The following is a 106,911-nucleotide window of genomic DNA, read 5'->3' as shown; positions in this document are numbered from 1 at the left end:
TGTGTTCCGTGGCTTTAATCCTCAGTCCAGTATTTATCAATGGTCAACAGAACTCATGGCGGATGGTGAGGACCCCATCCGTTATCTCGGACCCACCTTGCGTCTGAACGTCTATGAGCAGGATCCGTACCGTTAGTTTTTGATGTTTAGAGCAAGTTTGGGTAGGCATTGAGGAGTCCCCAGATCACCAGCGCTGTGATCGAGGCAAAGATCACGGCCGTCCATGCCGCCAGATCGGCGTTGTTGCTGGACCCTTGCAAAAGCTGAAGAAGGCGTGCCATCAGAAGGAATGCAAGCCCTTCGGTTCTGGCTCAGCTGGAGGGCAAATTCCAGTCTTGTATGCGAGTCCTCATACGTTTCGGGGGCTCGACAGGTCTGAACGCAGTGCTCCAGTCCCTTTAGTGATATTCCCCGGGGTGCTGAATCTTGGTGACGCTGACGCCGGAGGAACTCTTGCCGGAGAACCGCAGCAGTTCATCTCCGGAGACCTCATAACCCAGTTCTTGGGCAATCAGGGCCGCAGCATCGGCGCTCACGGCTTGCAGCACTTGCTCCCTGAGCGAAGGATCTCTGGAGATGTGAGCAAAAAATTGCCGGAGTTGGTCCGTGCTCATGCGGTTGGGGGTGTCGTGTCGATTCTGCCCGGTCTGGTGTTTCCTTTTGCCTGTTGACTGGTGCGCAGATCAGGTCTGATGGGATGACGCAACTCGCGGTGTCTGGCGCCTCCGGCAAAACCGGATGGCGCGTGGTGGAGGAGGCGCTCAAGCGTGGTCGATCGGTCCGAGCCATTGTTCGGCCGGCTTCCGTGCTGCCCTCTGCCCTGGCCCAGGCCGAGCAGGAGGGGCGCCTGGAGGTGCGTCGTCTGGAGCTGGACTCGGCGGAAGCGTTGCTCCATGCGCTGCAGGGCTGCACGGCATTGGTGATCGCCACGGGTGCTCGCCCTTCGATCAATCTGGCTGGTCCCTTGCAGGTGGACGCCTGGGGCGTGCAGGCTCAGGTGCAGGCCTGCCGCTCTCTGGGGCTGAAGCGCGTGGTGCTGGTGAGCTCCCTCTGTGCTGGCCGTTGGCTGCATCCCCTCAATCTGTTCGGCCTGATCCTGGTTTGGAAGCGGGTTGGGGAGCGCTGCCTGGAGCGCAGCGGTCTTGATTGGACCGTGATCCGGCCTGGAGGCCTGAGTGAGGACGACACCCGCAGCACCACGGAGGGAGTGCTGGTGACCGACGCCGATCAACAGCAGAGCAACAGCATTCCTCGCCGCCTTGTGGCACAGGTCTGCCTGGATGCTTTGGAGCAGCCTCAGGCCTGTGGTCGCATCCTCGAAATCACCAGCTCCCCGGCCCAGCCCCAGCAGACGCTGGGCCAGTGCCTGGATCAGATTCCCAGCCGCTCCCAGATCACGCCCAGATTCTCCTGATGCAATGCGGTGCTAAAGCAGTCGGCCAGCTCCGCCGCGCTGAGTCTGCTGGTCACATCACCATCCGCTTCAAGGTTGGCGCGGAAGTCGCCGCCGGCGGTGTTCCAGGCCGTGTGGGCGTTGCGTTGAACGACCCGGTAAGCCTCCTCTCGGCTCATGCCGGTTCCCACCAGAGCGAGTAGCACCCGTTGGCTGAACACCACACCGCCGTACACATTCATGTTGCGGCGCATGTTCTCGGGGTAGATCCCAAGACCCTTCACCACGCTGGTCATCTCCCGCAGCATGAAGTGCAGGGTCACCGAGCAGTCGGGAAGCATCATGCGCTCCGTGGAGCTGTGGCTGATGTCGCGCTCGTGCCAGAGGGCCACGTTCTCAAGGGCAGCAATGGTGTAGCTGCGCAGCACCCGGGCCAGACCGCTGATCCGCTCACTGCGGATCGGGTTGCGCTTGTGGGGCATGGCGGAGCTGCCCTTCTGCCCCTTGGCGAAGTTCTCCTCCACTTCCAGCACGTCGGTGCGTTGGAGGTTGCGAATCTCGGTGGAGAAGCGCTCCAGGGAGGCGCCCACCAGGGCGAGGGTCTGCACGTAGTCGGCATGGCGATCGCGGGAGATCACCTGGGTGCTGGCGGTGTCGGGAGTCAGCCCGAGGATCTCGCAGGCGATGGATTCCACCTGGGGATCGGTGTTGGCATAGGTGCCCATGGCGCCGCTCACCTGGCCCACGGCCACATCCTGCTCAAGCCGTTCCAGCCGGATGCGGTTCCGCTCGGTTTCCGCCAGCCAGCCGGCCACCTTGAACCCGAAGGTGATCGGTTCGCCGTGGATGGCATGGGAGCGGCCGATCATTTCGGTGCCCTTGTGGGCTCGGGCCAGTTCGCGCAGGGCATCGGCCAGGGCATCGAGTTCGGTGCGCAGCAGGGCCACGGAACGTTTCAGCTGCAGGGCCACGCCCGTGTCCAGCACGTCGCTGCTGGTCATGCCCACATGGATGTGACGTCCGGCATCACCAACGTGCTCATTCACGTTGGTGAGGAAGGCGATCACGTCGTGGCGCACCTCGGCTTCGATTTCGAGGATGCGCTCCACCTCGAATCTGGCCTTCGCCTTGATGGTGTCGAGAGCCTCTTGGGGCACGCGACCGAGCCTGCAGTTGGCTTCGGTGGCAGCGATCTCCACATCAAGCCAGCTCTGGAATTTCGCCTGCTCACTCCAGACGGCTCCCATCTCAGGAAGGGTGTAACGCTCAATCACCGGCGCGCTCGGTTGAACAACCCAACAAATCTATGGGGCCGCCTCCGCGCGACTTGCTCTCAGCGCTGGGCCTCAATGAGTCGAGTTCCTCTTGGGATCTGCCTTGTCTTGGAACCCGCCCCTGGATGTTCAGTGTTGAGCTCTCAAAATTGCTCCTAAGAATTCACTGGCCCGGAACCGATGGGGACCGGGCAAATCCTGAACAGTGATCTGGCGTTCTGAGCTCAGAGAGCCGTGCTGTCGCGGTCGCCGGTGCGGATGCGAACCACTGATTCCACAGGGCTGATGAAGATCTTGCCGTCACCGATTTCACCGGTGCGGGCGGCATCGGCGATCGACTTAACCACCTCTTCGACGCGGTCGTCCTCGACCACCACTTCAATCTTCAGTTTCTGCAGAAATTCAACGGTGAATTCCGAGCCGCGGTAGCGCTCCACCTGACCTTTCTGGCGGCCGAAGCCCCGCACCTCGCTCACCGTCATGCCGATGATGCCTGCCTCAACCAGCGCCACCTTGACGTCTTCCAGCTTGAAAGGACGAATGATTGCTTCGACCTTTTTCATGGGGGGAGTACGGATCTCGTTTCAAGGATGCCGCGGTTCTCAGAGCCGTGCGTGGCCGCTGTTACAGAACGCTGCCGAAGCTTGACTTCCTAGGGTCGCTGATCAGAACTGGCCCCTACAGCCCTTTGACCCAGACCCCCCTCTACGGCGAACGCGCCATCGCCGAAGCCGAGCTGATCTGCTTCGACAACCCCCGGCCTGGGCGCCCCTACGAGGTGTCGATCGAGCTGCCGGAATTCACCTGCAAATGCCCCTTCTCCGGCTATCCCGATTTCGCGGTGCTGCGCCTGATCTATCAACCCGGGCCGCGGGTGGTGGAGCTGAAGGCGATCAAGCTGTATGTGAACAGCTACCGCGACCAGTCGATCTCCCATGAGGAGGTCACCAACCGCATCCTTGATGATCTGGTGGCGGCCACTGATCCGGTGTGGATGCAGCTGGAAGCCGATTTCAACCCCCGTGGCAACGTGCACACCGTGGTGCGGGTGAGTCACGGCACCCGTCAGCCCTGCTGATCGACCACCCCTTGCTGCACCAACTGAGGCAATTCAGTGGCGAAGGCGGCGAGGTTGCGGTTGCAGAGGCCACCCACGCTGAGGGTTCCATCGGCTGCGATGGCCCACAGCTGCCGGGTGGCCACGAGGCTCAACCCACCGCCCACCAGCAGCACTGCGAAGCCCAGGTACACCAGCGGTACTCCTGGATCCCGCTTGAGCAAAAGTCCGCTGGCCGGCAGCACCGCGTCCACCCGCATCGGCAAGCCCTTCACCTCAGCGGCGGGACCACCCGGTCGCAGTCGGGCGAGCTGTTGACCGTCCGCATCGAACACCGTGGCGGGCCCCTGTTCGCTCTCCAGGCTCAGAAACACCGGTTCGGCTCCATCGGGGCGTGTCGGTAGCACCAGGCCCCAGATCTGATCACCCAGCTCCGGATAGGTCTGTAGCGGCAGCTCCAGCACGGGGCTACGCCCGATCTGCAAGCTGATCGTCGCCAGTGACCAATCGGCCTGGTAAATGGTGATGCCCCGGTGCCGCAGCGGGTGATTCACGCTGATCTCGGCATCCATGCTTTGGCGGGGGCCCTGCAGCTGCAGAGCGGAGCGGAACTGTTCCGTTCGGCCCGCCGGATCCCGATCAATGGCGAAGCGGTCCAGGGTGATCGTCAGTTGGGTTGTGCCATCGCGATCCAGGAGATCGAGGCTGCGGCCGGGGGCCAGGAAGCGCTCCAAGCGGTTCCCCGCCAGCGCCCCCCAGGCCGCGCCAAGCATCAGCAGCACCAGGCCGGTGTGCACGAGCAAGGGCCCCACCCGGCCAATGGCGCCGCGTCGGGCCGCCAGCCGTTGTGGCTTGCGTTGCACCTCCCATCCGCCGGCCCGCAGCACCGTCTCCAGCTGCGTCAGAGCCCGGCTGGGGTCAGCGCAGGGCTGGCTTTCGGCGATGGCCAATTTGCTCAGCTGGCGTGTGGTGCGGTAGTCGATCCAGCGCCGGGCCGCCATCAGCGCTGGCCACTGACGGCGCCAACTGCAGAGGATCAGGGCGAGACCCAGCCAGGCCAACAGGGCCAGAAACCAGCCGCTGGAATACACATGATCGAGCTGCAACTGCAGCACCTGTTCGCCGTGGAGCAGCCCCAGCCAGGGGGTATCGGCGTAGGCATCGATGTAGCTGGAGGGCGGATCCCCCTGGGGGATGCTGGTGCCCACGGCACTGGCCAGGGCAATCAGCAGCAGCAGCACGATCGCCAGCCGCAGATCGCTGAGCCAGGCGGCCAGGCGTTTCAGTGGGGCCATCCCGCTCGTCATTCCCATCAGCTCCAGCGGGCCAGCAGGGTGAGTAGGCCGCTGGTGAGCAGCACCACTCCACTGACTGGCGGCACCCAGCGGCTGATGCCCCGCAGGGCGAGCAGTTTGGGGATGGCTGCTGCAAAGGTGCCCGCCAGCAGCAGGGGCAGCACCTGGCCGAAGCCGAAGCTGCTGAGCAGGGCCACCCCTGCCAGGGGACGTCCGCTCTGGGCAATCCAGCCCAGCAGCACCGCCAACACGGGGGTGGTGCAGGGTGAGGCCGCCAGCCCGAAGGCCAGTCCTGCTGCAACCGGCGCCAGCGGGGCCGGCACCTTCTGACGCCATTGCTCCGGGTCTGGACCGCTGGGCAGTGGAATCCGAAGCACCCCCAGCAGGTTGAGCCCCATCGCTACCGCCAGGATCGCCACCAATGTGGGGATCAGTGCCGGCACCTGGCCGTAGATCCGGCCCAGCAGTCCGCTGATGCTTCCCAGCACCACCAGGGCACCGACGATGCCGCCGCAAAAGGCGAGGCTGCGCTGCCAGGCCGGTTGGCCATCGTCAAAGCCCGCCAGGTAGGCCAGCGTCACCGGCAGCAAGGACAGGGAACACGGCCCAAGACTGGTGAGGGCGCCGCCACCGAACACCAGTGCCAGCGTCAGTGGGCCTGGATCCGCCAGGGCGCGCTGCAGCAGCTGCTCGCTGCTCTGGGCCAAATCGGAGAGCAGCAGCAGATCCACAGGTGCCCTTTAGTGTGCAAAGCCTATCCAGGCACGCCGGTCGTCAGGCCAGGTTCAGCGTTGACGCAACGACCGTTGGCGCCCGTTGGATCGTCCCCCGATCAAGCCGGTGGATTCCAGTGAACAGCGGATCAGCAGACCCAGGATCACCAGGCTCGACATCAGCGAGTTGCCGCCGTAGCTGATCAAAGGCAGTGGCAGACCGGTGGTGGGCATTGCCCCAGAGGCCACTGCGATGTTCAGGATCGACTGGCCCACCAGGATTGTGGTGCAGCCGATGGCCACGAGCCGGGCCTGGTTGCTTCGGCAGCGCAGGGCCACCCGCAGCCCCACCCAGGCCACCAGCATCAGGAACAGCAGCAGCAGCACTGAACCCACGAATCCAAATTCTTCGGCGAAAACCGCGTAGATGAAGTCGGTGCTCTGGATCGGCAGGTATTGGAGCTTCTGGGTGGAAAGGCCATAGCCCTGACCCATCCAACCGCCGGATCCGATCGCCAGCAGGCTCTGCACCAGCTGGTAGCCATCCCCCATCGGGTCGTTCCAGGGATCCAGAAACGACACCACCCGGATCCGTTGGTATTCATTGATCAAGATGCTGGCGGTGCCCAGCAGCGATCCCGCCAGGGCGGTGCCCAGGAGGCTGCGCCAGCGCAGTCCGGCCGCCAGGGCCACCATCCAGAGGGTGAGTCCCATCAGGGCCGCTGTGGAGAGGTTGGGTTGCTTGAGGATCAGCAGCAGCAGCCCGCCGAAGCTCCCCAGCCAAAGCAGCTTCTGGTCGAGGCTCAGCCGGCTCCAGGGGGCGAACAGGTTGGCGGCCTGCAGCACCACAAAGGGCTTCACCAGCTCCGAGGGCTGCATCTGCAGCGGACCCAGCACCAGCCAGCGGCTGGCGCCGTTCACCGTGGTGCCCATCACCAGGGTGGCGGCGATCAGCAGGCAGCCCATCCACAGCCCTGGGCCTGACCAGCGCAGCCAGCGCCGCAGGTTGGTGGAGATCGTGATGCTGAGCAAACTCCAGCTGAACATCAGCCAGATCGCCTGCCGTTTCAGATAGAAACCGCCATCGCCCATTTCCCGCAGGGCCACCCACCAACTGGCGGACGCCAACACCACCAGCCCTGCCACACTCCAAAAGCCCGCCAGCCCCATCAGCAGACGAGCCTCTGCTGGCCAGAGCTGCCACGGCAAGGGCAGCAGCCGCTCGATCAGGGTCGACTTCCGAGCCTCTTGTTGTCCCCGTCGTCTCGAAGATCTTTGGAGGGCTGTCGCTTGACCCAAACGTTTGCTCAAACAGCGTCAATGCTCCATTGAGCCGTGAAATGGTTGCCTTGCCAAGGCACTGATTGAACAGAAGTGTTGGCTGGGAGTCTTTGCAGGACTTGGTGAGCAGCCGTTTCGCTTATGCAACGTTCAAGCGCTCATGCTCAACTTCCCATTGCACGTGGGATCCCCAGGATTGCTGGCGCACCCAGCAGCGTCCGCCGCGGCAGTGAAGAACCTGGAAGGGCGGCAGGTCGCAGGGCTGGTTGTCGAGCCGCACAAAGCTGCCCGGCTGCAACAGCGGCACCACCTTGGCGGGTTGGGGGCGGTGGTTGGACACGTCCCTCGGGGCGAATTGAGGAAATCCTCCAGGCAGAACTGGCTCCAGCCACTGGATCGCCGGTTTTCTTCGGGATCGGTCTGCTTTTATGTCGCAATGGCGTCCAAACAGCGTCTTGATCTGGAACTCCTGACCCGTGGATTGGTCAGTTCACGCCAACAGGCGCAGCAATTGATTCGTGCTGGAAAGGTGCGCGATGGCGCCGGCACCCTGTTGGACAAGCCCGGAACGGAGGTGACGCCGGAGCGAGAACTGCGGGTGGAGCAGCCCCCCCGCTTCGTCTCTCGAGGGGGTGAAAAACTGTTGGCGGGCTTGAAGGCTTTCCCTGTAGTGGTTGAGGGGCGCGTCTGCCTGGATGGCGGCATCTCCACCGGCGGCTTCACCGATTGCCTGCTGCAGCATGGCGCTACCCGTGTTTATGGCGTTGATGTGGGCTATGGCCAAACGGCTTGGAGCCTGCGAACCGACGAACGGGTTGTGCTGCGGGAACGCACCAACCTGCGCCATCTCCAGCCCGACGATCTCTATGGGGCCGACGACCCCTGGCCCAGTTTGGCGGTCACTGACGTGTCGTTTATTTCCTTGCGGCTGATTCTTCCGGCGTTGCGCCGATTGTTGCGGGGTCCCGACACCGATGCGCTGGTGCTGGTGAAGCCGCAGTTTGAGGTGGGCAAGAGCCGCGTCGGCAAGGGGGGCGTGGTGCGTGATCCCGCGGCCCACCGGGATGCCATTGAATCCGTGATTGCAGCGGCAGCAGAATCGGGTTGGCAGCCCCAGGGCTTGGTGGCTTCGCCGATCACTGGGCCTGCCGGCAACCACGAGTATGTGCTCTGGTTGGGGGAGGGAGATGCCGCTGTTCTTCAGGATCTCGATGCCTTGGTGGCGCAGATCCTCCAGAGTTGATGGCCAATGAAAAAGCCCGGTGTTGAACCGGGCTCGGAATTTGCTTTGGAGCGGAGTTCAGTTTCCGACGTTGACCTGCTGACCCCCGGTGCAGAGCTCCACCTTGATGATGCGGCCACCCTGCTTTTGGATGCGCTGCTGTTCAGCGAACCAGCTGTCGTAGGGCACCCACTTGGTGAAGAAGGTGTTCTGCAATTCGCGCTGCGTCCGAACCTTTTCAGGGCTGGGAATGCAGGCGGTGACTTTGAACAACCGCATGGGGCTCAGTTGCCGAGGCCGGAGCAGATGTAGTCGAAGTAGACACCCATTTCCTTGCCAGCATCAGGGCCGACCAGTCCTGCGGTGACTTCCTTCATGGCCTGGATGGCCTGAACGGTGGCGCCGATGGGCACACCCAGGGAGTTGTAGGTCTCCTTGAGGCCGTTCAGAACACGCTCGTCGAGGATCGAGGTGTCGCCAGCCAGCATGGCGTAGGTGGAATAACGCAGGTAGTAATCCAGGTCGCGGATGCAGGCTGCATAGCGGCGGGTGGTGTACATGTTGCCGCCGGGACGGGTGATGTCCGAGTACAGCAGGGCCTTGGCCACGGCATCGCGGATGATGGCCGAAGCATTAGCGCTGATGGTGGCGGCAGCGCGCACGCGCAGTTCACCACTGGCGAAATACGACTCGAGGCTGCTCATCGAAGCCGTGTCCAGGTAGAGGCCCTGGACGTCCGAATTGTTGATGACGTTGGTGATGGCGTCTTGCATGGATCCGTGAGGAGACGAGAGGGAAATTCAGCGAGCGGTTCAGGCGAGGGCGCCAACCACGTAATCGAAGTAGGTGCCGGCTTCCTCTGCGTCGGCTCCGGTGAGAAGGCCCATAGCGACGATCTTCATCTCGCGCACGGCTTCTGCCATGGCTTCCAGGGGAGTGCCCAGGGAGCGGTAGAGCTCTTTCGCGCCGATCACACCTATCTCTTCGATCGGAGTGACGTCACCGGCGACGATGCCATAGGTGACGAGGCGGAGGTAGTAGTCCATGTCACGCAGACATGTGGCGGTCATCTCTTCGCCGTAGGCGTTGCCGCCGGGGGAGATGACGTCGGGACGCTTCTGGAACAGCTGACCACCAGCCTGCTTGACGATGCGCTCGCGGCTCTCGCACAGGACCTGGGCCACGCGCAGACGGCGTTGACCGCCGGTGACGAAGGCTTTGATCTGGTCGAGTTCGCCAGGGCTGAGGTAGCGGGCTTCGGCGTCCGCGTTGATGATCGAGTTGGAGACGATGCTCATGCAGTTCTGCCTCGAAACAAGCGGCCGCCCGTAGGAGACCGGTATCCGGTGAATAAGGGGTGATCCCGAGGGATCGCGTCTCAGACTAAAGGCTGAGACAGGGGGTCGAAGCGTCGGGAGTGGGACTTGTTCACAACGGTCAACACTGATCGTTGTGGCCCCGCTCCGTTGGGATCGGCTGAGGCATTCTGCGCTGGCGACGGCCTGGGATTTTTGCCCGGGTAACAGTTCTTCACGGCATCGACCGTGGCTCGAAAGCCATTGCCATGACTGCGATTTGCGTCATGGTTCGAGAGGCTCCCAAGACGCAGAAAATGATCCCGATGAAGCGGCACTTCACCGGGATCCAATGAGAACAACCGCTGGCAATTGGGGCGGTTGTTTGTCAGGGAAATGGCCGTTTGGCTCAGATCGCTTCGCCCGTGGGGGGATTCAGGCCGGCATTGCCGCGGTAGAGCGAGGCCGTGCGCTGGATGGTGGCCTGGCTGACCCCTGAGGCTGTCGACATGCCGTCGATGCGGGGCACGGTTGTGCTGATCCGTTCCGCCAACAGTTCGGTGACAGCTGCACCCTGACCGGCTTGCGCGCGGGTGATCAAGAAGCGACTGGTCTCTGCTGGGGTGGTGGCCCGTCCCAGCAGGGCTAGGCCTGCGGCGGATGCGGCCCGAAGCGGAGCCATGGAGGCGATGCGGTTCTGGAACGCTTCGCTCATGGCCACTTCAGCGATGAAATCAGGCAGGTCGATGTCCTGATTGCGCAGTCGTGATTCGGCGGAAACCAGGCGCTCGCTTTCCGTTGGGACACGGTTCAGCAGTTGCCGATACGTCGCATCGAGCACGGTGCGAAGTTCAGACTCGCTGCAGGGCTGTTTCAGCTCCAGCATGGCCGGGAGCCCTTCCCGCAGCTGGAATCCAGAGGCATCGGCGTTGGCCAGTGCCTGCCCCATGGTCGAGAGGGCCTGGGTCTTGCCGGTCGCCACGGAGCGGCTCTTGACGGTCCATGAGGGGCCATCAAGCTTGCTGGGCTCGGATCCGCTGGCCCGACGCATCGGGAAGCCGGTTTGTTTCGAGGCCAGGCTTTGCTGGCGCACCACAGAAAGCCAACGGGAGTCGGCACCGCTGGCTCCACTTGTGGGCGTCCAGGTTGCTTGGGACGCCGACTTGGTATCGACCAGGTTCCTCGGTGTGATCGTGCCACTGCTGCGGAAGCCTTCCGATGTCCGCGCTTCCGGGCGGCTGCTCTGGGTGAGATCAGCCACGGCAGCGAGGTTGAGCGGGCGGGCCCAGCCGGGCGCACGACGGGCGTTCACATCGCCTGGGGTGATGAATCGCTCGAAGGGGACCGTGTCGGATCCAAAAGCTTCGCTGTATTCACGGCTGTCAATCAGGGCGTCCACCACCCCGTAGAAGCCGTGGCGGGCAGCGGTGTCAAACAGGGCATCAATTTCCCAGCGTCCAAAGGTGGGACGTCCCAACAGACGGCGGTGCATCACTTCGATCGCCTTCACGATGTAAAGGCCACTCCAGTAGCGGCGACGGAAGGCATCAGAGCGGGCGACTGCGCGCACGAAATCTTTCAAGGAGATGTCACCGTTCTCGAGACGAGCTTCGGCTGAACCCATGCGCTCTCCTGCATAGCCACCGTTGCCCAGCACCTGTACGTACACCGCTTTGATCACGGCTTGGGTGCTGGCTTCAGTCGTACGAACGCTGGGGTTTCCGCCGCGACGGGGATTGACGGTTCCCCCGGTTGCGATCTGCTGAAGCCGAACCACCCGTGGTCCCACCTTGCGGGGGCGGCTGCCGCGGAAGCTGGCGCTGTCCAGCTGTCCGGGGCTGTTGAGACCGTTGCTCACCAGCAGTCGGCGGCTGTCGTAGCCGTATGGCGCCGGCCGTGTGGCCACCGAAGCGGTTCCGCTGGGGAAGATGGCGCCGTACTGGTTGGCCACTGGATCATTGCCGCCGCCGTAGACGTGCTGATCGGCAAAGGGTTGGCGGTAGGAGGCGTAGAGGGTGACGTATTGCGGCGCGCCATCGAAGGGGGCGCTGAATTTGAACAGCTTGCGATTGGAGCCCCAACCGGCGCTCTCCTGAGCTTCAGTGCCGAGATCCCGCAGGTAGGGAACGGTTTCCTCACCAAAGGCCTGGGCGTATTCCGAGGAATTCACCAGCACATCCACCAGACCGTTGAGGCCCTGGTCGCTGAGGATCGCGAACGACTTGCGGAATTCCTCGAGGGAGCTGATGCCCCGGCCGAGGAAGTGGCGGTAAGCCAGTTCCACCACACGGCTGTTGACGAAACCGTCGTGGAACTGCTGGCGATATTCCTTGCTTCGGCCGAGGGCGCGAACGAATTCACGCATTGAGATCTGTCCCTGGGCGACGGCACTGGCTTTGTCCGCGCAGGGGGTCTGGGAGTAGCCCTTGGCGATGTCGCGCTCAAACACCTGGCGGTAGGCGGCGCGGATGATTTCTGCTTTTTCTGCTCCGGACAGACCGGGACGCATCTCAAACAGCTGGCGTCCCTCTGAAGCAAGGGCATAGATCGCCGGCAGCTGCAGGCCCTGTTGCACTGCACTCCCCTGGCGCTGCTTCGTGCTGGGGGTGGGGATGGCCAGCTCCTGCAACAGCACGTTGAAGCAGTCGATGGTCATCTGACGGGCTTCAGGACGATCCCGCAGCAGTTCCGCTGAAGCAGCCCGCATCTCCTGAAGAGCCACGTTGGTGGCCGCCAGAGAGCAGTTCTCCAGAAGGATGTCCCGCAGGCCGCGGGTGTTCACCGCAAGGATGCTGGGGTCTCCGGCGACCAGGGCATAGCCCACGTAGCGCAGGAACCAACCCATGTCGCGCACCGACTTGCGCATGAAGGCCGGGCCGTACTTGGCCACGCTGATGGCGTTGAAACCAGTGGGGAGCACAACCCGCACGTCGGCATCGCCACCAGCTCCTTCCAGCAGGCGGGTGAGGAAGTTGCCCCGCTTGGTGCTGTTGCTGTCGCCGGTGAAGGTGCGCACCGACTGCTCAAACGCGGCTTGGTCAGCAGCCAGCGGAGTGCCTTCCTGAGTTGTTGAACGCCCGGTTTCGCCCGTTGTCAGGGGTGCTTCAAGGAAGGAGAGGGGCGTTCCTCCCACAAAAATTCTGTTGGCGGCGCGGGCCACGATGGCCTCGGCGTTGGCCGCAATGATCCGAGACGCTTCGATCCGGTCCTGACCGGTTCGGAAAAAGGTCACAAGACTGTCCAGTTCCCCGTTGTCTGGGAAACGGTCCTGCTGCTCTGCCTGACGGACGCTGGAGAGCGGCAGCGTGTCGAACAGTTGGGGAGACACGCGCGGGCTGCCGCTGCTGGCGGTCACTGTCATCGACGAAAGCAAGCCGGATCGCGCCACGTTACGGCTGCTGGGATGGCCCTCCGTGGCCCCATGAACAAATGTTTGCAGGCCTTGCGGTGCTGCAGCGGATCCACGGGTCTGACGTGAAAAGCTCGCAGGCGCGAAATCAGCGCTGCATGACCCACCCCAAGCCCAGTGATGCTGCGACTCCCGTGGTGAGTGCGTTTTATGACCGCTTCCCCTTCCCGGGGGATCCACTGCAAGACGGGCCGCCACCTGGATACAACTGGCGTTGGTGTTATCGCAGCGTTTTGGCCGCTGTGCACGGCTCGATCCCTGCAGGGATGGAGGCGCCGCGGATCCTCGATGCCGGTTGCGGAACCGGGGTGAGCACCGATTACCTCTGCCATCTCAATCCGGGTGCTGACGTGCTCGGGGTGGACATCAGTGACGGGGCTCTGGCGGTGGCGCGGGAACGCTGCCAGCGCTCCGGGGCGCCTGAGCAAGTGACCTCCCTGCGTCAGGAGCGGCGCAGTCTTCTTGATCTGGCCGACGAAGGGTCGTTTGAATACATCAATTCGGTGGGGGTGTTGCATCACCTGGATCAGCCGGAAGCGGGGCTGCGCTCCCTGGCGGATCGCCTGGCCCCGTCGGGTCTGCTGCATCTCTTTCTTTACGCCGATGCCGGTCGCTGGGAGATCCACCGCACCCAGAAAGCGCTAATTCTTCTGAATGCCGGCACAGGCTCGGAGGGCCTGCGTCTGGGGCGGGAGCTGTTCGAGACCCTGCCTGAGGGCAACCGCCTTGCCCGTCATCACCGGGAACGCTGGGCCGTGGACTGCGCACCTGACGCGAATTTCGCGGACATGTACCTGCACCCGCAGGAAACCAGCTACAACCTCGAGCGCCTTTTCGCGTTCATCGAAACGGCGGGTCTGCATTTCGCCGGCTTCTCCAATCCGGAGGTTTGGGATCCATCCCGCCTTCTGCGGGGAGAACTGCTGGAGCGAGCCCAGGCCTTGCCACCGCGTCAGCAGTGGGAGCTTGTGGAGCAGCTGGATCCCGACATCAGCCACTTCGAGTTCTTTCTCTCTGCGGCACCAGTGGAGCGAGCTTGCTGGAGTGATGAGGCCCTCGGCCTGGTCAGGGGTTTGGTTCAGCCCTGCCTCTGGGGAGAACCCGATCCGATTCTTGGTCGCAACATGGAGCCCATTCAGCTCACGGATGCCGACCGCTCCCTGCTGCGGACTGTCGCTGAGCAGCCGCAACAGAGGCTGGGGGCCCTTGCGTCTCCGGATCAGATCCGCGATCTTGTGGATCGCCAGCTGCTGCTGTTGCAGGAATAACAGCAGCGAACGCGTGATAGATTCCGCGCGCCATTTCAGGCAGCGCTTGGAAGATTTTTACCGTCTTCAACGTCGCCTGCTGTTGGCCACCGTTCTGGTGTCACTCGTCACGGTTCCGATCGTGGCTCTCACCATGAATCTCTCGGTGGCCGGCAGTGTTCTTGTGGGCTCCTGCGCCGGACTTCTGTACGTGCGCTTGTTGGCTCGCAGTGTGGCCCGGCTCAGTGACCAGTCCCGTGGACTGGGGCGTTTTCAGCTCATCGTTCCAACACTGCTTGTGGTTGGTTCGGCCAAGCTGCCTCAGCTCGATCTGCTGCCGGCCTTCCTGGGATTCCTTCTCTACAAGCCCGCCCTGATTCTTCAGCACGTCTTCGACGACCGCTGAGTCTGAGCACTTTTCTCTGCACCCATGGCTTTGTTGCCCTTACCACTCCCGTTCGCTGAACTGGAAGTGGGTCACCACCTTTACTGGCAGATCGGCGATCTGTATCTGCATGGTCAGGTGTTCCTGAGCTCCTGGATCCTGATCGGCATCCTCCTGGCTGTGGTGCTTGTCGGCACCCGCGGGATGAAGCGTGACCCGATCGGTCTGCAGAACCTGCTCGAATTCCTCTGGAATTTCATTCGCGATATCGCCCGCGACAACATCGGCGAGAAGTACTACCGCGACTGGCTGCCGTTCATCGGCACCCTGTTCTTGTTCATCTTCGTGAGCAACTGGGGCGGAGCCCTGATCCCCTGGAAGATCTTCGAACTCCCTGAGGGTGAGCTCGGCGCTCCTACCGCAGACATCAACACCACCGTGGCGATGGCTCTGCTGGTGTCCCTGGCGTACTTCTATGCCGGCCTGAGCCGAAAAGGGCTGCGCTTCTTCGAGCTGTACGTGGAGCCGACCCCGATCATGCTCCCGTTCAAGATCATCGAGGAATTCACCAAGCCTCTCTCCCTCTCCTTCCGTCTGTTCGGAAACATCCTTGCCGACGAATTGGCTGTGGGAGTTCTGGTGTACCTGGTTCCGTTGATCGTGCCCCTGCCTGTGATGCTTCTGGGTCTGTTTACCAGTGCCATTCAGGCTTTGATCTTCGCGACCCTGGCGTCCTTCTACATCGGTGAAGGCCTCCACGAGGCTCACTAAAAACCGGTCTCCTCTATCGCCCGAGAACGGCGATCTGCTAAACACATCCGCGCGCAGGTCCGGCATTGCACCCGGGCCCGTTCCTTCGGGAATGTCCCTGCGCGGGGGGAACCGATCCCCAAGTCCATTCCGTACAGCGCTTCCCAGCGCTTCCCCTTACACCACCCAACATGGATTCCATCACCTCCGCCGCTTCCGTTGTGGCTGCTGGCCTGGCAGTCGGCCTCGCCGCCATCGGCCCTGGTATCGGTCAGGGCACCGCGTCCGGCGGCGCTGTTGAGGGCATCGCCCGTCAGCCCGAAGCCGAAGGCAAGATCCGCGGCACCCTGCTGCTGTCCCTGGCGTTCATGGAATCGCTGACCATCTACGGCCTGGTGGTGGCTCTGGTGCTTCTGTTCGCCAACCCCTTCGCCGGCTGATCAGTGCAGGGGGATCGCTGATCCCCCTCCTGAACTTCTTGTTTCGATACCTTCCCAGCGCACCTTTCCATGACCTGGCTTCTGCTCGCTGAAGCAGGTGTTCCGGAGGGAGGTCTTTTTGACCTCGATGCCACCCTTCCGCTGATGGCGGTTCAGGTGGTTCTCCTCACCTTCCTGCTCAATGTCCTCTTCTTCCGTCCGGTCGGCAAGGTCGTGGAAGATCGTGAGGGCTACATCTCCACCAGTCGCGCCGATGCCAAGCAGAAGCTTGCTCAGGTTGAACGCCTGGAAGCTGATCTAGCTGAACAGCTGAAAGGTGCCCGCCAGGCCGCTCAGGCCGTGATCGTTGAGGCGGAACAAGAAGTTGATCGGCTTTACCGCGAAGCACTGGCTCAGGCGGAAGCTGAAGCCAACCGCACCAAAGAGGAAAGCCGTCGTGCCATCGAGGCCGAGCGTGAGTCCGCCCGAACCCAACTCAAGGGCCAGGTGGATCAGCTGAGCACCACGATCATCAACCGTTTGCTGGCCGCGTGATGACCCTCAATCTCAATCCGCTCGAAACCAATCTGGTCAACCTGGTCATTGTGATCGGGCTCCTGTTTTGGTTTCTGCGCGGTTTCCTGGGAGGAATCCTGGAACGCCGCCGCGCCGCCATTCTTCAGGAATTGCAGGACGCAGAGTCCCGCCTGAAGACCGCCACCGAAAACCTGAGCCAGGCTCAGTCCGAGTTGGCTGCTGCCCAGCAGAAAGCCGAGAAGATTCGTGCTGATGGTCAGGCCCGCGCCGCAGGCATTCGTGCCGAAGGCGAGAAGCGCACCATCTCCGTGATGGCTGCGATCAAGGCCGGTGCTGATGCCGATGCCGAGGCCGATGCTGCTCGGATCAAGGACAGCCTGCGACGTGAGGCTGCCCTGGCTGCAATCGACAAGGCCCTCGCCGAACTTCCTGCTCGTCTTGATGCCAGTGCTCAGGCCAAGTTGATCGATTCCACCATCAAAAATCTGGAGAACGCCTGATGCCTCTCCTCAACTCCCTGGCTACCCCCTACGCCGAAGCATTGCTTCAGGTCACTGAGGCCCGTGGCGAGTCTGAAACCGTTGCCGATCAATGCAAGCAACTGCTTGCGATCTGGAACGACTCCGAAGATTTCCGCGACGCCATGGTGTCCCCGGTGCTTGAGCCGGACGCCAAGAAGCAAGCTCTCAAGGCGCTTGTGGGTGAGGATGTCACTCCTTCAGTTTTCAATTTGCTGAAGGTGCTGGCTGACCGTCAACGCCTCATTGCTTTCGATGCGGTGATGCTTCGCTACCTCGAGCTTTATCGGGAACAGCAGGGCATCACGCTGGCCCAGGTCCGTTCTGCTCAAAGCCTCACTGAGGATCAACAGGCGGCACTGTCCAAAAAGGTGCAGGCCATGGCCGGCACCAACAAGGTCGACATCGACCTCAGTGTGGATCCGTCCCTAATCGGCGGTTTCGTCGTGAGTCTCGGATCTCAGGTGATCGACGCCAGCCTGTCTGGCCAGGTTCGTCGCCTCGGTCTGGCACTCGCCAAGGCGAGCTGACCTAACTCTTTCCTCCACCGCTCCTTCCTCCCCAACTCCCAGCAGGGATCACACGCCATGGTTTCCATCCGTCCCGACGAGATCAGCGCCATCCTCAAGAAGCAGATTGAGGACTACGACAAGTCGGTTTCCGTCAGCAATGTCGGCACCGTTCTGACCGTGGGCGACGGCATCGCCCGCGTTTACGGCCTGCAGCAAGCCATGGCCGGCGAACTCATTGAATTTGAGGACGGCACTGAAGGCATCGCCCTGAACCTCGAAGACGACAACGTCGGCGCGGTGCTGATGGGTGAGGGCTACGGCATTCAGGAAGGCAGCACGGTGAAGGCCACCGGCAAGATCGCCGCTGTGCCCGTGGGTGAAGCCATGCTGGGCCGGGTGGTGAACTCCCTGGGCCGCGCCATCGACGGCAAGGGCGAAATCGCCACCAGCGAGACGCGCCTGATCGAATCCATGGCGCCCGGCATCATTCAGCGCAAGTCGGTGCATGAGCCGATGCAGACCGGCATCACCGCCATCGACGCGATGATCCCCGTCGGCCGTGGCCAGCGCGAGCTGATCATTGGTGACCGCCAGACCGGCAAGACCGCCATCGCGATCGACACGATCCTGAACCAGGCGGATCAGGACATGATCTGCGTCTACGTCGCCGTGGGTCAGAAGGCTGCTTCCGTGGCCAACGTCGTTGAAGTGCTGCGTGAGCGCGGCGCCCTCGACTACACCGTGATTGTGGCGGCCAACGCGTCCGAGCCCGCTGCGTTGCAGTACCTGGCCCCCTACACCGGTGCCACCATCGCCGAGTACTTCATGTACAAGGGCAAGGCCACCCTGGTGATCTACGACGATCTCTCCAAGCAGGCTGCTGCTTACCGCCAGATGTCGCTCCTGCTGCGTCGTCCGCCTGGTCGTGAGGCCTACCCCGGCGACGTCTTCTACTGCCACAGCCGTCTGCTCGAGCGTGCAGCCAAGTTGTCTGACGCCATGGGCAAGGGTTCCATGACTGCACTGCCGATCATCGAGACCCAGGCCGGTGACGTTTCGGCCTATATCCCCACCAACGTGATTTCGATCACGGACGGTCAGATCTTCCTCAGCTCCGACCTGTTCAACTCCGGTCTGCGTCCTGCGATCAACGTGGGTATTTCCGTGAGCCGGGTGGGTGGTGCTGCCCAGACCAAGGCCATCAAGAAGATTGCCGGCACCCTCAAGCTGGAGCTGGCCCAGTTCGACGAACTGGCCGCCTTCTCCCAGTTCGCTTCTGACCTGGACGCCTCCACCCAGCAGCAGCTGGAGCGTGGCAAGCGCCTGCGTGAGCTGCTCAAGCAGCCTCAGTTCAGCCCCCTGATCCTGGCTGAGCAGGTCGCCATCGTTTACGCCGGTGTGAAGGGCCTGATCGACGACGTCCCCGTCGACAAGGTTGTTGATTTCTCCCGCGAACTGCGCGAGTACCTCAAGTCCAACAAGGCTGAGTTCATCACCGAAATCCAGGAGAAGAAAGTGATGAGCCCTGAGGCTGAGGCGATCCTCAAGGACGCCATCACCGAAGTCGTGTCCACCATGGTCGCCTCCGCGGCCTGAAGGAGCTGCCGACATGGCGAATCTCAAGGAAATCCGAGACCGAATTAAGTCGGTCAAAAACACCCGCAAGATCACCGAGGCCATGCGCCTGGTGGCTGCGGCCAAGGTGCGCCGCGCCCAGGAGCAAGTGCTCCGCAGTCGTCCCTTTGCGGATCGGCTGGCCCGGATCCTGGAAAACCTCCAGTCCCGCATGGGTTTCGAAGATGCGGCATCTCCCCTGATGCAGCAGCGCAATGTGGAGACCATCACCCTGGTGGCGGTCACCGGCGACCGCGGCCTGTGCGGTGGCTACAACGCCAACATCATCAAGCGCACGGAACAGCGTTTTGCTGAGCTGAAGGGCAAAGGCTTCGACGTGAAGCTGCTGCTGATCGGTACCAAAGCCATCGGCTACTTCACCCGTCGCGATTACCCGATCCAGGCCACCTTCTCCGGTCTGGAACAGGTGCCCACCGCCGATGAGGCCAACACGATCTCCACGGATCTACTGGCTGAGTTCCTGGCTGAAAGCACCGATCGCGTCGAGCTGATCTTCACCAAGTTCATCAACCTGGTGAGCTGCAAGCCCGTGGTTCAGACCCTCCTGCCCTTGGATCCTCAGGACATTGCTGATCCCGAGGATGAGATCTTCCGTCTCACCACCAAGGACGGCCTTCTGACGGTGGAGCCTGGTGCAGGTCCTGCCAACACTGAGCCGAAGATTCCTTCGGACATCGTGTTTGAGCAGACCCCTGAACAGTTGCTGAATGCCCTGCTTCCGCTGTATCTGCAGAACCAGATGCTGCGTTCCCTGCAGGAATCTGCAGCCTCCGAGCTGGCCAGCCGGATGACGGCCATGAACAACGCCAGCGACAACGCCAAGGAGTTGGCCAAGACCCTCACCCTTGACTACAACAAGGCCCGTCAGGCTGCGATTACCCAGGAGATCCTGGAAGTTGCAGGTGGTGCTGCCGCTGTTGGCTAACCATTTCGGCTGATCTTTTCGGTCGATCGATTCATAGACAGCCGGTCCTTCGGGGCCGGCTTTTTTGTGCTGTGTTTACGGTGAAGCGGAGCGGTTTGAGGGCGTGGGCGTGCTTCAGCTTCATCAGCTCTTCCCCACCGTCGTGGCAACGACGCAACTTCCTCTCGACCCTTTGCAGCAGGCGTCCTGCATGCAGGCTCTGTTGGAGCTTCGCGGCCAGGCCGAGGGCAACCCCAATGAAGGCTGCGCCTGGACGGGGGACCTGCATGGGGTGTGGCAGCTGCATCAACAGCAGCCCTTTCAGGCCTTGGCTCAGCTGGTGGTTGAGCAGGCCTGGTGCTATCTCGATTCGCTTGGGTTTGAGCGAAGCCAAGTGGCCCTGCATCTGCAGCGTTGCTGGCCGGTGATCAGTGATTGGGATCAAGCGGTTGGCCGCCACCATCACCCCAATGCCCATCTCAGCGCTGTTCTCTACCTCACGGGTAACGGCTCGGGAGAAGAAGGCGTGTTGCGGCTGCATGCGTCCGATCAACCCAATGAGTTGGTGGCGGGTTTGGCCGTGGGTTATGGCGGCCCGATCGCTGAAGGCCACCCGTTCAATCAGGCCCACTGGGATCTGGCCCCACTCCCTGGTTTGCTGGTGCTGTTTCCGTCGAGCCTGCACCACAGCGTTCTGCCCAACGACGCCCCAGACGAGCTGCGCTGTTCCATCAGTTTTGATTTCGTGCTGACAGCACCTGTGCAGGGTGGTTCGCCGGAATATCTGGCGCCCCACCCTCGCCATTGGGACTCGCTGGACGAGCCCATTGCCTGAGAGAATGCGGCGTCTTTCTTGTTGAGCCCGGCATGTCCGACGTGGCCACCTACACCGTCCGCGCCGAGTTCGAAGGCGAAACCCACAGCTTTCCCTGCCGCGCTGACCAGACGGTGCTGAATGCTGCTGAGGCCGCTGGCATCACCCTCCCCAGCTCCTGCTGCTCCGGGGTATGCACCACTTGTGCTGCGGTGATCAGCGAGGGCAGTGTTGAGCAGCCCGATGCCATGGGTGTGAAGGGTGAGCTTCAGCAGCGGGGCTACAGCCTGCTGTGCGTGGCTTTCCCGCGGGCCGATCTCACCCTCAAGGCGGGGCAAGAGGATGCGCTCTATGAAGCCCAATTCGGTCAATACCAGAAGTGAGGCTCACCAGCCTGCAACGCCAGTTTCCTTGGCCTGCTGATGTGCCGTTGGTTGAGCTGCGCAGCTGGATCCGTCAGCAGTTGGCTCAGGAGGGTGATCTGCTGCGTTGGGCCCTTACAGCAGTGCACTCCAGCGCCGATGGTGGCCGAATGATCCAGGTGGAGGCGGTGATCAGCGCATGAGCTCGGCCCCGATGCCAACGCTGATGCTGGTGCCCACGGGCATCGGTTGCGACATCGGTGGCTTTGCAGGTGACGCTTTGCCGTCAGCCCGCTTGCTTGCTGCAGCGAGCGGCTGCCTGATCACCCATCCCAATGTGATGAACGGGGCTTCCCTGTATTGGAGCGATTCCCGCGTGCTCTATGTGGAGGGTTATGGCCTCGATCGGTTTGCCGTGGGTGACTGGGCCCTGCGGCCGGTGCGAAGGCAACGGATCGGCTTGCTGCTGGATGCCGGCATCGAGCCCGAGCTGGCCCAGCGCCAGATTCAGGTGGCTGAGGGCTGCCGAGCCAGCCTGGGTTTGGAGATTGGTCCGGTGGTTTCCACGGATGCGCCGCTTGAGGTGACGCTTGAGTGTGGTGCCAGTGGCGCCAGCTGGGGGCGATTGGGGCGTCCTGATGCCTTGTTGCGAGCCGGTGAACGCTTGAAGCAGGCCGGGGCGACGGCGATTGCAGTGGTGGCCCGCTTCCCGGAGGATCCGGAGAGTGACGCGTTGGCGGCGTATCGACAGGGCAGTGGCGTGGATGCTCTGGCCGGTGCTGAAGCGGTGATCAGCCACCTGCTGGTGCAGCACTTGCAGATCCCCTGTGCCCACGCTCCGGCCTTGGACCCCTTGCCCCTGGATCCGCAGCTGGATCCAAGGGCGGCGGGTGAGGAGCTCGGCTACACCTTCCTGGCCTGCGTGCTGGTGGGGCTGAGCCGGGCTCCGGATCTGGTGAGCGCCCCCCGGCAGCCTGGCGATCTTGATGCGACGCAATTGGGGGCGGTTGTGGTGCCCGCAGGCGCCCTGGGGGGTGAAGCGGTGCTGGCTTGTCTGGAACGGAATGTTCCGCTGATCACAGTGGAGAACCCCGCGGTGCTGTCGGTCACGGCTGATGCCCTTGGCTTGAGCCAGGGCGTTCTTCAGGCCAGCAGTTACAGCGAGGCAGCAGGGTTGGTGCTGGCGCTGCGGGAGGGATTGAGTCCGGCATCCCTGGGCCGGCCACTACCAGCGCTGCAACGGTTGGATTGATGCCTGGCGGTTTTGGTGGAGCCTTCGATCAGAGCCCTTGCCCCTGTGGGGGTGGTGTTTATTGCAGCTGCTGCGGGCCCCTGCATCGCGGTGATCAGCGTGCCGAAACGGCTGAACAGCTGATGCGCTCCAGATATTCAGCGTTTGCGCGTGGCGAGATCGACTATCTGCTGGCCACCCATCCCGAGCCGGATGTTCCAGCACAGCAGCGGCGTCGTTCCCTGGAGCGGAGTTGCCGGCAGACCCGTTGGCTCGGCTTGACGGTGCTGGCTGTCAGCGCCGGCGGCCCGCGGGATCTGGAGGGAACGGTGCAGTTTGAAGCCCGTTACCACGGTGGGGTGCTGAAGGAAACCTCCCTGTTTCAGCGGCGCGACGGCGCGGAGGATGGTCCTTGGCTCTATGTGGGTGCACTCCACTTGGAGGGCTAACGCAGGCAGGCCATCGGATGCCGCGGCGGAACCCCAAGTGCTTTGGCCACGCCGGGATGGCAGACCGATCCCTGCACCGTGTTCAGGCCGGAGATGAGTTCCGGTCGTTCCGTCACCGCTTCCTCCAGGCCCCGCCCGGCGATGCCCAGGATGTACGGGAGGGTCACGCTCACCAGGGCTTCGGTGGAGGTGAACGGCACCGCACCAGGCATGTTGCCCACGGCGTAGTGCTGCACGCCGTGGATGGTCACGGTGGGATCGCGGTGGGTTGTCTCCTGGCTGGTGGCGATGCAGCCGCCTTGGTCGATGGCCACATCCACGATCACCGAACCGGGCCGCATCTGCTTCACCATCTGCTCGTCCACCAGGGTGGGGGCGCGCCCACCGGGGGTGAGGACGGCTCCGATCACCAGATCCGCCGTTGGCACCAACCGTTCCAGAAGCCCACGGCTGCTCACCACACTCATCAAGCGACCGCGCCGGTCGGCCTCCAGGCTGCGCAACCGCTGGGGTGAGCGGTCGAGCAGCAACACCTCGGCATCCATGGCGGCGGCCGTTCGTGCGGCATTCCATCCCACGGTGCCGGCGCCAAGCACCACCACCCGGGCCGGTTGCACGCCGGTGCAGCCCCCCATCAGCACGCCTCGGCCGCCGTGGGGTTTCTCCAGCAGGTGAGCTCCAACCTGGGCCGCCAAGCGCCCCGCGATTTCGCTCATCGGTGCCAGCAACGGCAGGCTGCCGTTCTCCAGCTGCACGGTTTCGTAGGCGATGGCAGCGGTGCCTGCCTCCAGCAGAGCCTCGCCAACGCTGGGATAGGCGGCCAGGTGCAGGTAGGTGAACAGCACCATGTCCTTCCGCAGATAGACAAATTCCTCCGCCTGCGGTTCCTTCACCTTCACCACCAAATGGGCGCCCCAGGCCTCGTCGCGGCTCACCATTTGGGCACCGGCGGCGGCGAAGGCGTCGTCACCGATTCCCGCTCCAGCCCCGGCTCCGGTTTCGATGCGCACCTCCAAGCCTTGGCTCACCAGTTCCCGCACCGCATCGGGAGTCAGCGCCACGCGCTGCTCATCGAGCTTGATCTCCTTCGGCACACCGATGCTGGCCATCGGGGCCGAGAGAACGGAGGCGGCCATGGCGGCTTCAAGGAGATCCCTTCAATCTGGCTCCGCTGCGCGCAACCCGCCACATCTCAAGGGTGGGATGGCTTTAGGCCGCTGCAATGGGCAACCGCCAGCCGCTGCCGAAGGCCTGGGGGCTCACCTTGAGCAACGGTGCCGCCTGGCGTCGCTTGAACTCGGCCCGTTTCAGCAGCCGTTCCACCCGCTCCACCAGGGCGGGATCATGGCCGGCCGCCACCAGGGTTGGTCCAGACTGGCGCTCCTGGATCAGGGCTTTGAGCAGGGCGTCCAGAGCGTCGTAGTCGGGCAGGGAGTCGCTGTCTTTTTGGTTGGGCCTGAGCTCGGCGCTTGGGGGTTTGCGTCGAATCGCCTCCCCCACCAGTTCCCCGTGGGTCGGGAGTCCCAGCGCCTGGCGGCAGCCCCGGGCTGCGTCGCTGTCGAGCCAGTCGCACAGGGCAAACACGCTGGTTTTGTAGAGATCGCCAATCACCGCAAGCCCGCCGTTCATGTCGCCGTAGAGGGTGCAGTACCCCACGGCCAGCTCGGATTTGTTGCCGGTGGTGAGCAGCAGTTGGCCCTGCTGGTTGGCCACGGCCATCAGCAGGGTGCCGCGAATGCGTGATTGCAGATTTTCCGCCGTCACACCCTGGGGCGTTGCTCCGAGCGGTGCAGTGAGGGCCTGGTCGTAGCCCTCCATCAGGCCGGCGATCGGCACTGTGTTGGTCTGCAGTCCCAACCGTTCGGCCAAGGCCAAGGCGTCGTCGATGGATCCTGAAGAGCTCCAGGGGGAGGGCATCAACAGCGCTGAGACCGCCTCGTTCCCAAGGGCTGCGCTGGCGATCACGGCCACCAGCGCTGAGTCGATGCCGCCGCTCAACCCCAGCAATGCCTTGTTGAACCCGCATTTCCGGGCGTAATCACGCACCCCAAGCACCAGGGCGCGGAACAGCCGCTCCAGGGGATCCATGGGTTGAATCTGGCCGTGGGACTGCACAGGGGTGGGATGGCCGCTGTCCCAGACCGCCAGGTGCTCCTCACAGACGGGGAGCTCCAGCTGCACGGCGCCATCGGCTCCCACCACAAAACTGGCCCCGTCGAACACCAGCTCGTCGTTGCCCCCCACTTGATTGAGGTAGATCAGTGGGCAATTGAGGCGTTGCGCCGCCGCCGCCGCCAGCTGTTGGCGCAAGGCTGGCTTGGAGGCATCGAAGGGGGAAGCCGCCAGATTGATCACCAGATCCGGCTGTTCGGGGATCAGTTGATCGATGGGATCCGGTCCGTCCAGGCGCTCGCGCTGCAGGCCGTCATCCACCCAGAGGTCTTCGCAGATGGTGAGGCCCAGTCGCTTCCCGTTGGGCAGGCTGAGCAGGCAGGGGCCATCACCGGGGCGGAAGTAGCGCCGCTCATCAAAGACGTCGTAACTGGGCAGCAGCTGTTTCTGGGCAATCGGCCGCCAGCCCAGACGATTCACCAGCACCACACCGTTGTGCAGCCGTGGACTGCGGGCATCTGATGCGGGCAGCGCAGCTCCCACCAAGAGAGTGACGCTGCTGTGCAGTTGGTTCACCAGCCACTGCAGCACCGTGTTCTGTTGCTGGATGCGGCTGGGCTCGAGCAACTGGTCCCGGGGGGGGTACCCCCAGAGGGAGAGTTCAGGGGTGAGCACCAGCTCAACAGCCTGCTCTTCTGCCCTGCGCACGGCCTCCAGAATCCGCTTCGCGTTGCCCTCGAAGTCGCCGACTACGGGGTTGAGTTGCGCAAGGGCGATGCGCATCAGCAGAGGCTCCCCGAAAGGCCATAAAGATTGTGCTGGAGCAACAGCGGCCACACCGCTTCAGGGATCTGAGCTTGATTCGGTTGCTGGCGCAGTTGCGAACTGGCGGTGGCGGGAACCTCCAGATCCAGCAGCTCCACCTGTCCGCCTAGATCGCGCAGGGCCTGCAGCGTCGCCTCCTCGAGGGGCCAACCCTTGCGGGGGGCGATGGCCAGGCGGCACTGCGGCAGCCAGCAATCGCTCTGTTTCCAGCGGGGAATCTGGCCAGCGAGATCGCTGCCCACCACAAACACAAGGTTGCGATCAGGCCAATACTGGGCGGCCCGTTGCAAGGTGATCAAGGTGTAAGGGCTGCTCAGATGCTGGGCCAGCTCGAGACGTTCATCCTGCAGTTGCTGCACCAGCTGGCCGAGCAGCATCGCTCGCAACTCCAGGGGGGCATCGTGCTGTTTCAGGGGATTGTCGCTGGCCCATGTCGCCACCTGGCCGTAGCGGTTCAACAGCCCCTCAAGCAGCACCTGATGGCCGCGGGTGGGTGGATCGGCGCTGGTGCCCAGCAAAGCGATGGCAGCAGCGGTCATCTCAGGGCAGCAGTGGTTGCAGATCCTGCTCCAGGGCTTTGGGCCAGCGCAACAGCCAGTGGTGCACCACGGGATCACGTTCGGCCAGGCGGCGCAACAGCGCACCGGGTTGTCCACCGCGCCGTCGCAGCAACTGCTGCGCCACCAGACGCCCCGTTCGGCGGCTGGCATGCACCGCCAGGGCGGCCTGGGCCAGGGCCACCGGCGCTGCAGGGGCCATGCTGGCGCCGCCGCTCACCGGCACCAGCAGCAGCAGGGCCTGCTTGAGGGCCGCCAGCCCCAGCTGTACCCCGCCCAACAAGGCGTTGTGGCTGGAGAGTCTGGTGAGCAGCAGCCGTGCCGCCGCTGGCGTCATCGGCAGGTTGTAGAGACGGCTGAGCTGCAGCACCAGGGCGGTGTCGCAGGCCATGCCTCCGGCCATGTCCAATGCCATTACAGGGTTGACGGCCACGCCGGTGGCCTTGGCGGCTGCATAACGACCGATCAGGCTCTGGGCCGTGCGGCGGTGCTGTTGCAGCCGCAGTGCTTGGCAGGCCCTCTGGAAGCGGTCGGCCTGGCGCAGCGACTGAATCGCCAACAGCAGGGTGCCTTCGTTCTCCAGCTGCCAGCAGAGCTGCTTCTGCAGATCCTGCACCTGCGGCGTCGTGATCGTGCTGCGCACCCGCCCATCGGCCTGGATCTGGGGGCTGCGGGGCGCTGCCGCTGCCGCGGTGATCGGCAGATCCACCGGCAGCCGGTCGCGGATGCTGCGCAGCAGTTCGGCACGTTCCTGCTCTGGCCAGCGGTCGCTCCGGTTCAGCACCAGCTGCAGGGGCTTGCCGCTCTCCAGCAGGGTTTGTAAGGCCTCCAGGTCGGCCCGGGTCAGGTCGCTGTCCACCACCAGCAGCACCAGATCAGCCCCCATGGCCACGCGGGAGGCCAAGCGAGCCCGCCCGGCGGCATCGATTTCATCAATGCCGGGGGTGTCCACCAGTTCCACCCTGGTCAGCCCTGCAATCTCCACGGGCCAGTCCACCGCCTGCTGATGGCGGGTGCTGCCGTGGGCGACATCCGTTGCCAGCAGGGGCCGGCGGATCAAGGCATTGATCAGGCTGGATTTGCCGACCCCCACCCGACCAAACAGAGCAATGCGCAGGCTTCGTTGCTGCAGCCGTTGCAGCTGACGATCCAGCAGCCGCAATTCACCCCCCAGCAGTCCCTGGTCCCGTGGGCTCAGCTGAAGCTGACTGCGCCAGTGCTCCAGCAGCAGCTGGCAGCGCTCAACGGTATGGGGCGGGGTGGGTTGCATCCCGCTCATGCTGCTGGCTTGCGCCACCAGCCGGCCAGCACGGCTAGCACCGATTCGGCACCGATCACGCCGACAAAGCCACCGAATTCATCCACCACCACGCGCACACCACCGCTGTCGCGCCGGAAGCCCGTCAGCAGCCGATCAGCCCGGATCATCTCGGGCACGTATTCCACCGGTTCGCAGAGGTCAACGGGTGTGAGCAGGCCGCGGTTCTCCAACAGGGCGGTGAGCACCCGCTCGCGGCTGGCCACGCCAAGCACCTTGTCCACTTGATCGCCCAGCACCACCCACCAGGGGTCGTTTGTGCTCATCAGCTTGGCCCGCTGGGCTTCGATGCTGAGGCTCCCGTCCAGGGTGGGGGCCGCTACCCGCGGCGTCATCAGGTCGCGGGCGGTGAGGTCGTTGAGCTGAAACACCTTGCCGATCATCGCGGCTTCATCGGCTTCGATCTCTCCCTTCTGGGAGCCCAGGCGAGCCAGCAGACGGATCTCCTCTTCATTGGTGCTGAGTTCCGCTTCGGCGGTGATGGCCGGCAGCATCCGTTCCAGCAGCAGCACCAGCGGCCTGAGCACTAGGCCGAGCCAATGCAACAGGGGTGCGCTGGCCAGGGCCACCGGCAGGGCCAGACGGCTTCCGAGGGCTTTGGGCAGGATTTCACCCAGCAGGATCACCAGGACAGTCAGACCCACCGAGAACACCGGCAGTGCCACACCGCTGATGTTGCGCTGCTCGAACACCCAGGCCGCATAACCGCCCAGCATCAGGCTGCCGAAAATGTTGAAGCCGTTGTTGGCGATCACTAGAGCCGACAGGGTGCGCCCCAGCCGTTGACGCAACTGCGCCAGCCGCCGGGCCCCGGCCACGGGACGTTCCCGGGCCGCCAGCTCGTGCACCCGGATTGGACTCACGGTCAACAGCGCGGCTTCCACTCCGGAACAGAGGGCCGAACCCAGCAGCACCACCAAAACCAGCAGCAACAGCACCAGGAGATCGGAGCTCATTGCCGTCTGAAACTCCTTGCATCGTAGAGGCCCTGGCCAGTTCGGCCTTGCCAACTGCCATCCTGTTCCCCTGAACGCTCTGCTGCTGTGAACGGTTTCGACTCCGGCATCCACGCGCGCCGTCGCGCCCTGTTCATGGAGCAACTCGGCGCTGCCGCCGCGGTGATTCCGGCCGCGGCATTGGCGACCCATCACGCCGACTGCGAATGGCCCTTCCGGCAGGACAGCGATTTCTTTTATCTCACCGGTTTTGATGAACCGGATGCGGTGGCTCTGCTGCTGCCGCATCGACCGGAAGGGGAGCGCTACGTGCTGTTTGTGCAGCCCAAGGACCCGGCGGCTGAGGTGTGGACCGGCTTCCGCTGGGGCACCGAAGGCGCGGTTGAGCGCTATGGGGCGGACCTGGCCCATCCGCTGGATCAGTTGAGCGAAAAACTGCCCGAGTACCTCGCCGGTGCCGAAGCCATCGCCTTCCGGGTGGGCCGCCATACATCGGTGGAATCGATGGTGCTTTCGGCCTGGGGGCGGCAACTGGACACCTATGCCCGCACGGGGACGGCGGCCCTGGGCCTGGTGGCACCAACGCCGATCCTGCATCGCCTGCGGCTGCGCAAGGAGCCCCATGAGTTGGAGCGTTTGCGGGAGGCCTGCCGCATCTCCTCAGAAGCCCACGAGCTGGCCCGATCGATGACCCGTCCGGGCATGAACGAAGCCGAGGTGCAGGCGGCGATGGAGGCCCACTTCCGCAGCAACGGGGCCCGCGGTCCGGCCTACGGATCCATCGTCGCTGGTGGTGATAACGCCTGCGTGCTGCATTACACCGCCAATACGGCCCCGCTGCAGGACGGTGACCTGCTGCTGATCGATGCCGGTTGTTCGCTGGAGGATTACTACAACGGCGACATCACCCGCACCTTCCCGGTGAATGGCCGCTTCACGGCGGAACAGCGGGAGCTCTACAGCTTGGTGCTGGAGGCTCAGGAAGCTGCAGTTGCCGTTGTGGCTCCCGGCGGCACGGCGGAGGCGGTGCACGACACCGCTCTGCGAATTCTGGTGGAGGGCCTGGTGGACCTGGGCCTGCTGATCGGGGATGTGGACGGCATCATCGAGCGAGGTGACTACCGCCACCTGTACATGCACCGCACCGGCCATTGGCTTGGTCTGGATGTGCATGACGTGGGGGCCTACAGGCTCGGTGAGCAACCTGCGCCGCTGGAGCCAGGCATGGTGCTCACCGTTGAGCCCGGTCTTTACGTCAGCGATCGCCTCAGCGTGCCGGAAGGACAGCCAGAGATTGACGATCGCTGGAAAGGCATCGGCATCCGCATCGAAGACGACGTTGCCGTCACCGAGACCGGCCATGAGGTGCTCACTGCCGGCGCCCTAAAGAGCGTTGCTGCAATGGAGCGCTGATCGCCTCGATCAGCGGGGAGTTTCGCGGACCGCAGTTGCCCTTATCCCGCAGCTCCTTCCCACTGCAAGACCGCTTCAGTGGTCGTCAGCACTTGATCGGCGCCCGCCTCCCGCAGCCGTTGCTCATAGATGTCGCGCGCCGCAGCCTGCTCTGGGGTTTGCAGGTGAGGCGGTGCCACCGCCAGGCTTACGAATCGTTGTTCCGGCCAGCGTTCCCGGGCCTGGATCACGGTGTGCACATCGGCCACGGTGTCGCCGAGATAGGCCACCTGAACTCCCTCGGCACTGGCCCCCAGTGCTTTGGCCAGGCGGATCAAGCCTGTGGGGTCCGGTTTGTCGGGGGCATCTCCCATCGCGATCAGGGGCGGGTCCTGGAGCCCCAGGCGCTGCTGAAGCACGAAGCGGGCTGAGGGTGGTTCCGCTCCACTCACAAATCCCCAGCGCAACTTGCGCTTCGACAGCGTGGCGAAAAAGCTGGCGTCCACCAGAAGAGGCTCATCACCGATGAAGCCCGTCCATTGGCTGGGGTCTCCGTCCGGATCTCCGCCGAAGTAGAAGCCGCTGAACACATCGATCAGCGCGGCGCGATCCGGCAGCTCAGCACCATGGCGCCGCAGCAGTTCAAGGCTGGCGTCCCAGTCGTTGTTCCAGGCTCCTTCAGCCTTCAACGCATCGATGACATCAGCGCCGGGCTGCCAACCGCAGTAGTGCTGCACAGTGCATTGAAGGGCCCGCCGATAGCTGCCCGCGACATCGCGGATCACACCATCGATGTCGAACAGCAGGATGGTTGGGGATCCCAGAACGTCTCATGGGGAGCGGCTGGTAGGTTAGTTGTTTGTACTTCTGTCTTGAGCGCTGACACCATGACGGTCACCGAAGGCGCTGCCCCTACCGACCAGGAGGTCGCGACTCCGTCCGCCGACGCGGCTGAAGGCGCCACCCAGGCAGCTGAAACCACTGAAAAGCCTGCAGCCAGCGAAGCTGAAGGCCGTCCTGTGCTGAAGGGCGCCGCCGCGGCTCTGGCCACGGCCACCATCGATGCTGATGGTGTTCCTTCCGGTTACACCCCCAAGGCCGATGAGGGCCGCTTCCTGCTGAAGATCCTCTGGCTTCCCGACAACGTGGCCCTTGCAGTTGATCAAATCGTTGGCGGTGGCCCCAGCCCCCTCACCTCCTACTTCTTCTGGCCCCGTGAGGATGCCTGGGAAAGCCTCAAGACCGAGCTGGAAGGCAAGAGCTGGATCACCGACAACGAGCGGGTTGAAGTGCTCAACCAGGCCACTGAGGTGATCAACTATTGGCAGGAAGAGGGCAAAGGCAAGAGCCTCGACGAGGCCAAGTCCAAGTTCCCCGACGTCACCTTCTGCGGTACCGCCTGATTCCGCTTTTCAATTTGATGATGCAAACCTGCCTTCGGGCAGGTTTTTTTATGCCTTCCAGTGGCTTGGTTGGTGTTGGGATGATGAACGGACAAACCACACCACGAAAAAGGCCAGGGGCGGTAACCCCTGGCCTTTGGCGACGTCATCCTTGAAACAGGGGGATGAATCAGTCGGCGGTTTTGCTGGCCTGAAGGCGAGCGCGGGCTTCATTCAGCTGTTGCTGCGCCTTGAGTTTTTCCGGCGAAGCGGGTTGGCCTTCCATGCCAGCCACCACGGTGGAGGCCTTCTGGAAAGCGGCTTCGGCGGTGGCGGAATCGATGGAGCTGCCAAGTTCGGCCTTGTTCACCAAAACGGTGACTTCATCAGCATCCACTTCGGCGAAACCACCCATCAGAGCGATGGAGTTCCATGCACCGTTGGCACGCACCCGCAGCACACCGATGTCGATGGCGGTGAGCAGGGAGATGTGGCCGGGCAGGATGCCGAGTTGACCGGTGGTACTGGGCAGGATCACCTCGTCGGCGCTGCCATCAAAGACGTTCTGGTCTGTTGCCAGCACGCGGAGGGTGAGGGACATGAACCTTGGTTCGAAAAGAGAACGGACTGTCGAGAAACACGTGATCGGGGGTGTGATTCACACCCCCACAGGGATCACTTGGTTTCGGCGGCGATCTTCTCGGCCTTGGCTTTCACTTCCTCGATGTTGCCCACCAGGTAGAAGGCGGCTTCGGGGAGGCTGTCCAGCTCACCGGAAAGGATCTGGTTGAAACCAGCGATGGTCTCCTCCAGCTTCACGTACTTGCCGGGCATGCCGGTGAAGATTTCAGCCACGAAGAAAGGCTGGGAGAGGAACTTCTCCACCTTGCGGGCACGGTCCACGGTGCGACGGTCGTCTTCCGACAGTTCGTCGAGACCAAGAATCGCGATGATGTCCTGCAGTTCCTTGTAGCGCTGCAGGGTGGACTGCACGGCGCGGGCGGTGCGGTAGTGCTCGTCACCCACCACAGCTGGCTGGAGCATGGTGCTGGTGGAATCCAGAGGATCCACAGCGGGGTAGATGCCCTTGGAAGCCAGGGCACGGTTCAGCACCGTGGTGGCGTCGAGGTGGGCAAAGGTGGTGGCCGGTGCGGGGTCGGTCAGGTCGTCAGCAGGCACGTAAACGGCCTGGATCGAGGTGATCGAACCTTCAACGGTGGATGCAACACGCTCCTGCAGGGCACCCACGTCGGTGCCCAGGGTGGGCTGGTAACCCACAGCGGAAGGCATGCGACCCAGCAGTGCGGACACCTCGGAGCCGGCCTGCACGAAGCGGAAGATGTTGTCCACGAACAGCAGCACGTCCTGCTTGTTCACGTCGCGGAAGTGCTCAGCCATGGTCAGAGCGGAGAGGCCCACGCGCATCCGGGCGCCGGGGGGCTCGTTCATCTGGCCGTAGCAGAGGGCGACCTTCGACTTGGAGAGGTCGTCGGCGTTGATCACGCCAGATTCCTTGAATTCCTCGTAGAGGTCGTTGCCCTCACGGGTGCGCTCACCCACACCACCGAACACAGACACACCGCCGTGCTCCTTGGCGATGTTGTTGATCAGCTCCTGAATCAGCACGGTCTTGCCCACGCCGGCGCCGCCGAACAGGCCGACCTTGCCGCCCTGGCGATAGGGAGCCAGGAGATCGATCACCTTGATGCCGGTCTCGAACACCTTGGGCTTGGTCTCAAGCTCGGTGATGTTGGGGGCATCCCGGTGGATGGGAGCGGTGGCCGTGGTGTTGACGGGGCCCTGCTCGTCGACGGGCTCGCCCAGCACGTTGAAGATGCGGCCGAGGGTGCCTTCACCAACGGGCACGGAGATCGGTGCACCGGTGTCAACGGCTTCCATGCCGCGCACCAGACCGTCGGTGCCACTCATGGCAACGGCACGAACTCGGTGATCACCCAAAAGCTGTTGAACCTCAGCGGTCAGAGCGACGTCGTCACCTGCGGGGTTTTTCCCCTCGATGCGCAGGGCGTTATAGATCTTGGGCAGTTTCCCGGCGGGAAATTCAACGTCCAGAACCGGGCCGATCACCTGACGGATCACACCCTTGGTGCCAGCAGATGCAGGAGCAGAAGCGACCATAGGAAGGAGAGTTGCGGGAACAGGCGCTGCGCGCTCGGACCCATTCAGAGCGGCGCAACCATACCACCGCTGTGGTTGCACCCCCCCACGGTTCGGTCACCCGCACAGCTTGGGGTATGGCCCGGGGGGTGGTCGCTTGCATACGTTGGCACTCATCGGCATCGAGTGCCAACTCGCGTCGATGCGTGGCGCATTGCGCCCTGTCCCTGCTCCTGCAAGTACCCATGGCTGCTGTTTCTCTCAGCGTCTCGACCGTTAAACCCCTCGGCGACCGCGTGTTCGTCAAGGTCTCTGAATCCGAAGAGAAGACTGCCGGCGGCATCCTTCTGCCTGACACCGCCAAAGAAAAGCCCCAGGTGGGTGAGGTGGTTCAGGTGGGCCCCGGCAAGCGCAACGACGACGGCAGCCGTCAGGCTCCCGAAGTTGGTGTGGGCGACAAGGTCCTCTACAGCAAGTACGCCGGCACCGACATCAAGCTCGGCAGCGATGAATACGTGCTGCTGTCCGAGAAGGACATCCTGGCTGTCGTCAACTGAGATCAGCCCCGCTGCATTGCGGCTTGAGTCTCAACTCAGCCTCCCTTAACCATCCTCTTCATTAGGAACCGCCTTCCATGGCAAAGCGCATCATCTACAACGAGAACGCCCGTCGCGCTCTCGAAAAAGGCATCGACATCCTCTGCGAAGCCGTTGCCGTGACCCTGGGTCCCAAGGGCCGCAACGTGGTGCTCGAGAAGAAGTTCGGTGCACCCCAGATCATCAATGACGGTGTCACCATCGCCAAGGAGATCGAGCTCGAAGACCACATCGAGAACACCGGTGTTGCTCTGATCCGTCAGGCCGCCTCCAAAACCAACGACGCCGCAGGTGACGGCACCACCACTGCCACCGTTCTGGCCCACGCCATGGTCAAGGCGGGTCTGCGCAACGTGGCTGCCGGTGCCAACGCCATCACCCTGAAGAAGGGCATCGACAAGGCTTCCGATTTCCTGGTCAGCAAGATCAAGGAAATGGCCAAGCCCATCGCTGACAGCAATGCCATCGCTCAGGTCGGCACCATCTCCGCCGGCAACGATGAAGAAGTCGGCAAGATGATTGCCGACGCCATGGACAAGGTTGGCAAGGAAGGTGTGATTTCCCTCGAAGAGGGCAAGTCCATGGAGACCGAACTCGAGGTCACCGAGGGCATGCGCTTCGATAAGGGCTACATCTCCCCTTATTTCGCCACCGACACCGAGCGGATGGAAGCCGTCCTCGACGAGCCCTACATCCTTCTCACCGACAAGAAGATCGGTCTGGTGCAGGATCTGGTGCCCGTGCTGGAGCAAATCGCCCGCACTGGCAAGCCTCTGCTGATCATTGCTGAGGACATCGAGAAGGAAGCCCTGGCCACTCTGGTGGTGAACCGTCTGCGCGGTGTGCTGAACGTGGCCGCTGTGAAGGCTCCTGGTTTTGGTGATCGCCGCAAGGCCATGTTGGAAGACATGGCTGTGCTGACCAACGGTCAGCTGATCACTGAAGATGCCGGTCTCAAGCTGGAGAACGCCAAGCTCGAGATGCTGGGCACCGCCCGTCGCATCACCATCAACAAGGACACCACCACCATCGTTGCCGAGGGCAACGAGGCGGCTGTCGGCGCCCGCTGCGAACAGATCAAGAAGCAGATGGACGAGACCGACTCCACCTATGACAAGGAGAAGCTGCAGGAACGCCTGGCCAAGCTGGCCGGTGGCGTGGCTGTGGTGAAGGTGGGTGCAGCCACCGAAACCGAGATGAAGGACAAGAAACTCCGTCTCGAGGACGCCATCAACGCCACCAAGGCGGCTGTTGAGGAAGGCATCGTTCCTGGCGGTGGCACCACCCTGGCTCACCTGGCTCCGGCCCTGGAGCAGTGGGCAGCCTCCAGCCTGTCCGGTGAGGAACTGATCGGCGCCAACATCGTGGCTGCTGCTCTTACCGCTCCGCTGATGCGCATCGCTGAAAACGCAGGTGCCAACGGCGCTGTTGTGGCTGAGAACGTCAAGGCTCGCGCTGGTGCCGAAGGCTTCAACGCTGCCTCCGGCGAGTACGTCGACATGCTGGCTGCCGGCATCGTCGATCCCGCCAAGGTGACCCGCTCCGGTTTGCAAAATGCCGCATCCATCGCTGGCATGGTGCTCACCACCGAGTGCATCGTGGCTGATCTGCCTGAGAAGAAGGAAGCAGCTCCTGCCGGCGGCGGCATGGGTGGCGGCGACTTCGACTACTGATCGACCTTCGGGTGGTCGGGAGACCACCCGATCACCCCAACTCAAGTCATGCCAAGAGGTCCTGCGGGGCCTCTTTTTTATGTTCGGATGCTGTCTTGTAAGAACTAGTTTTTACAAGACATGTGGCGCCTGGGGGCCGGCGTTGGTTGCCGGTCATGAAGGATTCGGGGTGCGGAGAGGTACCGGCTAACGTCTTGCTGTGTATCGATGTGTCGGGACAAATGCCCCAGCGCCCCGGAGCTTTCGCCGCCCAGTTCGCTCCAGAGACGCTGCAGCGTTTCAAAGCCCTTTGCCGACAACAAGACAAGGCTTACTCCAAGGTGTTGGAGCGTCTTGCCTTGTTGTACGTCGAAACGGATGGAGGCATTCTTTCCCGGGCCAGCACGGCTTCTGCTCCCTCAAAAGGCGTGCAAAAAAGGCAAGTTCAGGTTGAATCTTTGCAAAACAAGTTGTTGGAGGATTTGTTGAAGCGGGTTGAAATCCTTGAAAAGAAGGAAACAAAAACGTTGTACGAGCTTGATCGGGTCTACAAGGAAATTGCTTTTCTGAAATCAGGCTTGCAAAGCCCTGAGTAATGTTTCTGGAATCTGAAGTCTGACGGCTTAGGCTCAAGGCCGCTAGGGCTCTCATCCATTCAGGATGCCTGAAGAATCCTTGCTCTGTTGATCTTGCAATACCGCCTCAGTTGTGCCTCGGTTTTCTTGATTCGTGCTCTATGTGCTTTCTTGTGTAACTTCTGGTCGCAAAATTGATTGGAACAGATCTGCAAGTTGATGAGCAGCATTCCAGCCATCAGCCTGAAGCTGCCTTCAAAATATGTGTGCTGGAAATTGAGTTTGTGAGCTGGTTGGTTTAGTTCAACCAGCCAGCACTCAGGATCACAGCCAAGGACAAAAACAACGCCAGGCATGTCCATGTCAGACGGTTCAAAGTTGCTTCTGCGCTGCTGGCGCTGCTGAACATGGAGCTGCCGCTTGCCGCCAAGCCACCCATGCCATCACCTTTGGGGCTGTGCAGCAGCACCAAGACGATCAACAAAAGGCCGGTGCCGATCCAGCTCCAGGACAAAATTGAGGTGAGCATCAAACGGAAAGAGGGAGGCGAGCGGTCTTGGGGGTGGGGTCCATGTTGGACATGGGTGCAATCAGGCTTTGGCCAGTCATGGCCGCCGGTTGCGGAAGGTCAAGAATTTGCAGCAACGTCGGAGCGATATCGGCCAGCCCCCCGTTATCGCGCAACGTGATGGCGTTGCCATGGCCAGGCAGTTTGCGCCGTTCTCCTTCGATCAGAATCGCAGGCACAGGATTGGTGGTGTGGGCTGTCCAGGCTTGGCCATCCGGACCCTTCATCAATTCGGCATTGCCGTGATCAGCCGTGATCAGCATGGTTCCGCCTTGGCGTCCCACCGCATCCAACAACCGGCCAATGCAGGCATCCACGGTTTGGATGGCTTCCTTGGCGGCCTCCATCACACCGGTGTGCCCCACCATGTCGGGGTTGGCGTAGTTGATCACAATCAGCGAATAGTCCGCCTTCTCAATGGCAGAAATACAGCTGTCGGTGAGTTGCTCCGCCGACATCGCCGGTGAGAGGTCGTAGGTGGCGACCCTCGGCGATGGCACCAAGTGACGGTCTTCTCCCGCCAGTGGCTGTTCGATGCCACCGTTCATGAAGTACGTGACGTGGGGGTACTTCTCCGTTTCAGCGGTGCGGTACTGCTTCAGCCCGGCGTCTGCCACCACCTGCCCCAACAGTTGGTCGAGCGGCTCGGGGGGGAAGGCCACTTGAACGGGAAGGTCTTGTTCCACCTGGGTGAAGGTGACCACATCCAATTTCGGCGTGTGGCTGCGCTCGAAGCCCTCGAAATCGGGGAGGCAGAGCGCTTGCACGATCTGGCGGGCGCGATCGGGTCGGAAGTTGAACACCAGAACGCTGTCACCGTCTTTGATGACGCTGTTCTGAAGCCGTACCGGTTCGAGGAATTCATCGGTGATGTCCTCGGCATAACTCTCCGCCAGCACCTGCTCTGCCGTCCGGCTGTCGACGGCGATGTTGGGGTCGGTGTAGAGGTTGTATGCCTTTTCGATCCGCTCCCAGCGCTGGTCCCGGTCCATGGCCCAGTACCGGCCACAGAGGCTGGCGAGCTGGCCAACGCCGCTTCGGCTCAGGGCCGCTTCCACCTGGCTGATGTATCCCGGTGCGCTCTGGGTCGGTGTGTCGCGACCATCGGTGATGGCATGCACGGCGACATCAGAGATGCCGCTGTCCGCTGCCCACTGGATCAGTCCACAGAGATGGTCCACGTGGCTGTGGACGCCCCCATCGGAGCAGAGGCCGAGCAGGTGCAAGGTGCCGCCTCGACCTTGGGTGCGCTCTGCCAATTCCTTGAGTGCCTGCGTGTCGCCCAGTTGGTTGCTGCGCACCGTGTCGCTGATTCGCACCAACTCCTGGCGAATGATGCGGCCTGCTCCGATGGTGAGGTGGCCCACCTCAGAGTTGCCCATCTGTTGATCGGGGAGGCCCACATGGGAGCCACTGGCCTCAATCAAGGTGTGTGGATAGGCATGCCACAGGGCATCCATCACAGGAGTGCCGCCTTGCTGAATCGCGTTGTGCTCGCTTGCGTTCCTGTAACCCCAGCCATCAAGAATGGCGAGAACGACCGGTGCCACTGTCCCGGAGCGTCCTGAACCGTTGGTAGTGCTTTTCCCCACGTTCACCCGCGACCGACGGTTCTTAAGGACTCTTGCAGAATCAACTTAACGCCACGCCAGCCCTCAAGCTGCAGTTTCAGCCAATTCCCACACCCCGCAGCGCTCAAATCCTCCATGGCCGACCCTGAACGGATCGAAATTCTCTCGGAGCGTGAGCTTGGTCTAACGCTGTCGCGTTTGGCGTCGCAGGTGTTGGAGAGCGCCGAAGACAGCCGTCGGTTGATGCTGTTGGGGATCCCCACCCGCGGCGTTCAGTTGTCCAGGGTTTTGGCGCGGGAATTGGAGCGGTTGACAGGTCATGCCATCTCCCAGGGGGCCATTGATCCCACGTTCCATCGCGATGATCTGGAGCGCATCGGCACCCGTCTGCCCCAGCTCACGACTCTCCCCACCAGCATTGAGGACCGCCAGGTGATTCTGGTGGACGATGTGATCTTCACGGGGCGGACGGTGCGTGCCGCCCTGGAGGCCATGCAGAGCTGGGGGCGGCCGCAGCGGGTGATGTTGCTGGCCATGGTGGATCGAGGCCATCGGGAGCTTCCGATTCAGCCTGATTTCTGTGGTCGCGTTGTGCCGACCCGACGCAGCGAAAGCATCGAGCTCCGCCTCAGGGATGTTGATGGTGAGGAGGGGGTGTTCCTCAGCCGACTCAGCCGGCAGGCTTGAGTTCGTCGGCGCGGAAATGGGCCTTGTAGCGGCCGAAGGCAACGATCACAGGAAGCGTTGGGCTGATCACCCGACCCTTCCAATCATTGAGAACGTTCGCCACCTCTCCGGTCTGCCCTTTCATGTCAAAGGCTTTGCCCCGGTGTTCGGGATGGTTGAACACAACGACGGATGCCTCCACCGTCACGCTGTCGCCCGCCTGCATTGCACCTGAGTCATCCACGGGCTCATCTTGTCACGGGCTTGGGGACGAGCGTCGACAGAAACTTTCCGGTCCGTCCTCTTCGACGCGACCGCCAAGGTGGCTGCAGCCCATCGAAAAGGCCGTCCAGGGGTCCAGACCTTGGAGCAACTGATCCTCGACAGCGGCATCCAGCCGATCACCGCTGATGACGTCGGCACGCACCGCTGGGTGCTGTTGGTGTTGCTGAGCCTCATCGAGGGCCTGAATGGCACTCTCCACCTCTTGACGGGTGGCACTTGCCCGCTGCTGCCACCAGGGATGGTCGAGTTTGTTGAGGCTGTCCAAGGCCTCCCACCAGCGTTCTTGCTCCACCAGTTGAACCAGCCGACGCTGTTCCAATTGGTTGCGGTTCCAGATCTCCATCAGCGTTGCACTGAGTTGGCTGATGGAGCTGCGCGCGCTGCCTTTGAGGGGATCCAGCAACGCGAGTGCCTGCTGCAGGTCTCCCTCACGAAACAGAGCAATCGCCTGATCCATCAGAGCCTGGCGCCAGCGTTCGAGGGTCTTGCGATGGAGGGCAAGGTCGCCATGCCCCGATGCGACCAATTGTTGCTGCAGCGTGAGGGCAGCGATCGAATCGCCTTGGTCCCAGAGATGTTCGGCGTGCTTCTGGCGGCAGAGGGCCTGCTCCTCCGGTGCGCCCTCCCCCAACCAGCGCAGGGAGGCGAGTTGCTCACTGGTGCGGATGCAGGCCTCGTAGTCGTTGGTAGCGAGGGCGCTCTGCAGCCGCTTAGGCAGTTGTTGTTCCCACCAATAGGCACCTGTCGCAATCGCCAGCACCAATCCCAGGGTTCCAACACCCCAGAGCCGAAGCAGCAGTTGACGCGGTGCCGCCACGAAGGGTGGAGCTGAACGTTGGTTCTGTTTTATGGAGTGACGGCTCCCGTTCCAAGGGCCTGTGGACGGACGTCTTATCGGACGGTCTTTATGGGTCAGTCTTATCGGACAGCCCCCAGCGTTGGCCGGGACCACGTCCGACCTGAACGCAGATCGTTGATCTCCAGCTGAAGCTGCGCTTCTTGATCAATGCTCCAGCGCAGCCGCAGGCAGTCTTCGCCCTGCTCTCCGGCGGGATCCAGAGGCAGCACCAGCTCGGTGCCCGGCCAAGGCTGGTGGGAGACCTCCCCGGCGGTCTGCTCCTGCAGGGTCGGCAAACCATCGATGAAGACCACGCTGTGGCTCCCCTGGGGGATGGGCTCCCCCAGCACCAGCTCCAAGCTGCGTTGGCCGGTCCGGCTGGCGGCCAGCACCAGCTCGAGGGGGGCTGGGCTCGGCCACGGTTGACCGGCCACGAAGAGGGGATGCCAGCGGTGGCTGTTGCTGCGCTGATCCCAGAAACGGAGGGAAACGCCGTGTTGCAGCACATCCCGAATGGCGACCCCTGGCGTGAGTTGAAGTGCACCCAGGGCCACGGCCTCCACTGGTGGCGGGGTGAGCAAGGGCGCTGGCGCCGTGTGCTCGGAGAGCCACTGGCGCAGGAGGGGCAGCTGGGCACCGCCGCCGACGGCTACTACGCCCTCCAGATCTTCAAGGCTGCAGTTGTTGCGGCGACCGCCGGCGAGACAGGTCTCCAGCAATTGTTCGAGGGCGTCTGCGAAGCCGCGCTCCAGCAGAAGCGCGTTGAGTTCGCTGCGCGAAAGGCGGAGCACATGCTCCTGCTCATCCACCGCCAACTCCATCAGGGGCTCGCGTTCGGCCAAGGCGGTGTCGCTCAGCCGGCATTTGAGCCGTTCGGCGGCATTGAGCAGGGGGGTGCTGGCGGTTTGACCCGGGCAACAGCGGTCCACAATCCAGCGATCGATGTCACGGCCCCCGAGGCGCAGCCCTGCCTTGCCCAGAACCTTTGCTGTGCGCAGCATCTGGCGGCTGTTGTCCCCCAGGCTGCGCCCCCCCAGCCGCAGCAGTTGGGCGATCGGTGCGGCACGACCTTCTCCTCCCTCCAGAGCTACCAGGGCTAGATCAAGGGTGCTCCCGCCCAAGTCCACCACCAGCAGAGTGGAACCAGCGGGAAGCCCTGCACCCATGGCGGCTGCCGTGGGTTCATCCACCAGGGCGATCTCGGCCACCGGCAGCGTGGTGCAGGCCTGCAGCAACCAGCTGCGATACGCCCGATAGCACTCCACTGGGGCGGTCAGCACCAGCCGCTCCACCGGGAGATTGCTGGGGAGCCGGCCCCAGATCTGTTGAAGCAGCTGTTCTCCGGCCCAGCGGGCTGCTTCTTGTTCTGGGGCATCCGCTTGACCGATGTGGCCCTTGAAGTCGCGATGTAGACGTCTGTCCAGGGAGTCATTGAGGCCTGACTCGAGCACCTGCCGGCCAATCAGGGGGCATTGGGATGCCTCCCACACCAGGCTGGGAATTTCACCGGCCCGGCTGCAGATGGCGGGCAGGTTCAGCAGATCGGCCCTTGTGGAGGTCGGTCCCTGATAGGCCACCACCGTGGTGGTGCTGCCCAAATCGATGGCGAGTGTTCCGCCCCGTTGGTCTGAATGCTGAAGCTTTTCTTCGCCCACGCGATCTCTGACCGTGCTCAGGGCACGGTGAAGTCAGGATGAGACTAGGGGGACTGGCGGCGATGGATCGATTGCAACAGCTGATCTTCTCCTTCTACCGGGAAGATCCTGAACTGCAGGAGAGGCTGGAGCCGCTGCGGAGCTGTCGCATGCGTCGCAGCTGGGGCAGCATCCGCATCGAGTGCATCGATGATGCGCATCTCGAGGAATTGAGTGGTTTGGTCGCTGATCTGCGCTTGCCCCTGGCGGCTTTGGGGATGGGGCGCCAGATCGTGTTGCGGGTTCCAGGCTCCCGTCAGCGGGCTTACCCCATGCACGTGCCCTTTCACACCGATCAGCTGGCCTGAGACGGTCACCAATTAATCTGAGCTTGTTTGATCAAGAAGCCTGTGCTTTCGGCCGGAGTGGATTCCAAGGATCTCGCCAAGCGTGGCGAAAGCTTGATTCGTCAATCAAGTAACCGCTATCTGACGACGGTGCGGATCGCCTTCCGGGCCAAGCAGCGCCGCTTCGACGACTTCGACGGTCTGCTGGAGGAGTCCAGCGTCAAGCCGGTGCAACGGGCCATCGTGGAATTGAGCGACGAGCAAGACCAGCCCGATCTGCTGCCTGGTTGATCCATCGGCTGTGATTCAGCAGGAGGGGGACGGATGGCGGGTGTCGCACGACCCCTCCCGCGGCGAATTTTGCGTTCTTGTGGGGGGAGAGCGCTGGGCGTTTGAGTTGACCGAGCCGGAGTGGCGGGATCTGGTGGATCTTGTGGCAACCCTGGAGCAGCAGCACAGGGGTCTGGTTGACCAACTGATGCCCGAGGAATCGATCGAGCTGGAGCTGGATCGTGGCGTGTGGTGGGGATGCTTGAGCGGTGATCGCAGCCAATGGGAGTTGCGCATCCTGCTCACCCCGTTGGAGGGACGTGCGGCGCAGGGGGAGTGGCCGGCCCCAGCGGCGGCGGCGGCCGTAGCGGCCTTGAGAACGTTGTGGGACTCGCAGCATTGATTAATCCAGCTAATCGTTTTTGAGTCATTGATTTCCCCCGCCCTTTCCCTGTCGCTCTGCACAGTTTTTCCACAGGCCATGGGCCGTTAACGCCGCCCTGACGGGTTTCTGTGGAAATCCCCCGTTTGTCGTTGTTTTTGCTTGACGATGGCGGCGGGCTGCGCAGTTCCGTCTAGGCCGGCGCTTCGACCAGTGCAGGAGTGGCTTTCTGGCAGGGATCTCGTTTGGAGATTCGTGAGAATGGTCTCGTGTTGGGGGTTCTTGACGGCGGCGCCATGGTGTGGAGAACTGGTGTTCGTTTCGAAGAGAAAAGATGCCAGAAGGCCTTGAGCAAGCCGCGGCTGAGACCAGTGTTGTGAGTTTCCAATCGGAAGTGCCGCAGCCCCTACAGCAGGCCATGACCCAGTTCATCGAAGGACATCCGAACTGGGATCAGTACCGTTTGGTTCAGGCGGCGCTTGCCGGCTTCCTGGTGCAGAACGGCCAGGCATCGCGGGAGATCACCCGGGTTTACGTCGGAAATATGTTCCGCCGGGAATCTCTGATCAATGGGGTCTGAGGCCGGCAGCAGGCCATCAGCACCAGGGCGCTGAGGGGGAGGCTGAGCAGCAGCCCCAGGGTGGCCCCGATCAGCCCAAGAAGATTGAGGCCGAGCAGCATCCCCAGCAGCGCCAGCACCTTGAGCCCATTGCGGTGCACCAGCTGTCGGCTGTGGTCCATCGCCTGAAGAGCTCGGCAGCGCTCGTACACGAGCAGGGGCAGGGCAAGGGTTTGGCTGAACAGCCAGCTCAGCAGCACCACTCCCCCCAGCAGCACGCTCAGACCTGCCAAGGCCGTGCTCCAGCGTCCGAGCGCCCAGCTCAACGACTGAATCAATCCGACGCCCCCCAGCACCAGCACCAGCTCAAGCAGCACCAGGGTGAAGGCCTGGCGCAGCAGCTGTCTCCAGCTCTGTTGGGGGCGGTCGTCGCGTCGGTCGGGGAGCAGGCCATCCGTCAGTTGCAGCAGGCCCAGGAGAGGCAGCAGCGGAAGCACCAGGCTGATCAACACCGAGAGGTCCCCCAGCCGATTGAGCCATGGGGATCCCGCCAGGCGCAGGTCGTGGCCGATCACCGCAGGGCCGCTGGCACTGATCAACACCAGCGCCGCCAAGCCAACACAGCGCCAGGGCCCCCGGCTGAAGCCGATCCAGGCCCGTGGCAGCAGCGTGACCAGTGGGATTTCAGTGGAGCTGGCCAAGCCGTGAAAGGAGGTCGTTGGCGGTGTCGGTGGGGACCGGAAGGATCGAGAGCCTATTGCCGCGTTTGATCACGGGCAGCTGCTCTTCGCTGTACAGCTCCCGTAGTTGGTCGAGGCTTAGCAGAGCGTCGAATTGGCCAAGGAATCGCAGGCGTGCGCAGTCCCAGCGTGGTTTCTCGGGGCTTGATTTGGGGTCGTAGTACTTGGCCGTGGGATCAAATTGCGTGGGGTCCACCAGGCCGGTCTCCATCACTTCCATCAGCCCGATGATCCCGGGGGGCTTGCAATTGGAGTGATAAAAAAATGCTTGGTCTCCCACCTCCATGCTGCGCATGAAATTGCGGGCCTGGTAGTTGCGAATGCCATCCCAAAGTGTGCTGCCCTCGCGACGCAGGTCATCGATCCCGTACGCGTCGGGCTCGCTTTTCATCAACCAGAAGGCCACGTCACAAGGCTTGTTTCACACCATCATCGGACCGTTAGGCCCAGGTGCATCTAATTGCGTTCGTTTGGTCTCAGGCGACGTCCAGCAGGGGTTGGATCAGGGAGCGGAAGTGCTCCCCTCTGGCCTCAAAATCCGGGTACTGATCAAAGCTTGCGCAGGCCGGTGACAGCAGCAGCGACGAGGCCTGATGCCGCTGCACGGCCGTTGCAGCCAGGCTGACGGCGCTTTCGAGCTCCAGGCACTGCAGCAGTTCTCCTGGGTATCCAGCAGCTTTGGCGAGGCTGGCCAGCTCGTTGGCCCCCGCACCGAACAGGATCAGGCAGCAGGCCTTGGTGTGCAGCTGCTTCAGCCATCCACTGGCATCGCCCTGTTTGGTCTGCCCCCCGGCCAGCGCGACGACGGGCTCCTGCACGGCCCGCAAGCCAACCTCAGCTGCGTCGTAATTGGTGGCTTTGCTGTCGTTGAACACGCTGGCTCCCGCCAAAGTGCCCAGGTGTTCAAGGCGGTGCGGCACGCCCGGAAACGTGCGCAAGGCGTCGGCGATCTGCTGGGGGGAGAGGCCGACCTCCAAGGCAGCAGCGGTCACCAGCAACAGGTTTTGGCGGTTGTGGCGGCCCGGCATCGCCAGGGCATCAGCCGCAAACAAGCGGGTGGTGGTGTTGCGCACCATTCCCTCGTCATCAATCCAGAGGTCGGCGGGCTGGCCATCCGGACGAGCTCCCTCACTGCTCACCCAGGTGCCGCGGTCCCAGCTGCTGCGTTGCTGGCGTAGGTCTGGATCATCGGCATTGAAGAGGGCGTACTCCGAGCGTTCGAGCAGCCCACGTTTAATGGCCCGATAGGCCTCCAGGCTGCCGTGGCGCTCGAGATGGTCGGGGGTCAGCGTGGTCCAGATGCCGATCTTGGGGGCCACAGTGGGCGCCGCCTCAATCTGGTAGCTGCTTAGTTCCATGACGAGCCAATCCGGCCCGGGAACGGCACCTGAGGCGATCTGGTAGGCCAGTTCAGCCGCGGACTGGCCCATGTTCCCCCCCATCGGTGCCATGAGGCCTGAGGCCTCCAACACGTGGCTGAGCAGATGCGTGACCGTGGTTTTGCCGTTGGTTCCTGTGATCCCGATCCAGGGGATCTGCTGAAGGGCATCCCAGGCCAGATCCATCTCGCCGCGCACTTGGACGCCTTCGGATCGCAGCTCAACCAGAGTTGGATGATCCCAGGGGATGCCGGGGCCGATCACCACTGCGTCCAGGTTGTCGCGCCAGGCGTCAAAGCTCTCCAGGGTCAGGGGCTGCCCCAGCACCACCGGAATGCCCTCTTCGGCGAGGGTTTTCGAAGTGTGTTGGAGGGCCTCGTTATCGCCCCGTTCGAATACAACAACGTCGCGATTCTGCTTCTTGAGCAGACGCGCAGCCCCCAAACCTGAGCGACCCAACCCAACGACAATCGTGCATGTCATCGCGAGGTTTGAAGTTCGAAAACGCAGTCCCGACAGGGAAAGTGGGCGATACTGGATTTGAACCAGTGACTCCTACAATGTCAATGTAGTGCTCTACCCCTGAGCTAATCGCCCGACATCGATCAGTTTGAAATCTTGTGATTTCATCGACCGAGGCTGAACAGTAGCAGCTGGTGGGCAGCTCAACTCAACTGCGGCGCAGTTCAACGCGCCAGCGCTCCCGTTTGGTGCGCGTGAGCGAGCGCACCTCAACCGAGCCGCGATCCTGCAGCTGCAGCCGGTCGCCCACCACCAGTTCACGGCTGGCTTGACGCACGTTGCCCCAGTTGAGCCGAAGGCGCCCGGCTTTGACGTGGGTCACGATCTTGGCTCGGGATAGCCCGAATCCAGCCGATGCAATCGCATCCAGGCGACAGGAGGCCTCCACCGTCTGCAGGGTGCGGACGCTGCGTTGTACAGGCTGCTGCAACTGCTTCACAGGACGGGCTTCGCAGCGAATCTCCACCTCGCGCACGGCCCCCAGGCGGCCATGCAGGGCTTCGGCAGCACTGGGGGTGCAGACCCCTTGCCCGCCGCGATCGCCGCGCACCCAGAGATCGCCGATGTTGTCTGGGTCGACGCCCATGGCCTTCAACGCTTCGCGCAGATCCTCGGGAGAAAGGGGGTCGAAGAGGAAATTGCCTTCAATCAGCAGGCCTTGAACCGGGGCTACTGGATCAGGGCTGTCGTCGCGACGGTGGCAGAGCAGCCGTTGGCGTTCGGCGCCTGGATAGCCGCCATCACTGATCCAGGTCAATTCACTGAGGCTGCCCAGGCGAGCCAAGGCTTCCTCCCGCAGCGGTGCGCTGAGAAAGGGGCTCCAGGCCGGTTGCCAGGTGCGCAACACCTGCTCCGCGAGATCGACCAGCACCGTCAGCCCTTCCTGGTTCTGGGCCCCCGCCAGCAGCTCCTCCCGGGGCAGCATCACAGGTCGTCGAGGCGAACCACCTGCTGCGGCCGCGACTTTTGAATCACTTGCCAGGGGGCCTCGATGCCATTGGGTGTTTCCAGCAGCACCAGCCAGCGTCCTTCGTCGCGGCGGTTGCGCAGGATCCGCACGCCTGCATCGTTGTCTGAATCCACGCTGGCGGCTGCGGCGTAGCTCCCCATCAGGCCGGAGCCCATGCCCAGCAGTCCGCCGATCAGGGTTTCACCCCATGGGCCAAAGCTGGCGAAGGTGGTGAGGGTGGTGATCTTGGTGAAGGTGACCCCTGCCAGGAAACCGAAGGGCATCAGCCAGCGGGCCATGCCCCGTTGCCGCTGTTGGCGCGTGAGGTTTGGGTTCAGCAGGGCAACTTTGTCGATGGCATCTCCATCGGGGGGGATTGTTAGACACTTCAGCAGCGGCAGATCGGTATCCCGGAGCCGCTGGGTCAGGCCTTCCGCCGCGGGGGCATCGGCCATCACCATCACACAGACGGGCATGGGGCATTCAGATCCAATGCGCTGAATTCTGAACCCTGTGCATCGAACTGGAGGGGGTGGTGGATGTCGATCTCTACAGTTCACCGCGGCAGTTCTGCGCCTTTCGATGACGAAAGTTCTTGTCTCCGATCCGATCGACCAGGCCGGGATCGACATCCTTGGCCAAGTGGCGCAGGTGGATCAGCGCACCGGCCTCTCAGAGGAGGAGCTGATCGGGATCATCGGTGAGTACGACGGATTGATGATCCGGTCCGGCACCCAGGTGACCGCAGCGGTGATCGCGGCGGCGAGCCGGCTCAAGATCATCGGCCGTGCCGGCGTCGGCGTCGACAACGTTGATGTGCCTGCGGCCACCCAGCGGGGTGTGCTGGTGGTGAACTCGCCGGAGGGCAACACCATCGCTGCAGCGGAGCACGCTCTGGCGACGATGCTGACCCTCTCGCGGCACATTCCTCAGGCCCATGGCGGCATGCGGGCCGGCAAGTGGGACCGCAAGAAATACGTCGGCAACGAGCTCTACAAGAAGACTCTGGGGGTGGTCGGTCTCGGCAAGATCGGATCCCACGTCGCCCGGGTTGCCCAGGCCATGGGCATGGAGGTGATCGCCTACGACCCCTTCATTTCCGCTGACCGGGCTCAACGGATGCAGGTGAAGCTGCTGGAGCTGGATGAGCTGTTCCGCACCGCCGACTACGTCACCCTGCACATCCCCCGCACCAAGGACACCGAGAACTTGGTGAATGCGGAGCTGCTGCGCACGATGAAGCCCACGGCGCGGATCGTGAACTGCGCCCGCGGCGGCGTGGTGGATGAGGCGGCGATCGCTGAAGCCATCGACAACGGTGTGATCGCCGGTGCGGGCCTGGATGTGTACGCCAGTGAGCCCCTGGCGGAAGACTCCCCCCTGCGGGCGGTGGAGCGTGGTCTGGTGCTGACGCCCCACCTCGGTGCATCGACGGAAGAGGCCCAGGAGAATGTGGCGATCGATGTGGCGGAGCAGATCCGTGATGTGCTGCTGGGTCTGCCGGCCCGCAGTGCGGTCAACATTCCCGGCCTCAGCGCCGAGATCATGGAGCGGCTCAAGCCCCATCTCCAGCTCGCCGAGACGGTCGGTCTGCTCGTCAGTCAGCTGGCCGGCGGTCATGTGAAGGAGATGGAACTGCGCCTGCAAGGTGAATTCGCCAGCCATCCCTCCCAGCCTCTGGTGATTGCCGCTCTGAAGGGTCTGCTCAGCGCTGGTCTGGGTGACAGCATCAACTTCGTGAATGCCTCGCTCGAGGCCAAGGCCCGCGGCATTCAGGTGCTGGAGGTGAAGGATGAGAGCAGCCGCGACTTCGCCGGTGGCTCACTGCAAATCACCACCCGTGGCGATCAGCGCAGCCGCAGCGTCACCGGTGCCGTCTTTGCCGATGGCGATCTGCGCATCACCAGCATCGATGCCTTCCCGGTCAATGTGACCCCGAGCAGCCACATGTTGTTCACCCGACACCGGGACATGCCCGGAATCATTGGTCACCTGGGATCTCTGCTGGGCGAACACAACGTCAACATCGCCTCCATGCAGGTGGGCCGCAAGATCGTGCGCGGCGATGCGGTGATGGTGCTCAGCATCGATGATCCGATCCCAGCAGATCTGCTGCAGACGATCACGGCCATTGATGGCATCCAGGAAGCACACCCGGTCACGCTCTGATGTGGTGGCGTCTCACACTCCCGTGTCCTCCAGAACTGGAGGAATCGCTGGTGTGGAAACTGACGGATCTCGGGCTGCATCGCCATGCGGTGCAGCATGCGCCCGAAACGCCTGACTGCAAGACGCTGTTGGTCTGGCTCCCGAAGCCGGAGTGGCCGGAGCCGCAGCGGCGGGAGCTGGTCGCCAGCCTGCAGCCGTTGGCGGAGCCCTTTGGTCTCAGCCTGCCCGATGGGCACTGGGACGATGTGGCGGACGAGGATTGGAGCCTCAGCTGGAAACAGCACTGGCAGGCCGATCCCGTCGGTACGGGGCTGTTGATCCTGCCGGCCTGGCTGGAGGTTCCGCCGGAGCATGCCGACCGGCTGGTGATCAAGATGGACCCGGGCAGTGCCTTCGGCACTGGAAGCCACCCCACCACCCGGCTCTGCCTGGAAGCTTTGGAGCAGTCGCCTCCCGTGGGGTCGCTTGTGGCCGATCTGGGCTGCGGCAGCGGGGTGCTGGGCCTTGCTGCGCTCGGCTTGGGTGCGGAGTCGGTGGTGGCCGCTGACACCGATTCCCTGGCGGTGCGTGCCACGACGGATAACCGCGGCCTCAATGATCGATCGGAGGCTGAGCTTCAGGTGGCCCTCGGTTCAGTGGAGACCCTGAGCGAGCTGCTCTCCCCCCGCCGCGCCGATCTGCTGCTCTGCAACATCCTGGCTCCGGTGATTGAAGCCCTCTCCCCGGGGTTTGAGGGGCTGCTTCAGCCCGACGGGCGCGCTCTGCTCAGTGGTCTCCTCGTGGATCAGGCACCGCGCCTGAAGGAGGTCCTGGGGGGCTTGGGCTGGTTGGTCACCGCCGAGGCGGCACAGGGCCGCTGGGGGCTGCTGGAGATCCGCCGCCGCTAAGCCTGGCCCTATAAGCCAGGCTTATCAGAGAGGGGTCTCCGATTGGTCCTCCTCCCCAGTGGCCCCGGAATCGTCAGGTTGAGCACCTATTTGAAGTAAAAATGTGGCGTTCTGCAGGACCGGGTTTTCCGGAACCCTGTACGCATTCATCAATCATGGCTTCCTACAAGGTCACCCTGGTCTCCGAGAGCGAAGGTCTGAACAAGACCATCGAAGTGCCCGACGACCAGTACATCCTCGACGCTGCTGAAGAGCAGGGCATCGACCTCCCCTACTCCTGCCGAGCTGGCGCTTGTTCCACCTGCGCCGGCAAGATCACCGCTGGCACCGTCGACCAGTCCGACCAGAGCTTCCTGGACGACGACCAGATCGAAGCTGGTTTCGTGCTGACCTGCGTCGCTTACCCCACCAGCGACTGCACCATCAAGACCCACGCCGAAGAAGAGCTCTATTGAGCCTCTGTCCTTCAACTGGATGTGTCCTCAACCACCCCTTCGGGGGTGGTTTTTTTTGGTCTGGTCGTCTTCCATGCGTGTCCCTTGTCTTCTCCTGCCGTGAGCCGCCCCGAAGTCGACGATCTTCTGGAGCCCGGCAGCGTTCACACCAGCCCCGGCGGTCAGTACAGCTTCCGCGTCATCGGGCCCTGTTGCCGGTTGTTTGATCGCGAAGAACTGCCCTGGCCCTGCTGTCGTCTGGCCTGGCGCAGCAAGGAGCCGAGCTGGCGACGGATCGGACGGCGGTTTGTTCCCGACCTGGCGGCCAGGCGTTGCCCCTCCTACGCCGTGGAACTGCTGCAGCCAGGGGGCCGGCCCACACCCACCGTGCTGACCCTGTTCTCCGTTCGTTTCAGCCGGGATCTGCAGGAGTGGTGGTACAGCCGCCATCCCAACTCCATGGCCCCTGAGCAGGTGAGTCCCCAGCAAAAAGCCCCGACGACCTGAGGCCGCCGGGGACAGACAATTTTGATCGGAGTTGATCGGCGGAAGCTGATCAGAAGTAGATCTTGCCGCCACCCCAGGCGCTGCCCTGGACTTTGGGGGACACCAGGATGTAACCGGCCATCAGGCGCAGATCCTCGTCATCGAGGTCGCGCATGGCGGGATAGAGCTCAGCGTCGCGCATGCTGGGGTGAACGTCAGCAATGCTGTACTCACCGTCGTAGGAGGTGGGGTCCTTCATGTAATCGACCAGGGCCTCAACGTTGTCGCGGGCCGGGGTGGCCAGGGCCAAGGTCTCTGGATCCAAGCCCACGTTGTGGTTGGTCTTGGTGATGCCACCGGCGTGGCAGGTGCCGCAGCTGGTGTTGAACACCTTGCGGCCAGCATCGATTTCGCGATCGCTGAAGGTCACCTCTGTGCCGGAGGGATCTGCCGGAACCGTCAGGGTCTCGGCGTCCCACTGGGCCGCCTGAGCCGGAGAGATAACGGCCAAACCGATCAGCACCGGGATGAGGACCAGAAGGCCCTTCAGGGACCGTCGCAAGGAAGAGAACACAGAGGCCATGAAGGTAAGGGGGTGTGACGCATTCACCGCACCAAGCTCTTGTATCACGGGGAAGTGACCCTCTGTGGCCGGATCACGAACTGTTGCAGCGTGGTTTGACGTCAATGCTGAGGAAGTCCTTGGCCAGCAGCGTGTTGGGGAAGATCGCCTTGGCTTCTTCCAACAGGTCTTGGGGCGTGACCGGGTTGCCAGGCACGTAGCGCGGGCTGAGGTGGGTGAGCACCAGCTGCCCCACACCCGCTTCGGCGGCCGTCTGGGCAGCCATGGTGCTGGTGGAGTGCTGTTTCTGGAACGCCATCTCCGCCTCGCCATGGGCAAAGGTGGATTCATGGATCAGCAGATCCGCGCCGCGGGCAAGCTCGACGGCCGCTTCGCAGAACACGGTGTCGGTGCAATAAACGACGCTCACACCGGGCCGTTCCTCTCCGCAGAGGCTGGTGCCGTCGATGCTGCGACCGTCCTCCAGGGTCACCGTTTCACCCCGCTTCAACTGGGCGTACACGGGGCCGGGTGGGATGTTCAGTTCCCGTGCCTTCTCAATATCGAAGCGACCGGCCAGGGGCTTCTGTTCGATGCGGTAGGCGTAGGCCGGCACACGGTGGGTGAGCGGGGTGCAGCGCACCGTGAAGTCGTCGTCCTCGAACAGCAGCGTGCCCTGCTCGGCTGCATCCCGGACCCTGTGGACGGCGAGGGGATAGCCGATCCGGGTGGAGCTGGTGCGCAGCACACCATTGAGGTAACTCTCCAGGGGGTCCGGCCCGTAGAGATCCACCCCTGCGGCGCTGCTGCCGGCGAGCCCGAGGCTGGCGAGCAGACCAGGCAGGCCGAACACGTGGTCGCCATGCATGTGGGTGATGAACACCCGGCGCAGCTGCGACAGCCGCAGATCACTGCGTAAAAACTGATGTTGGGTTCCCTCGCCGCAGTCGAACAGCCACATCTCCGAGCGCTGCGGCAAGCGCAGTGCCACGGCTGAAACGTTGCGGGCCCGGGTGGGTACCCCAGAACTCGTACCGAGAAATGTGACCTGCAAGGCCGGTGCTCCTCAGGACTCATGCTGCCATCTGGCTGAACCCTGGAACAGGCGGCACACTGGGACGCCTGTTGATCTCCAGCGTGCGCCGCGCCTCCGTTGCCGTCGGGCTGGTGCTCGTCGCTGTGATCGCTCCATCACCGGCGGTGCTGGCCCGCGGCCGCGAGCCGCAGATGCGCGTGCTGCTGCTGGAGAACAACCGGGTCAGCCTGCGCTCCGATGGTGCACAGCCGCTGCGGGTGCGGGGACTCCCCGGCGGCGAGCGACGGCCGCAGCGGCTGCAGCTCAGCCTTCAAGGAGCCCGCCTGAGCGCCACTGCGGATGGCCGATCGATGCGGCTGGCCCCCAGCACCCTGGTGACGGTGCAGAACGACGACCCACGGGGCGTCTGGTTGGGGGGGCGTCGCTACCGCGGTGTGCTGCGCATCAGCGGCCGCGGCGGCACCTTGCGGGTGGTCAACAGCCTTGGCGTTGAGACCTATCTCGCCAGTGTTGTCGGCAGCGAAATGCCCCACCGCTGGCCCCTGGCTGCCCTACAGGCCCAGGCCGTGGCCGCGCGCACCTATGCATTGAAACAGCGCAGTCGCGGTGGTGCCTGGGATGTGAAGGCGACGGTGGCGAGTCAGGTGTACCGCGGCGTGGAGTCGGAAACGCCGAGCACACGCAAGGCGGTGGCGAGCACCCGTTCGCTGGTGCTCGTGCACGGCGGTCGCCTGATCGATGCCGTCTTCCACAGCAGTTCTGGCGGGGTGACCGAGGCGAGTGGGATGGTCTGGCGCCGCCAGCATCCCTATCTGGTCAGCGTCCCCGATCACGATCAGCACAGCCCGGTGCACCGCTGGGAACAATGGTTTGATTCGGCTGGGCTGCGTCAGCGGCTGCCCGAAACCGGTGGTCTCCAGGACGTTGAGGTGCTGAGTCGTTCCGCCAGCGGACGGGTGCGTGAGGCCCGCTTGCGCGGGCCCCGCGGATCGCTGGTGCTCAGCGGCGGCGAGCTGCGCAAGCGGTTGGGACTCAAAAGCACGCTGGTGAACTTTGAGATGGTGGCGGGGGAGCAGCGCCCCCCCATGGAGCTTCCGGTGCGGCGGGTGACTGCAACCGCCCGCCCGGGCTCCCGCATTGAGCGGATCACCGCATCGGTGGCTCGCCAGCGGGGAGCACGGCTGCCCCTGTTGGTGGCCCCTCCGCCGGTGCTGGTCAGCAAGACGTCGGTGCGTCGTTGGTCCGCTGGCGGACTCCAGCTGTTGGTGAAGGGCCAGGGCTATGGCCACGGCGTTGGCATGAGTCAGTGGGGAGCCCATGGTCTGGCGGAGCAGGGGGCTCACTTCCGCTCGATTCTTCGGCACTACTACCGCGGGGCTGAGGTTGTTCCCTACCAGCCGCACCACGATCCATCGCTGGCGCTGAAGCCTCCAACGAAGCCACTCTGGAGAGACATGCCGGTTTCGCCCTTTGGCACGGTTTCCCTGTCGTCTGCAACGCCATTCCAGTGACACGGATCTCTGCGCTGTGCTGGCGGTCCATCTGGAGCGTCATCTGCGCAGTTGGCAGGGGCCTGATCCCCTGAAGCCCTTGGGCCTCGCCACGGGACGCACGATGGAGCCGCTCTATCGCACCCTGGTGGAACGGCTGCTGTCGTGGTCTGCCGATGAGCTGGAGGCCCTGCGGGCCCGATGGTGCAGCTTCAATCTGGACGAATACCTCGGACTTTCGGCGGACGATCCCCGGGGCTACAGGGCCTACATGACCCACCACCTCGCTGCACCCCTGGGCTTGCCCGCCTCAGCGGTGCATCTGCCCGACAGCACTGCCGCTGACGGAGCGGTTGCCGCGCGGCGCTACGGCGAGCAGCTCAGCGGCTGCGGGGGCATCGGCCTGCAGCTTCTGGGGCTCGGTAGCAATGGTCATGTGGGTTTCAACGAGCCGCCTTGTCCCCCTGATCAGCACTGCCATGAGGTGGAGCTGACCCCTGCAACCCGGCAGCAGAACGCGGTGCTCTTCGATGGTTGCGTTGAGGCTGTGCCGCAGCGGGCCATCACCCTGGGCCTGTGGGAGATCCTCGAGGCTGCTGAGATTCATCTGGTGGTGACCGGCGCCGCCAAGGCCGGCATCCTCAAGCGGTTGTTGGACTTAACGGAGCCGGATCCTGCGCTGCCCGCCAGCTGGCTGCTGACCCATCCCAATGTCTGGCTCTGGTGCGATGCAGCGGCTTTAGTTTGAACAGCCGAGAGCAGCGGCGATGAGCATCGACCCCGTGGAACGGCGCCTTGAGCAGAGCTTTGAGGCGGAACGCTGGACGCGCTTCATTCAGGACTGTCAGGACCTTGAGCAGTTGCGCGAGACGGCCCTGGCGTTGGTGCAGCAGCTGGCCCAGCAGAAGGCGGCCAGTGCCTGGATGGCCACCCGGGCCTCGGAATCGGAAAACGCCAAGTTGGAGATGCTGGCGCGGATGATTCGTCAGCAACCCGATGGCGAGGGAGGAGAAGGCGACTGAGTCCCCCTGAGGGGGGGGCAGCCGCCGGCCTGGTCGGGTGTCAGTGTTCCTTTTGCCACCGGCTCAGGTGTGCGGGCGAGAACTTGTGGCCGTGTTTGGCCCCGACCTTGACCACGCAGGAGTTGTCCTTGCCGCAGCGCTGCACCTCATCGCGGATCGAGTCGTTGCTCTGCACCCGCGACATGAACGTCTCCAGCTGTTTCATGGACATGGCGATCCTCCAGAAGGGATGTCTTCGGCCTAGCGCTGGGGTCGATCGGGGCTCAGGGCCTCAAGCTTTGGTGCGGATTTGCTGACGACAAACTTCAAGGAGGCGTCAGTCGAGCTCCAGTCCGTCGGTGAGATCGAGGTTGGCGCTGACGCTGCGCACATCGTCGAGCCCGTCGAGGGCATCCAGCAGCTTGAGGCAGCTGCGGGCGGTGTCGGGATCGTTCACAGAGACGCTGGTCTGGGCGGACCAGTGATGGCCCCATTCCCGCACATTCCAGTCAGCCCGTCGCAAGCCGTCCTGAAGGCTCTCCAAGGCCTCAAAGGGGCCGTGCACCATCACTGATTCGTCCAACAGCTCATAGCCATCGGCCTCCAGCTCCAGGAGGTTTTCCAATAACCGTTCCTCGTCGTTGGGGCCGGCGTTGAGGATCACTTCGCTGCGGTGTTCAAACAGGTAGGCCACGCAGCCGTTTTCCCCCAGATTTCCGCCGTTCTTGCTGAAGGCCAGCCGCAGATCCGCCGCGGTGCGGTTGCGGTTGTCCGTGAGCGCTTCCACCAGCACCGCCATGCCGCCGGGGCCGTAGCCCTCGTAGCGCACCTCCTCGAGTTGGGCTCCATCACCGGCCTGACCTGACCCCTTGGCGATGGCCCGCTCGATGTTGGAGGCGGGCACCCCAGCGGCACGGGCTTTGCTGATGGCCGTCCGCAACTGAAAATTCCCGGCGGGATCGGCTCCGGCACGGGCCGCCACCATGATTTCCCGCCCCAGCCGGGTGAACACCGCACCACGTTTGGCGTCGACGACGGCCTTGGTGCGTTTGATCTGGGACCATTTGCTGTGGCCAGCCATCGCGTCAGGGCAGGGCGGGATGCGCTCGGAGAGTACTGAGCGACCGGTTGGTTTCAGCCTGCTGCATCGAAGACCACCTTGGGTCGCAGCAGACTTTCGCTCTCGCGGTGGCCGATGCCGGCCATGCTTCCATCCGCATTGCACACCACCACCGCCTCTCCAGGCCCTGGATCCATCGCGATGCGTCGGCCGCAGCGCCAGTCGATCTGCTCGGCTTCGCTGAGATCACGCCGGGGCAGGGCCCCCAGGGCCAGCAGCGGCGAGAGGGGATCGGGCGGCACAGCGTCTCGCTCCGGCAGGGGATGGGCCTGATGCGCATGGAACCCCAGGGCTTGGGTGCGGCGCAGGGAGGCCAGACAACCTCCGCAGCCGATGCGGTCCCCCAGATCCCTGGCGATCGAGCGGATGTAGGTGCCGGCGGAACAGAGCACCTCGATGCGGAGCTCCCCCAGGGCCGCATTCCAATCCAACAGCTCTAGCCGGTGCACGGTGACGGCCCGTGGCGGCAGATCCATGGCTTCACCGCGCCGTGCCCTGGCGTGGGCCCGTTCGCCATCCACATGGACGGCGGAGACTTGCGGAGGACGCTGTTCAATCGCGCCCCGGAACGCCTCCAGGCTGCTGTTGAGCTCGGCTTCGCTAAGGGATGGCCAGGCCTGCTGCTCCAGCAGCTCTCCTTCCAGATCGTCGCTGCTGGTGCGCCGGCCCAGCTGAATCACCCCGGTGTAGGTCTTCTCCCCGGGGAGGTACGGCAGCAATCGGGTCGCCGGCCCTAGGGCAATGGGGAGAACCCCGGTGACGGCAGGATCAAGGGTGCCCCCATGGCCCACGCGCTTGAGGCCGTAGCTGCGGCGCAGGCGGCTGACGCAGGCATGGGAGGTGAGGCCTGCCGGCTTGTCGATCACCACGAAGCCGAAGGGGCCGTTCACCGGGGCTGGAGCGGGGTGCCCTGACTGTTGCATTCCGCCGGCTGCGTAGGTTGGCCGCTCTCTGATGCCCATCCATGCCCCAGCTCCGCAGCAGCACGGACGTGGACGTCTCCGCATTCCTGGCGGATGGTTTGGGCATCAAGCAACACCTCAGTCGCTACCTCGACTTGACGCTGGATCAGCTTGAGCAGCGTCTGCCCAGCAGCACCGACGACCTGGCGGATCTCCATCCCGGTGCGTTCCGGCCGGAGGACGCCACCGCCTTCTATGAGGACACGGTGGGCACGGGACACCTGCTGGAGCTGGCGGCCTGGCACCTCTCCAGTGCGGACTACATCGCCGACACGCTGCGGCTGCAGGGCATGGCGGTGCAGGGCCAGGTGCTGGATTTCGGCGGTGGCATCGGCACCCACGCCCTATCAGCGGCGGCGCTGCCGGAGGTCGATCACGTCTGGTTTGTCGACATCAATCCCCACAACCAGGCTTTTGTTCAGCAACGGGCGCAAAGCCTGGGGCTGGCGGACAAGCTCTCGGTGCATCGCGACCTCAGCAGCACAGGCGATGTTCGTTTCGATGCGGTGGTCTGCCTCGATGTGCTGGAACACCTGCCGGATCCCTCGGCGCAGTTGCTGGAGTTTCACCAGCGCATGTCCTCCGGGGCCATCGCGCTTCTGAACTGGTACTTCTTCAAAGGGCATCAGGGCGAGTACCCCTTCCATTTCGATGATCCGGCCCTGGTGGATGGGTTTTTCCGCACCCTGCAGGCTCAGTTCCTGGAGGTGTTTCACCCCCTGTTGATTACGGCTCGGCTCTACCGGCGTTCCTGAGGCTGCGGCAACACAAGCTGCCAACAAAAAAGCCCCGGTGCCAGCTGGCATCGGGGCTTTGAATTGACGTTGGCCTTGAAACTCAGACCGCTGCAGTGATGTTGATGCGCTTGCGGTTGCGCAGGCCGCGGCGGATCGATTCGAACTTCACGATGCCGTCGGTGAGGGCAAACAGGGTGTCGTCCTTGCCTTTGCCGACATTGACGCCGGGCAGAACGGAGGTGCCGCGCTGGCGGATCAGGATGGAACCGGCGGTGACGGTTTCGCCGCCGTAGGCCTTCACACCAAGGCGTTTGGCGTTTGAGTCGCGGCCGTTACGGGTTGAGCCTGTGCCTTTTTTATGTGCCATGAGAAGAGATGCTGGTGGGGCGGTTGATGGAGCGAGGGGGAGAGGTCAGCTGATGGCCTTGCCGCCCACGGAGATGGACTCAACCATCACCCGGGTGAGTTCCTGCCGGTGACCATTCTTGCTGCGGGTTTTCTTTTTGGGGCGCATCTTGTAAACGATCACCTTGGGTCCGCGGCGATGGGCCATCACCTTCAGGGACACTGTCGCGTCCTTGACGTAGGGCTGGCCGAGGGTGGTGCCCTTGCCGTCCTTCACCAGGAGAACGTTTTCAAGCTTGATGGTGTCATCCACCTCAGCTTGAAGCCGATCGATGTCGTAATAGCGGTTGGGCTGCAGCCAGATCTGGGTGCCCGACGCCTCAACGATGGCGTAGGTACCGCTCTGTTCCGCGGCTGGTTTGGTGTCGGCCATAAGGTGAAAAGACGCGTTCAGGCTCGGCGAACCGATTCAGGCCTGAGCCGCAATCGAAAGACAAACAAAGATCTTCGTCTCTGACGCGCCCCATCGTCAAGATTCAGATACCTCGACGCTGCGGATGCCCGGATGGCCAGGCCGGCCCTCACTGTTGCTCTCGTGCTGGCCAGCCCAGCCCTGGTGGAAGCCTGCCGCCCCTGGCTGCCGGCCAACCGTTACGAGTCTGTTGTTCTGACGGTTGATCCTGGGGAGACCCTGGCGGCTGTTCTCGGACCCCGGCAGGACGACTTCGACGCTGTGGTGCTCGAGCAGAGCCTGCTCGATGCTTCAGCCAAGGAGCAACTGCTGGCGGCGGGTCTGCTTTTTCCCGCCGTGATCGTTGGGGAGGTGAAGGGGCAGGTGGATTACCACCCCGAGGAGCTGCATCTGCCCGACGACCAGCTGGCCCAGCTGGGATACAACGTTGATGCGGCCATTTCGCGTTTTCTGCGCCAGGGTCGTGCCGACGGACGCACGGACGACAGCAGCTCCTCCTCCCGCGCCGTCAGTAACCTCTCTGATCGCCTGCAGGAGCGACTCGGCTACCTAGGGGTCTTCTACAAGCGGGACCCTTCCCGCTTCCTGGGCAGCCTGCCGCCTGAAGAACGCCGGGATCTGCTGCTGTCTCTCCAACGCACCTACCGGGATCTGCTGGCGAGCTACTTCAGTGATCCGGCCACGGCGAATCAGGCCCTGGAAAGCTTCGTCAACACCGCTTTTTTCAGTGATCTACCGATCACCCGCACCGTTGAGATCCACGTGGATTTGATCGACGAATTCTGGAAACAACTGAGTTTGGAGGGCCACAAACATGACTTTCTTCAGGATTACCGCCTTGCGCTTCTCGACGTGATGGCGCATCTGTGTGAGATGTACCGGCGCTCCATTCCGCCGGATCTTCCTCTGTCGGGCACGGCCTCCAGCCGTGTACGTCGCCCGATGGATCAGCTCGATGCCTCGGAGGAGTCGTCATGAGTCCCCGCAAGACCTACATCCTCAAGCTCTACGTTGCGGGCAACACGCCCAATTCGATGCGGGCGCTGAAAACGCTGCGCAACATCCTCGAGACCGAATTCCGGGGGGTGTATGCCCTCAAGGTGATTGACGTGCTCAAAAATCCGCAACTGGCGGAGGAAGACAAGATCCTGGCAACGCCAACGTTGTCCAAGATTCTTCCCCCGCCGGTGCGGCGCATCATCGGTGACCTCTCCGATCGGGAGCGCGTGCTGATCGGCCTGGATCTGCTCTACGACGAGTTGTCCGATACGTCGCTCAATTCGAGCTTGATCGACGCGGTCGATGAGGAGACCGACACGACGATTTCTTCAGATCCTTAAGCGACATGGTGCGCTCCAGCACGGTTCATCTCGCGCTCACTACGGTCAAGTCATAGGTCTTTGCTATGCAGTTCCCTCCGACCAGCGGTCAGCCTCAGATGCAGGTGCAAAAGCTCCCGACGGGGATCGAGGGCTTTGATGATGTGTGCCAGGGCGGCCTACCGATCGGCCGCAGCACACTGATCAGCGGCACGTCCGGCACCGGAAAGACGGTGTTCTCGCTGCACTTCCTCCACAACGGCATCAAGGATTTCGACGAACCTGGCATCTTCGTCACCTTCGAGGAATCGCCCCTCGACATCCTGCGCAACTCCGCCAGTTTCGGCTGGAACCTGCAGGAGATGGTCGAGCAGGACAAACTCTTCATTCTTGATGCCTCGCCAGATCCCGACGGCCAGGACGTGGCTGGCAGCTTTGATCTCTCGGGTCTGATCGAGCGGATCAACTACGCCATCCGCAAGTACAAGGCCAAGCGCGTCGCCATTGATTCGATCACGGCGGTGTTCCAGCAATACGACGCAGTCTTTGTGGTGCGTCGAGAGATTTTTCGCTTGATCGCCCGGCTCAAGGAAATTGGCGTCACCACGGTGATGACCACCGAGCGCATCGATGAGTACGGCCCGATTGCCCGTTACGGCGTTGAAGAATTTGTTTCCGACAACGTGGTGATCCTTCGCAACGTGCTCGAGGGAGAGCGGCGTCGGCGCACTGTTGAAATCCTCAAGCTGCGGGGCACCACCCACATGAAGGGCGAGTTTCCTTTTACCATGGGGGCCCACGGCATCAGCATCTTCCCGCTGGGGGCCATGCGCCTCACACAGCGGTCGTCCAACGTGCGGGTCAGTTCCGGCGTGCCGCGCCTGGACGACATGTGCGGCGGTGGTTTCTTCAAGGATTCGATCATCCTCGCCACCGGAGCCACAGGAACGGGCAAGACGATGCTCGTCTCCAAATTCATCGAAGACGCCTGCCGCAACAAGGAACGAGCGATCCTGTTTGCCTATGAGGAATCGCGAGCCCAGCTGCTGCGCAACGGCACCAGCTGGGGCATCGACTTCGAGCAGATGGAGCAGGACGGGCTGCTCAAGATCATTTGCGCCTACCCCGAATCCACGGGTCTGGAAGATCACCTGCAGATCATCAAGACGGAGATCAGCCAGTTCAAGCCGTCGCGGATGGCGATCGACTCCCTCTCAGCTCTTGCGCGGGGTGTCAGCCACAACGCCTTCCGACAGTTCGTGATTGGGGTGACCGGCTACGCCAAGCAGGAGGAGATCGCCGGCTTCTTCACGAACACCTCCGAGGAGTTCATGGGCAGCCACTCGATCACCGACTCCCATATCTCCACCATCACCGACACGATCCTGCTGCTGCAGTACGTCGAGATTCGTGGGGAGATGGCTCGAGCCTTGAACGTGTTCAAGATGCGTGGCTCCTGGCACGACAAGGGCATCCGCGAATTCGTGATCACGGGCAATGGTCCGCAGATCAAGGATTCCTTCTCCAACTTCGAGCGGATCATTTCGGGTGTGCCCCATCGGGTGACCACCGATGAACGCAGCGAGTTGTCGCGCATCGCTCGCGGTGTGTCCACCGAGGACTGACCTAGAGCTCGACGTCCTCGGTGATGGCCTTGCGGCTGCGCCGTTCCGCTTGCAGTTGCAGCTCATCCTTGTCGGCTTCTGCAAGCGGAAGCTCGAACCAGAAGGTGGTGCCGATCTCGGGCTCGCTCACCATTTGCACTTGAGTACCGTGCTTCTCGAGGATGCCCCGCACGATCGAGAGGCCCAACCCGGTGCCCACTTCCGTGTGTACTGCATTTTCGACCCGGAAGAAGCGATCGAAGATGCGTTCCTGATCGGAGCTGCTGATCCCGCAGCCCTTGTCGGCGATCTCCACCCTCAGCTTGGGCAGCGGTGAGGTAAGGGCGCAGGTGGGTCCGTCACTTCCGGTGATTGCTGTCCCCTCCACCGAACAGGCGTCGGGCCAGGGATAGGCCCGCAGCGCCAGTGGGCCGCCGGGCCGGCTGAATTTCAGAGCATTGCCCACCAGGTTGTCGAGCACCTGGAGCAGCAGGTCCCAGTTGCCCAGCACCTCGGGCAGTTCTTCAGGAACATCCAGCATCAGTTCTACCTGGCGATCCTCAGCATTCAGCCGGTAGGTGCGCAGGGTCTGCTCCATGGCCGGGCGCATGCTGATCGGTTCGAACTGCAGCGTCCGGCCCGATTCGAGTCGGGAGAGATCCAGCACATCGTTTACCAGCCGGGTGAGTCGATCGGTTTCGTCGTTGGCGACCCCTAGAAACTCCTTCTGTTCATCGGGGCTGAGCTGATCGCCGAGGTCGTGCAGGGTTTCGACGTAGCTCTTGATGTTGAACAGCGGCGTGCGCAGTTCATGGGAGACGTTGCTGATGAAACGGCTCTGGGCCGCATTCAGCTCCACCTCGCGGGTGAGGTCTTGGATGGTGACGGCGATGCCCTTGAGGGTTTCTCCGCTGGCATCACGCACCGCCTGCAGAACGATGCGCAGGGTGCGGGCCGGTTCCCCCACGCTGCAGCGCAGGTCTTCACTGTCTGCCGCGCCACCGAGCAGGGAATCGAGGGGACTGTGCAGTTCGATGGCCAGCAGTTCCGGTAGTTCCCCCACCAGCTCCTGGCCTTCCAGGCTGCGCCCTTCCCAGCGGAACAGACGCCGTGCCGTGGGATTGGCCAGCACGATGCGGCCGTCGGCATCCAGCAGCATGGCGCCGTCGGCCATGGTGGCGATCAACGACTGCTGCTTCACCTGGGCGGCTGTGAGCTCCTCGATGTTGGCTTCGTCATAGGCCTCGAGCTGGGAGGCCATGGCGTTGAAGCCAGTGAGCAGTTCCCCCAATTCCCCGCCTACTGGCAGGTCAACCCGGGCACCGAAGTTGCCGGAGGCGACGGAGCGCACCCCCCGCAGCAGCTCCTTCACCGGGCGGGTGATGGTGAGGGCGTTGAACACCGCGCCCAGGATCACAAGCACCCAGATCGAGATGAAAACGGCCACGGTCACCTCCCGGGTGAGGGCTGCGCTGGCCAGGGCCGTCTCATTCGGGTTCACCCCGAGGCCGAGAACGCCGTAGTACTGACCCCCCCGGATCAGGGGGACGAACACATCGGTGACGGCCCCCTGGGGCGTGAGGTGTTGCCGTACCAGGGGGTTCTGGGGGCGTCGACGCAGCTCCTCGGGCAGCTCAAGACGTCGGTTGAGACGAAGCTCCCCATCGCCACTGCTGGGGGTTCCGCTGATCGGGATCCCCAGGTAGACGACGCCTTCGGGGTCGGCGAAGAAGATGTAGCGGACGCTGCGGCTGGAACGCCAAAACTTTTCGGCCACGTTGGCCAGCTCACGGTCCTGGCCCTGCGCCACCAGCTCAGTGACATTGCCGGCCAGCAGCAGGCCCAGATCCCGGGCGTAGCGCGTGTCGTTCATCACGGCATCGCGCTGAATTCCGTTCAGCGCGAAGAAGGTGATGCCCGTCATCATCAGGCTCACCACCAGGGTGGCAATCGCCAGCAGCTTGGTCTGGAGGGTGAATTCCGCCCACCAGGCGGTTATGCGGTCCCAGAGGTTCTGGTCGTCCCCCGGCGGCTTGCCATTGGGGGGAAGCGCCCAATCAGCGATTGCTGCTCCGCTGCCGCTGCTCATCCGCCCGAGCGCACCTGATGGCCTATGTCTCGACGGTAGGTGATTCCGGCGTAATCCAGCTGATTCAGGCCGTTGTAGGCCCCGGCAAAGGCGGCATCGAAGTCATCGCCCTGGGCGACGACGGCCAGCACCCGGCCCCCTGCGGTGAGCAGTTCGCCTGAGCTGTCGCGGCGGGTGCCGGCATGGAACAGCTGATGGTTGGGGCTGGGGGCGAGGTCGATGCGAATCGCATCGCCTTTGCGGGGAGCCTCCGGGTAGCCCTCGGCGGCCGCCACAACGCAGGCACTGCAGCGTTCGGCGATGCTCAGCTGCGGGGCCAGATCGAGGCTTCCCAGGGCACAGGCCTGCAGCACGGCGCCGAGCTCAGGGCCGAGCAGGGGCATCAATGTCTGGCATTCGGGATCGCCGAAGCGACAGTTGAACTCGATCACCTGGGGCCCATCGGCCGTGATCATCAGGCCGGCATAGATCACGCCGCGGTAATCGATGCCCCGTTGGCGCAGGGCCTTCAAGGTGGGCTCGAGCACGATGCGGCGCACCTCCTCGAGGCCCTCAGCATCCAGAAGCGGGGCGGGGGCATAGGCGCCCATGCCGCCGGTGTTGGGTCCGCGATCACCGTCCTTGAGCCGTTTGTGGTCCTGCGCCGGGGGCAACAGCACCATCCGCTCCCCATCGCAGAGGGCGAACACCGACACTTCAGGGCCCTCCATCCGCTCCTCCAGCACCAGCTGGGAGCCGGCGGCACCGAAACGCCCTTCAAAGGCTTCGCGGATGGCGGTTTCCGATTCCTCCACGCTGTCCGCCACCGTGACGCCCTTGCCGGCGGCCAAGCCATCGGCTTTGACCACCAGAGGCCGTTGCACCTCCTGCAACACCGCCAGGGCCTCGGCTTCACTGGTTACCGCCCAGTGGCCAGCGGTGGGGACCCCCGCCTCCTGCATCAGCTGCTTGGCCCAGGCTTTGCTCGCCTCCAGTTGGGCCCCCTCCGCTCCCGGGCCGAACACGGCAAAGCCCGCATCGCGCAGGGCATCGGCAACACCAGCGGCCAGCGGCGCTTCCGGACCCACCACCACCAGGTCGACGCCGTTCTGCTGGCACAGCGCGATCAACCCAGCGCTGTCGGTTTCACCCACCGCCATGGCGCTGCCTTCCGTGCCGCCGTTGCCAGGGGTGATCCAGACCGTGTCCAGGCCCGGACAACGGCCTAGGGCCCAGGCCAGGGCCTGTTCCCTGCCGCCGCCACCGACGACGAGGGCACGTTGGAGGGCGGGCAGCGTGGTGGGACGGGTGGACGACATGGCCATGGTTGCGGGAGGAACGGTTTGGGCCTCGTAGGTTTTCCTTTGTAGACCGCAGCCCGCCATGGGGACTCCCCTTTTCCCCTTCGCCCTCACCCTTTTGGCTGCTGTCACGGCAGCCCCGGATCCGCAGGTGATGCGCGAGGAACGCTTTCAGAGCGTTCTCGCTGAGATGGATCTGGCCGCGGCGGAGCAGGCTTGTCTCAACCCCCGCATCGCCAACTCCGACGGCCGTCGCCAGGCCTTGCGTGATCGGCTGCTGGAGCTGCATCCGGTGATCGATTCTTTGGAGCTGGTGCTGGCGAACGCCGAAGCCCTGATGAGCTGCGGTGCCCCCGAAGCTGCAGCCGTGGTGCTCAACCGCTACATCCCCCGCGTTGGCGATGAACGGAGTCAGTGGTTGTTGTTGCGCTGGCGTGCTGCTGCAGCGGCCCTTGATCACCGCCAGGCGGCTTTGGCGCTGCGCCGCTTGGTGGATGGCAATCTGAAAGCCCTGGATGCGCCTCTGTTCTCTGGAAAGCCGTTGTCGGATCAGGGCAATGGGCTCGATCAGTTGGCTTTGCATGAAGCGGCTCTGGGCCACAACTCTGTGGCTGTGGAGCTGCAGCTGCTGGGCGACCTGACGGGCGTTCAGGGGGCGAAACGACTGGCGCGGGCGGTGCAATGGCTCGATGCCGATCAGTTCGAGCAGGCCGATCAGCTGCTTGAAACCGCCTTGGACCAAGCGGCAGCAGCGGAGGCCTGGGGACTGGCCATGGACCTGCTGCATCAACAACTGCAACTGCAGCTGGCGGCTGGGGGCGATGGCGCACGGCCGCGGCAGCGGATCCAACGGTTGGCCACTGTTCTCAACGATCGTTATTCGCTCCAGCAACTGCAGCCGGAGGCCGAACCCGATCCCCTGCTGCGTTCACCGCGGGATCCCGGAGGCCATGCTGATGTAAGACCATCAGCCGTTGCACCGTCGCCATGACGCCCGATCACGGAGAGCTGCTTTACGAAGGCAAGGCCAAGCGGGTGTTCGCCAGCACGGATCCCGACCGGGTGCTGGTGGAGTTCAAGAACGACGCCACCGCTTTCAATGCCCAGAAGAAAGCCCAGCTGGACGACAAAGGTCGGCTGAACTGCCAGATCTCAGCACGGTTGTTCGAGCTGCTGGAGCGTGAGGGGGTGCCGACCCATTACTGCGGTCTGGCTGGGGAGACCTGGATGCTCGTGCGACGGGTGGAGATCATTCCCCTGGAGGTGGTGCTGCGCAATACCGCCACGGGGTCGCTTTGCCGTCAGACGCCGATCACGGAGGGCACAGCCATCGAACCCGCCCTTCTGGATCTTTATTACAAGGATGATTCCCTGGGTGATCCGCTGCTCACAGAGGCGCGCGTGCAGCTGTTGGGAGTTGCCAATTCGGAGCGACTGTCAGCGATTGAACAACTGGCCCGCCGGGTGAATGCCGTGCTCCTGCCGTTCTTTGAGGGGCTTGATCTGCAACTGGTGGATTTCAAGCTGGAGTTGGGGTTGGCATCGGATGGAACACTCCTGCTCGCCGACGAGATCAGTCCTGACACCTGCAGGCTCTGGGACCGCCGCAACAGCAACGCCGAGGACCGGATTTTGGACAAGGACCGCTTCCGCAAGGATCTCGGTGGGGTGATGGAGGCCTACGGGGAGGTCCTTAAACGGGTCCAAGGCAGCTGCCCCAACCCCCGCAACTGCCTGTAAGGTCAGCGCAACTTTTGTGGCTCCGGCCCAGCCTGCGTCTCGATGACCCGCCGTTCGACCCGCCGCTCCTCGGTTGCCGTTCGTCGCACGGTTCTGGGTCTGATGCTGGGGATCCCCCTGGTGGCTTCACCTGTGGTGGCTCAGGAGGCCACGCCTGGGAGCCAAGCCGCTGAGGGGCAAGAGGTTGTGGTGGGCGACACCGTTGGCGAAGTCACCGTGGTGGAACAGCCCCGGGTGCTCATCTCCGAGGTACTGATCGAGGGCATCGAGGGCCACCCGGAAGAGGAACGTCTTCAGATCTCCACCTACGACGCCATGCAGGTGCGTCCGGGAATGCGTGTAACCCGCGAGGAGCTGCAGAACGATCTGAATGGCATTCAGGCCACTGGTTTGTTCTCGGATGTGCGGATCGTTCCTCAGAACGGACCGCTCGGGGTTCAAGTGGTTGTTCAGGTGCAGCCCTTCCCTCCGCTGAGTGCCGTGGAGATCAACGGTGACGAGGAGAATCTCCTCTCGGATGAGCTGATTGAGGAGACGTTTGCCTCCGATTACGGCCGCACGCTGAACCTCAACGATCTGCAGCAGCGGATGAAGGCCCTGCAGACCTCCGTGGCCGGTCAGGGCTATTCCCTGGCGCGGGTGTCCGGTCCGGAACGGGTCAGCCCTGAGGGTGTGGTCACGCTGAAGCTGCTCCAAGGGAGTGTGTCTGGCGTTGAGGTGAAATTCCTCACCCAAGATGGTGATGACACCGATGAGAACGGCAACTCCATCCGCGGCAAAACCAGGGAGTGGGTGATCACCCGAGAGGTTTCGATTCAGCCTGGTGATCCGTTCAACCGCAATGCGCTCGAGCGGGACATCAAACGGTTGTACGGCACCCAGCTTTTCAGTGATGTCAAGGTCACCCTGCGGCCTGTGCCCGAAGAACCCGGCGACGTGGTGATCGTGCTGGGCATCGTTGAGCAGTCCACCGGACAGCTTTCCGGAGGCCTTGGCTACAGCCAAAGCCAGGGTGTGTTCGGCCAGGTGCAATTACAGGAGACCAACCTCCTCGGAAGAGCTTGGAATTTGTCCACGAACATCACCTACGGCCAGTACGGCGGCCTCGCCAACCTCAGCTTCAGGGATCCCTGGATCTACGGCGACCAGCACCGCACCAGTTTCCGCACGTCGGTCTTCCTGAGCCAGCAGGTTCCGCAGTTGTTCCAGAGCGATGACAACGGTTATATCCGCACAGCGAAGGACTACGTCGACAACGGCTCCAACAAGGCTTACGAGACAGGCCGCAGTTATGGATTCTCCGATGGAGATAAGGCTCCGGACGACGTCAACAAAGCCGACGACGAGTACCCCAACCGCAGTTGGTATGACTACGAGGGCGACACCGTGGTGCTGCGCAGGACCGGTGGCAGCTTCTCCTTCTCCCGACCTCTAAATGGAGGGAATCCTTACAAGGACAGCAAGTGGAATGTGCTGGCCGGCATGTCCTTCGCTGAGGTGCGGCCAGTCAACTTTGCAGGCAGTACTCGACCCTACGGCGTCTCCACCAACAACCGTGAGAATGGAGTGGTCGACAGCGATGACGTGATTTGCGTGGCGTACAACTGCGCCGACAGCAACACCCTCGTGGGAGTACGTGTCGCCACCACCTACAACAACTTCAACAACCCTCGGAACCCCACCAGCGGCAACTTCTTTACGGCTGGCACCGAGCAGTTCCTCGGCATCAACAACGACTCCCCCACCTTCAACCGGTTGCGGGCGAGTTACACCCAGTTCTTTCCCGTGGACTGGCTCAAAATCCACAAGGGTTGCCGTCCCCGGCCCGGCGAGCAGGCCGATTGCCCGCAGGCCATCGGTGTGCAGATCAAAGGTGGCCTCCTCATGGGTGAAGCCCCTCCCTATGAGGCGTTCTGCATGGGCGGATCCAACTCGATTCGAGGTTGGTACGACTGCGATCTTGCTGTTTCGAAGGCCTTCAGCGAACTCACTCTCGAATACCGCTTTCCTTTGATCAGCATCTTCTCCGGTGAGGTGTTCATGGATGCCGGTACTGATTTCGGCACCCAAAAGGATGTGCCCGGCAAGCCCGGTTTGTTGCTGGACAAGAGTGGCTCCGGTGTTTCCGTGGGTACCGGCGTGATCGTCACCACACCGGTGGGTCCGCTGCGTGTGGAGGTGGCCAGTAAAGACTTCAGCTCCGACTGGCGGTTCAATCTGGGCGTGGGCTGGAAGTTTTAGTGACCAACTGGCCTCAGGACTATTCCGCTGGTTGGACACTGGCGGCGGAAACGTCACGTTCGGGCGTTGGTCTCCACACTGGAGCTGAGGCCACGGTCGAGCTACGGCCGACGGATCAGCCGGGGTTCCACATGCGTCTGCCCGGGATGGAGCAGCCGATCCAGCTGCGGCCGGATCAGGTGCGCGACAGCCAGTTGTGCACAACCTTGGATCTGGGCTCCAGCAAGGTGGCCACCGTCGAACATCTGCTGGCCGCTCTGGCCGGTTGTGGGCTCAGCCATGTGGAGATTGGCCTCAACGGCCATGAAGTGCCTCTGCTGGATGGCTCTGCCCTGGGTTGGGTGGAGGCCATTGCCATCGCTGGGTTGTTTCCGGCGGCCACCCCGCGGCCGGCTGCACCGCGGCTCGAGCAACCCCTGTTGCGCACCCGCGGCAACAGTGTGATCACTGCGACTCCGTCCGATTGCTTCAGCGTTGTGGGCATCATCGATTTCCCGCAGGCGGCCATCGGTCGCCAGCAGTTCGCCCTGGAGCTCACGCCCCAACGCTTCGTTGATGAGATCGCTCCGGCACGCACCTTTGGATTTCGGGAGCAGGTGGAGCAGCTGCGCGCTGCAGGATTGATCCAGGGCGGAGCCCTGGACAATGCCCTGGTCTGTGACGGTGATCAGTGGATGAATCCACCGCTGCGGTTCGAGGATGAACCAGTGCGCCATAAGCTCTTGGACCTAATCGGCGACCTGGCCCTCGTCGGTTTTCCCCAGGCACAGGTTCTTGTGTACAAGGGATCCCATGGTCTTCACACCGATCTCGCAGCCGCTTTGTGACTGAATCCACCACCCCAAACGTCGTGCTCACCAGCGAGCAGATCGCCGGTTTGCTCCCGCACCGTTACCCCTTCGCGCTGGTGGATCGGGTCATCGCCCATGAGCCCGGGGTTTCGGCCACGGCGATCAAGAACGTGACCATGAACGAGCCCCAGTTTCAGGGGCATTTCCCCGAGCGTCCCCTGATGCCAGGGGTGCTGATTGTTGAGGCGATGGCGCAGGTGGGTGGTCTGATCGTGACCCAGATGCCCGATCTGCCGAAGGGACTGTTCGTTTTTGCCGGTATTGACGGGGTACGCTTCCGGCGCCCCGTGGTTCCTGGAGATCAGCTGGTGATCCGCTGTGAACTGCTCAGCCTCAAGCGCAAACGTTTCGGCAAGGTGAAGGCGGAGGCCACGGTGGACGGCGATCTGGCCTGCTCCGGGGAATTGATGTTCTCCCTGGTGGACTGAGCGGAATGTTGCAGCAAACGGCGTCACAGCAGATCCACCCCACGGCGGTGGTGGACCCCAAGGCTGAGCTTGCCTCCGGCGTGGTCATCGGCCCGGGTGTGGTGGTCGGCCCTGAGGTGGTGATCGGTGAGAACACCTGGATCGGTCCCCATGCCGTCTTGGATGGTCGGCTGACCCTGGGCCGTGACAACAAGGTGTACCCGGGTGCCTGTCTCGGGCTTCCGCCGCAGGATCTCAAGTACCGCGGTGCCAACACTGAGGTGTTGATCGGTGATGGAAACACGCTGCGGGAATGCGTGACGATCAACCGCGCCACCGATGAGGGCGAGGTTACCCGCATCGGCAACGGCAACCTACTGATGGCCTATTGCCATCTGGGCCACAACTGCGATCTCGGCAACAACATCGTGATGTCCAATGCCATTCAGGTGGCGGGCCACGTGGTGATCGAAGACCGTGCGGTGATTGGTGGCTGTCTGGGCATTCACCAGTTCGTTCACATCGGTGGAATGGCGATGGTGGGCGGGATGACCCGCGTCGACCGGGATGTTCCCCCCTATTGCCTGGTCGAAGGCCATCCCGGTCGGGTGAGGGGGTTGAACCGTGTGGGTCTGCGGCGGAGTGGGTTGGCTGCCAACCATGACGGTGCCGAACTCAAGCAGCTTCAGGAGACCTGGACCCTGATGTATCGCTCTGACCTGGTGATTGCCGACGCGCTTCAGCAGGCCCGCAGCCAGCCCTTGCTGCCGGCGGCTGAGCACTTCTGCCAGTTCCTCGAAGCCTCCATGGGGCAGGGCCGACGGGGGCCGATGCCAGTGCAGGGCCGCTGATGGTTCGGCTGCTGATCAGCACCGGGGAGGTTTCCGGTGATCTGCAGGGCAGCCTGTTGATTCGCGCCCTTCGATTGGAGGCGGAACGACGGGGGCTTGAGCTGGAGGTGCTAGCCCTTGGAGGCCCGCGCATGGAGGCGGCGGGTGCGGTGTTGATCGCAGACACGGCGCCGATGGGGGCGATCGGCCTTTGGGAGGCCCTCCCCTTGATTCTTCCCACGCTGCGGCTCCAGTCCCGGGTGGATGCGCTGTTGGAGGAACAGCTCTTTGATGGGGTGGTGCTGATTGATTATGTCGGGGCCAATGTGCGCTTGGGCACACGGCTGCGGCGCCAGCAGCCTGAGCTGCCGATCACGTATTACATCGCTCCCCAGGAGTGGGCCTGGCGCTTTGGTGATGGCAGCAGCACCCGTCTGCTGGACTTCACTGACAGGATCCTGGCGATCTTCCCAGCCGAGGCCGAGTTCTATGCCGCCCGCGGTGCGGATGTGAGCTGGGTGGGCCATCCCCTGCTGGACAGCTTCCAGAACCTGCCGGAGCGTGCCAGCGCCCGCCGTGAACTTGGCCTGGATCCCGAGGCGCCGGTGCTGTTGCTGCTGCCGGCTTCAAGGCCCCAGGAGCTGCGCTATCTGATGCCACCCTTGGCCCAGGCGGCAGCCCTGCTGCAGCAGCGCCACCCCGATCTTCAGGTGCTTCTTCCCGCTGGGCTTGCGGAGTTCGAAGCCCCCCTGGCGGCAGCGCTGCAGGAGGCCGGTGTGCGCAACGCCCGGGTGATTCCCGCTGCTGAAGCGGATGGGTTGAAGACCACCTTCTGTGCGGCGGCGGATCTCGCCTTGGGCAAATCCGGCACGGTGAATCTGGAGCTGGCCTTGCAGGGGGTTCCCCAGGTGGTGGGGTACCGCGTGAGCCGACTGACGGCCTGGGTTGCCCGCCACGTGCTGCGCTTCCAGGTGGATCACATCTCGCCGGTGAATCTGTTGCTCAAGCAGCGGTTGGTGCCGGAGCTGCTCCAGGACGAGCTCTCGGCCGAAGCCCTGGTGGAGAGGGCGCTTCCTCTGCTGACTGACACCCCAGAGCGCCGGGCCATGCTGGAGGGGTACGCACGGCTGCGGACCACCCTGGGTGCTCCTGGGGTCACCGAGCGGGCGGCCAAGGCCATCTTTGATCAGGTGATCGGATGAAACGAATCCTGCTGCTGCTGTTCACCTGCCTGCTGCTGCTCAGCTGGCCCCAGCGCGCCATGGCTGAGCTGCAGACGGCGGTCTTTGCCGGTGGCTGTTTCTGGTGCATGGAGCACGACCTGGAACATCTGCCTGGGGTGCGTGATGCCGTAAGCGGCTACAGCGGCGGGCAGTTGGAGCGCCCCACCTACCGGCAGGTGAGCAGTGAGACGACGGGGCATCAGGAAGCGGTGCAGGTGCGCTTTGATCCGGATCAGATCAGCTACGCGGAGCTCCTGCGCAGCTACTGGCGCAATGTGGACCCTCTCGATGGCGGCGGCCAGTTCTGCGACCGCGGTGATTCCTACCGGCCGGTGATCTTCACGGTTGATGACGCCCAGGCTCAGGCGGCTGAGGCCAGTGCGGCGGCGGCGGCCCGTGAGCTCGGACAACCCCGGTTTGCTTTGAAGGTGGAGCTCCGACAGGCGGCTCGCTTCTGGCCCGCCGAGGGATACCACCAGAACTACGCGGAGAACAACGCCGTCAAATACAACTTCTACCGGTTCAGCTGCGGTCGTGACCGCAGGCTCGACAGCGTCTGGGGCGACAACGCTCGCTCCGGTAGCGCCTGGGGGAAGTAAAGCTGTCGCAGCTTATTCCTCTGCTGAGCGCCCGCGGATGCGCGCACGGTCGCTCAGCCAGATGATCACCCGCGTGATCGCCCACGCGAGGGCGACGCCCAACAGGATCGAGAGCAGCGACTCCACAGCACAGCACTTGAGAACACCGGCACGTGCCGGTGTTCTCAATATGCCGATCTGAGCAAGGAATGCGTGGGGACTGTTGCGATCAGTCGCTTGCTTTGGCGTCCTTGTTCTTGTCTTTTGCTGGCTGTGTTGTGGCCTGAGGCTTGGATGCCGCCTTGCAGGCCAGGGAGGCTTCTAGGCGCTGCAGCTGCGCTTCGCGCAGGGCATCGGAAATGCTGAGAGTGCGGTCAGTCATCGATTGGCGTTCTCGACAGCGGCAGGCTCAGGGCCCTGTGCGATCGAAAGGGGGCCTACGGATCTGAAGACTTACGAAACCTAGACGCCCACGGGGCAACGTCCAGGGAGCAAAAGTGCTTACGTCAGTGTCTGGCAACACGTCTGCGCGTCAACGCCAGCGCGATTGACGGCTTGCCCAACCCATATCGCCATGGCTATGAGTACAGGCGTACTGATTCCTGGGTGGCTCATGTCGGTTGATCACGGTGATCTCGCGGTGAAGGCGGAGGCTCCCTTTCTCCACGTCCGCCCAGGGCACTTTGTGATCGTCGCTGGAGACCAGCTCGATCAAGGGGATTGGTGGATGGGGCAGGTGCTCTTCTGCGAGGGAAGTGCTCGCCACCCCAGGCTTCCGTCGCTGTTTCAGGTGGCTGACGTGGATACGGGCGTCATCAAATGGATCAATGCCGATGCGGTCTCGGATGTGATCTGGTCGATGGATGGATGGCCCACCAGTGCGCCTGTCTCTTCCGGCTGTTGATCAAGAAGGGCTGTTGATCGAGTAGGGGCCTTGATCAAGGGGCGGTGTGTATTCGCGCGAACGGCACGGGCTTGACGGCTGTCTTATAAGTGGTTTGTAGCGGTTGCTACAAAACGTTCACCCCCTCTTGGGGGCGCAGATGCTCCAAGCCATGGAACGGGGACTTGGATTTCTTCGAGGAACATCCAATGACTGCACTTCTCTATCGAGGCCACACCTACGCAGCAGCTCCAGCCACTCCCAAGGCCTGCGTTGAATTGACCTACCGCCGCGAGCACTACAACACCTGCCGCCAGGAACTTATCGGCCAAAGCCGCCGCACCCTCACCTACCGGGGCGTCACCTACACCAAGTAGCCCGAAGCACCCGTTGGTTCCTGCCCCTGCCCCCTTTCAAGGGCAGGGGCTTTTTGTTGGGCAGTCGGATGGAGGCAAGCCACGGTCCAAGGGAGATCCCGACATCCTGTGGGCGAGCCAGTCAGCATTCGCCGATGGGATCGGATCTCACCGCCATCGTGATCTCCTCGGTGTTTCTTGGGGTGGGTTTTGTGATTGCCAAGTTCTTCCCCGAAGCCGCGTTGCTGGCGGCGGTGTTCCTGGTGGGGTTGGCGATTCTCAACGTCGCCCTTGTTCTTGTGGCCTGATGCCCAAAAAAAGAGGGGGCGTTCCCTAATCACCCCCGCTCGACGCATTGCCCCTTCACCGAAAGAAGCCCCCGCAGGATGGCCTGGGCTCCCGTTGCTGGTCGTCGCCATTACGACAAAAAGGCCGGGCGCTGCGGGCGCCCTCGCTGCGTTGACAGGGGCCGCACCATGAGCATGTTCACTATGAACTTTTTTCATGGCAAACGTCCGCGAGATGGTCAACACCCATCTGCCCGTCGCGCTCAAGCTGATCAACAGCGCCTCCCTGATTGCGATCGCGCTTTCAACCCTTTGCGCTGCTGGCTCTCTGCGTGAGATGTCTGGCAGGTCTGCTGCTCCAGCGGCTGTCACTGAAGCCAACTGAGCCCAATGAAATGGAGCGATACCCCGTATCGCTCCAGGGGATTTGCCGCCCGTTACTTGATCAAATCTGGTCGAATTCCTTAAGAAACCAACATCCAACCTGTTGAAAAGATTAAGCGCGGCAACCTGATTGATTCAGCAAGTTCTCAGTGAACAGACGGGTTTCCGGCCATCGACGATGCTTCAGCCCATGCTTACGATCAGGCGGTGAGAGGAGGGTTGTATGTATCTGCTGACCATTAAGGATGGTCTTGGCACCCGTCATATCGGTCCCTACGCGTCGCCGAAGCACGCATCGGATGATCTCGATCGGGTGTTGGAAACCTGCTCCGAGCGAGCACGGTGGCAGATTCATGCATTGGAAACCCCAGGCCGCGCACTCGAATTGCAGGCTGTCGCTTCCTGAGGATTTTTCGTCCTGAACCTGGGCGCCCTGATCAGTTCTGACGTCGTCCTGGAAAGCCTCGGGTCAGTCCGCTGTCGATCATCAGACCGATGCCGGCGTTGATGCAGATCAGGCTGAGGGTTCCGTACCAGAACCAGGGACCTGCGTCCTTGCCCAGCATCTGAACCACCTTGCGGCTCACCGCCTCGCCGAACAGGCAGAGGCCCACCGGGAGCAGCAGCACCCCCAGCTGGGCCTTGATGTACCAGCGCACCGGGGAGCGGCTCATGACTGGGCCAGCACCCAGTTCACCAGGGTGCGCACGCCGTAGCCGGTGGCACCAGCGGGATTGACGCCTTTGCCCTTGTCACTCCACACCGGGCCGGCGATGTCGATGTGCGCCCAGGCGGTGTCTTTGGCCACGAACTCCTTGAGGAACAGGGCTGCCGTGATCGAACCACCGGGCCGCGGGCCGGTGTTCTTCATGTCGGCCAGCAATGACTTCAATCCATCCCTGTAGGACTGCCGCAGTGGCATGCGCCAGAGGCCTTCACCGCCCGTCTGAGCAGCGGCATCGAGGGCCTCCGCCAGATCGTCATTGTTGGACCAGAGCCCGGCCATCTCATCCCCCAGGGCAATCACGCAGGCTCCGGTGAGGGTGGCTAGATCCACCACGGCATCGGGCTTCTGCTCACAGGCGTAGAGCAGGGCATCGGCCAGGGTGAGGCGGCCTTCGGCGTCGGTGTTGTTGATCTCAATCGTCATGCCGTTGGCGGCCGTGACGATGTCGCCGGGGTGGACGGCGGAGCCGTTCACCATGTTTTCGCAGGAGGCCACCACCATGTGCACCTCAACGCCAGCCGGCTTGAGTTCGGCGATGCTGCGCATGGCACCGATCACAGCTGCACTGCCGCCCATGTCGAACTTCATCATGTCGATCTGGGCGGCCCCCACCTTGAGGTTGTACCCGCCGGAATCGAAGGTGAGGCCTTTGCCCACCAGGGCAACGCGGCGTTTCACTTCGCCCTCGGGGCGATAGATCAGGTGGATGAACTTGGGGGGCAGGTCGGAGCCCTGGCTCACCGCAAGGAAGGCCCCCATGCCCTTGGCTTCGCAGTCGCTGCGCTCGAGCACCTTGAGTTCAAGGCCGTGGTCCTTGGCGATGCCGGCGGCCGTGTCGGCGAGGGCTGCTGGCGTGACCACGTTCGGAGGGGCCGCCACCAGCTCCCGGGCCAGTTCCACACCGGCGCAGGTGGCATTGACGGCCGCAAAGCCGCTTTCGGCGGCGGGGTCGAGGTCGATCAGCTCCAGGGCCTCGGGGATCCGGCGCGGGTCCGGCTCCTTGCGGAAGCGCTGGTCTTTGTAGAGGCAGAGCCGCACCGCTTCAGCACAGATGCGGGCGGCTTCTGTGGCCTCGGTTCCCGCCCAGGGCAGGTGCAGGCCGAGGCTGCCCTCACAACCGATGGCGGCCTTGGCGGCCCGGGCGGCGGCGCCGCGCAGGCGCTCGGCGTCGATCCCATCGCTCTCGCCCAGGCCCAGCACCACCAGGCGCTGCGGGCCCCCGCCCAGGGGCGTGATCACTAGTTGGTCGCCGGGCTTTCCTTTGAACTCCTGCTGCTTGAGGGCCTCGGTGATGCCGGCAAAGCGTTGTTCCAGGGCCGTTGCCGTCGCCTCGACATCGCCCTGGGGCAGCCCCACCGCAAGCACATCGCCGTTCCACTCCTGCAAACCGGCGGAGGACAGGGAGAAGCGCATGGGTGGACGCGTCAACAAAGGATGAGCGTAGCGATCCTTTGCGACGCCCTCGGCCCTCAGAGCTCTGCGGTGAAGGGGGTGGCCCAGCGCTGGCGGGTTTCCTTGTTGAACGGCGGCCACCAGCGTTGGATCAGCTGTTGCTCCAGGGCCCGCCGGGCGCGGGTGGCCCGGGGCACATCGCAGCTGAAGCGGATGCTCAGCTGGGCGCTCAGCTCACAGCGCTGCAGGGCTTCGCCGTAGGCGGCGAGGTAGGCCTTGCAGTCGTGATCACCTTTCCAGCGGCGCTCGGCAGCCAGGGTTTCGCCCACATACAGCAGAAGCGGCTGCTCGAGCTGGGCTGGTCTGTCCATCACCAGATAAATCGCTGCTCCGCGGTGGGACGGTTCCGGCCAGCGCCAGAAACTCATCGCCAGGGGGGTTAGGGCCAGTGGATCAATGGCCGCAGCGGCGTCATCGGGACTGGCACCGAACAGATCCCCCTGGGCCGCGCCGGCCCGTTCGCCGCGGAACTGAGGCGCTTGATGGGCATGCAGCCGCTCTTGCCAGGCGAGCAGCTGCTCCCGTTGCAGGGGCAGATCAGGCCCGTTGTTGAAGGCCAGAGCGCCGGTGGAGAACAGATCCCCCTGCATCAGGGCAGCGGCAGGCTGGGCCCGGTGCGGCGGTTGCCGAAACTCACCCGGCCGATCAGGGCTTCCACGCTGCTGGCGGGCAGGCAGAGCCGCTCCTGCAGATCGGCCAGATCCTTGAAACCGGCCCGGCGGCGTTCGCGCATCAGGTTGGCCAGCCTTTGTTCAGGCCAGCCCAGCAGCGCCAGCTGATCGGCGCTGGCGTTGTTGAGGTCGAGGGGAGCGGCCTGCTGCTGTGGTGGGGCATCGCCGTGCCACTGAAAGAGGAGGTGGGGGGTCCAGAGCCTGGCCAGATCACTCGGCAGCTCCAGCAGCCTGAACAGATCATCGGCACTGGCGAATTGCACCCCACCCCGCTGCAGCCGCACCAGCAGATCGGCTGTGTCCTGGCTGCAGCCGGGCAGTTGCAGCCACTGATCGCGGCTGGCCCGGTTCACATCCATCACCCAAGCCGGCGGCTCGGGCACGGTTGGTAAAGGTTGCGCGGGGGCCGGCCGGGGTGGTGCTGGCAGCTGTCCGGTGGCCTGCAGCACCCGCCTGGCCAGGGGATCCAACCAGTGGCTGCGGGGCATGCTGCTCAGCAGAGATGGGCTGACCTTAACGAGGGTGCAGGGGCTGCGTCAGCGCAACTGGCGCATCTGGTCGTTCTGACACCGAGCGGGTTCTTTCAGGCCGAGGGGGTCCAGCGGGGAATCGGCAGCGGTGGATCCACCAGGTTGCGCTGAAAGGCGATCAGCACCGCCTGGGTGCGGCTTTTGGCATCGAGTTTGCGCAGCAGTCCGGTGACGCAGTGCTTGGTGGTTTCAATCGAGAGGTGCAGCTGATCGGCAATCTCCTGATTGCTGAGGCCCTTGCAGAGCCCGCGCAGCACGTCTTCTTCCCGCAGGCTCAGCACGTCTCTGAGGGGATGGGCGGCGCCTTTGGGGCCACGGTCGTGGTTGGCCACGCCGGCAATCACCGGATCCATGTGGCTGCCATCGCTCTCCATGGCGCGCAGCACGCTGAGCAAGCCGCCGTTGCCGATGCGTTCATGGCTGCAGAGCCCTTCGCATTGCGCCTTGGCCGCGGCGTGAATCGTGCTGAGCAACGGACGCTGAATCAACATCAGGCAGCGCAGTGAGGGCTGCTGGGCCTTGGCGGCCGCCACCAGGGAGGGGCCGGTGCCGCGCTCGAGCTGGTCGCTGCAGATCAGCAGATCAGCGGCTGAGTTGCGAAGGCAGGCGAGGGCTTCTGTTTCGGTGCTGGCGGCCCCCACCAGGGAGCCGATGCCACTAAGGCTGTGCACCAGGCCGCTGATCAAGACGCGATCGGCGGAGGCCACCACGATGCGGCGCCCCTCCAACAGGGCTCGATGGCGCTGGGGAAGCTCACGCATCGCGCCGAGCTGAGCGGTGAAGTCCACATCCTGGAGGCGGCCCGAAACTCACCATGAATTCGGATGCCAGCGGAGAGTGGTGCGGGTCAGCAAGACCGTACAAAACCTTTGCGTGAACGGCCATCAAAGGTGCGGCGATCACCCCCGTTGTCCCTGGCGAATCCTTGGCAGACTTTGCCGAAGCAGTGAGCAACGCCGACGATGGCCTTCTTCGATTCCGACATCGTTCAGGACGAAGCCAAGCGCCTGTTCAGCGATTACCAGCAGCTGATGCAGCTGGGCAGTGAGTACGGCAAGTTCGACCGGGAGGGCAAGAAGAAGTTCATCGAGACGATGGAAGAGCTGATGGGCCGCTATCGGGTATTCATGAAGCGCTTTGAACTCTCCGAGGATTTCCAGGCCAAGCTCACGGTGGAGCAGCTGCGCACCCAGCTCAGCCAGTTCGGCATCACCCCCGAGCAGATGTTCGATCAGATGAACTCCACCCTCGAGCGGATGAAGGCGCAGATCGAGCAGCCGCCTTCCAGCTGAAACAGCCCCAGCTGAACCAGCACTCGTACGATCGCCAGCGCTCGCTCGTTGCGCCTCCCCATGCCGGACTCCATCCCGTCGTTGCCGGATTGGCTGTCGCGGGGCATGGCCGACCTGTTCCCGGCCGGGGATCCCAGTGATGCGGATCAGGCCCTGGCGGCCCGGTTGGCCCAGGCCGAAAAAGAAGGCAGGCCGCTGCGGGTGAAGCTGGGCATCGATCCCACGGGCAGCAACATCCATCTGGGCCACAGCATCCTGTTCCGCAAATTGCGGGCCTTCCAGAACGCCGGCCACACGGCGGTGCTGATCATCGGCGATTTCACGGCGCGGATCGGCGACCCCACTGGCAAGAGCGCCACGCGCGTGCAGCTCACCAAGGAGCAGGTGGCCGCCAATGCCTCCACTTATTTGCGCCAGTTGGGGCAAGACCAGCCCAAGGAAACGGCGCTGCTGGATTTCGAAACCCCCGGCCGCCTGGAGGTGCGATACAACTCCGAGTGGCTGGAGGGCATGGACCTGCCGGCGGTGATCGGTCTGCTGGGCACAGGCACCGTGGGCCAGATGTTGGCTAAAGACGACTTCTCCAAGCGCTACGGCAGCGGTACCCCGATCGCCCTGCATGAATTCCTCTACCCGTTGCTGCAGGGCTACGACTCGGTGGCGGTGAATGCGGATGTGGAGCTGGGCGGCACCGATCAGAAGTTCAACGTGGCCATGGGCCGCGACCTGCAGCGCCACTTCAACAAGGGCACCCAGTTCGGCCTGCTGCTGCCGATCCTGGTGGGTCTGGATGGGGTGCAGAAGATGAGCAAAAGCCTCGGCAACGTGGTGGGGTTGGAGGAGGATCCGCTCTCGATGTACTCCAAGCTGGAGAAGGTCGGCGATGCGGCGATCGACGACTACGTCACTTTGCTGACCGATTTGGATCTGGCGTCGTTGCCGGAGAACCCGCGCGAGAAGCAGAAGGCGATGGCCCTGGCGGTGACCGCCAGCCGCCACGGCATCGAAGCCGCCCAGAAGGCCCAGAGCGATGCCGCCACCCTGGTGGGGGGCAGTGGTGATGCTGGCGCCGATGTGCCCGAGGCGTCTCTGGCGGAGGTGAACTTCCCGGCCAAGGCCTTTTATCTGTTCAGTGCCGTGGGGATCTGCGCCAGCAGCAGCGAGGCCCGCCGTCAGATCAAAGGTGGTGCGGCGCGCCTGGAGGGGGAGAAGATCACCGACCCCAACCAGGAGTTCGCTTCAGCGGCGGAGCTTGAGGGCAAGGTGCTGCAATTGGGCAAGAAAACCTTCCGTCGTTTGGTGGGCTGATGACCTTGCATCCCGCTGACCCCGCCGATCGGATCATCGTTGCCTTTGATGGCATGGCGCCCGAGCAGGCGCTGCGCTTTGCCGGCCAGGTGGAAGGGCTGCGCTGGGTGAAGGTGGGCCTGGAGCTGTTTGTGCAGGCCGGCCCTGAAGTGGTGGCGCAGCTTCGCGAGCAGGGGCTGCGGGTGTTCCTCGATCTCAAATTTCACGACATCCCGGCCACGATGGCCGGTGCCTGCCGGCGGGCGGCGGCGCTGGGGGCCGAGCTGATCACGGTGCATGCCTGCGCCGGCAGCGAAGCACTCAAGGCGGCTCAAGCTGCGGCAGAGGAAGGCGCCCAAGGTGTGGGTCAACCCGCCCCCACGCTGTTGGCGGTGACGGTGCTCACCAGCTGGGAGGAGCAGCGATTGCAACGGGAACTCGCCATTAGCCAGGGCATCGCCAAACGGGTGCCGGCGTTGGCGCAGCTGTCTGCGACTGCCGGTATTGGTGGTTGTGTGTGTTCACCCCTGGAGGCCGGGGCATTGCGGGCGCAGCACCCTGAGCCGTTTGCCTTGGTCACCCCGGGCATTCGCCCCAAAGGCGTTGCTGTTGGTGATCAGGCCAGGGTGATGGGACCGGCTGAAGCACTTGCAGCAGGAGCCAGCCAGCTGGTGATCGGGCGGCCGATCACCAAGGCGGAGGATCCCAGCGCTGCATTTGCCGCCTGTTGCGCAGAGCTCATGGGCTGATCTCTGCCGGCGGCAGTGCTCAAGACTTCTGCCCGATCTTGGGTTCGGTGCCCGCCAGCAGCCGCTCGATGTTGCTGCGATGGCGCCAGAGCACCATCAGGCTGGCCACAAGCGACACCACTACGTAGGCGCTGCTGCCGCCGGAGGCCAGCATCAACAGCGGTAATCCGATGGCGGCCACCACGCTGGAGAGCGACACGATCCGGAAGATCGAGATCACTGCCATGAACAGGCCAAAGCAGGCCAGCCCCACCGGCCAGGCCAGGCCAAGAAACATGCCCAGGCCGGTGGCCACCGCCTTGCCGCCCTTCCAGCTCAGCCACACCGGCCAGATGTGACCCGCCAAGGCCGCTAGGCCCGCCAGCACCTGCAGCCAGTCGCTGAGGCCAACGCTCTTCGCCAGCAGCACCGCCAGGGCGCCTTTGCCCACATCGATTAGGAACACCACCAGGGCTGGGCCTTTGCCCACATTGCGCAGCACGTTGGTGGCGCCGGTGCTGCCGGAGCCGCACTCGCGCAGATCGATGCCCTTGAGCCAGCGGCCGGCGAGGTAACCGCTGGGGATGGCTCCCAGCAGGTAGCCGATGGCCAGAAGCAGCAGGGATGTGAGGGCTGTTTGGATCACAGCAGATCGTCGTCGTCGAGGCGTTCACCTGGTCCGGCCGCGAAGGCCAGCCAGAGGGGGAACTGAAGCACAGGGATGTCGACGCTGCGCTCGGCCGCATCGATCAGGATCAAGGGCACTTCACCCCGCTCCTCCAGCCGGTCGGCCCGCTCCACCAGGGCTTCCGGGCGCTCGAACAGCACGATGCCGCTGCTGGGGCCGAAGTCTTCCCGGCCCAGGCCGAGGGCATCCTGGAGGCCGCGCCGCCATTCGCCGAGCCGTTCGGGGCCGCCGGCCAGCACCAGGCACTGGAACTGATCGCCATACAGCTCACCGATTACTGCGATCAGGGCCGCGCTCACCAGGATGTTGCGCGGCCGGGTGCCGCGGCTGGGCTGGGCGCCCCGTCCACCCTGATTGAAGAACCAGTCCTCCAGCAGAGCCGTGTCGCGGGCATCGATGCTGCGCCGCAGGTTCCAGGGGTCGGCGTAGACGTCGGGTTGTTTGAGGAAGCGCTCCAGGGTCTGGCGGATCAGCTCTTCGTCGGGGCGGAAGGTGTCGGCCACTGCGGGCGGCGGAGTGCTGTCACCGGGCTTGTCCGGCACCGCTGCGTTGTCTGCCGCCTGATCGAGGGGGGAGGGCTGCACCACCATCGGCTGCACCACCAGCTCCAGGTTTTCCACGCTCTGCACCAGGTCCTGCAGGGCGCCGCCCAGGTACTCCTGGAAGCCCTTCACGCGGCGGGCGATGGCGTCGGATTGGCCGGCGAAGTTGGCCTTCAGTTCGGCCTCGAGTTGCTGCTTGCGGGAGCTGAGGGCGTTGATCTCCGCTTCCAGGGCATCGCGGCGGTCCTGCAGATCCTTGAGGGCCAGCTCAATCACGGGATTGGCTTCTGCGGCGGCGGGCTCGGTGCTGGTGGTGTTGGCGGGTTCTGCGCTGGTGTCGCCGCTGGTTTCCGCCGGGGGCTGCTCGGGTTCAGGCGCCTGGGGGGTCAGGTCGGTGTCGTCGGGCATTGCGTCAGCTGCCGTGCTCTCCATCCCTCCATTCCAGCCGACCAGAGGCCAAGAAACCAGCCGGGACCTGGGTTTTATTGATTTTGTGCAATATCGAATCGATATCGTTTTATAATCGTGTAAATAGCGTGCCTACGCTTAAAGGCTGGCTTTGGCGAAGGCCAGCACATGCTCTGCAACGCTGCGTGCTTCCTCGCTGTCCTGCTCGTCAAAGCGATCAGCCGGGGCTTCGCTGTCGCTCGGATAGCGCGTCTCGCTGTTCATTCGGCTGAGGGCCTTGAGCCTTAGCTCGCGCAGTGGTTGCACATCCAGCCCTGCTGATTCGAGGCTGTCAACCAAGCGTTCCAAGGCGTGGCTGTAGGGCGGCAGTGAGCCCAGCGAAATCAACAACGCTTTGAGCGCTTTTTCGGCCGCCTGGCCGTAGTGGTCAGGCCTGGCTGTGAAAGCCCTGCTTCGCCGTGAGTTCAGCCACGGCCCACTCGCTGTTGGCCTGGCGCATCCAGGCGTCAACGCGTGGGGTCATGGTGCGCTCAGGCGAACGGCATCGCGTCCGATGGCGCGCCAGTAGGGGTCATTCCCGTTCCGCCGCTCCTGCCATTCCTGCTCCGTGAGGGCCAGCACGTCATCGGCCATCCCATGCCGCAGCACCGCATCCGCCAGGCCACTGGCTTGATCGCGGTTCGAGGCAACGGCCAGCACATCCACATCCGAAAAACCGTCCCAGTCGCCCCGAGCCCAGGAGCCGAACAGCCAGAGGCTGCCGCCAGGTTGCTCGCCCAGCACAACATTGGCGTGCTGCTGCAGCGCGCTGAGCCGCTCGGCTTGCTTGCGGCGGCGGATGTCGGCAACCGTGATGGCCATGCTCCGACGCTATGGGCAGATCGCCCTTGCTGCAAGCGTTCAGTCAGTGCTGGTGGCCGGCGTTTCCAGCGCTCCCACCCGCAGTTCCAGCTGTTCCCGCAGCTCCTTGGGGCTGAACAGGATCGGCAGGAAGTGAATGCTCTGGGTTTCACGGAAATAGAACAGGCCCGGCAACCAGGGGGCGAACAGCCGCCAGCTCAGCCATTGGTCGTAGGGGAAACGCCGCAGCTCGCGGCTGTTCTGCCACACGATCAGAGCGTCTTCCTTGAATTCCAGCCGCAGGCTTGCGCTCTGGATCAGCAGAAACAGGCCGAACAGCACCACCACCAAGGTGGGCCAGGGCGAAAGCGGTAGCGGCAGCAGTGCCAGGCCAAGGGCCACCACCAGCAAAGGCAGCCGCACGTCTGGCTTGAGGGTGACGGGGGCGGGGGTTGAACTCATGCTCCGAACAGCACCTGGGTGAGAACGACATCCATTAGGGCCACCAGGATCAGGATCATCACCACCGCACCGGTGGTGCTGGTGCCCACTTCCTTGGGACCACCGCGGGTGGTCAGGCCCCAGCCGCAGGCCACCGTCGCGATGATCAGCCCGAACACCAGGGCTTTCACCAGCATGAACGGCAGGTCCAGCGGGTTCATCCAGGTCTGCACCGAGGTCCAGAACACCGCCGGCGGGATGTTGTAGAGGGCCGTGCTGGTGAGTTGGCCCGACCACACCGCCACGAAGAAGAAGAAGAAGCACTGCACCGGTGCCATCACCACCATGGCGATCATCCGGGGCACCACCAGGTACTCCACCGGGTCGGTGCGCAGCATGGTGATCGCATCGATCTGTTCGGTCACCTTCATCGTCCCCAGCTGGGCGGCGTAGGCGGTGGCCACCTTGCCGGCCAGCAGGCAGGAGGTGAGCAGGGGCGCGATCTCCCGTGCCAGGCCGATCGCCAGGATGCCGCCCACCGTTGATCCCGCCCCCTGGCGGGTGAGTTCCGCGGCCACCTGAATGTTGAACACCGAGCCGGCGGCCACCGAGATGATCAGCACGATCAGCAGGCTGCCGGGGCCGGCCTCCAGCATTTGCTCAAACAGCTCGCCCCGATTGATGCGACCGCGCAGGGTGGCGGCCACGGCCTGGCCTCCGATCAGCAGGCTTGTGCCCAGGCGTTTGATGGAACGGGGCGTGTTCATCCGGCGGCCTTCTGCAGGTGGGCTCCACGGTCGGGCCAGCCTCGCATCACCACAAGGCCAAGCAGCACAAGGATGGCGGGAATCAAACCCATGCAGAGGCGGATCGCCAGCAGGGCTGAATCCGGTTGTTCGATGAAACTCAGTGCCCCGCTGCAGTTGCCCCCCTTGGCGGAGATGTAGCCGGTGAGCGAGAGCAGGCTGCCAAACACCGACATGGTGAGGCCGATGATCAGCTTCTGGCCGAACACCATCCAGGCGGTGTAAAGCCCGGCGGGTTTGCTCGGATCAGCGTCGATCGCATCGGGTAGCAGTGACCAGGGGATCAGATAGGCCGTCGCCGCTCCCACTCCCACCAGGGCGATCAGCCCCACCAGCGGCAGCAGTTGCAGCGGGCCAGGATCCGCCGCCAGGGGCGGGAACAGCATTGAAAGCAAGCAGGCGCTGATCCACAGCCCCGCGCCCCAGCGCAGGGTGGCGACGCGGCCGATGCGGTTGCTGAGGTTGCTCCAGAGCTGAAGCCCCAGCAGGGCGGCGATCTGGAAGGGCAGCAGGATCCAGGTGGAGAGGTTGGCGGGCACATGCACCACCTGCACCAGCCAGATCAGGGCCACCACCTGCATCAGTTGCAGGCCGAACCAGAGCAGCAGATACAGCCCCAGCACCTGGCGGAAACGGGGGTTGGCCATCACCCGTTTGAGCTGCTGCATCGGCGGCTCGTTGTTGGGCACCGGCCGTTGGGCCCGCTTGGCGTAGGGGGCCAGGCCCCAGCAGCAGAGCAGCGTGGTGGTGGCGGCGATGCTGCCGGTGATCCGGCCCATGGCCAGGTAGCCCCCGCCTCCGTCGGTGAGCACCACCGAAGCCACGATCAGTCCGCTCAGGCCCGCCAGGATTGATCCGGTGAACCGTGCCGCATTCAGGCGGGTGCGAATGGCGGTGTCCGGCGTGAGTTCGGTGCTGAGGGCCGCGTAGGGCAGGTTGACGCTGGTGTAGGCGGTCATCAGCAACACCGCCATCACCGCGTAATACGTGGTGCGCTGCAGCGTGTCGCCCGGGGGCACCCACCACATCGCCGTCAGGCTGATGCCCAGCGGCAGGGCTGCGGTGAGCATCCAGGGCAGGCGCGGGCCCCAGCGGCTGCGGGTGTGATCGCTGAGCCAGCCGATCAACGGATCATTCAGCGCGTCCCACACCTTGCTCACCGTGAGCAGAGAACCAGCGATGAAGGCCGGCAGGCCAGCGGCGCAGATGAAAAACGGAAAGAGGTAGAAGCCCAGCTGAGTGGCGGCAAGTCCGGTGCCGGCGTCGCCCAGGCCGTAGGCCAGCATCAGCCTGCGGCGGGATCCCTGCAGGGATGCGTCGGTCGGTGTCACGCGGAGGCTTGGGGCAGGCGGATTGCCATAATGGATGCGTGCTTACGACACCACCAGCCCCTGGGGCGGTGGTTCGTCTGTACTACGCGGGTGTTGTGTAATGGTAAGACCTCAGCCTTCCAAGCTGATGACACGGGTTCGATTCCCGTCACCCGCTCTGATCACAACCGCAGGCTTGAGGTTTCCTCCTCGGCGAGCAGCAGCACGAAGCTCCGGCTCTGCAAGGGAATCTCAACGCCGCTGAAGCTGGCTGGCTCGGCTGGGAAATCTTTGGGGCTGGGCAAGGAGGTGTCGATCACCCGTTTCCAGGGGGAGGCCGGAACCGGCAACTCAAAGCTGAGGCTTTCCTTGTAGGCGTTGAAGCCCATCCACAGCAGAGCCCCGCGGCTGCCGCGGTGGAGGCTTGTGGCCGTCGTGCGGCTCCAGGCGGCCCAATCGGGTTTGGCCAGGTTCACCCCGTGCCATTGACGCCAGAGATCGCTTTGCTGCTCCGATGGTTGTTCCGCTGATTTGCGGTTGCTTTCCCGTGGCGGCACCAGCGGATTGAACAGTTGCGGCAGGGCCTGGCGCAGCCGCAGCAGCCGCTGCAGAAATTGCTTCAGCTCCAGGTCGCACTGGTCTTCATTCCAGACCATCCAGCCCAGGGGGCTGTTCTGGCACCAACTGTTGTTGTTACCCCCTTGGCTGCGGCCCACTTCATCGCCCATCAGCAGCATCGGCACGCCACGGGCCAGCAACAGCGAGCTGAGCAGGTTGCGTTGCTGCCGCCGCCGCAGGCTTTGCACCAGGGGGTTGCTGCTGGGGCCTTCGATGCCGTGGTTCCAGCTGTTGTTGTGGTTCTCGCCGTCGCGGTTGTCTTCGCCGTTGGCCAGGTTGTGCTTGCGGTTGTAGCTCATCAGATCCGCCAGGGTGAAGCCGTCGTGGGCGGTGATGAAGTTCACCGAACGCCCTAGGGCCACGGGCTTGCCGGCATAGAGATCGGGGCTGCCCTTGAACCGCTGGGCCAGGCTCCAGGTGCTGTGGTCGTCCCCTTTCCAGAAGCGCCGCACCCCGTCGCGGAAATGGCCGTTCCAGGTGCCGATCCGCTTGGCGGGGAAGTCGTCCAGCCGATAAAGACCGCCGCAGTCCCACGGTTCGCTCACCAATTTGAGGTCACTCAGCTGTGGGTCGGCCTCCATCGCCGAAAACAGGGGCGGCTCATTCAGGGGTTTGAGCTGGTCGCCGCGGCTCAGGGCAATGCCCAGATCGAAGCGGAAGCCATCCACCCCCAGTTCCAGGGCCCAGCAGCGCATCGACTCGAGGATCAGCTGGGTGCTGATTGGCGCATTGGCGGCGATCGAGTTGCCGCATCCGCTCACATCCTGATAGTCGCCGTCCTCGTTTTGGTGGTAGTAGACGTTGTCGGCACAACCCCGCCAGCTCAGGGTGGGGCCATGGCGGTTGCCCTCGGTGGTGTGGTTGTAGACCACATCCAGCAGTACTTCGATGCCGGCGTCGTGGCAGGCGGCCACCAGTTGGCGCACCTCATGGCGGGCCTGCAACGGATCGCTACTGCTGCAGTAGCCGTGGTGGGGTGTGAACCAGCTCAGGGGGCTGTACCCCCACACGTTGTCGCGCCCCGGGGGGGCATCGGCCGGGTCGAAGCAGAACACCGGCAACAGCTCCACCGCCGTGATGCCCAGCTCCTTGAGGTAGGGCAACTTCTCGATCAAGCCCAGGTAGGTGCCGCGGTGTTCCACGGCGACCCCGGCATCCTCACGGCGGGTGAAGCCCCCCACATGCAGCTCGTAGATCACCGTGCGTTGCCAGCTGTGGCGCGGGCGCGGATGGGCCTGAAAATCGAACAGATCCCGTTCGCACACCACCGCCTTGAGGCAGGCGTGGGCGTTGGGTGAGGGGCCGGTGGCCAGCACACGGTCGTAGGCGTCCCAGCCACTGATGGCACGGGCGGCGGGGTCCAGCAGCACCTTGGAGGGCTGGAAGCCATGGCCCCCCGGCGCCAGCGGCCCGAAGACCCGGTAGCCGTAACAGCAGCCTTCGCCGACCCCCTCCACTTCCACGTGCCAGTAGTCGCCCGATCGGTGGCGTCGACCGTCCAGTTCGATCACCCGCTCCGGGCTGCGATCGTTGCCGTTGCTGTAGAGCAGCAATTCAATGCGGTCGGCCCCGGGGGCCGCCAGCACAAAGTTCACACCTCGACTGGTGAGGCTGCTGCCCAGGGGCCAGGGAGAACCGGGGTGAATGCCACTCAAGGCCCGTTGGGGCATCTCGACTTCAAACTAGTGGTTTGGTCCGTTGTTTTGAACCAATGGCGATGACCACCACACTTGAGGCCGGCCGGCCGCCGCAGCAGCTGCGTGACGACCTCTGGTTGTTTCCGCCCAACCGCGACAGCCAGGGGGGCAGTTCTTGGTGGCTGGATCTGGATCCCGAGCCCGTGCTGGTGGACTGCCCGCCGTTGACGGAGGCCAGCCTCACGGCTCTGCGCCAGCTGGCGGGAACCCGCAGCCCGAGGATCCTGCTCACCAGCCGAGAAGGCCATGGGCGCTTGCGTCGCGTTCAGGAGCGCCTGGGATGGCCGGTGCTGGTGCAGGAACAGGAGGCCTATCTCCTGCCCAATGTGGAGCCGTTGGACACCTTTGCCGAGGAACACACCACGGTGAGTGGTTTGCGGCTGTTGTGGACGCCGGGGCCGACGCCGGGGAGCTGTGTGGTGTTCGCCCCGGCACCAAATGAACTGTTGTTCTGCGGGCGTTTGCTGACGCCATGGGCTCCGGGTCAGCTCGCGCCGATGCGCCACGCCCGCACATTCCACTGGCCCAGACAGCTGAACAGCTTGGCCAGGCTCAGGGATTGGATTCCTTCAGATGCCAGTCCCCAACTGCTTTCTGGGGCTGCGCTTGGTGCCTTGCGTGGGGAGCGGCTCGTGCCCTTCAGCGGTTGGAGCGATGCGGCGGACAACAGCTAAAGCGTTGCGGCACAACACGTTTCGCTTGCAGCAACCGGTTGCTCTCCATACGATTGGGCCGCTTGGGGAAGGCAGCGGCGAGCCCACGACGCCGTATCTGAGCCGTCTCCCGCCCCCCGACTCTCTCTAACCAATGAACAAAGCTGATCTGGTGAATCTGGTGGCTGCTCGCACCGAGCTCACCAAGACCGACGTTTCCATGGTTGTCGACGCCGCCATCGACACGATCATCGACTCCGTGGTGGAAGGCAAGAAGGTGTCCATCCTCGGTTTCGGTTCCTTTGAGCCCCGTGAGCGTTCCGCCCGTCAGGGTCTGAACCCCAAGACCGGCGAGAAGATCGCGATTCCCGCCAAGCGCGTTCCCGCCTTCACCGCCGGCAAGATGTTCAAGGACCGCGTTCAGGGCTGATCAGCGCCTCAACCTCGTTCTCCGGGCGGCCCAGTGGGTCGCCTTTTTTGATGGCTCTTCCGGAGCATCTGCAACAGCATCTGGAGCGGGGGCGAGCCTTGGCAGCCGCCGGTGGCTACCGCGGCCGTTTCGCCCCATCTCCCACGGGGGTGCTCCACCTCGGCAACCTGCAAACGGCTCTGCTCTCGTGGTTGGCGGCCCGTCAGGCTGGTGGGGCCTGGTTGCTGCGCATCGATGACCTCGATACGCCGCGCAACCGCGCCGGTGCCATCGAGGCGATCCAAAGCGATTTGCGCTGGCTGGGTCTGGAATGGGATGGGCCGGTGCTGCTCCAAAGCGAACGGCGTGGCACTTACCACTCTTGGTTGTCGTGGTTGCGCCGATCCGGATGGTTGTTCGCCTGTCGCTGCTCCCGAAGGCAGCTTGCCGGTCAGCCGATCTACCCCGGCGTCTGCCGGACGGCTGGGCACCACTGGGGCTGGCAGCAGCAGCGGCTCCCCAGTTGGCGCCTGCGGGTGGCTGATGACGATCCCCACAGCAGTGGCGATGTGGTGTTGCGGCGAGCCGATGGCTTCATCGCCTACCAGCTCGCCACCGTGATCGACGAACTCAGCTTCGGCATCACCGATGTGGTGCGCGGTGCTGATCTGCGCGAGGCCCTGCCAGCCCAGCGCAGTGTTTGTGCGGCCCTGGGTGAATCACCGCCCCAGTTCCGGCATGGGCCGCTGCTTTGTGATGCCAGCGGCCAGAAACTGTCCAAGCGTGAGGCCAGTTCCGGCCTGGAACCGCTCCGTGCCGCGGGGCTCGATGCGGCTGCGGTGATTGGTCGCTTGGCCTCAGGGCTTCAGCTGCTGGATCCTGGTGCGCGTCTGAGTGCAACAGAGTTGCTCGAACACTTGACGCAGCAAGAGATCAATGCAGTGATTTCTTAAGGAACACTTCGGGATCAGCGGCGGGTTTTCCGCCCACACTGAATTCATCGTCTGATCCTTGGGATCATGTGCACGTGCACCGTCTGTGGAGGCAGTGGGATGCAGCGGGTGTCGGGGGACCGCTTCCGCACCTGCATCGTCTGTCTGGGGACCGGTCAGATCAGTTCAGCGGTGCAGTCGGCACCGTTGAACCACCAGCCCATCAACACACCAGATCTTGCCAAACTCAGCTGTCCGACCCGGCCCCTGGCTTGATCCTCAGCCCAGGGGAGTCTTCTGATCGTTCTGGATCACGAAGTAGGTGGCCGTCGCCACAACGATCAACAGCGGCACCGCGGTGAACAGCAGCAGGGCAATGGCGGTCCAGTCGGTGTACACGGCGGGGCGATGGGTCGAAGTTGAGGCATCATCTCAGCAAATCGCCCCCCTGAGCCCTGCTCGCGCGCTCCGTCACAGTCCTGCTGCTCCTCGCCATGGCGGCCCCTGTGGTGCGTGCGTCGCCCTTGGTAGCCTTTCAGGCCCGAGCCAGGCGCTGCTTGGAGGGCCGTCAGCCTCAGCTCTGTGAACAGGCCTTGGTCGAGGCGGAGGCCCTGCAGCAACAGGCGTCAGCCAGCAGTGCCTATCCCTGCCAGACCCTGCTGTTGGGGGTTCAGGCGGATCTGGTGATGCAGCAACTGCGGGCGGGCCGTGGCGCAGAGGCCATTGCTGACCTGCAGGCGGCGACCCGCGGCTGCGCTGGGCTCTGACGCATCCAGCTGCGTCCCGTTATCGGCCAACAATCACCGGTGGCGTGCTGCCCCCACGAATGGGCGGAACCACCTTTGTTTTTCCGTCCCACTTGTCGAGGAACAGCTTGTAGAGAACGCTGTCATTGAGCGAGCGTGTCAAGGTCTGAAACTTCAGGGCTTCCTGCTCGGCGATCTGAACCTCTGTTTTGGCACGCAGAAGCTGCTGTTGCGCGATCTGCTTCTGCTCGATGGCCGCTCGGTATTCCTCAGCAATCTTGAGGCCCGTGATGTCCAGGCCTTTGACGGCCACGTAGTCGAATTTGCTCAGCTCATTGGAGACGCTTTCCTGCACAAGTGTGGAAATGTTGTTCCAGTCGGTGGCGATGGTGTCGAGTTCATACTTCGAGAACACCGATTTCAGTGATTTCAGCAGGGATGGCTGGATCACCCTGGCGTAAATCGCAGAGTCATCGGTGGCAATCGTGCTGTAGATCCTGGGAGCTTCTCCGGGCTTGACCGCATATTTCACCGTTGCTGTGGCTTCGATTACCTGTAGGTCTTTGGTGAGTGTTGAAAATTTTTCAGGGATCACCTGCGTTCTGACGCTGAAATTATGGGTCGACTGAATGAACGGAAGTTTGAGGTTCAACCCTGGCTCTCTTGGCGTGTTGGAGACTTTGCCAAGGGTGGTGACCACCCCAACTTCACCAGCGGGAACAACAAACACGCTGGAGAGCAGAGCAATGCCTCCAATGAAAACCGTGGTGACGCCCACCACGGTTTTGGTGATCTGCTCGGGCTGGGGGTTGGCTTGCATGCTGCTCGCTTGATTCGATCCTTAAAACGGTAGTGATTTGTTGTTGGTTATTGGCAAAAAGCTTCTGATGATCTCTGGACTAGCGCAGCGGCACACTATTTGCCCTGGGTTTCAGCGCTGCCGTTCAGCCGCAGGATGAGGCGATTGCAGCGCTCGCGGAAGGGCAGAAGGCGGGTCGGCGGAACCCTCTGCGGCTCTCGGTTGGTGTTTACGGTGCCGGCCCTGAGTTGAACTGTCGTCTGCGGGCGGTGCCCATTCCGGTGACGGGTGGAATCCTCGGGCTGCGGGCGGGATGGACCAATCAGGCATCCCTGGTCGAACTGCAAACGATCCGCAGCTTTCAGGACCTCCAACGCGTCGTTTTGGTGCAAGGACTGGGCTGGAGCGATGTTGAAATTTTCGATCGTGCTGGGTTGCGCACTTACACCGCCCGGCCGGAAAAATTGCTGCGCTTGGTGAATGACAACCGGGTGCAGTTGTTTCCCCGTGGTGTGGCGGAACTTGAAGCGGAGGCTTCCGTGGTGAGGTCGTTGTACCCGCAGATGCTGCTGGATCCCCATCTGTTGATTGTTTATTCCTTTGCGGGTTTTTTCTATGTGGCTCCAGAGAACAAGGAGCTGGCAGCCGCGATTCAGACCGGTTTTGAACGGGTGATTGCCGATGGCTCGTACCAGCGCCTTGTTGAAGCAGCGATCATGACGCCCTGGTTAAGGCGCCAGCTCAAACTGCGGTCGCGAAAGATCCTGGTGCTTCAGAATCCTGAGGCGGCTGACGTGTTGGCTGATGTGAATCCAGATCACTGGATTGTTCCCTGGAATGATCTTCTCAGTGGAAGAATCACCAGCGGGAATGATCTCTGCTCGTCTTCGGGATTGAAGCGGCTATGTGTTAATTAGATATGCATTTAATCCGGCTGATTCAATGCATATCTAATTAAAAAGCCGATGACCTGACTTGAACAGGCGACCCACGCTTTACGAAAGCGTTGCTCTACCGGCTGAGCTACATCGGCATCAGAAGCAATTTAACATTTGCTCTGAATCCAACTTGGACGTTTGCCCGATAATCCCCGCCCCAAATCTGGCCTGGATCCTGCCCTGCGGGAACGGTTGCTCAAGGAATCACAGACCCCCTGGCGTGGGCTCAGACGGCTCGTCTGGTTCGCTCTCTTTGCCTCCGCTGGACTCGGCCTGTTCACGATGGCTTTCCGTGCTTCCGCTGGCGACACCGTCGATCTGGCTGACTTCGGAATCCAGGGGGGGGCTCTCCTGCTCTTCTCCGGACTGCTCTGGTTCGACCGCAATAGGAGCAGCAGCAGCGACGCTTGATTCGTCGGCGTCAACCGCACGGATGTCTTCAGCGTCGTCGTCTTCCGACATGTCGTCTTGATCCTCTGCATCGACCGGTTCCAGCGCTTCGGGCTCGACGTCATCAGACTCTTCAGCCGTCGCGGTGTTGATGGCTGAACTTTTGTCGTCTGGCTCTTCGTTGTCAGGGCTGATGTCGGCGGCGCTGATGTCTTCCGTGCTGTCGTCCGGTTCCGGCGTGGTCTCTTCCACGTCTTCCACGTCCATTGCCTCATCGGCGTCCTGATCGCTTGTTGGGGCAGCCTCTTCAGCGTCATCAGACGACTCCTCGTCAGCTTGAGCCTCGGCAACGACGGGCTCAGAAGCGGTTTCGGGGTCAGCTTTGTCAGACACTGCAGCCGTCACTGGATGGACGGCTGAACTCTCCCCGTCGGGTGCCTCGTTGTCAGTGCTGGCTTGATCAGTAGTGGCTTGATCAGTACTGGCTTGATCCGTGCTGTTGTCCGTCTCCGACTCTGTGTCTTCCACCCCGATGGCCTTGTCGGGCTCTTGCTTGATCGGCTCCACTGCAGGCTCCGGCCACTCCAGGCCAGGGAGGTTGAGAAGTTGCAGGCCCAGACTGGTGCGTTGCGTTGCCACAGCATCAGCAGGAAAAGCCGAATCGGCAGGGGCAACGGTTGCTGGTGATCCAAGCAATAGCGCTGCGGCTTGAATCAGCTGCTGCACCTGCCAGACCATCAAGGCCAGCAATGGGCTGACCAGCAACAGGGTGACCAGACGGGATTGTCCCGACACCGGGGAAAATTCACTCGCCAGCACCGCTGAATCGTCCATCCACCAGAGCACGGGCAGCAGGATCACTGCGGCGATCAACACAGCGGCACGGCTGCTCAAGCCGCCTTGGGATGCACTGATGCGGAGTTGATCGCTGTTGCGGCTGGCCAGCGGCTGACGCATGAACAGCAGTGAGCCCCAGTCGGCGGGCCGTCGCCACAACGCGACAGCTGGGGCCAGGACCCCCACCCCCCAGATCAGAAATCGCTCCACACCTGGAACAGGACCCGGATCCGCGCCGGCCAGAACCAGGCGGATCAGCAGCAGCTCCAGGGGAATGGCTCCAAGGGCCAGGCACTGAAGCCAGAGCAGGGGCTCGCTGCGGGGCTGCACGATCGCTTGCGGGGTCAGGTGGTGAGTTTGCGGCGTTGGGTGACCATCTTGAAGGCTTCAATGCGATCGCCTTCTTCCCAGTTGGCGAACCGATCGGTGCCGACACCGCATTCGAAGCCCGTGGCCACTTCCTTGACGTCGTCCTTGTTGCGACGCAGGGAGTCGAGGTCGCCCTCGTAGACCACCTGTTTTCCGCGGTGCACCCGCACCCGGCAGTTGCGATGCAGCTTGCCGGTGGTGACATAACAGCCGGCCACGGCGCTCTTGCCGATGGTGAAGACGGCGCGCACCTCGGCTTCGCCCAGGGCTTCTTCCACCAGTTCCGGCTCCAGCAGGCCTTCCATTGCCAACTGGATGTCTTCCAGCAGCTTGTAGATCACGTCGTAGTCGCGCACATCCACCCCGGTGGCATCCGCCGCTTTCTTGGCGCCGGATGCCATGGAGGTGTTGAAGCCCACGATCACCGCGCCGGAGGCGGCGGCCAGGTCGACGTCGGTTTCGGTGATCTCGCCAGGTGCCGACAGCAGCACCCGCACCTGCACCTCATCCTTGGGCAGCTGCTCGAGCGATCCGAGGATGGCTTCCACAGAGCCTTGAACGTCGGCCTTGAGAATCAGGTTGAGTTCCTTCAGCTCACCGTCATTGGCCTGGCCGGACATGGCCGTGAGCGAGACGCGTCGTGACGCCATCTGCTGAGCAAGACGGGTGGCGCGGGCATCGGAGGCGCGATCGCCCACCACGGCCCGGGCCGATTTCTCGTCGGGGTACACCTCGAACTCATCACCGGCGGTGGGCACCTCGCTGAAGCCCAGGGCCTCCACAGCAAAGGAGGGGCCCGCTTCCTTGAGGCGTTGGCGGTTGTCATCCACCATGGCGCGCACTTTGCCCAGCACCGGACCAGCGGCGACGACGTCGCCGGTCTTGAGGGTGCCGTTCTGCACCAGCAGCGTGGCCACGGGGCCTTTGGCTTTGTCGAGGTGAGCCTCGATCACGGTGCCGCGGGCCAGACGATCCGGGTTGGCCTGCAGGTCTTCCACTTCGGTGACCAGCAGCAGCATCTCCAGCAGCTTGTCGATGTTTTCGCCCTTGATGGCGCTCACCGGCACCATCACCACATCGCCGCCCCAGTCTTCCGCCAGCAGGTTTTGCTCAGACAGCTCCTGCTTCACCCGCTCGGGCGATGAACCTTCCTTGTCGATCTTGTTGATCGCTACCACGATCGGCACTTCAGCGGCCCGGGCGTGGCTGATGGCTTCCAGGGTCTGGGGGCGGACGCCGTCATCAGCGGCTACCACCAGCACAGCCACGTCGGTGACCTTGGTGCCGCGGGCTCGCATGGCCGTGAAGGCTTCGTGGCCCGGAGTGTCCAGGAATGTGAGCTTGCGCTGCTCGTTGTTGTGCTCGATCTCAACCTGGTACGCGCCGATGTGCTGGGTGATGCCGCCGGCCTCACCCGCAGCGACGCGGGCCTGACGAATGGCATCCAGCAGGCTGGTTTTGCCGTGGTCGACGTGGCCCATGACGGTGACCACGGGCGGACGTCTGATCAGGTGAGCCTTGTCGGCCTCTTCGATCATTTCGACGGTCTTCTTGGCCGCCTCCTCCACGTCGTCCTGCAGCACAGGCACATCGAATTCGTCGGCAACGGCCTCGATCGTGGGCATGTCCAGGGTCTGGGTGACCGTGGCGATTATCCCTTTGAAGAACAGGGATTTGATGATCTCTGAGCTTTCGACGCTCAGCATGTCCGCCAGTTCCTGCACCGTGAGGTTGTCCTCCGGCACCACGATCATTTCGGGACGCACCTGCTTGGCTTCCCGGGCTGCCCGCAGCTCCATGGCACGCCGGCGCTGACGCTGACGGGCGGTTTCCTTCTTGCGTTTGCGCATCGCCGCCACCGGCTTGGGTGCGGTGCGCTGCTGCGACTTGGGCTTGGCGGGACGAGCCAGGCTCGCCGAGAGAACCATGTTCTCCTGTTCGCCGGCGAAGCCGCCGGTCTGTGCCGTCAGGGAATCATCGTTTTCACCGATGATGTGCACCTTCTGGCGCTGCTTCTGCGGCGAGCGGCTGCGCAGAGCATCGAGCCGTGCGCTGTCATCCCAGTCGGGACGGCCAGGCCGCCTCTGGCCACCAGGGCCACCCGGACGGAAGCTGGGACGGCGGGGCGCCGAGGGGGCATTCGGGCGCGCCACGGGCGGGGTGGCCGTTCCTGCACCTGCACCGGCTTTGGTGGGTGCATCCGGACGGCGGGGTGCAGGTGCTGCTGGCCGGCCGACAGGCTTCTGCAGCTGCATGAGCTCACCGGGAGCCACCGGTTTGCGCATTCCAGCTGGCATGCCCGGACGTCCAGGCGCTCCCGGACGGGTGGGCGCACCAGGACGACCGCTACCTGTGCTGCTGCCGTCGCGACGAATCGGCTTGCCGACCAGTTCCAGGGTGTTGCCGCTGCGGGGAGGCATGCCGGGGCGACCCTGTCGGGTTGGGGCTCCTGGACGGCTTGGACTTCCCTGGCGTTGAGGAACGCCGGTGCCTGCCGGACGGCGGGGCACGGGTTTGCCCACCAGTTCAGGCCTGGGGGTGGGCCGTGAGGGTGCACCGGGCTTTGCGGGAGCACCGGCACGGGTGGGCGCACCGGGCCGAGATGGAGCGCCTGCGCGGATGATCTGTGGCTTCGGCTGACCCTGGCCAGGGGTAGGTCGTGCTGGACTTCCAGCCCCTGCAGGTCGCGGCGCCGGCCGCGCCGGTGTGGGTCGCGGCGTGGGTGCTGTGGGTTTGGCAGCAGCCTTGGGTTTGCTTACCAGTTCCGGTTTGCCTGCAGCCGGCTTGCTGACAACCTGCGGCTTGGCCGCGGCAGGTCGTGGTACAGGCTTTGCCGCCGTCGGCCTCGCCGGAGCTGCGGGGGGGGTCTGAGGAGCGGCGGGCCGCGCTGGTGCTGCTGACGCTTTCAACGGTGCAGCCGCTGGCTTGCTGATCACCGGTTTGGGCGTGGCCGCTGCGGGAGGCTTCGGGGCCGCCTGCGGTTTGGCAGCCGCCACGGGTTTGGCGACCACGGGCTTGGCCACCGGTTTGCTCACCGCTGGGGCGGGCTTGCTTGGCGCGGCGGGGGCCGCTTTCTTCACCGAGAGGATGGCCTTGCCAGGTGCGGGCTTGGCAGGGGCCGCGGCAGCGGGTTTCGCACCATTCCCGCCTTTGCCGAGGAGCGAACGGATCTTTCCGGCTTCAGCGTCACTGATCGAGCTGCTGTGGCTCTTCGCAGCGATCGACAGCTTTTCAGCCGCATCCAGCACGTCCTTGTTCTCAAGGCCGAGGTCCTTGGACAGCTCGTAAATTCTGACTTTGCCGCTGCTGGTCATTCAGTTCGGGTCTCCGATCGGTCCGGGCATGGAATGCCGCGGTGGCCTCGCACAAGGTGGGGCCAATGTTCAGTCTGCCTCAGCGGATTCACCAACGCTTTGGTTAAGCCGCTGTTTCAACACCGCAAGCACTGTTTCGGGCACCTGACAACGCAGGGCTTTCTGCAGACGCTTGCGACGGGTCGCCTCCTCAAGGCAGTTCTCCTCGCGGCAGAGATAGGCCGAACGGCCCATCCCCTTATCGAGGAGAACTCCGTCCTGATGGTCGCGGATCACCCTCCAGAGTTGGCGGCGATCCAAGAGCTGGCGGCAGGCCACGCAGCGACGCAGGACGGGGCGGTCACTCACCGGACCTGCTCCTGATCGGGCTCGGCATCGGCCTCAGCCGCTGCGTCCGTGTTTTCAGCCTCGGCCTCGAACTCGGTTTCGTTGCCGGCTTCCGCCTCAGCGGGCTCCTCCTCAGAGAACTCCTGCTCGGCCTGCTCCTCGCCGTACTCCTCTTCGTCTTCGGGCAGCGGATACAGCTCCCGCAGGCGTGCATCCTCTTCCGCCCGAGCGGCCTGTTCGGCGGCAAGTCGTTCTTCGGCTTGCTGCTGGAGGGCTTCCTCCTCCTCCCGCTGGGAGATCAGCTCTGCCACCACGGCATCCTCTGCCTCTTGGTCGTATTCGGTGGAGTTCTTGATGTCGATCTTCCAGCCGGTGAGTCGGGCGGCCAAACGAACGTTCTGGCCTTCGCGGCCGATGGCCAGGCTCAGCTGATCGGGGGGCACCAGCACATGGGCGTGCTGGCCCACGGGATCCACCAGGCGCACCATTTCCACCCGAGCGGGGCTGAGGGAGTTGGCGATGTACTGGCCCGGATCCTGCGACCAGCGGATCACGTCGATTTTTTCTCCACGCAGTTCGTTCACCACCTGCTGAATGCGGGAGCCGCGGGCGCCGATGCAGGCGCCGACGGGATCCACCTCGCGTTCGATGCTGTCGACGGCCACCTTGGTACGGGGGCCCACGGAACGGGAGGGGGGATTGGCCTCACGGGCCACGGCCACGATCCGAACGGATCCTTCCTGAATTTCGGGAACTTCGTTCTCGAACAGGTAGACCACCAAACCGGCATTGGAGCGGCTGACGAACAGCTGCGGTCCCCGGCGGGGCACCTCGCTCACCTCTTTCAAGAACACCTTGAAGGTGGCGTTGGCGCGGTAGTTGTCGTTGGGCAGTTGATCGCGCCGGGGGAGTTCAGCCTCCACTTCCGGACGGCCCAGGCCTGAGCTGACCGCCATGATCACCGACTGGCGCTCGAAGCGGATCACCCGGGCCGTCAGCACCGGATCCTCCAGATCAGCGAATTCCTCCTGGATCATGCGGCGCTGCTGATCCCGCAGCTTCTGGGCCAGCACCTGCTTGGTGGTGGCGGCGGCCATCCGGCCGAAGTCCTCTTTCTCTGGGGTGACATCCAGCACCACCGTGTCGCCCACCTGGGCGTCATCGGCCACCTGCATTACCTCGGCGATCGCGATCTGGTGGTCTTCGCTCTCCACCTCATCAACAATGATTTTGCTAGCGAGAACTCGGTAGCCCTCCTCCTCAAGGTCGAGGCCAACGTCGAAGTTGCTGAAGTAATCCTCATCAAAGGGGTCTTCGCTGATGCCGATGTACAGGGTGCGCCGGTAGCGCTCATAGCCCTTCAGCAGGGCCTCCCGCAGGGCCGCCTCCACCACCTGGGGCGGCAGCTTCTTCTCTTCGCTGATGTCGTCGATCAGGTTGCTGAGACCGGGAAGCAGGACGAGAGCCATCGCGTTGGGTTAGGGGAAAAGAAAGGAGCGGTTGCAGGGGTGTGAACGCTGGGTTCAGCTGCCTGGACTCGTGAGTCGGACACCGATCACGCAATCCCGGGGAATCCGTTTGATTCGTCCGCGAATGTTGACCTGCAGCGTGTCGGCGTCGCGTTCGAGCAAGAGGCCCTCCAGGCGTTGCTTGCTGTCGTCCTTGTCGCGGTGATGAACCTCCACGGGGAACCCACGGAAGGTTTCAAAGTCGCGATCGCTGGACAGCTGGTCGCCGATGCCGGGACTGCTGATCTCCAGAACATACGCGTCAGTGAGCAGGGTGGAGGCCTCAAGGGCATCCCCCAGCACGCCACTGAAACCGGCGCAGTCATCAAGGCTCACATCCGCTCCATTGCTGTGGCGGATCTGCACTTCCAGGGTTATCGGGCTCATGTGGGTGAGCAGCTGAATGCCGCAAAGGGCAAAGCCTTTGCTGGCGGCCACATCGGTGACCAGCGTTTCGAGATCCGGAAGCAGAGGATGAGGCAACGCGAACTGAGGGCGGACGTCGGCCCGACGTGCATTTCAGTTGTGACCGATCTCCCGCAGGGAGATGCCCGTCGGACACACCTTCAATGTACGGGACCGTCTGCCCGCCGTCAGCTGTTCCCCAGATCGATGGCCGGTGCATCGGGAAAGGCGTCGCCCGGCTGTTCAGCGCCGCGCCCGTCGGAATCCTGATTGATGCAGAGGCGTCGACGCTCCGGATCGGTCACGTACTGGCAGACGCGGCTCCACAGTTTGCTGCGGCTGCCCTTGGGGCCATTGCTGAATGTCACCACATCGGAAAGGCCAGGGCGGTCTTCGATCACGACCTGGCAGAGCTCACAGCGTTGTGAAGCGGCGGATTCGCTCAAGAGTGAAGCTCACAAAACGGCCTGACCCTAAGCAGTGGATTCAAGAGCCGTTGTGCGATCAGTGGCAGCCCTGAACGGAAATGCGGTAACTGAATCCAGTGGCCTGTGGATCCTTATTGGCGCCGATGCCGTCGTTCACCGACTTGGCCACCCGGTAGTCCACCTTGCGGCGCTTGGCCTGGATCCGGATCTGTTCAAGAACGTCAACCCCGAGGCCTTCGTAGCCGGTATCCGTTTTGTGATAGAGCTGCTTGACCTCCTCAAAGATCACTGCCTTGAGCGTTGTGCTCTCCGCGGAGGCTTGAGGGGTGAGGGCAATCGGGCCAGCCAGGGCAATCAAAGCTGCCGCTGGAGCCAGAAGTGCACGCATGCGTTAACTGCGTTTGCTGATTTGTGAGCTGGAATGTCCAAGCTCGACCGCGCATCGCAATAGAGGTCCTGAGATTGCGATCGATTTAGACCAGGGCCCGTTTCTCGGGCTGGATCCGATAAAAAGAAGGGAATTAGAGGTCGTGTGTTGCGGTACGTCCTGCGTCAACTCCTGTCCGTTCTGATGGCCGTAGCGGTCGTGGTCGGTGAAGGTGCCTCAGCGCAGGCCCTGGAGCACAGCTTTGTGGCCGATGCCGTTCAGCGGGTGGCTCCAGCGGTGGTTCGGATCGACACCGAGCGCACCGTGGAACGTCAGCCGTTTGACCCCACGCTGCTTGACCCCCTGTTGCGGGACCTGCTGGGGGACCCTCCGGCAGGTCCGGAGCGAGAACGGGGTCAAGGCTCCGGTGTTGTGATCGATGCCAAGGGCCTTGTACTCACCAATGCCCATGTGGTGGATCGGGTGGAGTCCGTCAGTGTCACCCTGGCCGACGGGGAACAGCGGGATGGACGGGTGGTGGGAACCGATGCGGTGACAGACCTGGCCCTGGTGCGTCTCGAGGGCGATCAACTGCCGCCACGGGCTCCTCTGGGTGATTCGGAAGCCATGCAGGTGGGCGATTGGGCGATCGCCCTCGGCACTCCGTTCGGATTGGAACGCACCGTGACCCTGGGCATCGTCAGCAGCTTGCACCGCAACATCAACAGCCTTGGCTTTGCCGACAAACGGCTGGAACTGATTCAGACCGACGCCGCCATTAACCCCGGTAATTCCGGCGGACCGTTGGTGAATGGCGATGGCCAGGTGATTGGCATCAACACCCTGGTGCGATCGGGTCCTGGGGCCGGCCTCGGTTTTGCCATTCCGATCAACCTGGCCCGCCGGGTGGCTGATCAGCTCCAGAAGCAGGGTGAAGTGGTGCACCCCTACATCGGTCTGCAACTGGTGGCGCTCACACCGCGCATCGCGCGCGAGCACAACAAGGACCCCAATGCCCTTGTGCAGCTGCCGGAACGCAGCGGTGCCCTGGTGCAAGCCGTGCTGCCCGATGGCCCGGCCGAAAAAGCAGGACTGCGCCGCGGCGATCTGCTGATCACGGTGGATGAGCGCGACATTGCGGATCCTCAGGTGCTGCTCGAGGTGGTGGATGCCGCCGCCATCGATGTTCCCCTGCCTCTGAAAGTGCTGCGGGCCGGCCGCGAGCTCACCCTGTCCGTCAAACCGGAGCCCCTGCCTGGGATGGCCTGAAACCCCTTGCTACGGTCGCGCCCAAAGGACGTGACCCGATGGCTGATCTACAGACCCAGATGAAGCAGGCGGTGGCTGATGCCGCCGTGGAACAGATCAAGGACGGCATGGTGCTGGGCCTGGGATCAGGCTCCACCGCCGCTCTGATGATTCAGGGCCTGGGGGCCAAGTTCGCCAGCGGAGAACTCAAAGACATCGTCGGTGTCACCACGTCCTTCCAAGGAGAGGTGCTGGCCGCTGAGCTCAACATTCCCCTGCTCAGTCTCAACGCTGTCAGCCGGATTGATCTGGCCATCGATGGTGCCGACGAAGTCGACCCTGGCTTCCAATTGATCAAGGGTGGTGGCGCCTGCCACGTGCAGGAGAAACTCGTGGCGGCACGGGCGGATCGGTTTGTGGTGGTGGTGGACTCCACCAAACTGGTGGACCGTCTCAACCTCGGTTTTCTGTTGCCGGTGGAAGTGCTCCCCGGGGCCTGGCGCCAAGTGAAGCAGCAGCTGGAAGCACTCGGGGGCAGCGCTGAGCTGCGCATGGCCCAGCGCAAGGCCGGCCCTGTGGTTACCGATCAGGGCAACCTGGTGCTGGACGCCAAGCTCGACGGCGGCATCAGCGATCCAGTGGCCCTGGAGCAGACGATCAACAACATTCCCGGTGTGCTGGAGAACGGCCTGTTCGTCAACATCACCGATGAGGTGTTGGTCGGTGAGATCACCGATGGTGTGGCGGGTGTCCGCAGCCTGGAGAAGCGCCTCAGCTGAGGCGCCGTCGCACCGATTCAGCGTGGCTGTGCAGGCCTTCACTGGTGGCCAGCTCCTGCACAGCTGAACCCGTTGCTTCCAGGGCAGCCCGGTTGAAACCGATCAGCGAGGTGTGGCGCATGAAGGTCTCAACACTGAGGGCCCCGCTGAAACGCGCGGCTCCACAGGTGGGCAGCGTGTGGTTCGGGCCTGCCAGGTAATCCCCCACCGCTTCTGGGGACCAGGGGCCTAGGAAAATTGCTCCGGCGTTCTGAAGGCGATCCGCCAGGGGTTCGGGCCGCTCCACCAGCAGCTCCAGATGTTCGGGAGCGAAGCTGTCGCTGAGGCGGGCACAGCTCTCGAGGTCGTCGCAGACCACCACCAGTCCCCAGTCCCGCAGCGCGGCTTCGCAGATCTCCTGGCGGGGGTGATCGGCCAGCTGTTCGGCCACTGCGGCGTTGATTCCGTCGGCCAGTGCAGGGTCGGTGGTGATCAGCACCGCCGCCGCCAGGGGGTCGTGCTCCGCCTGTGCCAACAGATCCGCTGCCACCTGATCGGGCTTGGCGGAGTGGTCTGCGATCACCAGCACTTCGCTTGGTCCCGCCAGGGAATCGATGGCCACCTGGCCGTACACCGCCTGTTTCGCCAGGGTGACGTAGAGGTTTCCGGGGCCACTGATCACGTCCACCTTGGGCACGCTCTCGCTGCCGTAGGCCATGGCGGCAACAGCCTGGGCACCTCCGAGGCGGAACACCGTTTTCACGCCGGCCAGGTGGGCCGCTGCCAGCACCACGGGGTTCACCGCACCATCACGTCCGGCGGGGGAACAGATCACCACGTCTTTGACGCCGGCGACCCGGGCTGGCACCGCATTCATCAGCACGGTGCTGGGGTAAGCCGCCCGTCCTCCGGGCACGTAGAGACCCGCCCGCTCCACCGGCCGCCAGCGCCGCCCAAGCTGTTCGCCGTGGGGGCCCGTCACTGCCAGATCGGCGGGACGTTGGCGTTGGTGGAAGTCGGTGATGCGGCGATGGGCCAGTTCCAGGGCATCCCGCAGGTTGGTCGGCAGCGACGTCCAGGCCTGTTCGAGGGCCTCGGGGGACACCGCCATGGGTTCGGGCCGGAAGCCATCGAACCGTTCGGTGAAGTCGGCAATGGCGGCATCACCGCGGTCGCGCACCGCTGTGAGAATGGCTTCAACCCGCTCACGGGCTTCACCCTGCTGGGTTTGTGTGGTGCGGCTCGACAACCGTTTCAGCTCCGTCTGGGCCCGGTCCAGATCCCGCACGATGCGAAGGGGAGCAACGGCCGGCTGGCTCACAGACAAAGGAACAGTGGGAGAGTTCGGTCAAGTTAGGACTCCACAACCCAGGGAAGGGGGTCCTGTCAAGGAGTAAGGTGCTGGATTGTTCGCAACGTTGAAGCCTCAGTGGCCAATAACAAGTCAGCCAAGAAGCGGATTGAGATTGCTGAGCGCAACCGTCTGCGCAACCGCACCTACAAGTCGTCGATGCGCACCCTGATGAAGCGCTGCTTCGCCGCCTGTGACGCCTACAGCGCAACCCCTGGTGATGAAGCCAAGGCCAGCGTGCAGACCTCCATGCGTGCCGCCTTCAGCAAGATCGACAAGGCCGTGAAGGTGGGTGTGCTGCACCGCAACAACGGTGCCAATCAGAAGTCCCGCCTCAGTGCGGCCGTGCGCAAGGTGCTCGAGCCCGCCAGCTGATTCGGTTTCAACCGGCAGAATGGGCCGAAAGCGCGTTTCGGCCCAGCTGTGTCCCCCACCCCGACGTTGATTGACAGCCACTGTCACATCGTCTTCCGCAACTTTGACGACGACCTCGATGAGGTGGCCTCACGCTGGCGTGAGGCTGGGGTTGGTGCACTGCTGCATGCCTGCGTTGAACCCTCCGAAATACCGGCGATCCGCGCCCTGGCGGATCGATTCCCGGAGATGCGTTATTCCGTCGGCGTCCATCCACTGGACACCGAGCATTGGCGGGATGACACGGTGGCGGTGCTGCGCCGGGCAGCTCTGGAGGATGATCGGGTGGTCGCCATCGGCGAACTCGGCCTCGATCTCTTCCGAGACAAGAATCTCGAGGAGCAGCTTGCTGTGCTGCGCCCTCAATTGGACCTGGCGGTTGAGTTGAACCTGCCGGTGATCATTCACTGCCGGGATGCCGCCGAGCCGATGCTGGAGGAACTGCGGGCCCGCAAGGCGCAGGGCCGTTGCCCCGGAGGGGTGATGCATTGCTGGGGCGGTACCCCCGATGAAATGCATCAGTTCCTGGAGCTCGGTTTCTACATCAGCTTCAGCGGCACCGTCACCTTCCCCAAGGCGGAGCCCACCCACGACTGCGCCCGTCAGGTGCCGGAGCATCGTTTCCTGGTGGAAACCGACTGCCCTTTTCTGGCCCCTGTGCCCCGCCGCGGCAAGCGCAATGAGCCGGCCTTCGTGGCTTCCGTTGCCACGCGGGTGGCTGAGCTGCGCGGCGTGGATCTCGACAGCGTGGCCTGCAGCAGCACCGCCAACGCCCGGCGTTTGTTCGGACTCCCTTAACCGGAGTTCCAAAGGTGTCGAGTCCATATGTAAGATGTTGTATTGGCCTGGCCATGCGCAGGATTCCTTCTTGTGTGTGGTGCCTGAAGCGTCCATTTCCTTCCGGTGCACTTGTCGTCGTCAGCTGATCTGACCCGCGATTTCTGAACAGCAGCAGCGGCGCTGTCGGTTCCGTCCTGGAAACCGTCGGTGCCGCTGCTGTGTCGAATCGTCCTGTCAGGTGAGCTTCTGCCGCCAATCCAGTCCTCCCCAGTCCCTTCGTCCTCTCTGCCGGTCCCCGCATGAGCAGCAGCGCGATTCAGGTCGCCAAGACCGCCACCTACCTCCCTGATCTGGTGGAGGTGCAGCGGGCCAGCTTTAAGTGGTTTTTGGATCAAGGTCTGATCGAGGAGCTGGAAAGCTTCTCTCCGATCACGGATTACACCGGCAAGCTGGAGCTGCACTTCATCGGTAGCGAGTACCGCCTGAAGCGCCCCCGCCACGATGTGGAAGAGGCCAAGCGCCGTGATGCGACCTTCGCGTCACAGATGTATGTGACCTGCCGCCTGGTCAACAAGGAGACCGGTGAGATCAAGGAGCAGGAGGTCTTCATCGGCGAACTGCCGCTGATGACCGAGCGCGGCACGTTCATCATCAACGGCGCTGAGCGCGTGATCGTGAACCAGATCGTGCGCAGCCCCGGTGTCTATTTCAAGGATGAAATGGACAAGAACGGCCGGCGCACTTACAACGCCAGCGTCATCCCCAACCGGGGTGCCTGGCTGAAGTTTGAGACCGATAAGAACGACTTGCTCCACGTTCGTGTGGACAAGACCCGCAAGATCAACGCGCACGTGCTCATGCGTGCCATGGGTCTGTCTGACAACGACGTGCTCGACAAGCTGCGTCACCCCGAGTTCTACAAGAAGTCGATTGATGCCGCCAACGACGAGGGCATCAGTTCGGAAGACCAAGCGCTGCTTGAGCTCTACAAGAAACTCCGTCCGGGTGAACCCCCCTCAGTGAGTGGCGGTCAGCAGCTGCTGCAGACCCGTTTCTTCGATCCCAAGCGCTACGACCTCGGTCGGGTCGGCCGATACAAGATCAACAAGAAGCTGCGCCTCACCATCCCCGACACGGTGCGCACCCTCACCCATGAGGACGTGCTCTCCACGCTCGATTACCTGATCAACCTGGAACTGGATGTCGGCGGCGCCAGCCTCGACGACATCGATC

129 protein-coding genes, 3 tRNA genes and 1 pseudogene (2 of these 133 running past the window's edge) are annotated in these 106,911 nt (G+C 63.4%); 68 read left to right on the top strand and 65 right to left on the bottom strand.

The features are described from left to right. Positions 1-136, top strand: the end of a protein-coding gene (locus DXY04_RS08165; RefSeq protein ID WP_244278626.1) for a DUF2808 domain-containing protein. Its footprint begins 347 nt before the window's first position; 136 of the gene's 483 nt are visible here — the last part of the coding sequence; its start codon lies off the left edge, out of view; its stop codon occupies positions 134-136. A gap of 10 nt (positions 137-146) precedes the next feature. On the opposite strand, the gene DXY04_RS12545 is transcribed toward DXY04_RS08165, so the two are convergent. Further along, complete coding sequence (locus tag DXY04_RS12545; protein ID WP_255441776.1) at positions 147-281, bottom strand: hypothetical protein; 135 nt, start codon at positions 279-281, stop codon at positions 147-149. A 117-nt stretch (positions 282-398) separates the two neighbouring features. Next, positions 399-614, bottom strand: a complete 216-nt coding sequence (locus DXY04_RS08160) for a Nif11-like leader peptide family natural product precursor (RefSeq protein ID WP_115081034.1) — start codon at positions 612-614, stop codon at positions 399-401. 83 nt (positions 615-697) lie between these two features. Here DXY04_RS08160 and DXY04_RS08155 point away from each other — a divergent pair, with 83 nt between their 5' ends. After that, on the top strand, positions 698-1,414 hold the full coding sequence (locus DXY04_RS08155; protein WP_115161679.1) for an SDR family oxidoreductase: 717 nt from the start codon (positions 698-700) through the stop codon (positions 1,412-1,414). Here DXY04_RS08155 and purB read toward each other — a convergent pair. Then, the gene (gene purB, locus DXY04_RS08150) at positions 1,372-2,667 is read right to left on the bottom strand and encodes an adenylosuccinate lyase (RefSeq protein WP_115161678.1); all 1,296 of its coding nucleotides are present in this window, start codon (positions 2,665-2,667) and stop codon (positions 1,372-1,374) included. The two genes, DXY04_RS08155 and purB, sit on opposite strands and share 43 nt — an antisense overlap. A gap of 224 nt (positions 2,668-2,891) precedes the next feature. Then, positions 2,892-3,230, bottom strand: a complete 339-nt coding sequence (locus DXY04_RS08145; protein WP_006851285.1) for a P-II family nitrogen regulator — start codon at positions 3,228-3,230, stop codon at positions 2,892-2,894. Between the two features lie 125 nt (positions 3,231-3,355). Here DXY04_RS08145 and queF point away from each other — a divergent pair, with 125 nt between their 5' ends. Beyond that, on the top strand, positions 3,356-3,745 hold the full coding sequence (gene queF, locus DXY04_RS08140) for a preQ(1) synthase (protein ID WP_006851779.1): 390 nt from the start codon (positions 3,356-3,358) through the stop codon (positions 3,743-3,745). Here queF and DXY04_RS08135 read toward each other — a convergent pair. From DXY04_RS08135 to DXY04_RS08120, 4 genes are all read right to left on the bottom strand, one after another. Then, positions 3,733-5,031, bottom strand: coding sequence for a cytochrome c biogenesis protein ResB (locus tag DXY04_RS08135; RefSeq protein WP_115161703.1), 1,299 nt, complete (start codon positions 5,029-5,031; stop codon positions 3,733-3,735). The two genes, queF and DXY04_RS08135, sit on opposite strands and share 13 nt — an antisense overlap. Before the next feature lie 5 nt (positions 5,032-5,036). Continuing rightward, entirely contained in the window at positions 5,037-5,750 is a 714-nt protein-coding gene (locus tag DXY04_RS08130) for a cytochrome c biogenesis CcdA family protein (RefSeq protein WP_115161677.1), read from the bottom strand. 54 nt (positions 5,751-5,804) lie between these two features. Next, positions 5,805-7,043 carry an FtsW/RodA/SpoVE family cell cycle protein gene (locus DXY04_RS08125; RefSeq protein ID WP_371634529.1) on the bottom strand — a complete coding sequence of 413 codons (1,239 nt, stop codon included), beginning with the start codon at positions 7,041-7,043 and terminating at the stop codon, positions 5,805-5,807. 109 nt (positions 7,044-7,152) lie between these two features. Further along, entirely contained in the window at positions 7,153-7,353 is a 201-nt protein-coding gene (locus tag DXY04_RS08120) for a hypothetical protein (protein WP_114989513.1), read from the bottom strand. Between the two features lie 96 nt (positions 7,354-7,449). Here DXY04_RS08120 and DXY04_RS08115 point away from each other — a divergent pair, with 96 nt between their 5' ends. Beyond that, positions 7,450-8,256 (top strand): TlyA family RNA methyltransferase, encoded by an 807-nt coding sequence (locus tag DXY04_RS08115; protein WP_115161675.1) that lies wholly within the window; start codon positions 7,450-7,452, stop codon positions 8,254-8,256. A 57-nt stretch (positions 8,257-8,313) separates the two neighbouring features. Here DXY04_RS08115 and DXY04_RS08110 read toward each other — a convergent pair whose 3' ends face one another. From DXY04_RS08110 to DXY04_RS08095, 4 genes are all read right to left on the bottom strand, one after another. Beyond that, positions 8,314-8,514 carry a phycobilisome linker polypeptide gene (locus DXY04_RS08110; RefSeq protein WP_006851140.1) on the bottom strand — a complete coding sequence of 67 codons (201 nt, stop codon included), beginning with the start codon at positions 8,512-8,514 and terminating at the stop codon, positions 8,314-8,316. A 5-nt stretch (positions 8,515-8,519) separates the two neighbouring features. Then, complete coding sequence (gene apcB, locus DXY04_RS08105; protein ID WP_115161674.1) at positions 8,520-9,008, bottom strand: allophycocyanin subunit beta; 489 nt, start codon at positions 9,006-9,008, stop codon at positions 8,520-8,522. Positions 9,009-9,047: 39 nt separating this feature from the next. Next, entirely contained in the window at positions 9,048-9,533 is a 486-nt protein-coding gene (locus DXY04_RS08100) for an allophycocyanin (protein ID WP_114989510.1), read from the bottom strand. A 406-nt stretch (positions 9,534-9,939) separates the two neighbouring features. Beyond that, a complete protein-coding gene (locus DXY04_RS08095; RefSeq protein ID WP_115161673.1) occupies positions 9,940-12,891 on the bottom strand; it encodes a phycobilisome rod-core linker polypeptide in 2,952 nt (983 codons plus the stop codon). A gap of 146 nt (positions 12,892-13,037) precedes the next feature. Between DXY04_RS08095 and DXY04_RS08090 the strand changes: the two genes are divergently transcribed. The 14 genes from DXY04_RS08090 to DXY04_RS08025 all read left to right on the top strand — a co-directional run bounded on the left by DXY04_RS08090 (position 13,038) and on the right by DXY04_RS08025 (position 22,702). Beyond that, positions 13,038-14,207 carry a bifunctional 2-polyprenyl-6-hydroxyphenol methylase/3-demethylubiquinol 3-O-methyltransferase UbiG gene (locus DXY04_RS08090; protein WP_115161702.1) on the top strand — a complete coding sequence of 390 codons (1,170 nt, stop codon included), beginning with the start codon at positions 13,038-13,040 and terminating at the stop codon, positions 14,205-14,207. A 46-nt stretch (positions 14,208-14,253) separates the two neighbouring features. Continuing rightward, the gene (locus tag DXY04_RS08085; protein WP_114989508.1) at positions 14,254-14,592 is read left to right on the top strand and encodes a hypothetical protein; all 339 of its coding nucleotides are present in this window, start codon (positions 14,254-14,256) and stop codon (positions 14,590-14,592) included. Between the two features lie 24 nt (positions 14,593-14,616). Continuing rightward, positions 14,617-15,342 (top strand): F0F1 ATP synthase subunit A, encoded by a 726-nt coding sequence (gene atpB / locus DXY04_RS08080; protein ID WP_006852023.1) that lies wholly within the window; start codon positions 14,617-14,619, stop codon positions 15,340-15,342. 170 nt (positions 15,343-15,512) lie between these two features. After that, entirely contained in the window at positions 15,513-15,761 is a 249-nt protein-coding gene (gene atpE, locus DXY04_RS08075) for an ATP synthase F0 subunit C (RefSeq protein WP_006851467.1), read from the top strand. Between the two features lie 69 nt (positions 15,762-15,830). Then, on the top strand, positions 15,831-16,295 hold the full coding sequence (locus DXY04_RS08070; RefSeq protein WP_006851720.1) for a F0F1 ATP synthase subunit B': 465 nt from the start codon (positions 15,831-15,833) through the stop codon (positions 16,293-16,295). Further along, positions 16,295-16,777 carry a F0F1 ATP synthase subunit B gene (locus tag DXY04_RS08065; protein WP_115161672.1) on the top strand — a complete coding sequence of 161 codons (483 nt, stop codon included), beginning with the start codon at positions 16,295-16,297 and terminating at the stop codon, positions 16,775-16,777. The genes DXY04_RS08070 and DXY04_RS08065 overlap by 1 nt, the downstream gene beginning before the upstream one ends. After that, positions 16,777-17,325: an ATP synthase F1 subunit delta gene (gene atpH / locus DXY04_RS08060; protein WP_011365132.1), complete on the top strand. Its 549-nt coding sequence runs from the start codon at positions 16,777-16,779 to the stop codon at positions 17,323-17,325. Before DXY04_RS08065 ends, atpH begins: the two co-directional genes overlap by 1 nt. Before the next feature lie 57 nt (positions 17,326-17,382). Further along, entirely contained in the window at positions 17,383-18,903 is a 1,521-nt protein-coding gene (gene atpA / locus DXY04_RS08055; protein WP_011365131.1) for a F0F1 ATP synthase subunit alpha, read from the top strand. Between the two features lie 13 nt (positions 18,904-18,916). Beyond that, on the top strand, positions 18,917-19,867 hold the full coding sequence (locus DXY04_RS08050; RefSeq protein ID WP_115161671.1) for a F0F1 ATP synthase subunit gamma: 951 nt from the start codon (positions 18,917-18,919) through the stop codon (positions 19,865-19,867). Positions 19,868-19,970: 103 nt separating this feature from the next. Then, on the top strand, positions 19,971-20,681 hold the full coding sequence (locus DXY04_RS08045) for a putative 2OG-Fe(II) oxygenase (protein WP_115161701.1): 711 nt from the start codon (positions 19,971-19,973) through the stop codon (positions 20,679-20,681). A gap of 32 nt (positions 20,682-20,713) precedes the next feature. Then, the gene (locus DXY04_RS08040) at positions 20,714-21,043 is read left to right on the top strand and encodes a 2Fe-2S iron-sulfur cluster-binding protein (protein ID WP_115161670.1); all 330 of its coding nucleotides are present in this window, start codon (positions 20,714-20,716) and stop codon (positions 21,041-21,043) included. 41 nt (positions 21,044-21,084) lie between these two features. Continuing rightward, the gene (locus tag DXY04_RS08035; RefSeq protein ID WP_244278625.1) at positions 21,085-21,225 is read left to right on the top strand and encodes a hypothetical protein; all 141 of its coding nucleotides are present in this window, start codon (positions 21,085-21,087) and stop codon (positions 21,223-21,225) included. Further along, on the top strand, positions 21,222-22,274 hold the full coding sequence (locus tag DXY04_RS08030) for a DUF3326 domain-containing protein (RefSeq protein ID WP_115161668.1): 1,053 nt from the start codon (positions 21,222-21,224) through the stop codon (positions 22,272-22,274). Before DXY04_RS08035 ends, DXY04_RS08030 begins: the two co-directional genes overlap by 4 nt. Further along, a complete protein-coding gene (locus DXY04_RS08025; RefSeq protein WP_115161667.1) occupies positions 22,274-22,702 on the top strand; it encodes a YchJ family protein in 429 nt (142 codons plus the stop codon). Before DXY04_RS08030 ends, DXY04_RS08025 begins: the two co-directional genes overlap by 1 nt. Here the strand turns inward: DXY04_RS08025 and ald are convergent. From ald to DXY04_RS08000, 5 genes are all read right to left on the bottom strand, one after another. Next, complete coding sequence (gene ald / locus DXY04_RS08020; protein ID WP_114989499.1) at positions 22,699-23,838, bottom strand: alanine dehydrogenase; 1,140 nt, start codon at positions 23,836-23,838, stop codon at positions 22,699-22,701. The two genes, DXY04_RS08025 and ald, sit on opposite strands and share 4 nt — an antisense overlap. 73 nt (positions 23,839-23,911) lie before the next feature. Next, a complete protein-coding gene (locus DXY04_RS08015; protein ID WP_115161666.1) occupies positions 23,912-25,597 on the bottom strand; it encodes an NAD+ synthase in 1,686 nt (561 codons plus the stop codon). Continuing rightward, complete coding sequence (locus tag DXY04_RS08010; RefSeq protein ID WP_115161665.1) at positions 25,597-26,178, bottom strand: nicotinate-nucleotide adenylyltransferase; 582 nt, start codon at positions 26,176-26,178, stop codon at positions 25,597-25,599. Before DXY04_RS08010 ends, DXY04_RS08015 begins: the two co-directional genes overlap by 1 nt. A gap of 1 nt (position 26,179) precedes the next feature. Next, positions 26,180-27,475 carry a GTP-binding protein gene (locus DXY04_RS08005; RefSeq protein WP_115161700.1) on the bottom strand — a complete coding sequence of 432 codons (1,296 nt, stop codon included), beginning with the start codon at positions 27,473-27,475 and terminating at the stop codon, positions 26,180-26,182. Continuing rightward, positions 27,472-28,470: a CNNM domain-containing protein gene (locus tag DXY04_RS08000; RefSeq protein WP_114989496.1), complete on the bottom strand. Its 999-nt coding sequence runs from the start codon at positions 28,468-28,470 to the stop codon at positions 27,472-27,474. Before DXY04_RS08000 ends, DXY04_RS08005 begins: the two co-directional genes overlap by 4 nt. Positions 28,471-28,557: 87 nt before the next feature. On the opposite strand from DXY04_RS08000, the gene DXY04_RS07995 reads away from it, so the two are divergent. Further along, positions 28,558-29,883 (top strand): aminopeptidase P N-terminal domain-containing protein, encoded by a 1,326-nt coding sequence (locus DXY04_RS07995; RefSeq protein WP_115161664.1) that lies wholly within the window; start codon positions 28,558-28,560, stop codon positions 29,881-29,883. Positions 29,884-29,924: 41 nt separating this feature from the next. Here the strand turns inward: DXY04_RS07995 and DXY04_RS07990 are convergent, their stop codons facing one another. Continuing rightward, positions 29,925-30,647, bottom strand: a complete 723-nt coding sequence (locus tag DXY04_RS07990) for an HAD-IA family hydrolase (RefSeq protein ID WP_244278624.1) — start codon at positions 30,645-30,647, stop codon at positions 29,925-29,927. 102 nt (positions 30,648-30,749) lie between these two features. Here DXY04_RS07990 and DXY04_RS07985 point away from each other — a divergent pair, with 102 nt between their 5' ends. Then, positions 30,750-31,265: a 30S ribosomal protein PSRP-3 gene (locus tag DXY04_RS07985; RefSeq protein WP_115161662.1), complete on the top strand. Its 516-nt coding sequence runs from the start codon at positions 30,750-30,752 to the stop codon at positions 31,263-31,265. Between the two features lie 169 nt (positions 31,266-31,434). Here the strand turns inward: DXY04_RS07985 and atpC are convergent, their stop codons facing one another. Both atpC and atpD read right to left on the bottom strand, forming a co-directional pair. Continuing rightward, positions 31,435-31,845: an ATP synthase F1 subunit epsilon gene (atpC, locus tag DXY04_RS07980; RefSeq protein WP_115161661.1), complete on the bottom strand. Its 411-nt coding sequence runs from the start codon at positions 31,843-31,845 to the stop codon at positions 31,435-31,437. A gap of 74 nt (positions 31,846-31,919) precedes the next feature. Next, entirely contained in the window at positions 31,920-33,383 is a 1,464-nt protein-coding gene (atpD, locus tag DXY04_RS07975) for a F0F1 ATP synthase subunit beta (protein WP_115010090.1), read from the bottom strand. A gap of 224 nt (positions 33,384-33,607) precedes the next feature. Between atpD and groES the strand changes: the two genes are divergently transcribed. The 3 genes from groES to DXY04_RS07960 all read left to right on the top strand — a co-directional run bounded on the left by groES (position 33,608) and on the right by DXY04_RS07960 (position 36,206). Beyond that, positions 33,608-33,919: a co-chaperone GroES gene (gene groES / locus DXY04_RS07970; protein WP_006850452.1), complete on the top strand. Its 312-nt coding sequence runs from the start codon at positions 33,608-33,610 to the stop codon at positions 33,917-33,919. 77 nt (positions 33,920-33,996) lie between these two features. Next, positions 33,997-35,631 carry a chaperonin GroEL gene (groL, locus tag DXY04_RS07965; RefSeq protein ID WP_006851861.1) on the top strand — a complete coding sequence of 545 codons (1,635 nt, stop codon included), beginning with the start codon at positions 33,997-33,999 and terminating at the stop codon, positions 35,629-35,631. Between the two features lie 155 nt (positions 35,632-35,786). Further along, on the top strand, positions 35,787-36,206 hold the full coding sequence (locus DXY04_RS07960) for a hypothetical protein (protein ID WP_244278627.1): 420 nt from the start codon (positions 35,787-35,789) through the stop codon (positions 36,204-36,206). A gap of 277 nt (positions 36,207-36,483) precedes the next feature. Here the strand turns inward: DXY04_RS07960 and secG are convergent, their stop codons facing one another. Next, complete coding sequence (gene secG, locus DXY04_RS07955) at positions 36,484-36,714, bottom strand: preprotein translocase subunit SecG (RefSeq protein WP_006849683.1); 231 nt, start codon at positions 36,712-36,714, stop codon at positions 36,484-36,486. After that, complete coding sequence (gpmI, locus tag DXY04_RS07950; protein WP_115161659.1) at positions 36,714-38,351, bottom strand: 2,3-bisphosphoglycerate-independent phosphoglycerate mutase; 1,638 nt, start codon at positions 38,349-38,351, stop codon at positions 36,714-36,716. The genes secG and gpmI overlap by 1 nt, the downstream gene beginning before the upstream one ends. A 108-nt stretch (positions 38,352-38,459) precedes the next feature. On the opposite strand from gpmI, the gene pyrR reads away from it, so the two are divergent. Next, complete coding sequence (pyrR, locus tag DXY04_RS07945; protein ID WP_115161658.1) at positions 38,460-39,011, top strand: bifunctional pyr operon transcriptional regulator/uracil phosphoribosyltransferase PyrR; 552 nt, start codon at positions 38,460-38,462, stop codon at positions 39,009-39,011. Here the strand turns inward: pyrR and DXY04_RS07940 are convergent. From DXY04_RS07940 to DXY04_RS07930, 3 genes are all read right to left on the bottom strand, one after another. Beyond that, complete coding sequence (locus DXY04_RS07940; RefSeq protein WP_115161657.1) at positions 38,995-39,216, bottom strand: ferredoxin-thioredoxin reductase variable chain; 222 nt, start codon at positions 39,214-39,216, stop codon at positions 38,995-38,997. The two genes, pyrR and DXY04_RS07940, sit on opposite strands and share 17 nt — an antisense overlap. A 30-nt stretch (positions 39,217-39,246) precedes the next feature. Then, positions 39,247-40,092, bottom strand: a complete 846-nt coding sequence (locus DXY04_RS07935) for a hypothetical protein (RefSeq protein ID WP_115161656.1) — start codon at positions 40,090-40,092, stop codon at positions 39,247-39,249. Between the two features lie 101 nt (positions 40,093-40,193). After that, entirely contained in the window at positions 40,194-41,768 is a 1,575-nt protein-coding gene (locus DXY04_RS07930) for an Hsp70 family protein (protein WP_115161655.1), read from the bottom strand. Positions 41,769-41,830: 62 nt separating this feature from the next. On the opposite strand from DXY04_RS07930, the gene DXY04_RS07925 reads away from it, so the two are divergent. From DXY04_RS07925 to DXY04_RS07910, 4 genes are all read left to right on the top strand, one after another. Further along, positions 41,831-42,115: a hypothetical protein gene (locus tag DXY04_RS07925; protein WP_114989486.1), complete on the top strand. Its 285-nt coding sequence runs from the start codon at positions 41,831-41,833 to the stop codon at positions 42,113-42,115. Between the two features lie 42 nt (positions 42,116-42,157). Beyond that, positions 42,158-42,385, top strand: coding sequence for a DNA-directed RNA polymerase subunit omega (locus DXY04_RS07920; RefSeq protein WP_025362489.1), 228 nt, complete (start codon positions 42,158-42,160; stop codon positions 42,383-42,385). Positions 42,386-42,395: 10 nt separating this feature from the next. Beyond that, positions 42,396-42,767 carry a DUF1818 family protein gene (locus tag DXY04_RS07915; RefSeq protein ID WP_115131815.1) on the top strand — a complete coding sequence of 124 codons (372 nt, stop codon included), beginning with the start codon at positions 42,396-42,398 and terminating at the stop codon, positions 42,765-42,767. Between the two features lie 313 nt (positions 42,768-43,080). Beyond that, positions 43,081-43,326: a DUF2811 domain-containing protein gene (locus DXY04_RS07910; protein ID WP_006851681.1), complete on the top strand. Its 246-nt coding sequence runs from the start codon at positions 43,081-43,083 to the stop codon at positions 43,324-43,326. On the opposite strand, the gene DXY04_RS07905 is transcribed toward DXY04_RS07910, so the two are convergent. The 6 genes from DXY04_RS07905 to DXY04_RS07880 all read right to left on the bottom strand — a co-directional run bounded on the left by DXY04_RS07905 (position 43,278) and on the right by DXY04_RS07880 (position 47,371). After that, entirely contained in the window at positions 43,278-44,006 is a 729-nt protein-coding gene (locus DXY04_RS07905; RefSeq protein WP_170951369.1) for a hypothetical protein, read from the bottom strand. The two genes, DXY04_RS07910 and DXY04_RS07905, sit on opposite strands and share 49 nt — an antisense overlap. Then, the gene (locus DXY04_RS07900) at positions 43,990-44,436 is read right to left on the bottom strand and encodes an EVE domain-containing protein (RefSeq protein WP_115161699.1); all 447 of its coding nucleotides are present in this window, start codon (positions 44,434-44,436) and stop codon (positions 43,990-43,992) included. The genes DXY04_RS07905 and DXY04_RS07900 overlap by 17 nt, the downstream gene beginning before the upstream one ends. Positions 44,437-44,521: 85 nt before the next feature. Further along, the gene (gene murD, locus DXY04_RS07895) at positions 44,522-45,907 is read right to left on the bottom strand and encodes a UDP-N-acetylmuramoyl-L-alanine--D-glutamate ligase (RefSeq protein ID WP_115161653.1); all 1,386 of its coding nucleotides are present in this window, start codon (positions 45,905-45,907) and stop codon (positions 44,522-44,524) included. Positions 45,908-45,949: 42 nt separating this feature from the next. Then, positions 45,950-46,021: transfer RNA gene (locus DXY04_RS07890), tRNA-Val, on the bottom strand. Positions 46,022-46,094: 73 nt separating this feature from the next. Further along, on the bottom strand, positions 46,095-46,871 hold the full coding sequence (locus DXY04_RS07885) for a photosystem II S4 domain protein (protein ID WP_170951368.1): 777 nt from the start codon (positions 46,869-46,871) through the stop codon (positions 46,095-46,097). Beyond that, positions 46,871-47,371, bottom strand: coding sequence for a hypothetical protein (locus tag DXY04_RS07880; RefSeq protein WP_114989480.1), 501 nt, complete (start codon positions 47,369-47,371; stop codon positions 46,871-46,873). Before DXY04_RS07880 ends, DXY04_RS07885 begins: the two co-directional genes overlap by 1 nt. A 106-nt stretch (positions 47,372-47,477) precedes the next feature. Here DXY04_RS07880 and serA point away from each other — a divergent pair, with 106 nt between their 5' ends. From serA to DXY04_RS07860, 4 genes are all read left to right on the top strand, one after another. Then, positions 47,478-49,064 carry a phosphoglycerate dehydrogenase gene (gene serA, locus DXY04_RS07875; RefSeq protein ID WP_115161651.1) on the top strand — a complete coding sequence of 529 codons (1,587 nt, stop codon included), beginning with the start codon at positions 47,478-47,480 and terminating at the stop codon, positions 49,062-49,064. Then, positions 49,064-49,951 carry a 50S ribosomal protein L11 methyltransferase gene (prmA, locus tag DXY04_RS07870; RefSeq protein ID WP_115161650.1) on the top strand — a complete coding sequence of 296 codons (888 nt, stop codon included), beginning with the start codon at positions 49,064-49,066 and terminating at the stop codon, positions 49,949-49,951. Before serA ends, prmA begins: the two co-directional genes overlap by 1 nt. A 155-nt stretch (positions 49,952-50,106) precedes the next feature. Further along, positions 50,107-50,406 (top strand): ferredoxin, encoded by a 300-nt coding sequence (locus DXY04_RS07865; RefSeq protein ID WP_006043345.1) that lies wholly within the window; start codon positions 50,107-50,109, stop codon positions 50,404-50,406. Between the two features lie 99 nt (positions 50,407-50,505). Continuing rightward, positions 50,506-50,892, top strand: coding sequence for a hypothetical protein (locus DXY04_RS07860; protein ID WP_115161698.1), 387 nt, complete (start codon positions 50,506-50,508; stop codon positions 50,890-50,892). A 49-nt stretch (positions 50,893-50,941) separates the two neighbouring features. Here the strand turns inward: DXY04_RS07860 and psbV are convergent, their stop codons facing one another. Continuing rightward, on the bottom strand, positions 50,942-51,454 hold the full coding sequence (gene psbV, locus DXY04_RS07855; protein WP_244278623.1) for a photosystem II cytochrome c-550: 513 nt from the start codon (positions 51,452-51,454) through the stop codon (positions 50,942-50,944). A gap of 73 nt (positions 51,455-51,527) precedes the next feature. Then, positions 51,528-52,487, bottom strand: coding sequence for a ribonuclease Z (gene rnz / locus DXY04_RS07850; protein ID WP_115161648.1), 960 nt, complete (start codon positions 52,485-52,487; stop codon positions 51,528-51,530). Positions 52,488-52,492: 5 nt separating this feature from the next. Between rnz and DXY04_RS07845 the strand changes: the two genes are divergently transcribed. The 3 genes from DXY04_RS07845 to DXY04_RS07835 are packed head-to-tail and all read left to right on the top strand — an operon-like array spanning position 52,493 to position 54,981. Next, entirely contained in the window at positions 52,493-53,980 is a 1,488-nt protein-coding gene (locus DXY04_RS07845) for a SpoIID/LytB domain-containing protein (RefSeq protein WP_115161647.1), read from the top strand. Next, entirely contained in the window at positions 53,940-54,707 is a 768-nt protein-coding gene (locus DXY04_RS07840; protein ID WP_371634528.1) for a glucosamine-6-phosphate deaminase, read from the top strand. Before DXY04_RS07845 ends, DXY04_RS07840 begins: the two co-directional genes overlap by 41 nt. A gap of 19 nt (positions 54,708-54,726) precedes the next feature. Next, a complete protein-coding gene (locus tag DXY04_RS07835) occupies positions 54,727-54,981 on the top strand; it encodes a hypothetical protein (RefSeq protein ID WP_115161645.1) in 255 nt (84 codons plus the stop codon). A gap of 40 nt (positions 54,982-55,021) precedes the next feature. Here the strand turns inward: DXY04_RS07835 and DXY04_RS07830 are convergent, their stop codons facing one another. The 3 genes from DXY04_RS07830 to truB all read right to left on the bottom strand — a co-directional run bounded on the left by DXY04_RS07830 (position 55,022) and on the right by truB (position 57,003). Further along, a complete protein-coding gene (locus DXY04_RS07830; protein ID WP_071823080.1) occupies positions 55,022-55,192 on the bottom strand; it encodes a Nif11 family protein in 171 nt (56 codons plus the stop codon). Positions 55,193-55,297: 105 nt separating this feature from the next. Continuing rightward, on the bottom strand, positions 55,298-56,041 hold the full coding sequence (locus DXY04_RS07825; RefSeq protein ID WP_115161644.1) for a YebC/PmpR family DNA-binding transcriptional regulator: 744 nt from the start codon (positions 56,039-56,041) through the stop codon (positions 55,298-55,300). A 53-nt stretch (positions 56,042-56,094) separates the two neighbouring features. Beyond that, positions 56,095-57,003 (bottom strand): tRNA pseudouridine(55) synthase TruB, encoded by a 909-nt coding sequence (truB, locus tag DXY04_RS07820; protein WP_115161697.1) that lies wholly within the window; start codon positions 57,001-57,003, stop codon positions 56,095-56,097. 41 nt (positions 57,004-57,044) lie between these two features. On the opposite strand from truB, the gene DXY04_RS07815 reads away from it, so the two are divergent. Further along, entirely contained in the window at positions 57,045-57,797 is a 753-nt protein-coding gene (locus DXY04_RS07815; protein WP_115161643.1) for a bifunctional 2-polyprenyl-6-hydroxyphenol methylase/3-demethylubiquinol 3-O-methyltransferase UbiG, read from the top strand. 82 nt (positions 57,798-57,879) lie between these two features. Here DXY04_RS07815 and rpmA read toward each other — a convergent pair whose 3' ends face one another. Both rpmA and rplU read right to left on the bottom strand, forming a co-directional pair. Then, on the bottom strand, positions 57,880-58,146 hold the full coding sequence (gene rpmA / locus DXY04_RS07810; protein ID WP_114989469.1) for a 50S ribosomal protein L27: 267 nt from the start codon (positions 58,144-58,146) through the stop codon (positions 57,880-57,882). Positions 58,147-58,191: 45 nt separating this feature from the next. Beyond that, positions 58,192-58,557, bottom strand: coding sequence for a 50S ribosomal protein L21 (rplU, locus tag DXY04_RS07805; RefSeq protein WP_115161642.1), 366 nt, complete (start codon positions 58,555-58,557; stop codon positions 58,192-58,194). Between the two features lie 132 nt (positions 58,558-58,689). Here rplU and DXY04_RS07800 point away from each other — a divergent pair, with 132 nt between their 5' ends. The 3 genes from DXY04_RS07800 to kaiC all read left to right on the top strand — a co-directional run bounded on the left by DXY04_RS07800 (position 58,690) and on the right by kaiC (position 61,540). Then, the gene (locus DXY04_RS07800; RefSeq protein WP_115161641.1) at positions 58,690-59,574 is read left to right on the top strand and encodes a circadian clock protein KaiA; all 885 of its coding nucleotides are present in this window, start codon (positions 58,690-58,692) and stop codon (positions 59,572-59,574) included. Further along, positions 59,571-59,936, top strand: coding sequence for a circadian clock protein KaiB (gene kaiB, locus DXY04_RS07795; RefSeq protein ID WP_006850278.1), 366 nt, complete (start codon positions 59,571-59,573; stop codon positions 59,934-59,936). The genes DXY04_RS07800 and kaiB overlap by 4 nt, the downstream gene beginning before the upstream one ends. Before the next feature lie 65 nt (positions 59,937-60,001). Then, a complete protein-coding gene (gene kaiC, locus DXY04_RS07790; protein ID WP_115161640.1) occupies positions 60,002-61,540 on the top strand; it encodes a circadian clock protein KaiC in 1,539 nt (512 codons plus the stop codon). Between the two features lies 1 nt (position 61,541). On the opposite strand, the gene DXY04_RS07785 is transcribed toward kaiC, so the two are convergent. Together DXY04_RS07785 and purD are read right to left on the bottom strand one after the other, a co-directional pair. Continuing rightward, positions 61,542-63,608: an ATP-binding protein gene (locus tag DXY04_RS07785; protein ID WP_115161639.1), complete on the bottom strand. Its 2,067-nt coding sequence runs from the start codon at positions 63,606-63,608 to the stop codon at positions 61,542-61,544. Next, positions 63,605-64,912, bottom strand: a complete 1,308-nt coding sequence (gene purD / locus DXY04_RS07780; RefSeq protein WP_115161638.1) for a phosphoribosylamine--glycine ligase — start codon at positions 64,910-64,912, stop codon at positions 63,605-63,607. Before purD ends, DXY04_RS07785 begins: the two co-directional genes overlap by 4 nt. Before the next feature lie 58 nt (positions 64,913-64,970). Between purD and DXY04_RS07775 the strand changes: the two genes are divergently transcribed. From DXY04_RS07775 to msrA, 8 genes are read left to right on the top strand one after another with little or no spacing between them, the layout of a single operon-like run. Continuing rightward, a complete protein-coding gene (locus DXY04_RS07775) occupies positions 64,971-65,879 on the top strand; it encodes a hypothetical protein (RefSeq protein ID WP_115161637.1) in 909 nt (302 codons plus the stop codon). After that, positions 65,876-66,628: a phosphoribosylaminoimidazolesuccinocarboxamide synthase gene (gene purC, locus DXY04_RS07770; RefSeq protein ID WP_115161636.1), complete on the top strand. Its 753-nt coding sequence runs from the start codon at positions 65,876-65,878 to the stop codon at positions 66,626-66,628. Before DXY04_RS07775 ends, purC begins: the two co-directional genes overlap by 4 nt. A gap of 42 nt (positions 66,629-66,670) precedes the next feature. Then, positions 66,671-68,869, top strand: a complete 2,199-nt coding sequence (locus DXY04_RS07765) for an outer membrane protein assembly factor (RefSeq protein WP_115161635.1) — start codon at positions 66,671-66,673, stop codon at positions 68,867-68,869. After that, a complete protein-coding gene (gene lpxC, locus DXY04_RS07760; RefSeq protein WP_115161634.1) occupies positions 68,869-69,696 on the top strand; it encodes a UDP-3-O-acyl-N-acetylglucosamine deacetylase in 828 nt (275 codons plus the stop codon). Before DXY04_RS07765 ends, lpxC begins: the two co-directional genes overlap by 1 nt. Beyond that, positions 69,693-70,148, top strand: coding sequence for a 3-hydroxyacyl-ACP dehydratase FabZ (gene fabZ / locus DXY04_RS07755; RefSeq protein WP_114989460.1), 456 nt, complete (start codon positions 69,693-69,695; stop codon positions 70,146-70,148). The genes lpxC and fabZ overlap by 4 nt, the downstream gene beginning before the upstream one ends. Before the next feature lie 5 nt (positions 70,149-70,153). Then, the gene (lpxA, locus tag DXY04_RS07750) at positions 70,154-70,978 is read left to right on the top strand and encodes an acyl-ACP--UDP-N-acetylglucosamine O-acyltransferase (protein WP_115161633.1); all 825 of its coding nucleotides are present in this window, start codon (positions 70,154-70,156) and stop codon (positions 70,976-70,978) included. Next, positions 70,978-72,159: a lipid-A-disaccharide synthase gene (gene lpxB / locus DXY04_RS07745; RefSeq protein WP_115161632.1), complete on the top strand. Its 1,182-nt coding sequence runs from the start codon at positions 70,978-70,980 to the stop codon at positions 72,157-72,159. Before lpxA ends, lpxB begins: the two co-directional genes overlap by 1 nt. Beyond that, positions 72,156-72,779 (top strand): peptide-methionine (S)-S-oxide reductase MsrA, encoded by a 624-nt coding sequence (gene msrA / locus DXY04_RS07740; protein WP_115161631.1) that lies wholly within the window; start codon positions 72,156-72,158, stop codon positions 72,777-72,779. Before lpxB ends, msrA begins: the two co-directional genes overlap by 4 nt. A gap of 12 nt (positions 72,780-72,791) precedes the next feature. Here the strand turns inward: msrA and DXY04_RS12360 are convergent, their stop codons facing one another. After that, positions 72,792-72,947 (bottom strand): hypothetical protein, encoded by a 156-nt coding sequence (locus DXY04_RS12360; RefSeq protein ID WP_206749654.1) that lies wholly within the window; start codon positions 72,945-72,947, stop codon positions 72,792-72,794. 40 nt (positions 72,948-72,987) lie between these two features. Beyond that, entirely contained in the window at positions 72,988-73,140 is a 153-nt protein-coding gene (locus tag DXY04_RS12130; protein ID WP_170951366.1) for a hypothetical protein, read from the bottom strand. A gap of 231 nt (positions 73,141-73,371) precedes the next feature. Here DXY04_RS12130 and DXY04_RS07735 point away from each other — a divergent pair, with 231 nt between their 5' ends. The 5 genes from DXY04_RS07735 (at position 73,372) to DXY04_RS07725 (ending at position 75,074) form a co-directional block, all read left to right on the top strand. Beyond that, positions 73,372-73,662 carry a DUF3104 domain-containing protein gene (locus tag DXY04_RS07735; RefSeq protein WP_114989456.1) on the top strand — a complete coding sequence of 97 codons (291 nt, stop codon included), beginning with the start codon at positions 73,372-73,374 and terminating at the stop codon, positions 73,660-73,662. A 188-nt stretch (positions 73,663-73,850) separates the two neighbouring features. Then, positions 73,851-74,018, top strand: a complete 168-nt coding sequence (locus tag DXY04_RS07730; protein ID WP_170951365.1) for a DUF4278 domain-containing protein — start codon at positions 73,851-73,853, stop codon at positions 74,016-74,018. A gap of 134 nt (positions 74,019-74,152) precedes the next feature. Then, positions 74,153-74,305 (top strand): hypothetical protein, encoded by a 153-nt coding sequence (locus DXY04_RS12125; RefSeq protein ID WP_170950490.1) that lies wholly within the window; start codon positions 74,153-74,155, stop codon positions 74,303-74,305. Between the two features lie 196 nt (positions 74,306-74,501). Beyond that, positions 74,502-74,669: a hypothetical protein gene (locus tag DXY04_RS12120; protein ID WP_170951364.1), complete on the top strand. Its 168-nt coding sequence runs from the start codon at positions 74,502-74,504 to the stop codon at positions 74,667-74,669. Positions 74,670-74,891: 222 nt separating this feature from the next. After that, positions 74,892-75,074, top strand: coding sequence for a hypothetical protein (locus DXY04_RS07725; protein ID WP_115161629.1), 183 nt, complete (start codon positions 74,892-74,894; stop codon positions 75,072-75,074). A 31-nt stretch (positions 75,075-75,105) separates the two neighbouring features. On the opposite strand, the gene DXY04_RS07720 is transcribed toward DXY04_RS07725, so the two are convergent. The 5 genes from DXY04_RS07720 to DXY04_RS07700 form a co-directional block, all read right to left on the bottom strand. Further along, positions 75,106-75,342, bottom strand: a complete 237-nt coding sequence (locus DXY04_RS07720) for a hypothetical protein (RefSeq protein ID WP_114989453.1) — start codon at positions 75,340-75,342, stop codon at positions 75,106-75,108. Beyond that, the gene (locus tag DXY04_RS07715) at positions 75,339-76,808 is read right to left on the bottom strand and encodes a leucyl aminopeptidase (protein ID WP_115161628.1); all 1,470 of its coding nucleotides are present in this window, start codon (positions 76,806-76,808) and stop codon (positions 75,339-75,341) included. The genes DXY04_RS07720 and DXY04_RS07715 overlap by 4 nt, the downstream gene beginning before the upstream one ends. A gap of 56 nt (positions 76,809-76,864) precedes the next feature. Then, positions 76,865-77,437, bottom strand: coding sequence for a GIY-YIG nuclease family protein (locus tag DXY04_RS07710; protein ID WP_115161627.1), 573 nt, complete (start codon positions 77,435-77,437; stop codon positions 76,865-76,867). Then, complete coding sequence (locus DXY04_RS07705; RefSeq protein WP_115161626.1) at positions 77,437-78,006, bottom strand: hypothetical protein; 570 nt, start codon at positions 78,004-78,006, stop codon at positions 77,437-77,439. The genes DXY04_RS07710 and DXY04_RS07705 overlap by 1 nt, the downstream gene beginning before the upstream one ends. A gap of 95 nt (positions 78,007-78,101) precedes the next feature. Beyond that, the gene (locus DXY04_RS07700) at positions 78,102-78,809 is read right to left on the bottom strand and encodes a response regulator transcription factor (RefSeq protein WP_115161696.1); all 708 of its coding nucleotides are present in this window, start codon (positions 78,807-78,809) and stop codon (positions 78,102-78,104) included. 201 nt (positions 78,810-79,010) lie between these two features. Between DXY04_RS07700 and DXY04_RS07695 the strand changes: the two genes are divergently transcribed. Genes DXY04_RS07695 through pyrF form a run of 3 tightly spaced genes read left to right on the top strand, consistent with a single transcriptional unit; the run spans position 79,011 to position 81,376 of the window. Further along, positions 79,011-79,340 carry a DUF1825 family protein gene (locus DXY04_RS07695; RefSeq protein WP_011365051.1) on the top strand — a complete coding sequence of 110 codons (330 nt, stop codon included), beginning with the start codon at positions 79,011-79,013 and terminating at the stop codon, positions 79,338-79,340. 60 nt (positions 79,341-79,400) lie between these two features. Further along, entirely contained in the window at positions 79,401-80,648 is a 1,248-nt protein-coding gene (gene tyrS, locus DXY04_RS07690) for a tyrosine--tRNA ligase (protein ID WP_115161695.1), read from the top strand. Next, positions 80,648-81,376: an orotidine-5'-phosphate decarboxylase gene (gene pyrF / locus DXY04_RS07685; RefSeq protein WP_115161625.1), complete on the top strand. Its 729-nt coding sequence runs from the start codon at positions 80,648-80,650 to the stop codon at positions 81,374-81,376. The genes tyrS and pyrF overlap by 1 nt, the downstream gene beginning before the upstream one ends. A 19-nt stretch (positions 81,377-81,395) precedes the next feature. Here the strand turns inward: pyrF and plsY are convergent, their stop codons facing one another. From plsY to DXY04_RS07650, 7 genes are all read right to left on the bottom strand, one after another. Next, a complete protein-coding gene (gene plsY / locus DXY04_RS07680; protein WP_115161624.1) occupies positions 81,396-82,001 on the bottom strand; it encodes a glycerol-3-phosphate 1-O-acyltransferase PlsY in 606 nt (201 codons plus the stop codon). Further along, the gene (locus DXY04_RS07675) at positions 81,998-83,017 is read right to left on the bottom strand and encodes a DUF3086 domain-containing protein (RefSeq protein WP_115161623.1); all 1,020 of its coding nucleotides are present in this window, start codon (positions 83,015-83,017) and stop codon (positions 81,998-82,000) included. Before DXY04_RS07675 ends, plsY begins: the two co-directional genes overlap by 4 nt. A gap of 114 nt (positions 83,018-83,131) precedes the next feature. After that, positions 83,132-83,380 carry a HEPN domain-containing protein gene (locus DXY04_RS12465; protein ID WP_244278622.1) on the bottom strand — a complete coding sequence of 83 codons (249 nt, stop codon included), beginning with the start codon at positions 83,378-83,380 and terminating at the stop codon, positions 83,132-83,134. Between the two features lie 132 nt (positions 83,381-83,512). Beyond that, entirely contained in the window at positions 83,513-83,854 is a 342-nt protein-coding gene (locus DXY04_RS07665) for a nucleotidyltransferase domain-containing protein (RefSeq protein WP_115161622.1), read from the bottom strand. A 39-nt stretch (positions 83,855-83,893) separates the two neighbouring features. Further along, positions 83,894-84,295: a DUF3119 family protein gene (locus DXY04_RS07660; RefSeq protein WP_115161621.1), complete on the bottom strand. Its 402-nt coding sequence runs from the start codon at positions 84,293-84,295 to the stop codon at positions 83,894-83,896. Beyond that, a complete protein-coding gene (locus DXY04_RS07655) occupies positions 84,292-85,041 on the bottom strand; it encodes an ABC transporter permease (RefSeq protein WP_006850673.1) in 750 nt (249 codons plus the stop codon). The genes DXY04_RS07660 and DXY04_RS07655 overlap by 4 nt, the downstream gene beginning before the upstream one ends. After that, positions 85,038-86,366: an MFS transporter gene (locus DXY04_RS07650; protein ID WP_115161694.1), complete on the bottom strand. Its 1,329-nt coding sequence runs from the start codon at positions 86,364-86,366 to the stop codon at positions 85,038-85,040. The genes DXY04_RS07655 and DXY04_RS07650 overlap by 4 nt, the downstream gene beginning before the upstream one ends. Positions 86,367-86,497: 131 nt before the next feature. Between DXY04_RS07650 and DXY04_RS07645 the strand changes: the two genes are divergently transcribed. Further along, positions 86,498-86,568: transfer RNA gene (locus DXY04_RS07645), tRNA-Gly, on the top strand. Positions 86,569-86,572: 4 nt separating this feature from the next. On the opposite strand, the gene DXY04_RS07640 is transcribed toward DXY04_RS07645, so the two are convergent. Then, entirely contained in the window at positions 86,573-88,678 is a 2,106-nt protein-coding gene (locus tag DXY04_RS07640) for a glycogen-debranching protein (RefSeq protein WP_115161620.1), read from the bottom strand. A gap of 41 nt (positions 88,679-88,719) precedes the next feature. On the opposite strand from DXY04_RS07640, the gene DXY04_RS07635 reads away from it, so the two are divergent. The 5 genes from DXY04_RS07635 (at position 88,720) to DXY04_RS07615 (ending at position 91,466) form a co-directional block, all read left to right on the top strand. Beyond that, positions 88,720-89,379: an MBL fold metallo-hydrolase gene (locus DXY04_RS07635; protein WP_115010048.1), complete on the top strand. Its 660-nt coding sequence runs from the start codon at positions 88,720-88,722 to the stop codon at positions 89,377-89,379. 133 nt (positions 89,380-89,512) lie between these two features. Next, positions 89,513-89,788 (top strand): HU family DNA-binding protein, encoded by a 276-nt coding sequence (locus DXY04_RS07630; RefSeq protein WP_006850925.1) that lies wholly within the window; start codon positions 89,513-89,515, stop codon positions 89,786-89,788. Positions 89,789-89,838: 50 nt separating this feature from the next. Beyond that, positions 89,839-90,720, top strand: a complete 882-nt coding sequence (gluQRS, locus tag DXY04_RS07625) for a tRNA glutamyl-Q(34) synthetase GluQRS (protein ID WP_115161693.1) — start codon at positions 89,839-89,841, stop codon at positions 90,718-90,720. 66 nt (positions 90,721-90,786) lie between these two features. Beyond that, on the top strand, positions 90,787-90,975 hold the full coding sequence (locus tag DXY04_RS07620) for a hypothetical protein (protein ID WP_115161619.1): 189 nt from the start codon (positions 90,787-90,789) through the stop codon (positions 90,973-90,975). A 218-nt stretch (positions 90,976-91,193) separates the two neighbouring features. Beyond that, the gene (locus DXY04_RS07615; protein WP_244278621.1) at positions 91,194-91,466 is read left to right on the top strand and encodes a hypothetical protein; all 273 of its coding nucleotides are present in this window, start codon (positions 91,194-91,196) and stop codon (positions 91,464-91,466) included. A 19-nt stretch (positions 91,467-91,485) separates the two neighbouring features. Here the strand turns inward: DXY04_RS07615 and DXY04_RS07610 are convergent, their stop codons facing one another. Continuing rightward, the gene (locus DXY04_RS07610; protein WP_115161618.1) at positions 91,486-92,265 is read right to left on the bottom strand and encodes a prohibitin family protein; all 780 of its coding nucleotides are present in this window, start codon (positions 92,263-92,265) and stop codon (positions 91,486-91,488) included. A gap of 227 nt (positions 92,266-92,492) precedes the next feature. On the opposite strand from DXY04_RS07610, the gene DXY04_RS07605 reads away from it, so the two are divergent. Then, positions 92,493-93,161 carry an amino acid ABC transporter substrate-binding protein gene (locus DXY04_RS07605; protein WP_136975378.1) on the top strand — a complete coding sequence of 223 codons (669 nt, stop codon included), beginning with the start codon at positions 92,493-92,495 and terminating at the stop codon, positions 93,159-93,161. A gap of 43 nt (positions 93,162-93,204) precedes the next feature. On the opposite strand, the gene DXY04_RS07600 is transcribed toward DXY04_RS07605, so the two are convergent. Next, positions 93,205-93,277 (bottom strand) — tRNA-Thr (locus tag DXY04_RS07600). 43 nt (positions 93,278-93,320) lie between these two features. Here DXY04_RS07600 and DXY04_RS12115 point away from each other — a divergent pair. Continuing rightward, positions 93,321-93,593 carry a DUF3493 domain-containing protein gene (locus tag DXY04_RS12115; RefSeq protein WP_255446191.1) on the top strand — a complete coding sequence of 91 codons (273 nt, stop codon included), beginning with the start codon at positions 93,321-93,323 and terminating at the stop codon, positions 93,591-93,593. 585 nt (positions 93,594-94,178) lie between these two features. Here the strand turns inward: DXY04_RS12115 and DXY04_RS12460 are convergent. From DXY04_RS12460 to DXY04_RS07565, 7 genes and pseudogenes are all read right to left on the bottom strand, one after another. Beyond that, positions 94,179-94,739 (bottom strand): annotated as a pseudogene (locus DXY04_RS12460) (low-complexity tail membrane protein); the annotation flags it as partial. Positions 94,740-94,753: 14 nt separating this feature from the next. Further along, positions 94,754-98,092 carry a translation initiation factor IF-2 gene (gene infB / locus DXY04_RS07590; protein ID WP_115161615.1) on the bottom strand — a complete coding sequence of 1,113 codons (3,339 nt, stop codon included), beginning with the start codon at positions 98,090-98,092 and terminating at the stop codon, positions 94,754-94,756. Between the two features lie 69 nt (positions 98,093-98,161). Continuing rightward, the gene (locus DXY04_RS07585; protein WP_114989435.1) at positions 98,162-98,440 is read right to left on the bottom strand and encodes a YlxR family protein; all 279 of its coding nucleotides are present in this window, start codon (positions 98,438-98,440) and stop codon (positions 98,162-98,164) included. Continuing rightward, positions 98,437-99,888: a transcription termination factor NusA gene (nusA, locus tag DXY04_RS07580; protein ID WP_115161614.1), complete on the bottom strand. Its 1,452-nt coding sequence runs from the start codon at positions 99,886-99,888 to the stop codon at positions 98,437-98,439. Before nusA ends, DXY04_RS07585 begins: the two co-directional genes overlap by 4 nt. Before the next feature lie 54 nt (positions 99,889-99,942). Beyond that, on the bottom strand, positions 99,943-100,410 hold the full coding sequence (gene rimP / locus DXY04_RS07575; RefSeq protein WP_115161613.1) for a ribosome maturation factor RimP: 468 nt from the start codon (positions 100,408-100,410) through the stop codon (positions 99,943-99,945). A 110-nt stretch (positions 100,411-100,520) separates the two neighbouring features. Continuing rightward, positions 100,521-100,778, bottom strand: coding sequence for a hypothetical protein (locus tag DXY04_RS07570; RefSeq protein WP_115161612.1), 258 nt, complete (start codon positions 100,776-100,778; stop codon positions 100,521-100,523). Positions 100,779-100,836: 58 nt separating this feature from the next. Then, positions 100,837-101,148 (bottom strand): hypothetical protein, encoded by a 312-nt coding sequence (locus DXY04_RS07565; RefSeq protein WP_115161611.1) that lies wholly within the window; start codon positions 101,146-101,148, stop codon positions 100,837-100,839. 183 nt (positions 101,149-101,331) lie between these two features. On the opposite strand from DXY04_RS07565, the gene DXY04_RS07560 reads away from it, so the two are divergent. Continuing rightward, positions 101,332-102,396: a trypsin-like peptidase domain-containing protein gene (locus DXY04_RS07560; protein ID WP_115161691.1), complete on the top strand. Its 1,065-nt coding sequence runs from the start codon at positions 101,332-101,334 to the stop codon at positions 102,394-102,396. 38 nt (positions 102,397-102,434) lie between these two features. Next, entirely contained in the window at positions 102,435-103,154 is a 720-nt protein-coding gene (gene rpiA, locus DXY04_RS07555; protein ID WP_115161610.1) for a ribose-5-phosphate isomerase RpiA, read from the top strand. Here the strand turns inward: rpiA and hisD are convergent. Then, positions 103,147-104,454: a histidinol dehydrogenase gene (gene hisD / locus DXY04_RS07550; RefSeq protein ID WP_115161609.1), complete on the bottom strand. Its 1,308-nt coding sequence runs from the start codon at positions 104,452-104,454 to the stop codon at positions 103,147-103,149. The two genes, rpiA and hisD, sit on opposite strands and share 8 nt — an antisense overlap. 108 nt (positions 104,455-104,562) lie before the next feature. Here hisD and rpsT point away from each other — a divergent pair, with 108 nt between their 5' ends. From rpsT to rpoB, 3 genes are all read left to right on the top strand, one after another. After that, complete coding sequence (gene rpsT / locus DXY04_RS07545; protein ID WP_011365018.1) at positions 104,563-104,859, top strand: 30S ribosomal protein S20; 297 nt, start codon at positions 104,563-104,565, stop codon at positions 104,857-104,859. Positions 104,860-104,907: 48 nt separating this feature from the next. Then, positions 104,908-105,696, top strand: a complete 789-nt coding sequence (locus DXY04_RS07540) for a TatD family hydrolase (protein WP_115161608.1) — start codon at positions 104,908-104,910, stop codon at positions 105,694-105,696. A 281-nt stretch (positions 105,697-105,977) separates the two neighbouring features. Next, positions 105,978-106,911 carry the beginning of a DNA-directed RNA polymerase subunit beta gene (gene rpoB, locus DXY04_RS07535; protein WP_115161607.1) on the top strand. 2,360 nt of this gene lie beyond the right edge of the window, so only the first 934 of its 3,294 coding nucleotides appear in the window; it begins with the start codon at positions 105,978-105,980; the stop codon falls past the right edge of the window.

This window comes from Synechococcus sp. UW86, from assembly GCF_900474085.1.
Classification (GTDB): Bacteria; Cyanobacteriota; Cyanobacteriia; order PCC-6307; family Cyanobiaceae; genus Parasynechococcus.
Note: the sequence above shows the minus strand (reverse complement) of the source record. Positions and strands in the feature narration are given on the sequence as shown.

Excerpts from the sequence above, each read along its gene's own strand:
- DXY04_RS08145 (WP_006851285.1), bottom strand. The coding sequence starts at position 3,230 with ATGAAAAAGGTCGAAGCAATCATTCGTCCTTTCAAGCTGGAAGACGTC.
- DXY04_RS07815 (WP_115161643.1), top strand. The coding sequence starts at position 57,045 with ATGCCCCAGCTCCGCAGCAGCACGGACGTGGACGTCTCCGCATTCCTG.
- kaiC (WP_115161640.1), top strand. The coding sequence starts at position 60,002 with ATGCAGTTCCCTCCGACCAGCGGTCAGCCTCAGATGCAGGTGCAAAAG.
- rpmA (WP_114989469.1), bottom strand. The coding sequence starts at position 58,146 with ATGGCACATAAAAAAGGCACAGGCTCAACCCGTAACGGCCGCGACTCA.
- groES (WP_006850452.1), top strand. The coding sequence starts at position 33,608 with ATGGCTGCTGTTTCTCTCAGCGTCTCGACCGTTAAACCCCTCGGCGAC.
- secG (WP_006849683.1), bottom strand. The coding sequence starts at position 36,714 with ATGCTCACCTCAATTTTGTCCTGGAGCTGGATCGGCACCGGCCTTTTG.
- psbV (WP_244278623.1), bottom strand. The coding sequence starts at position 51,454 with ATGGCCTCTGTGTTCTCTTCCTTGCGACGGTCCCTGAAGGGCCTTCTG.
- DXY04_RS07715 (WP_115161628.1), bottom strand. The coding sequence starts at position 76,808 with ATGCGCTTCTCCCTGTCCTCCGCCGGTTTGCAGGAGTGGAACGGCGAT.
- DXY04_RS08005 (WP_115161700.1), bottom strand. The coding sequence starts at position 27,475 with ATGAGCGGGATGCAACCCACCCCGCCCCATACCGTTGAGCGCTGCCAG.
- DXY04_RS07835 (WP_115161645.1), top strand. The coding sequence starts at position 54,727 with ATGAGCATCGACCCCGTGGAACGGCGCCTTGAGCAGAGCTTTGAGGCG.
- DXY04_RS12130 (WP_170951366.1), bottom strand. The coding sequence starts at position 73,140 with ATGACTGACCGCACTCTCAGCATTTCCGATGCCCTGCGCGAAGCGCAG.
- DXY04_RS07960 (WP_244278627.1), top strand. The coding sequence starts at position 35,787 with ATGAAGGATTCGGGGTGCGGAGAGGTACCGGCTAACGTCTTGCTGTGT.
- DXY04_RS12120 (WP_170951364.1), top strand. The coding sequence starts at position 74,502 with ATGGCAAACGTCCGCGAGATGGTCAACACCCATCTGCCCGTCGCGCTC.
- apcB (WP_115161674.1), bottom strand. The coding sequence starts at position 9,008 with ATGCAAGACGCCATCACCAACGTCATCAACAATTCGGACGTCCAGGGC.
- DXY04_RS08015 (WP_115161666.1), bottom strand. The coding sequence starts at position 25,597 with ATGCGCATCGCCCTTGCGCAACTCAACCCCGTAGTCGGCGACTTCGAG.
- DXY04_RS07705 (WP_115161626.1), bottom strand. The coding sequence starts at position 78,006 with ATGCCCCGCAGCCACTGGTTGGATCCCCTGGCCAGGCGGGTGCTGCAG.
- DXY04_RS08095 (WP_115161673.1), bottom strand. The coding sequence starts at position 12,891 with ATGACAGTGACCGCCAGCAGCGGCAGCCCGCGCGTGTCTCCCCAACTG.
- DXY04_RS07765 (WP_115161635.1), top strand. The coding sequence starts at position 66,671 with ATGACCCGCCGTTCGACCCGCCGCTCCTCGGTTGCCGTTCGTCGCACG.
- rplU (WP_115161642.1), bottom strand. The coding sequence starts at position 58,557 with ATGGCCGACACCAAACCAGCCGCGGAACAGAGCGGTACCTACGCCATC.
- DXY04_RS07830 (WP_071823080.1), bottom strand. The coding sequence starts at position 55,192 with ATGTCCATGAAACAGCTGGAGACGTTCATGTCGCGGGTGCAGAGCAAC.
- DXY04_RS07925 (WP_114989486.1), top strand. The coding sequence starts at position 41,831 with ATGGATCGATTGCAACAGCTGATCTTCTCCTTCTACCGGGAAGATCCT.
- DXY04_RS07720 (WP_114989453.1), bottom strand. The coding sequence starts at position 75,342 with ATGAGCCGCTCCCCGGTGCGCTGGTACATCAAGGCCCAGCTGGGGGTG.
- DXY04_RS07640 (WP_115161620.1), bottom strand. The coding sequence starts at position 88,678 with ATGCCCCAACGGGCCTTGAGTGGCATTCACCCCGGTTCTCCCTGGCCC.
- DXY04_RS08115 (WP_115161675.1), top strand. The coding sequence starts at position 7,450 with ATGGCGTCCAAACAGCGTCTTGATCTGGAACTCCTGACCCGTGGATTG.
- tyrS (WP_115161695.1), top strand. The coding sequence starts at position 79,401 with ATGCCGGACTCCATCCCGTCGTTGCCGGATTGGCTGTCGCGGGGCATG.
- DXY04_RS07730 (WP_170951365.1), top strand. The coding sequence starts at position 73,851 with ATGACTGCACTTCTCTATCGAGGCCACACCTACGCAGCAGCTCCAGCC.
- DXY04_RS07630 (WP_006850925.1), top strand. The coding sequence starts at position 89,513 with ATGAACAAAGCTGATCTGGTGAATCTGGTGGCTGCTCGCACCGAGCTC.
- DXY04_RS08050 (WP_115161671.1), top strand. The coding sequence starts at position 18,917 with ATGGCGAATCTCAAGGAAATCCGAGACCGAATTAAGTCGGTCAAAAAC.
- DXY04_RS07700 (WP_115161696.1), bottom strand. The coding sequence starts at position 78,809 with ATGCGTGAGCTTCCCCAGCGCCATCGAGCCCTGTTGGAGGGGCGCCGC.
- DXY04_RS07635 (WP_115010048.1), top strand. The coding sequence starts at position 88,720 with ATGGCGATGACCACCACACTTGAGGCCGGCCGGCCGCCGCAGCAGCTG.
- DXY04_RS07695 (WP_011365051.1), top strand. The coding sequence starts at position 79,011 with ATGGCCTTCTTCGATTCCGACATCGTTCAGGACGAAGCCAAGCGCCTG.
- atpC (WP_115161661.1), bottom strand. The coding sequence starts at position 31,845 with ATGTCCCTCACCCTCCGCGTGCTGGCAACAGACCAGAACGTCTTTGAT.
- atpD (WP_115010090.1), bottom strand. The coding sequence starts at position 33,383 with ATGGTCGCTTCTGCTCCTGCATCTGCTGGCACCAAGGGTGTGATCCGT.
- ald (WP_114989499.1), bottom strand. The coding sequence starts at position 23,838 with ATGGCCGCCTCCGTTCTCTCGGCCCCGATGGCCAGCATCGGTGTGCCG.
- atpE (WP_006851467.1), top strand. The coding sequence starts at position 15,513 with ATGGATTCCATCACCTCCGCCGCTTCCGTTGTGGCTGCTGGCCTGGCA.
- DXY04_RS07710 (WP_115161627.1), bottom strand. The coding sequence starts at position 77,437 with ATGCAGGGGGATCTGTTCTCCACCGGCGCTCTGGCCTTCAACAACGGG.
- pyrF (WP_115161625.1), top strand. The coding sequence starts at position 80,648 with ATGACCTTGCATCCCGCTGACCCCGCCGATCGGATCATCGTTGCCTTT.
- DXY04_RS07650 (WP_115161694.1), bottom strand. The coding sequence starts at position 86,366 with ATGCTGGCCTACGGCCTGGGCGACGCCGGCACCGGACTTGCCGCCACT.
- DXY04_RS07725 (WP_115161629.1), top strand. The coding sequence starts at position 74,892 with ATGTATCTGCTGACCATTAAGGATGGTCTTGGCACCCGTCATATCGGT.
- DXY04_RS12545 (WP_255441776.1), bottom strand. The coding sequence starts at position 281 with ATGGCACGCCTTCTTCAGCTTTTGCAAGGGTCCAGCAACAACGCCGAT.
- DXY04_RS08000 (WP_114989496.1), bottom strand. The coding sequence starts at position 28,470 with ATGAGCTCCGATCTCCTGGTGCTGTTGCTGCTGGTTTTGGTGGTGCTG.
- atpH (WP_011365132.1), top strand. The coding sequence starts at position 16,777 with ATGCCTCTCCTCAACTCCCTGGCTACCCCCTACGCCGAAGCATTGCTT.
- DXY04_RS08155 (WP_115161679.1), top strand. The coding sequence starts at position 698 with ATGACGCAACTCGCGGTGTCTGGCGCCTCCGGCAAAACCGGATGGCGC.
- DXY04_RS07775 (WP_115161637.1), top strand. The coding sequence starts at position 64,971 with ATGGGGACTCCCCTTTTCCCCTTCGCCCTCACCCTTTTGGCTGCTGTC.
- DXY04_RS07560 (WP_115161691.1), top strand. The coding sequence starts at position 101,332 with ATGGCCGTAGCGGTCGTGGTCGGTGAAGGTGCCTCAGCGCAGGCCCTG.
- DXY04_RS07660 (WP_115161621.1), bottom strand. The coding sequence starts at position 84,295 with ATGAGTTCAACCCCCGCCCCCGTCACCCTCAAGCCAGACGTGCGGCTG.
- DXY04_RS07800 (WP_115161641.1), top strand. The coding sequence starts at position 58,690 with ATGGCCAGGCCGGCCCTCACTGTTGCTCTCGTGCTGGCCAGCCCAGCC.
- DXY04_RS08040 (WP_115161670.1), top strand. The coding sequence starts at position 20,714 with ATGTCCGACGTGGCCACCTACACCGTCCGCGCCGAGTTCGAAGGCGAA.
- DXY04_RS08110 (WP_006851140.1), bottom strand. The coding sequence starts at position 8,514 with ATGCGGTTGTTCAAAGTCACCGCCTGCATTCCCAGCCCTGAAAAGGTT.
- DXY04_RS07615 (WP_244278621.1), top strand. The coding sequence starts at position 91,194 with ATGGCGGCCCCTGTGGTGCGTGCGTCGCCCTTGGTAGCCTTTCAGGCC.
- kaiB (WP_006850278.1), top strand. The coding sequence starts at position 59,571 with ATGAGTCCCCGCAAGACCTACATCCTCAAGCTCTACGTTGCGGGCAAC.
- DXY04_RS07565 (WP_115161611.1), bottom strand. The coding sequence starts at position 101,148 with ATGCGTGCACTTCTGGCTCCAGCGGCAGCTTTGATTGCCCTGGCTGGC.
- DXY04_RS08135 (WP_115161703.1), bottom strand. The coding sequence starts at position 5,031 with ATGACGAGCGGGATGGCCCCACTGAAACGCCTGGCCGCCTGGCTCAGC.
- lpxA (WP_115161633.1), top strand. The coding sequence starts at position 70,154 with ATGTTGCAGCAAACGGCGTCACAGCAGATCCACCCCACGGCGGTGGTG.
- atpB (WP_006852023.1), top strand. The coding sequence starts at position 14,617 with ATGGCTTTGTTGCCCTTACCACTCCCGTTCGCTGAACTGGAAGTGGGT.
- pyrR (WP_115161658.1), top strand. The coding sequence starts at position 38,460 with ATGGCCGACCCTGAACGGATCGAAATTCTCTCGGAGCGTGAGCTTGGT.
- gluQRS (WP_115161693.1), top strand. The coding sequence starts at position 89,839 with ATGGCTCTTCCGGAGCATCTGCAACAGCATCTGGAGCGGGGGCGAGCC.
- murD (WP_115161653.1), bottom strand. The coding sequence starts at position 45,907 with ATGACATGCACGATTGTCGTTGGGTTGGGTCGCTCAGGTTTGGGGGCT.
- DXY04_RS08090 (WP_115161702.1), top strand. The coding sequence starts at position 13,038 with ATGACCCACCCCAAGCCCAGTGATGCTGCGACTCCCGTGGTGAGTGCG.
- truB (WP_115161697.1), bottom strand. The coding sequence starts at position 57,003 with ATGCAACAGTCAGGGCACCCCGCTCCAGCCCCGGTGAACGGCCCCTTC.
- DXY04_RS07785 (WP_115161639.1), bottom strand. The coding sequence starts at position 63,608 with ATGAGCAGCGGCAGCGGAGCAGCAATCGCTGATTGGGCGCTTCCCCCC.
- DXY04_RS08025 (WP_115161667.1), top strand. The coding sequence starts at position 22,274 with ATGCCTGGCGGTTTTGGTGGAGCCTTCGATCAGAGCCCTTGCCCCTGT.
- lpxB (WP_115161632.1), top strand. The coding sequence starts at position 70,978 with ATGGTTCGGCTGCTGATCAGCACCGGGGAGGTTTCCGGTGATCTGCAG.
- prmA (WP_115161650.1), top strand. The coding sequence starts at position 49,064 with ATGTGGTGGCGTCTCACACTCCCGTGTCCTCCAGAACTGGAGGAATCG.
- atpA (WP_011365131.1), top strand. The coding sequence starts at position 17,383 with ATGGTTTCCATCCGTCCCGACGAGATCAGCGCCATCCTCAAGAAGCAG.
- DXY04_RS07910 (WP_006851681.1), top strand. The coding sequence starts at position 43,081 with ATGCCAGAAGGCCTTGAGCAAGCCGCGGCTGAGACCAGTGTTGTGAGT.
- DXY04_RS08070 (WP_006851720.1), top strand. The coding sequence starts at position 15,831 with ATGACCTGGCTTCTGCTCGCTGAAGCAGGTGTTCCGGAGGGAGGTCTT.
- DXY04_RS08160 (WP_115081034.1), bottom strand. The coding sequence starts at position 614 with ATGAGCACGGACCAACTCCGGCAATTTTTTGCTCACATCTCCAGAGAT.
- serA (WP_115161651.1), top strand. The coding sequence starts at position 47,478 with ATGACGAAAGTTCTTGTCTCCGATCCGATCGACCAGGCCGGGATCGAC.
- rpiA (WP_115161610.1), top strand. The coding sequence starts at position 102,435 with ATGGCTGATCTACAGACCCAGATGAAGCAGGCGGTGGCTGATGCCGCC.
- infB (WP_115161615.1), bottom strand. The coding sequence starts at position 98,092 with ATGACCAGCAGCGGCAAAGTCAGAATTTACGAGCTGTCCAAGGACCTC.
- DXY04_RS07985 (WP_115161662.1), top strand. The coding sequence starts at position 30,750 with ATGACGGTCACCGAAGGCGCTGCCCCTACCGACCAGGAGGTCGCGACT.
- DXY04_RS07655 (WP_006850673.1), bottom strand. The coding sequence starts at position 85,041 with ATGAACACGCCCCGTTCCATCAAACGCCTGGGCACAAGCCTGCTGATC.
- DXY04_RS07665 (WP_115161622.1), bottom strand. The coding sequence starts at position 83,854 with ATGGCCATCACGGTTGCCGACATCCGCCGCCGCAAGCAAGCCGAGCGG.
- DXY04_RS07865 (WP_006043345.1), top strand. The coding sequence starts at position 50,107 with ATGGCTTCCTACAAGGTCACCCTGGTCTCCGAGAGCGAAGGTCTGAAC.
- purC (WP_115161636.1), top strand. The coding sequence starts at position 65,876 with ATGACGCCCGATCACGGAGAGCTGCTTTACGAAGGCAAGGCCAAGCGG.
- purD (WP_115161638.1), bottom strand. The coding sequence starts at position 64,912 with ATGGCCATGTCGTCCACCCGTCCCACCACGCTGCCCGCCCTCCAACGT.
- DXY04_RS08010 (WP_115161665.1), bottom strand. The coding sequence starts at position 26,178 with ATGACCGCTGCTGCCATCGCTTTGCTGGGCACCAGCGCCGATCCACCC.
- groL (WP_006851861.1), top strand. The coding sequence starts at position 33,997 with ATGGCAAAGCGCATCATCTACAACGAGAACGCCCGTCGCGCTCTCGAA.
- DXY04_RS07735 (WP_114989456.1), top strand. The coding sequence starts at position 73,372 with ATGTCGGTTGATCACGGTGATCTCGCGGTGAAGGCGGAGGCTCCCTTT.
- nusA (WP_115161614.1), bottom strand. The coding sequence starts at position 99,888 with ATGGCTCTCGTCCTGCTTCCCGGTCTCAGCAACCTGATCGACGACATC.
- DXY04_RS07880 (WP_114989480.1), bottom strand. The coding sequence starts at position 47,371 with ATGCCCGTCTGTGTGATGGTGATGGCCGATGCCCCCGCGGCGGAAGGC.
- DXY04_RS07825 (WP_115161644.1), bottom strand. The coding sequence starts at position 56,041 with ATGGCTGGCCACAGCAAATGGTCCCAGATCAAACGCACCAAGGCCGTC.
- DXY04_RS07900 (WP_115161699.1), bottom strand. The coding sequence starts at position 44,436 with ATGAAAAGCGAGCCCGACGCGTACGGGATCGATGACCTGCGTCGCGAG.
- msrA (WP_115161631.1), top strand. The coding sequence starts at position 72,156 with ATGAAACGAATCCTGCTGCTGCTGTTCACCTGCCTGCTGCTGCTCAGC.
- DXY04_RS07610 (WP_115161618.1), bottom strand. The coding sequence starts at position 92,265 with ATGCAAGCCAACCCCCAGCCCGAGCAGATCACCAAAACCGTGGTGGGC.
- DXY04_RS07885 (WP_170951368.1), bottom strand. The coding sequence starts at position 46,871 with ATGCTGCCCCGGGAGGAGCTGCTGGCGGGGGCCCAGAACCAGGAAGGG.
- DXY04_RS07940 (WP_115161657.1), bottom strand. The coding sequence starts at position 39,216 with ATGCAGGCGGGCGACAGCGTGACGGTGGAGGCATCCGTCGTTGTGTTC.
- DXY04_RS08030 (WP_115161668.1), top strand. The coding sequence starts at position 21,222 with ATGAGCTCGGCCCCGATGCCAACGCTGATGCTGGTGCCCACGGGCATC.
- DXY04_RS08100 (WP_114989510.1), bottom strand. The coding sequence starts at position 9,533 with ATGAGCATCGTCTCCAACTCGATCATCAACGCGGACGCCGAAGCCCGC.
- DXY04_RS07675 (WP_115161623.1), bottom strand. The coding sequence starts at position 83,017 with ATGGAGAGCACGGCAGCTGACGCAATGCCCGACGACACCGACCTGACC.
- DXY04_RS08065 (WP_115161672.1), top strand. The coding sequence starts at position 16,295 with ATGACCCTCAATCTCAATCCGCTCGAAACCAATCTGGTCAACCTGGTC.
- DXY04_RS12125 (WP_170950490.1), top strand. The coding sequence starts at position 74,153 with ATGGGATCGGATCTCACCGCCATCGTGATCTCCTCGGTGTTTCTTGGG.
- DXY04_RS07620 (WP_115161619.1), top strand. The coding sequence starts at position 90,787 with ATGTGCACGTGCACCGTCTGTGGAGGCAGTGGGATGCAGCGGGTGTCG.